The 115343-nt window shown below is 27.7% G+C and carries 104 protein-coding genes, 1 tRNA gene, 1 pseudogene and 3 other annotated features (2 of these 109 cut by a window edge); of the genes and pseudogenes, 88 read left to right on the top strand and 18 right to left on the bottom strand.

Going from position 1 to position 115343, the window contains the following annotated elements; translation table 11 throughout:
* The 6 genes from ACH36K_RS13050 to ACH36K_RS13025 form a co-directional block, all read left to right on the top strand.
* Positions 1-70, top strand: partial view of an ABC transporter substrate-binding protein gene (locus ACH36K_RS13050; RefSeq protein WP_411168050.1) — the end only. 1208 nt of this gene lie to the left of the window's left edge; 70 of the gene's 1278 nt are visible here — the last part of the coding sequence; the start codon falls outside the window, past its left edge; it ends in the stop codon at positions 68-70.
* A gap of 76 nt (positions 71-146) precedes the next feature.
* On the top strand, positions 147-971 hold the full coding sequence (locus tag ACH36K_RS13045) for a carbohydrate ABC transporter permease (RefSeq protein ID WP_411168049.1): 825 nt from the start codon (positions 147-149) through the stop codon (positions 969-971).
* A 111-nt stretch (positions 972-1082) separates the two neighbouring features.
* A complete protein-coding gene (locus ACH36K_RS13040; protein ID WP_411168048.1) occupies positions 1083-1910 on the top strand; it encodes a carbohydrate ABC transporter permease in 828 nt (275 codons plus the stop codon).
* A gap of 37 nt (positions 1911-1947) precedes the next feature.
* The gene (locus ACH36K_RS13035; RefSeq protein WP_411168047.1) at positions 1948-4113 is read left to right on the top strand and encodes a Sip1-related alpha-galactosidase; all 2166 of its coding nucleotides are present in this window, start codon (positions 1948-1950) and stop codon (positions 4111-4113) included.
* Positions 4114-4134: 21 nt separating this feature from the next.
* Positions 4135-4551 carry an ureidoglycolate lyase gene (locus tag ACH36K_RS13030; RefSeq protein WP_411168046.1) on the top strand — a complete coding sequence of 139 codons (417 nt, stop codon included), beginning with the start codon at positions 4135-4137 and terminating at the stop codon, positions 4549-4551.
* A gap of 83 nt (positions 4552-4634) precedes the next feature.
* Positions 4635-8567, top strand: a complete 3933-nt coding sequence (locus ACH36K_RS13025) for a hypothetical protein (protein WP_411168045.1) — start codon at positions 4635-4637, stop codon at positions 8565-8567.
* Positions 8568-8621: 54 nt separating this feature from the next.
* Here ACH36K_RS13025 and ACH36K_RS13020 read toward each other — a convergent pair whose 3' ends face one another.
* Complete coding sequence (locus ACH36K_RS13020) at positions 8622-9014, bottom strand: hypothetical protein (protein WP_411168044.1); 393 nt, start codon at positions 9012-9014, stop codon at positions 8622-8624.
* Between the two features lie 223 nt (positions 9015-9237).
* Between ACH36K_RS13020 and ACH36K_RS13015 the strand changes: the two genes are divergently transcribed.
* The 4 genes from ACH36K_RS13015 to ACH36K_RS13000 all read left to right on the top strand — a co-directional run bounded on the left by ACH36K_RS13015 (position 9238) and on the right by ACH36K_RS13000 (position 12887).
* Entirely contained in the window at positions 9238-11430 is a 2193-nt protein-coding gene (locus ACH36K_RS13015; RefSeq protein ID WP_411168043.1) for a DNA topoisomerase III, read from the top strand.
* A gap of 223 nt (positions 11431-11653) precedes the next feature.
* On the top strand, positions 11654-11791 hold the full coding sequence (locus ACH36K_RS13010) for a hypothetical protein (protein ID WP_411168042.1): 138 nt from the start codon (positions 11654-11656) through the stop codon (positions 11789-11791).
* Positions 11792-11920: 129 nt separating this feature from the next.
* Positions 11921-12571, top strand: coding sequence for a hypothetical protein (locus tag ACH36K_RS13005; RefSeq protein WP_411168041.1), 651 nt, complete (start codon positions 11921-11923; stop codon positions 12569-12571).
* Positions 12564-12887 carry a hypothetical protein gene (locus ACH36K_RS13000; RefSeq protein WP_411168040.1) on the top strand — a complete coding sequence of 108 codons (324 nt, stop codon included), beginning with the start codon at positions 12564-12566 and terminating at the stop codon, positions 12885-12887. The genes ACH36K_RS13005 and ACH36K_RS13000 overlap by 8 nt, the downstream gene beginning before the upstream one ends.
* 21 nt (positions 12888-12908) lie before the next feature.
* Here the strand turns inward: ACH36K_RS13000 and ACH36K_RS12995 are convergent, their stop codons facing one another.
* Both ACH36K_RS12995 and ACH36K_RS12990 read right to left on the bottom strand, forming a co-directional pair.
* Positions 12909-14336 carry an ATP-binding protein gene (locus ACH36K_RS12995; RefSeq protein WP_411168039.1) on the bottom strand — a complete coding sequence of 476 codons (1428 nt, stop codon included), beginning with the start codon at positions 14334-14336 and terminating at the stop codon, positions 12909-12911.
* Between the two features lie 67 nt (positions 14337-14403).
* Complete coding sequence (locus ACH36K_RS12990) at positions 14404-15078, bottom strand: response regulator transcription factor (RefSeq protein WP_411168038.1); 675 nt, start codon at positions 15076-15078, stop codon at positions 14404-14406.
* Between the two features lie 261 nt (positions 15079-15339).
* On the opposite strand from ACH36K_RS12990, the gene ACH36K_RS12985 reads away from it, so the two are divergent.
* Genes ACH36K_RS12985 through ACH36K_RS12975 form a run of 3 tightly spaced genes read left to right on the top strand, consistent with a single transcriptional unit; the run spans position 15340 to position 18325 of the window.
* Positions 15340-16578 (top strand): M16 family metallopeptidase, encoded by a 1239-nt coding sequence (locus ACH36K_RS12985; RefSeq protein WP_411168037.1) that lies wholly within the window; start codon positions 15340-15342, stop codon positions 16576-16578.
* A 16-nt stretch (positions 16579-16594) separates the two neighbouring features.
* Complete coding sequence (gene recX, locus ACH36K_RS12980) at positions 16595-17230, top strand: recombination regulator RecX (protein ID WP_411168036.1); 636 nt, start codon at positions 16595-16597, stop codon at positions 17228-17230.
* A 24-nt stretch (positions 17231-17254) separates the two neighbouring features.
* Complete coding sequence (locus ACH36K_RS12975; protein ID WP_411168035.1) at positions 17255-18325, top strand: transglutaminase-like domain-containing protein; 1071 nt, start codon at positions 17255-17257, stop codon at positions 18323-18325.
* Between the two features lie 40 nt (positions 18326-18365).
* Here the strand turns inward: ACH36K_RS12975 and ACH36K_RS12970 are convergent, their stop codons facing one another.
* Complete coding sequence (locus tag ACH36K_RS12970; protein WP_411168034.1) at positions 18366-18722, bottom strand: tetratricopeptide repeat protein; 357 nt, start codon at positions 18720-18722, stop codon at positions 18366-18368.
* A 252-nt stretch (positions 18723-18974) separates the two neighbouring features.
* Here ACH36K_RS12970 and ACH36K_RS12965 point away from each other — a divergent pair, with 252 nt between their 5' ends.
* The 3 genes from ACH36K_RS12965 to ACH36K_RS12955 all read left to right on the top strand — a co-directional run bounded on the left by ACH36K_RS12965 (position 18975) and on the right by ACH36K_RS12955 (position 23355).
* Positions 18975-19919 (top strand): carbohydrate kinase family protein, encoded by a 945-nt coding sequence (locus ACH36K_RS12965; RefSeq protein WP_411168033.1) that lies wholly within the window; start codon positions 18975-18977, stop codon positions 19917-19919.
* A gap of 97 nt (positions 19920-20016) precedes the next feature.
* On the top strand, positions 20017-20142 hold the full coding sequence (locus tag ACH36K_RS12960) for a CPC_1213 family protein (RefSeq protein WP_411168032.1): 126 nt from the start codon (positions 20017-20019) through the stop codon (positions 20140-20142).
* Between the two features lie 127 nt (positions 20143-20269).
* Positions 20270-20496, top strand: a binding site (T-box leader).
* Positions 20497-20712: 216 nt separating this feature from the next.
* Positions 20713-23355: a valine--tRNA ligase gene (locus tag ACH36K_RS12955; protein ID WP_411168031.1), complete on the top strand. Its 2643-nt coding sequence runs from the start codon at positions 20713-20715 to the stop codon at positions 23353-23355.
* Positions 23356-23726: 371 nt separating this feature from the next.
* Here ACH36K_RS12955 and ACH36K_RS12950 read toward each other — a convergent pair whose 3' ends face one another.
* Positions 23727-24158 (bottom strand): hypothetical protein, encoded by a 432-nt coding sequence (locus ACH36K_RS12950; protein WP_411168030.1) that lies wholly within the window; start codon positions 24156-24158, stop codon positions 23727-23729.
* Positions 24159-24312: 154 nt separating this feature from the next.
* Between ACH36K_RS12950 and ACH36K_RS12945 the strand changes: the two genes are divergently transcribed.
* The 5 genes from ACH36K_RS12945 (at position 24313) to ACH36K_RS12925 (ending at position 29448) form a co-directional block, all read left to right on the top strand.
* A complete protein-coding gene (locus ACH36K_RS12945; protein ID WP_411170704.1) occupies positions 24313-25212 on the top strand; it encodes a RimK family alpha-L-glutamate ligase in 900 nt (299 codons plus the stop codon).
* Positions 25209-26009, top strand: a complete 801-nt coding sequence (locus ACH36K_RS12940) for a RimK family alpha-L-glutamate ligase (RefSeq protein ID WP_411168029.1) — start codon at positions 25209-25211, stop codon at positions 26007-26009. Before ACH36K_RS12945 ends, ACH36K_RS12940 begins: the two co-directional genes overlap by 4 nt.
* Complete coding sequence (locus ACH36K_RS12935; protein WP_411168028.1) at positions 26006-27304, top strand: bifunctional folylpolyglutamate synthase/dihydrofolate synthase; 1299 nt, start codon at positions 26006-26008, stop codon at positions 27302-27304. The genes ACH36K_RS12940 and ACH36K_RS12935 overlap by 4 nt, the downstream gene beginning before the upstream one ends.
* Before the next feature lie 273 nt (positions 27305-27577).
* The gene (gene deoD, locus ACH36K_RS12930) at positions 27578-28285 is read left to right on the top strand and encodes a purine-nucleoside phosphorylase (RefSeq protein ID WP_411168027.1); all 708 of its coding nucleotides are present in this window, start codon (positions 27578-27580) and stop codon (positions 28283-28285) included.
* A 221-nt stretch (positions 28286-28506) separates the two neighbouring features.
* Entirely contained in the window at positions 28507-29448 is a 942-nt protein-coding gene (locus ACH36K_RS12925; RefSeq protein ID WP_411168026.1) for a ribonuclease Z, read from the top strand.
* A gap of 43 nt (positions 29449-29491) precedes the next feature.
* Here ACH36K_RS12925 and ACH36K_RS12920 read toward each other — a convergent pair whose 3' ends face one another.
* The gene (locus tag ACH36K_RS12920; RefSeq protein WP_411168025.1) at positions 29492-30478 is read right to left on the bottom strand and encodes a DUF4003 family protein; all 987 of its coding nucleotides are present in this window, start codon (positions 30476-30478) and stop codon (positions 29492-29494) included.
* Positions 30479-30671: 193 nt separating this feature from the next.
* Here ACH36K_RS12920 and ACH36K_RS12915 point away from each other — a divergent pair, with 193 nt between their 5' ends.
* The 9 genes from ACH36K_RS12915 (at position 30672) to ACH36K_RS12875 (ending at position 37319) form a co-directional block, all read left to right on the top strand.
* Positions 30672-31664 (top strand): ABC transporter substrate-binding protein, encoded by a 993-nt coding sequence (locus ACH36K_RS12915; RefSeq protein WP_411168024.1) that lies wholly within the window; start codon positions 30672-30674, stop codon positions 31662-31664.
* On the top strand, positions 31645-32412 hold the full coding sequence (locus ACH36K_RS12910; RefSeq protein ID WP_411168023.1) for an ABC transporter permease: 768 nt from the start codon (positions 31645-31647) through the stop codon (positions 32410-32412). Before ACH36K_RS12915 ends, ACH36K_RS12910 begins: the two co-directional genes overlap by 20 nt.
* A complete protein-coding gene (locus tag ACH36K_RS12905) occupies positions 32405-33007 on the top strand; it encodes an ATP-binding cassette domain-containing protein (RefSeq protein ID WP_411168022.1) in 603 nt (200 codons plus the stop codon). The genes ACH36K_RS12910 and ACH36K_RS12905 overlap by 8 nt, the downstream gene beginning before the upstream one ends.
* Before the next feature lie 183 nt (positions 33008-33190).
* Complete coding sequence (locus tag ACH36K_RS12900; RefSeq protein ID WP_411168021.1) at positions 33191-33682, top strand: MogA/MoaB family molybdenum cofactor biosynthesis protein; 492 nt, start codon at positions 33191-33193, stop codon at positions 33680-33682.
* Positions 33683-33784: 102 nt separating this feature from the next.
* Entirely contained in the window at positions 33785-34282 is a 498-nt protein-coding gene (gene moaC, locus ACH36K_RS12895) for a cyclic pyranopterin monophosphate synthase MoaC (RefSeq protein WP_411168020.1), read from the top strand.
* Position 34283: 1 nt separating this feature from the next.
* The gene (moaA, locus tag ACH36K_RS12890) at positions 34284-35255 is read left to right on the top strand and encodes a GTP 3',8-cyclase MoaA (RefSeq protein ID WP_411170703.1); all 972 of its coding nucleotides are present in this window, start codon (positions 34284-34286) and stop codon (positions 35253-35255) included.
* A gap of 4 nt (positions 35256-35259) precedes the next feature.
* A complete protein-coding gene (locus tag ACH36K_RS12885) occupies positions 35260-35715 on the top strand; it encodes an MOSC domain-containing protein (RefSeq protein ID WP_411168019.1) in 456 nt (151 codons plus the stop codon).
* A 168-nt stretch (positions 35716-35883) separates the two neighbouring features.
* Positions 35884-36810 (top strand): cysteine synthase A, encoded by a 927-nt coding sequence (cysK, locus tag ACH36K_RS12880; protein WP_411168018.1) that lies wholly within the window; start codon positions 35884-35886, stop codon positions 36808-36810.
* Positions 36811-36887: 77 nt separating this feature from the next.
* Entirely contained in the window at positions 36888-37319 is a 432-nt protein-coding gene (locus ACH36K_RS12875; protein WP_411168017.1) for an RrF2 family transcriptional regulator, read from the top strand.
* 172 nt (positions 37320-37491) lie between these two features.
* On the opposite strand, the gene ACH36K_RS12870 is transcribed toward ACH36K_RS12875, so the two are convergent.
* The gene (locus tag ACH36K_RS12870) at positions 37492-38118 is read right to left on the bottom strand and encodes a heme oxygenase (biliverdin-producing) (protein ID WP_411168016.1); all 627 of its coding nucleotides are present in this window, start codon (positions 38116-38118) and stop codon (positions 37492-37494) included.
* A gap of 488 nt (positions 38119-38606) precedes the next feature.
* Here ACH36K_RS12870 and ACH36K_RS12865 point away from each other — a divergent pair, with 488 nt between their 5' ends.
* Both ACH36K_RS12865 and ACH36K_RS12860 read left to right on the top strand, forming a co-directional pair.
* Entirely contained in the window at positions 38607-38972 is a 366-nt protein-coding gene (locus ACH36K_RS12865) for a hypothetical protein (RefSeq protein WP_411168015.1), read from the top strand.
* Between the two features lie 120 nt (positions 38973-39092).
* Positions 39093-39725, top strand: coding sequence for a peptidoglycan recognition family protein (locus ACH36K_RS12860; protein ID WP_411168014.1), 633 nt, complete (start codon positions 39093-39095; stop codon positions 39723-39725).
* A 15-nt stretch (positions 39726-39740) separates the two neighbouring features.
* Here ACH36K_RS12860 and ACH36K_RS12855 read toward each other — a convergent pair whose 3' ends face one another.
* Positions 39741-39989, bottom strand: a complete 249-nt coding sequence (locus tag ACH36K_RS12855; RefSeq protein ID WP_411168013.1) for a TIGR03905 family TSCPD domain-containing protein — start codon at positions 39987-39989, stop codon at positions 39741-39743.
* A gap of 243 nt (positions 39990-40232) precedes the next feature.
* Between ACH36K_RS12855 and ACH36K_RS12850 the strand changes: the two genes are divergently transcribed.
* Positions 40233-41111, top strand: a complete 879-nt coding sequence (locus ACH36K_RS12850) for a YncE family protein (protein ID WP_411168012.1) — start codon at positions 40233-40235, stop codon at positions 41109-41111.
* On the opposite strand, the gene ACH36K_RS12845 is transcribed toward ACH36K_RS12850, so the two are convergent.
* On the bottom strand, positions 41108-41641 hold the full coding sequence (locus ACH36K_RS12845) for a DUF4364 family protein (protein WP_411168011.1): 534 nt from the start codon (positions 41639-41641) through the stop codon (positions 41108-41110). The genes ACH36K_RS12850 and ACH36K_RS12845 overlap by 4 nt on opposite strands.
* Positions 41642-41816: 175 nt before the next feature.
* Here ACH36K_RS12845 and ACH36K_RS12840 point away from each other — a divergent pair, with 175 nt between their 5' ends.
* The 8 genes from ACH36K_RS12840 to ACH36K_RS12805 all read left to right on the top strand — a co-directional run bounded on the left by ACH36K_RS12840 (position 41817) and on the right by ACH36K_RS12805 (position 50339).
* Positions 41817-42524, top strand: coding sequence for a polysaccharide deacetylase family protein (locus ACH36K_RS12840; RefSeq protein ID WP_411170702.1), 708 nt, complete (start codon positions 41817-41819; stop codon positions 42522-42524).
* Positions 42525-42633: 109 nt separating this feature from the next.
* A complete protein-coding gene (locus ACH36K_RS12835; RefSeq protein ID WP_411170701.1) occupies positions 42634-43299 on the top strand; it encodes a single-stranded DNA-binding protein in 666 nt (221 codons plus the stop codon).
* A gap of 415 nt (positions 43300-43714) precedes the next feature.
* Positions 43715-44251: a cob(I)yrinic acid a,c-diamide adenosyltransferase gene (locus ACH36K_RS12830; RefSeq protein ID WP_411168010.1), complete on the top strand. Its 537-nt coding sequence runs from the start codon at positions 43715-43717 to the stop codon at positions 44249-44251.
* Between the two features lie 492 nt (positions 44252-44743).
* Positions 44744-45664 carry an ABC transporter permease gene (locus tag ACH36K_RS12825; protein ID WP_411168009.1) on the top strand — a complete coding sequence of 307 codons (921 nt, stop codon included), beginning with the start codon at positions 44744-44746 and terminating at the stop codon, positions 45662-45664.
* 14 nt (positions 45665-45678) lie between these two features.
* Positions 45679-46638 (top strand): ABC transporter permease, encoded by a 960-nt coding sequence (locus ACH36K_RS12820; protein WP_411168008.1) that lies wholly within the window; start codon positions 45679-45681, stop codon positions 46636-46638.
* Positions 46639-46650: 12 nt separating this feature from the next.
* A complete protein-coding gene (locus ACH36K_RS12815) occupies positions 46651-47658 on the top strand; it encodes an ABC transporter ATP-binding protein (RefSeq protein WP_411168007.1) in 1008 nt (335 codons plus the stop codon).
* Positions 47658-48641, top strand: a complete 984-nt coding sequence (locus tag ACH36K_RS12810) for an ABC transporter ATP-binding protein (RefSeq protein ID WP_411168006.1) — start codon at positions 47658-47660, stop codon at positions 48639-48641. The genes ACH36K_RS12815 and ACH36K_RS12810 overlap by 1 nt, the downstream gene beginning before the upstream one ends.
* 54 nt (positions 48642-48695) lie before the next feature.
* Positions 48696-50339 (top strand): peptide ABC transporter substrate-binding protein, encoded by a 1644-nt coding sequence (locus ACH36K_RS12805; protein WP_411168005.1) that lies wholly within the window; start codon positions 48696-48698, stop codon positions 50337-50339.
* A 40-nt stretch (positions 50340-50379) separates the two neighbouring features.
* On the opposite strand, the gene ACH36K_RS12800 is transcribed toward ACH36K_RS12805, so the two are convergent.
* From ACH36K_RS12800 to ACH36K_RS12785, 4 genes are all read right to left on the bottom strand, one after another.
* Positions 50380-50544 (bottom strand): hypothetical protein, encoded by a 165-nt coding sequence (locus ACH36K_RS12800; RefSeq protein ID WP_411168004.1) that lies wholly within the window; start codon positions 50542-50544, stop codon positions 50380-50382.
* A 120-nt stretch (positions 50545-50664) separates the two neighbouring features.
* Positions 50665-51420: a 4-hydroxy-tetrahydrodipicolinate reductase gene (gene dapB, locus ACH36K_RS12795; RefSeq protein ID WP_411168003.1), complete on the bottom strand. Its 756-nt coding sequence runs from the start codon at positions 51418-51420 to the stop codon at positions 50665-50667.
* Between the two features lie 10 nt (positions 51421-51430).
* On the bottom strand, positions 51431-52309 hold the full coding sequence (gene dapA, locus ACH36K_RS12790) for a 4-hydroxy-tetrahydrodipicolinate synthase (protein ID WP_411168002.1): 879 nt from the start codon (positions 52307-52309) through the stop codon (positions 51431-51433).
* Entirely contained in the window at positions 52309-53301 is a 993-nt protein-coding gene (locus ACH36K_RS12785) for an aspartate-semialdehyde dehydrogenase (protein WP_411168001.1), read from the bottom strand. Before ACH36K_RS12785 ends, dapA begins: the two co-directional genes overlap by 1 nt.
* Before the next feature lie 152 nt (positions 53302-53453).
* On the opposite strand from ACH36K_RS12785, the gene ACH36K_RS12780 reads away from it, so the two are divergent.
* The 3 genes from ACH36K_RS12780 (at position 53454) to hslO (ending at position 55448) form a co-directional block, all read left to right on the top strand.
* Positions 53454-53705, top strand: a complete 252-nt coding sequence (locus ACH36K_RS12780; protein WP_411168000.1) for a small, acid-soluble spore protein, alpha/beta type — start codon at positions 53454-53456, stop codon at positions 53703-53705.
* A 104-nt stretch (positions 53706-53809) separates the two neighbouring features.
* Entirely contained in the window at positions 53810-54544 is a 735-nt protein-coding gene (locus ACH36K_RS12775; protein WP_411170700.1) for a class I SAM-dependent DNA methyltransferase, read from the top strand.
* A 22-nt stretch (positions 54545-54566) separates the two neighbouring features.
* Positions 54567-55448 carry an Hsp33 family molecular chaperone HslO gene (gene hslO / locus ACH36K_RS12770; RefSeq protein ID WP_411167999.1) on the top strand — a complete coding sequence of 294 codons (882 nt, stop codon included), beginning with the start codon at positions 54567-54569 and terminating at the stop codon, positions 55446-55448.
* 44 nt (positions 55449-55492) lie between these two features.
* Here hslO and ACH36K_RS12765 read toward each other — a convergent pair.
* A tRNA-Cys gene (locus ACH36K_RS12765) sits at positions 55493-55567 on the bottom strand.
* A 100-nt stretch (positions 55568-55667) separates the two neighbouring features.
* Between ACH36K_RS12765 and ACH36K_RS12760 the strand changes: the two genes are divergently transcribed.
* Positions 55668-56345: an HD domain-containing protein gene (locus ACH36K_RS12760; RefSeq protein ID WP_411167998.1), complete on the top strand. Its 678-nt coding sequence runs from the start codon at positions 55668-55670 to the stop codon at positions 56343-56345.
* 130 nt (positions 56346-56475) lie between these two features.
* On the opposite strand, the gene ACH36K_RS12755 is transcribed toward ACH36K_RS12760, so the two are convergent.
* Positions 56476-57177, bottom strand: a complete 702-nt coding sequence (locus tag ACH36K_RS12755; RefSeq protein WP_411167997.1) for a DUF6873 family GME fold protein — start codon at positions 57175-57177, stop codon at positions 56476-56478.
* A gap of 135 nt (positions 57178-57312) precedes the next feature.
* On the opposite strand from ACH36K_RS12755, the gene ytxC reads away from it, so the two are divergent.
* From ytxC to ACH36K_RS12675, 16 genes are all read left to right on the top strand, one after another.
* Positions 57313-58203, top strand: coding sequence for a putative sporulation protein YtxC (gene ytxC, locus ACH36K_RS12750; protein ID WP_411167996.1), 891 nt, complete (start codon positions 57313-57315; stop codon positions 58201-58203).
* A gap of 40 nt (positions 58204-58243) precedes the next feature.
* Positions 58244-58383: a sequence feature (ribosomal protein L20 leader region), on the top strand.
* A 285-nt stretch (positions 58384-58668) separates the two neighbouring features.
* The gene (gene rpmI / locus ACH36K_RS12745) at positions 58669-58866 is read left to right on the top strand and encodes a 50S ribosomal protein L35 (RefSeq protein ID WP_008679235.1); all 198 of its coding nucleotides are present in this window, start codon (positions 58669-58671) and stop codon (positions 58864-58866) included.
* A 20-nt stretch (positions 58867-58886) separates the two neighbouring features.
* Positions 58887-59246 carry a 50S ribosomal protein L20 gene (gene rplT / locus ACH36K_RS12740; protein WP_322413098.1) on the top strand — a complete coding sequence of 120 codons (360 nt, stop codon included), beginning with the start codon at positions 58887-58889 and terminating at the stop codon, positions 59244-59246.
* A 302-nt stretch (positions 59247-59548) separates the two neighbouring features.
* Positions 59549-60889: a TrkH family potassium uptake protein gene (locus ACH36K_RS12735; RefSeq protein WP_411167995.1), complete on the top strand. Its 1341-nt coding sequence runs from the start codon at positions 59549-59551 to the stop codon at positions 60887-60889.
* A gap of 14 nt (positions 60890-60903) precedes the next feature.
* Positions 60904-61572 (top strand): potassium channel family protein, encoded by a 669-nt coding sequence (locus tag ACH36K_RS12730; RefSeq protein ID WP_411167994.1) that lies wholly within the window; start codon positions 60904-60906, stop codon positions 61570-61572.
* Between the two features lie 14 nt (positions 61573-61586).
* Positions 61587-62372: a TrmH family RNA methyltransferase gene (locus tag ACH36K_RS12725; RefSeq protein WP_411167993.1), complete on the top strand. Its 786-nt coding sequence runs from the start codon at positions 61587-61589 to the stop codon at positions 62370-62372.
* 67 nt (positions 62373-62439) lie between these two features.
* Positions 62440-62685 (top strand) — a binding site (T-box leader).
* 48 nt (positions 62686-62733) lie between these two features.
* The gene (gene pheS, locus ACH36K_RS12720; protein ID WP_411167992.1) at positions 62734-63753 is read left to right on the top strand and encodes a phenylalanine--tRNA ligase subunit alpha; all 1020 of its coding nucleotides are present in this window, start codon (positions 62734-62736) and stop codon (positions 63751-63753) included.
* Between the two features lie 18 nt (positions 63754-63771).
* Positions 63772-66150: a phenylalanine--tRNA ligase subunit beta gene (pheT, locus tag ACH36K_RS12715; protein WP_411167991.1), complete on the top strand. Its 2379-nt coding sequence runs from the start codon at positions 63772-63774 to the stop codon at positions 66148-66150.
* 29 nt (positions 66151-66179) lie between these two features.
* Positions 66180-66371, top strand: coding sequence for a hypothetical protein (locus tag ACH36K_RS12710; RefSeq protein ID WP_411167990.1), 192 nt, complete (start codon positions 66180-66182; stop codon positions 66369-66371).
* 90 nt (positions 66372-66461) lie between these two features.
* Complete coding sequence (zapA, locus tag ACH36K_RS12705) at positions 66462-67319, top strand: cell division protein ZapA (protein ID WP_411167989.1); 858 nt, start codon at positions 66462-66464, stop codon at positions 67317-67319.
* 170 nt (positions 67320-67489) lie between these two features.
* Positions 67490-69841: a DUF3656 domain-containing U32 family peptidase gene (locus tag ACH36K_RS12700; RefSeq protein ID WP_411167988.1), complete on the top strand. Its 2352-nt coding sequence runs from the start codon at positions 67490-67492 to the stop codon at positions 69839-69841.
* A gap of 10 nt (positions 69842-69851) precedes the next feature.
* The gene (locus ACH36K_RS12695) at positions 69852-70211 is read left to right on the top strand and encodes a hypothetical protein (RefSeq protein WP_411167987.1); all 360 of its coding nucleotides are present in this window, start codon (positions 69852-69854) and stop codon (positions 70209-70211) included.
* 20 nt (positions 70212-70231) lie between these two features.
* Positions 70232-72589 (top strand): endonuclease MutS2, encoded by a 2358-nt coding sequence (locus tag ACH36K_RS12690; protein WP_411167986.1) that lies wholly within the window; start codon positions 70232-70234, stop codon positions 72587-72589.
* A gap of 90 nt (positions 72590-72679) precedes the next feature.
* Complete coding sequence (locus ACH36K_RS12685) at positions 72680-73129, top strand: DUF523 domain-containing protein (protein WP_411167985.1); 450 nt, start codon at positions 72680-72682, stop codon at positions 73127-73129.
* A 2-nt stretch (positions 73130-73131) separates the two neighbouring features.
* The gene (locus tag ACH36K_RS12680; RefSeq protein WP_411167984.1) at positions 73132-74208 is read left to right on the top strand and encodes a hypothetical protein; all 1077 of its coding nucleotides are present in this window, start codon (positions 73132-73134) and stop codon (positions 74206-74208) included.
* Positions 74209-74345: 137 nt separating this feature from the next.
* Positions 74346-75491 (top strand): D-alanyl-D-alanine carboxypeptidase family protein, encoded by a 1146-nt coding sequence (locus tag ACH36K_RS12675; protein ID WP_411167983.1) that lies wholly within the window; start codon positions 74346-74348, stop codon positions 75489-75491.
* A 40-nt stretch (positions 75492-75531) separates the two neighbouring features.
* On the opposite strand, the gene ACH36K_RS12670 is transcribed toward ACH36K_RS12675, so the two are convergent.
* Positions 75532-76995, bottom strand: coding sequence for an aminotransferase class I/II-fold pyridoxal phosphate-dependent enzyme (locus tag ACH36K_RS12670; RefSeq protein ID WP_411167982.1), 1464 nt, complete (start codon positions 76993-76995; stop codon positions 75532-75534).
* Positions 76996-77199: 204 nt separating this feature from the next.
* On the opposite strand from ACH36K_RS12670, the gene ACH36K_RS12665 reads away from it, so the two are divergent.
* Together ACH36K_RS12665 and ACH36K_RS12660 are read left to right on the top strand one after the other, a co-directional pair.
* Positions 77200-77799, top strand: coding sequence for a 50S ribosomal protein L25 (locus ACH36K_RS12665; RefSeq protein WP_411167981.1), 600 nt, complete (start codon positions 77200-77202; stop codon positions 77797-77799).
* A gap of 122 nt (positions 77800-77921) precedes the next feature.
* Positions 77922-79646, top strand: a complete 1725-nt coding sequence (locus ACH36K_RS12660) for a phospho-sugar mutase (protein ID WP_411167980.1) — start codon at positions 77922-77924, stop codon at positions 79644-79646.
* Between the two features lie 317 nt (positions 79647-79963).
* Here the strand turns inward: ACH36K_RS12660 and ACH36K_RS12655 are convergent, their stop codons facing one another.
* Complete coding sequence (locus tag ACH36K_RS12655) at positions 79964-80470, bottom strand: hypothetical protein (protein WP_411167979.1); 507 nt, start codon at positions 80468-80470, stop codon at positions 79964-79966.
* A gap of 507 nt (positions 80471-80977) precedes the next feature.
* Between ACH36K_RS12655 and ACH36K_RS12650 the strand changes: the two genes are divergently transcribed.
* The 18 genes and pseudogenes from ACH36K_RS12650 to ACH36K_RS12565 all read left to right on the top strand — a co-directional run bounded on the left by ACH36K_RS12650 (position 80978) and on the right by ACH36K_RS12565 (position 105890).
* Positions 80978-82753, top strand: coding sequence for a sensor histidine kinase (locus tag ACH36K_RS12650; RefSeq protein ID WP_411167978.1), 1776 nt, complete (start codon positions 80978-80980; stop codon positions 82751-82753).
* Entirely contained in the window at positions 82746-84380 is a 1635-nt protein-coding gene (locus ACH36K_RS12645; protein WP_411167977.1) for a response regulator, read from the top strand. Before ACH36K_RS12650 ends, ACH36K_RS12645 begins: the two co-directional genes overlap by 8 nt.
* A complete protein-coding gene (locus tag ACH36K_RS12640; RefSeq protein ID WP_411167976.1) occupies positions 84364-84978 on the top strand; it encodes a DUF624 domain-containing protein in 615 nt (204 codons plus the stop codon). The genes ACH36K_RS12645 and ACH36K_RS12640 overlap by 17 nt, the downstream gene beginning before the upstream one ends.
* 202 nt (positions 84979-85180) lie before the next feature.
* Complete coding sequence (locus ACH36K_RS12635) at positions 85181-86458, top strand: ABC transporter substrate-binding protein (RefSeq protein WP_411167975.1); 1278 nt, start codon at positions 85181-85183, stop codon at positions 86456-86458.
* 74 nt (positions 86459-86532) lie between these two features.
* A complete protein-coding gene (locus ACH36K_RS12630) occupies positions 86533-87414 on the top strand; it encodes a carbohydrate ABC transporter permease (RefSeq protein ID WP_411167974.1) in 882 nt (293 codons plus the stop codon).
* A 5-nt stretch (positions 87415-87419) separates the two neighbouring features.
* Positions 87420-88322: a carbohydrate ABC transporter permease gene (locus ACH36K_RS12625; RefSeq protein ID WP_411167973.1), complete on the top strand. Its 903-nt coding sequence runs from the start codon at positions 87420-87422 to the stop codon at positions 88320-88322.
* A gap of 693 nt (positions 88323-89015) precedes the next feature.
* The gene (locus ACH36K_RS12620) at positions 89016-94202 is read left to right on the top strand and encodes an endo-alpha-N-acetylgalactosaminidase family protein (RefSeq protein ID WP_411167972.1); all 5187 of its coding nucleotides are present in this window, start codon (positions 89016-89018) and stop codon (positions 94200-94202) included.
* Between the two features lie 261 nt (positions 94203-94463).
* Positions 94464-97502, top strand: coding sequence for a glycoside hydrolase family 2 TIM barrel-domain containing protein (locus ACH36K_RS12615; protein ID WP_411167971.1), 3039 nt, complete (start codon positions 94464-94466; stop codon positions 97500-97502).
* Between the two features lie 562 nt (positions 97503-98064).
* Positions 98065-99582 carry a thiol-activated cytolysin family protein gene (locus tag ACH36K_RS12610; RefSeq protein WP_411167970.1) on the top strand — a complete coding sequence of 506 codons (1518 nt, stop codon included), beginning with the start codon at positions 98065-98067 and terminating at the stop codon, positions 99580-99582.
* A gap of 81 nt (positions 99583-99663) precedes the next feature.
* Positions 99664-99810: pseudogene (locus tag ACH36K_RS12605) on the top strand (transposase); the annotation flags it as partial.
* Positions 99811-99864: 54 nt separating this feature from the next.
* Positions 99865-100005, top strand: a complete 141-nt coding sequence (locus tag ACH36K_RS12600) for a hypothetical protein (protein ID WP_411167969.1) — start codon at positions 99865-99867, stop codon at positions 100003-100005.
* Positions 99989-100114: a hypothetical protein gene (locus ACH36K_RS12595; protein ID WP_411167968.1), complete on the top strand. Its 126-nt coding sequence runs from the start codon at positions 99989-99991 to the stop codon at positions 100112-100114. The genes ACH36K_RS12600 and ACH36K_RS12595 overlap by 17 nt, the downstream gene beginning before the upstream one ends.
* A gap of 421 nt (positions 100115-100535) precedes the next feature.
* A complete protein-coding gene (locus ACH36K_RS12590) occupies positions 100536-101624 on the top strand; it encodes a tetratricopeptide repeat protein (RefSeq protein WP_411167967.1) in 1089 nt (362 codons plus the stop codon).
* Positions 101625-101751: 127 nt separating this feature from the next.
* Positions 101752-102492, top strand: a complete 741-nt coding sequence (locus ACH36K_RS12585; protein WP_411167966.1) for a WecB/TagA/CpsF family glycosyltransferase — start codon at positions 101752-101754, stop codon at positions 102490-102492.
* Positions 102479-102793 (top strand): hypothetical protein, encoded by a 315-nt coding sequence (locus tag ACH36K_RS12580; protein WP_411167965.1) that lies wholly within the window; start codon positions 102479-102481, stop codon positions 102791-102793. Before ACH36K_RS12585 ends, ACH36K_RS12580 begins: the two co-directional genes overlap by 14 nt.
* 9 nt (positions 102794-102802) lie before the next feature.
* Positions 102803-104083, top strand: a complete 1281-nt coding sequence (locus ACH36K_RS12575) for a glycosyltransferase (RefSeq protein WP_411167964.1) — start codon at positions 102803-102805, stop codon at positions 104081-104083.
* A 2-nt stretch (positions 104084-104085) separates the two neighbouring features.
* Complete coding sequence (locus ACH36K_RS12570) at positions 104086-105234, top strand: glycosyltransferase (RefSeq protein WP_411167963.1); 1149 nt, start codon at positions 104086-104088, stop codon at positions 105232-105234.
* A gap of 2 nt (positions 105235-105236) precedes the next feature.
* Positions 105237-105890 carry a cyclodeaminase/cyclohydrolase family protein gene (locus ACH36K_RS12565; RefSeq protein ID WP_411167962.1) on the top strand — a complete coding sequence of 218 codons (654 nt, stop codon included), beginning with the start codon at positions 105237-105239 and terminating at the stop codon, positions 105888-105890.
* Positions 105891-105912: 22 nt separating this feature from the next.
* Here ACH36K_RS12565 and pdaA read toward each other — a convergent pair whose 3' ends face one another.
* Positions 105913-106695 (bottom strand): delta-lactam-biosynthetic de-N-acetylase, encoded by a 783-nt coding sequence (gene pdaA, locus ACH36K_RS12560; protein ID WP_411167961.1) that lies wholly within the window; start codon positions 106693-106695, stop codon positions 105913-105915.
* Positions 106696-107020: 325 nt separating this feature from the next.
* On the opposite strand from pdaA, the gene ychF reads away from it, so the two are divergent.
* The 7 genes from ychF to ACH36K_RS12525 form a co-directional block, all read left to right on the top strand.
* Complete coding sequence (gene ychF, locus ACH36K_RS12555) at positions 107021-108118, top strand: redox-regulated ATPase YchF (protein WP_411167960.1); 1098 nt, start codon at positions 107021-107023, stop codon at positions 108116-108118.
* Between the two features lie 201 nt (positions 108119-108319).
* A complete protein-coding gene (gene mraZ / locus ACH36K_RS12550) occupies positions 108320-108748 on the top strand; it encodes a division/cell wall cluster transcriptional repressor MraZ (protein WP_411167959.1) in 429 nt (142 codons plus the stop codon).
* An 11-nt stretch (positions 108749-108759) separates the two neighbouring features.
* Entirely contained in the window at positions 108760-109692 is a 933-nt protein-coding gene (gene rsmH, locus ACH36K_RS12545; RefSeq protein ID WP_411167958.1) for a 16S rRNA (cytosine(1402)-N(4))-methyltransferase RsmH, read from the top strand.
* 35 nt (positions 109693-109727) lie between these two features.
* Complete coding sequence (locus ACH36K_RS12540) at positions 109728-110165, top strand: cell division protein FtsL (protein ID WP_411167957.1); 438 nt, start codon at positions 109728-109730, stop codon at positions 110163-110165.
* A gap of 90 nt (positions 110166-110255) precedes the next feature.
* A complete protein-coding gene (locus ACH36K_RS12535; RefSeq protein ID WP_411167956.1) occupies positions 110256-112451 on the top strand; it encodes a stage V sporulation protein D in 2196 nt (731 codons plus the stop codon).
* A gap of 101 nt (positions 112452-112552) precedes the next feature.
* The gene (locus tag ACH36K_RS12530; RefSeq protein ID WP_411167955.1) at positions 112553-114004 is read left to right on the top strand and encodes a UDP-N-acetylmuramoyl-L-alanyl-D-glutamate--2,6-diaminopimelate ligase; all 1452 of its coding nucleotides are present in this window, start codon (positions 112553-112555) and stop codon (positions 114002-114004) included.
* A gap of 15 nt (positions 114005-114019) precedes the next feature.
* Positions 114020-115343 carry the 5' portion of a UDP-N-acetylmuramoyl-tripeptide--D-alanyl-D-alanine ligase gene (locus tag ACH36K_RS12525; RefSeq protein WP_411167954.1) on the top strand. It continues 38 nt past the right edge of the window, so the window shows 1324 of its 1362 coding nt (coding positions 1-1324); the start codon lies at positions 114020-114022; its stop codon lies beyond the right edge, outside the window.

Below are 115343 nucleotides of genomic sequence, written 5' to 3'. Positions count from 1 at the left end.
AACAGCTGTACAAGATTCAATTAAACACATGGAACAAAGCTTTAAAGATAAATTTAGTCAAAAGAGATAATCAATATAAAATAAAACTATTAAGGGTATTTTATGCCCTTAATAGTTGATAATAGAAATTATTGGGAGGGGAATATATGAATAATGAAGTTAAAATGTTGGTTACAGAAAATGATGCTGTTGTAGTTAAAAAAGCCCCAAAAAGTAAAAATAGAAAAAATTTAATGAACATATTATATTTACCAGCAATTCTATTATTCTTATTTATTGTTGTATATCCTTTTATAGATGGTATTAGAATTTCTTTTACAAATTGGAATGGATTTTCACAAAATTATAAATATGTAGGAGTAGATAATTATATTAGATTACTACAAGATAAAAATATTTGGGGAGCACTTTTTAATACAATTATATACGGATTTGGAAGTACATTATTACAAAATGTTATAGGAATAGCTTATGCTATTTTTTTAAATTCAAAGTTTAGAGGAAGATCTTTAGCTAGGACAATAATTTATATTCCAGTTATGATTGCACCATTAATAATGGGTTATGTTGTTTATTTCTTATTCCAATTTGATAAGGGAGCATTTAATGACGTGCTAATTTGGTTAGGAAGAGCACCAATAGATTGGTTAGGAGATGGACAAAGAGCTGTAATAATTATGACAATAATAAATACATTACAATTTTGTGGTATTTCAATGATTATTTATTTAGCAGGACTTCAAAATATTCCTGATATGTATTATGAAGCTGCTGAAATTGATGGAGTTAGGACTTGGGATAAATTTAAATATATTACATTACCATTATTAATGCCAGCTATAGTATCATCTGTAGTTATTAATTTAATTGGAGGTCTTAAGTTATTTGACATAATTATGGCATTAACTGGGGGAGGAACCAGGGTTCTCATCACACTCCTTATCAACTTTAGTAACGCAGACATATTTTAGAGGACAAAATGCTGGCTATTCAGCAACAATAGGTATATTTACATTTATATTTATAATGATTGTTTCAAATTTAATTATGAAATACTTTGATAGTAAAGAGGTGAATGAATAATGACAAATAGTGGATTTAAAAGAAATAACTTATGGAGAACTCCATTAGCAATATTAATTTGTTTATTACACATAATACCTTTTTACATTTTGGTAGGGGTTGCATTTAAATCACCTAAGGATTTAAGCTCTAGATGGGTATTTCCTACTTATATTAATTGGGAAAATTTTAGTGTAGCTATAGAAAAAGGAAAAATTGGACAAAGCTTAATGTCAAGTTTAGTAATTACAAGTGTATCTATTGTGTTTATTACAATAATAGGAGCTTTAGCAGCTTATCCATTAGCAAGAAATAGGACTAAATTTAATATGGGAGTTAAGGCCTTCGTTTTAGGGATAATGATGGTACCACCTTTAAGTATTCTTGTACCATTATATTCGATGATTGCAAAGTTAAATGGAACTAGCACTTATTGGTCTATAATAATAGTTCTAATTACATTCCAACTTCCAATGAGTATATTCTTATATACTAATTTTATTTCATCAATACCAGATGCATTAGACGAAGCAGCAGCGATAGATGGATGTGGGCCAATTAGAACATTCTTTAGTATAATACTGCCACAATTAAAACCAGTAACAGCTACAGTAGTAATACTTACAGGAGTTTCATGTTGGAATGATTATCAATTTTCCTTATATTTATTACAATCACCTAAGATTAAGACTGTTACACAGGCTATAGCAGGATTCTTTTCACAAAGTTCATCGAATATAAATGCAGCGGCTGCAGCATCTTTATTAGGAATATTACCAATAGTTATTATTTTCTTATGCCTACAAAAATACTTTATTAAGGGTATGGTTGATAGTGCTATAAAGTAGAAGTTAAATAAAATAAGCTAATATTTAGGAGGAACATATGAATAACGAAAATTTTCATCCAGAATTAATTGAACCACCAATAGCACATGCTCTTCATAAGTGGAATGAAGAAACGAGAACGTTAACATATGAGTATAATGGTAAAAATATTATTACAATGAAGATAGATGGAGAAGATGAAGTTGGTTTCAGACATGGATCAGATGGAAATCTTCAAAACATTCCCTTTATACAACAAATATATGTAATGCTAGATAAGCCAGCAAAGGCTAAGGTTACATTTTTATTAAGTGAAGATGCTATTAGTATGAGACCAAATCGTGCTAATAAAAATGAAGCTATATTAGGACAAGTTGGTCATCCAACTATGAAGGGGGTAAATGGGGTTTATGATATTAAACAAGATTTACTAATAGATTGGAACGGATGCCATTGGAAATGGATTTCAGAAAGGTTTGAAAAAACAGAATCAAACAATCTTAAAGTAGAATTAGAAATTGAGTTAGGACCAAAACCTTTATTTGTGAACTTAAGAATGCAATATTATAGAAAACATTTAGGATATTCTTACCATAAACCATGGGAGTGGAGACCTAATACAAAATCAGTTACGGGTTGGTGCTCTTGGGAGGCATTTAGAAGAGATGTAACTCAAGAAAATATAGAAGAAGTATCAAAGTTCTTTTCAGAAAAATTAGGTGGATATGGATTAGAATATATACAAATAGATGATGGATATCAAAATATGCCATTACCAGTTGATCCAAATGGCTCATTAGCAGAAGGATGGCTAAATACAAATAGTCAATTTAAAAAAGGTCATAAAGGAGCAGTTGAAGCAATAGAAAAAGAAGAGTTTAAAGCTGGTATATGGACAAATGCTAATATTACAAATCCTGAATTTGCTAAAAATCAAGGAAAGTACCTGCTAAAGGGCAATGATGGTAAGCCAATGCTAGGTGAATGGATAGATTATTTAATAGATTGTAGAAAAGAATCATTAGATAAGCATGTATTACCTTTTTATAAAGGGTTAAAGGAATATGGTTATGAGTATTTTAAAACTGATGCAATAAGGCATCTATTATTAGATGGATTACATGAAGCCGTAAGACAAGGATTAATAACTAATGATGATGCGGAGAAACGTTTTAGATCTTATATGGAATGTGCAAGAGATGGAATTGGAGATAAGGCATATTTCTTAGCATCATGGGGAGTATTATCAGAAGTTATAGGGGTTGTTGATGCATGTCGTGTAGCGATGGATGCTAATCCAACTTGGGCTGGAATAAGAATGCAAATAGTTGAGTCAGCAAGATGGTTTAATGCTCAACGTATATTATTCTTAATAGACCCAGACCACATTTGCGCAAGAACTAACCTTGAATGGGCAAGAAGTATATGTTCACTTGTTTCACTGTCAGGTGGATTATATATGTTAAGTGACCCAATGAAGGATTATGATGATAAGAGAATCGAAGTAATAAGAAAAACATTACCTACTATTGAAACTTTTGCTGGGGAAACAGGTACTATTGACTTAAGCTATCCAGCATTTACATGGACAAAACTTCATGGATTTGCAGTTCCAAGAGAAAATCCAGTTAAAGCAGAAGATATTACATTAGAAGAAGCAATGAATATGGCTGGCGAATATCCATCTATGAATGATGAGCATCCTTTTTCAACTCTTTGGACAATTCATATCGATAAAGAGTGGAGAAAATGGAGTGTACTCGGAAGATTTGCTTCAATTCCATTGGAAGAAAGTAATATAGAGCTTGAAAATGTTGGTTTAGAAAGGAATAAGGAATATCTTGCTTTTGATTTCTGGGGCAAAAAATATTTAGGAAAAGTAAGTGGAAGATTTACTGTTAAGAAATTAGATTTAGGTACGTGTCAAATAATATCATTAACAGAAGTTAAGAGTGAGCCACAAGTAATAGCATCAACAAGACACGTAACAATGGATGCAATAAGTATTAAAAATCAAAAGTTTGAGGATAGTACATTAAATTTACATTTAGATACTATAAAAGGATCAGAAGAAAGTTATTGGTTCCATATACCAAATGGATTTGTTATTGACAGTGTCAAATGTGATAATGCAGAAGTTGATTATTTTATAGAAGAAGAACTTCTTCAAGTTAATTTAGTATTTAAGGGAGAAAAATCTAATTTAAGAATTAGCCTTAAATAACTAAGAATAGGAGTTAAAAATATGAAAAAACCTATATTAACTATCTCTAAAGAAAGCTTTGAAAAGTTTGGGAAGATAATTGAGTTTAGTGAAACTTGTACTGATAAGTTTGAAATAGTAGTATCAGAGCCAAATGATCCTTGGAGACTAGCTGTTTATAGATATAAAGAAAAAGGTGTAAAGCTTATGGAAAATCATCCTACATCAATGGAAAGCTTTGAACCATTAACTGGTACAACCTTAATTATGGTAGCAGAAAATAAAACACCTAGTGATTATAAAGTATTTTTATTGGATAAACCAATATGTCTTTATAAGGGTATATGGCATCAAGTAATATCATTATCAGATAGTGCTAGCGTTAAAATAACAGAAAATTTAGATGTGACGTCGGAGTTTTACTACTTTGAAAGTGAAATATTGCCTATGATGGTATAGAGAAGCTCTGAATTATAACTAAGCTCTTTATATTAAGGGGCTTAGTTATTTTCATATTATAAATAATGAGAGGGGATTTAATAATGAAAAAAGGTTTTAGAACATCCATGAGCAAAACATTAGCATTGTTAGTAGCCTTAACGTGTATTACTAGTAATGTATTGACTTTTGCTGAACCAATTAAAGAAAATAATCTAAGTACTGTAGAACTAAATGATGATAGTAGAGTAAACTTAGTTAAGGATCCAGGCTTTGAGGAAGATCCAAATATTGATGATTATGAAATTCCAAATTGGATAACTATTGGAGCAGTAGGCGATTGGAATAATTTTCCCCATACAGGGAAGATTCAATGCTGGGTAGATCCAGGTGATAATAACATTATAAAACAAACTATTGAAGCGCCATATAACGGATATTATAAAGGAGCTGTTTATGCGGCAGCAGGAGGACCTAATGGAAAGTTAGCTTTATTCAATCCAGAGGATGGAAGTATTATAAAGGAAGTTAAAATAGATTCAAACTCTAGCTATACTAGATATGAAATAGAGCCTATATATATGAAAAAAGGTGATAAGATTGATATAGGATTAATAGGAGGAAGTGCCTGGGTTAATGGAGATGATTTTGAATTTTATTATGATAGAAGCAAGGTAGAAAATTTACTTGTTAATGAGAGTTTTGAAAATTTAGATGGATGGGCTTTAGAAGATGCAGAAATATTAAATGGTAAAGCAATTTTAAAAGATGATACTTCAAAAATAAGCCAAGAGATAAAGGTTCCAAATAAAGGGAATTATTACTTGGAAATGAATATAAAGGCTTTAACTAACAATGTAAACGTTAAGATAGGGGACAGAACAGAAATTTTAGCAGCATCAGAAGAATATAAAGTAGTAAGAATTAGTGATATAATACAAGATAAAAACTCTGACTTAAATATAGCCATAGAAGGGAGTGCAGAAATAGAAGATGCTAGGTTTATGTATGACATAGATAAAATGAATTTTTTAAAACCACAAGTTACCAACATTCAGATTAATGGTAATAATGAAGTAGGTGCACCGTTAAATGTGACATACGATTTTAATGACTTAGATAATCATATTGAAGGAGCTACAAAGTTTAGTTGGTTAATGTCCGATAGTAAAGATGGTGAATATAGTGAAATAGCAGGAGAATATGGTAAAACATTAGTGCTCAAAGAAAACTTAAAAAATAAGTACTTAAAATGTAAAGTTATACCTGTTGACGAATATGGAACTTTAGGAGATGGAGTATTTAGTGAGGCCATTGGACCAATTGATGTAAATATCATTAATAATCCAAGCTTTGAGAATAATGGATTAGGTTGGAGATATTATGGAGCTAACATTAGATATAATTATAGCTATGATGGAGGAATAAGAGCTCGTATAGCTAAAGGAGATTTTAATTATATTACTCAAGAAACTGAAATTCCCGAAACAGGATTTTATGATTTATCAGCTTTTGTAAACACGGAAGGAGAAGGAGCTAAATTAGGTATTATGACTTTAAGTGATGAACTTAATGATTCTGAAATTATATGCTATTCTACAGTAGAAAAAAATACAGGTTATACAAAAAATGAGCTTAAAAATATTAGACTAGAAAAAGGAGAGAAAATTAAAATATTTTTCCAAGGTACAAAAACTTCTTTAGTAAGTGTTGATAATGTTAAATTAATTAGAAATAGAGAGATTGAAACGGAAAAGTACAGTAATATTATTTCATTTAACTTGGATGGACAAGAAGGAAATAGCATAATAAATAAAAAAGATAAAACTATAAAGGTTGTAGTACCATATGGAACTGATACTAGTAAGGTAGTTTTAAATAGTATACAATTATCTGAAGAATCAGTATCAAATTTAAAAAATGGACAAACTTTAGATTTATCAGCTCCATTAAAGGTTAATGTAACTAATGGAAATGGGAGTACAGATGTATGGTCTGTAGTATGTGAAGTGGAGAGAAAAGAGGCAGTTGTAAAGTCTTCTAATAAATTCTTAGAAGATAGCTTTAATTGGTCAGTTGATAAAACAGAACAATTTGTTATGACTGGAAAAACAGGTTTGGTAAATAGAGATGAAAATAATAATGATGGTAGTGGAACTGCTAAATATATACCATCATATTGGGCTGGTTATTATGATAGAACAGCATTTTATGGAAGAGATTTTGTTCATCAAGCAACAGGTGGACAAATCTCAGGATTAAAGGATGAAAACTTCTCAATGTTTAAAACCTTTGCAAAGAATGCAACAGAATCAAGAAAATGGTATACATTCTGGGCAATAAATTTTGATGGAACACCGCATACAATTGATTACAAAAATGATGATTTATTTGTAAGGGAAGTACCAGCTCAGTTTGAACTAGTTGAGAAGGCCTATGAGCAGTATCTTTGGACTGGTGATGAAAGATATATTTTTGATGATGATTTATGGAATTTCTATACAAAGGTATTAACAGACTATATAAGCCTTCATGATGACCAAAATACAAATGGCATTGCAGAAGGTTATGGAGGAATATTCCAAGGGTCATGTACTTATAATGAAAGAGGAAAATTCCCAATTGAGGCTGCTGATGCTATTGGGTCACAATATCAAGCAACATTAGCCTATGCTGGTATGCTTAGTGAAAGAGGAGAAGATAAAGAAGCTAAGGAATGGTACGATAAAGCAGAAGCATTGAAAAAATATTTTAATGAAGATTGGAGTGTAATAGACCCAAATAGTCCAAATGAAAATTATGCTACTGTATTACAAAAGGATGGAAAAAAGCTAAATGATTTTGGTAAAGAAAATAGTTGGTTTATTCCAATGAAATTATTATCAGAACCGGGAGAAAGAAATGATAAATATTTAGATTTTATATCTGAAAAGTTAGGTGATGGAATAGGAAGTACTGAGAATTCGCCTTTGAATATAGAGGCATATACCTATATACCTGAAGCTTATTTCCCATATAATAGAAATGAAGAAGCTTGGAAATGGATGAAATATATAATGAGTGTTAAAGATCAGGCACATGAACGTGCAACACAAGGTACCAATGGTGATTATCCAGAGATTTCATTTACATTTATTTCTCATACAGTAGAGGGATTAATGGGGATAGAGCCAGATGCAGGAGCTCATAAAGTTGTAACAGCACCACATTTGCCTGGAGAAGTTGAATGGGTTAATTTAGATAATTTACAGATGGGAGATCATGAATTAAGTATTGCTCATAACGGATTAACTATGACTACATTAACAAATAAAGCATCAGAAAGTTTAAATTGGGAAGCTAGGTTCTATGGTGATTATAAGTATATAAATGTTAATGGGGAGCAAGTTAAAGCAGAGCAAAAGGAAGTAAACGGTGAATTAGTAAGTTATGCAAATGTTGAGGTAGGAGCTAATGACACAGTTTCAGTTGAAGCCACAAATACTGTTCAAGAAATAGTTAACAAGGAAGAGTTGAACAAATTAATTACAGATGCAGAAGCCTTAAGAAGTGAAGATTACACTAAGGAGTCTTGGAATAACTTCAGTGAAGCTTTGGCTAGCGCTAAAGATATAGTGTCTAATAAGAAGGCTACACAAATAGAAGTTGATGAAGCAGCAAAAAATCTAGATAAGGCTATGAAGGATTTAAAGTTAAAGGATAATACTGTAGTTAATATTGATAAGAGTAATTTAAAAGAAATTATTAAAAAAGCAGAAGAGTTAAAAGCAAGTAATTATACTGAAGAAAGTTGGAAAGTATTTAATGAAGCTTTGGCTTATGCGAAAGATGTATTTGCTAAAGTGGATGTAACACAAGAAGAAGTAGATAAAGCAGTAAATAATTTAAAAGATGCAATGAATAAACTTGAAAATAATGAAAGCAAAGATGAAGATAAGCTACCTAACACAGGTGATGCTATAGGAACAACAGCTTTATTAACTTTAGCTTCATCATTAATGGCAGCAGGATATGCTTTGAAAAGAAAGCGAGACTAGAGTTAAAAATAAATGATTTAACAAAAAAGTGGATATCTTTATAGGTACCACTTTTTATTGCTTGTTACTGATTTTTTTTATTAAAGTTATAATAAGTTTTATTAACAAGTATATAAGAAATACATAAATAAATCCATAAAGTCCATAAGCAATATCGGCAAACTCCATATTACCTCTATGTGTTAACTTTTGCTGTATTTCTATAGCAAAAACTATAACTATCATAACTGTTAATGTATATATAAATGATATAGCAGTAATGCTATATTTTGCAAGTTTTTTAAATACAACTTGAGTTATTACAAATATTACTATGCCAATTAAGGCCATAAATATAAAATGAAGTTGTTTATCATTTAATGGATATCCAGCTATACTAACAATATCTAAGACTTTATCATGTAAATCATTAATAAGACTAGCTATTAATTTCAATATTTCTACCATAGATATTCCCCCTAATTTGTTTTGTCATTTATTATATCATTAAATATAATATTTTACTAATTCTGTATATTAAAATACTTTAAATATAGAATGTTTATTTAAAGTAGGTTTACAGAATATCATAAATTGGATATAGTTTAATTAGTTAAAAGAAAATAATAAATAAATATAGAGTTTAAGATGCAAGAAGTATATTTACTCTTAAAAGAGAAAGGACTAAGATATGGGAAAAGTATTAGTACTAGCAGAGAAACCTTCTGTTGGTAGAGATATAGCAAAGGTTTTAAAATGTAATCAAAATAAAGGAGCATATATAGAAGGAAATAAGTATGTTATAACTTGGGCACTTGGACATTTAGTTGGGCTTCAAGACCCAGAAGGTTATGATGAAAAATATAAAACTTGGAGTATGGAAACTCTTCCAATGTTACCTAAGTATATGAAGCTTACTGTTTTAAAAAAGACATCTAAACAATTTTATGAAGTTAAAAAACTTTTAAATAGAAGTGATATTGAAGAAATAGTAATAGCAACTGATGCAGGTAGAGAAGGAGAGCTTGTTGCAAGATGGACTATAGAAAAAGCAGGAGTTAAGAAGCCTATAAAAAGACTTTGGATATCATCTCAAACTGATAAAGCAATTTTAGATGGATTTAAAAATTTAAAGCCTGGAAGTCAGTATGAAAACTTATATAAGGCAGCTCAATGCAGAGCAGAAGCTGATTGGGTAGTTGGACTTAATGCAACAAGAGCTTTGACATGTAAATATAATGCACAACTTTCAGCAGGAAGAGTACAATCACCAACTTTAGCTATGATAGTTAATAGAGAAGATGAAATAAAAAATTTTAAGCCAAAAGATTTTTATACTATATCTGCAAAAGCAAATGGAATTTCACTTCAATGGGTTAATAAGGATAATAATTTAAGAATATTTAATGAAGAAATGGCTAATAAAATATTAAATAATGCAAAAGGACATGATGCTAAAATTACATCAATAACAGAAACTCCTAAAAAGAAATTTGCACCAGCTTTATATGATTTAACAGAGCTTCAAAGAGATGCAAATAAAATATGGGGTTATTCTGCAAAGCAAACTTTATCTATAATGCAAAGACTTTATGAAAACCATAAGATATTAACTTATCCTAGAACTGATTCTAGATATATATCTACAGATATTGTCTCAACTATTCCAGAAAGATTAAAAGCAATATCTATTGGTGAATATAGAATGGCAGCATCTGAAATATTAAAGGGAAAGATAAACTCTAATAAAAGCTTTGTAGATAATAGTAAGGTAAGTGATCATCATGCAATTATACCAACTGAACAAAAGCCTAATTTAAGTAATTTAAGTTCAGAAGAAAGACATATATATGATCTTGTAGTTAAAAGATTTTTAAGCGTTTTAATGCCGCCATTTGAATATATTCAAACTAATATAAAGGCTGATATAAATGGAGAAAGTTTTATTGCTAAGGGGCAGGTTATAAAGTCAAAAGGATGGAAGTCTTTATATGATAAAGAAATTATTGATGAATCAGCAAGTGAAGATGATTTAAAAGATCAAGTACTTCCAAAACTTAATAAAGGAGATTCATTAAAGATAAGTTCAGTAGATTTAAATAAAGGGCAAACTAAACCACCAGCAAGATTTAATGAAGGAACTCTTTTATCAGCTATGGAAAATCCACATAAGTATGTAAATGTAGATAAAGATTCTGCTAAGACACTAAATGAAACAGGTGGACTTGGAACTGTTGCAACTCGTGCAGATATAATAGAAAAGTTGTTTAATTCTTTTGTAATAGAAAAGAGAGGTAAAGAAATAATACCTACATCTAAAGGAAGACAGCTTATGGAATTAGTGCCAAATGAACTTAAATCACCACTTTTAACTGCAAAATGGGAAAAGAAATTAGATGGAATAAGTAAAGGAAAAGAAGATTCAAATTTATTCATAAAAGAAATGAAAAATTATGCTGTAGCATTAATTGAATCTATAAAGGGTACAGATAGTAAATTTATTCATGATAATAAAACAGGCAAAAAGTGCCCTAATTGTGGTAAATACCTTTTAGAAGTAAAAGGTAAAAATGGTATTATGAATGTTTGCCAAGATAGAGAGTGTGGATATAGAGAAAGTGTAAGTAGAAATACTAATGCAAGATGTCCAGAATGTAAAAAGAAATTAGAGCTTAGAGGTCATGGAGAAGGACAAATATATGTATGTCCTAATACTAATTGTACATTTAGGGAAAAAGCTTCTATATTTAATAAAAGATTTGATTCTAAATCTGATAAAGTAAATAAAAAAGAAGTAAATAATATAATGAAAAAGATGAAAAAGGAAGCAGAACAAGATATTAATAATCCATTTGCTGATCTTTTGAAGAATTTTAATAACTGATACATTAAATTATAAATAAATTTTAATTTAAAATATTACTAGAGACTTAGGTTTTTAGTAATATTTTTTTATATTTTTAGTTTATATAATAATTTTGTAATTATTATATAAACTAAATGTATAATATATAGTATTTAAAATTAAATCTTAATTTAAGAAATTTTAACATATGAATGTATAAATAGACATATGTCAAAAATTAAGTTGTAGGGAGGTCAAAAAAATGGAAATGAATGAAACATCATGTATATGTAATAAGTGTGGATACAATTTTGAGGAGTTAAAGGAAGAGTCTTTAATTTTATGCCCTCAGTGTAAAGAAATAAAAAAAATGCAAGATTTTAATTTAATAGAAGAATAAATTTTAAAAGTAGTAGAAAATTTTAATTTCTGCTACTTTTTTATAATAATAATTAATATATAAGCATATTATTATATAAAACATAACATAACTATTGAAGGGTAATGATTAAAAGGGGGCGTAACACTTATGATTGAAAAATCATTAAATAAGATTTGTAAAAGAAATCAAGACCTCATATACAAGGGAATAAAGTTATTTTTAAAAGATTTTAAAAATCAACATAAAGAGTATAAATTTGAAGGGAACTTAAATGATAGAATAATTATAAAAAGATTTGTAGAATCTCAAAAAGATACAATTAGATTTATAAGTAAAAAAAGAAATAAATTTAAAAGAGATATATTAAGTATAGAAAATAATATAAATTACTTGCAAAAGAGTTACATAGAATTAGAAAAGGAAAGAGAAGATAAAGTAAGAAGATTGGGTTTGATAGAATTAAGTAATACTGAAGATAATGAAATAGAGTTTGAAAAGTTAAATGATATTATAGAAGCAGTTAATGAAATTAAAAGAATAGAAAAACAAGAAATTAGTAAGGTTAAAAATTTAAGAAAGAATTATGATGAATTTAATAAAACTTCTTATGAAGAAGAAAAATTAGTAGGCGTATTTTTAGATTACATAAAAAAAGAGTTTTTAAAAGAAAAAGGAACTGTAGTTACATCTATAAATTCAGGATATCTAACAGATTTTGATTTGATTTTAAACTATGAGTACATTTCTATTTTGATAAGTGACATGTTAAGTTTAGAGGAGGAGATAATGGGTGGGTAATTATTTAAAAGAAGAAGTTATAAAAGATAACGTAAAAGAAAGACTTAAAGATTTATATAAAGATATAATAATTGATGATATAAGAGGAGAAGTTGAGAAAAGTAAAAATGAAGTTCTAAGCAATATAAAAGAAATAGGGGAAAATAGAAAAACAAATAAGGAGATACTAAATAAATTAGAGCAAATATTAATAATGGTAGATATGTTAGAAAGTAAAGAAGAAAAAGAATTAAGAGGAATTTCACTAAATAGTAAAATAGTTTTAATATTAAATGCTATTCTGTTACTAATAATAATAATTAGCTTTTTTGTATAAAAAGGGATGAAGCTCATCCCTTTATATTATTTCTAAATCATCAGCTCTTTTTAAGGTAAATTGAAATTTTACTCCATCTATTGTGTTAGATAAAGAAAAAGAGCTTTCATGTAATGTTAAAATCCTTTTTACTATTGAAAGTCCTAAGCCATTACTGTTTTTAAAACTACTTCTTGATTTGTCAATTTTGTAGAATTTAGTATAAAGATTTTCAATTTCTTCTTCAGGAATATGAGAGCCTTTATTTTCTACAGAAATATTAATAAAATCATTTTCTCCTAGCACTTCTACTATTACTTTCTCTCCATTAGGAGTATATTTAATTGCATTACTAATGAGATTAGTAAGAACTTGTTCTAATTGAAATACATCTCCAATTACATAGCAATATTCAAACTTAGTTTTGAATTCTATATTTATATTTTTAGATGCAAGTTCTAAAGAAAAACTTTTTATAAGTTTTTGAATAAGTCTAAGTATGTTAAACTTTTCTATAACTAAATCTATATTCCCAGATTCCAGTTTGGATAATTCCAACATATTTGTTACTAATTTATTCATTTTATTTGCTTCATCTATAATTGTATCTAAATAAACTAAAGCATCTTCACCAGTAGCTATACCATCTTTTAAGCCTTCAGCGTAACCCTCTATTATTCCTATAGGTGTTTTTAAATCATGGGAAACACTTGCAACGAAATCTTTTCTCATCTCTTCTAATTTACGTTCTTTTTCTATATCTTCCTGAAGAGTTTTATTTTTTTGCTTTAAATCTTCTAAGGCATTTTTTAAGGTAGATGATAGAAAGTTTAAGGTAACAGCAAGACTTCCAATTTCATCATCCGAGTTTTCTTGGCACCTAGCTGTAAAATCCATTGCAGACATTCTCTTAGCTACTTTATTTATATTGACTAATGGTTTAGAAATTAAATTTGCATATACAGATGATAAGAAAATAGCAATTACACTAAAACCTAAAAATAAATATCCATAAAACTCTTTAGTCACACCAGCAGCTTCGCTAATAGGTTGCATTGATGAAACAGATACAATAATTGAATCATTTTTAGAGTTTAATGACATTGGGGATACTATTCCAATTTTCTTTGTATTGCTTAATTTATTTTCAAAAACTCTAGCTTGTGGCTTACCAGAAGTTAAAACTTCATTAATAAGATATTTATCATTAATAAGTTCAGCACAAAATGCAGTTAAAACTTGAAAGTCATCTGTATTTTTACCATAATTATCTAGAAACTTAATTTTACCATCTAATGAAAGAATAACAACTCTAGAATCTGTCTCTTGTTCAAATCTAAATAATGCATCAGTCAAAAAGTTTTCATCAGCATAAGAATTTAAAGTACTAAATTTACTTGCTTCCTTAATCATGTCTTTTACTTTTCGATTTAAATAGAAATCTTCAAAAAATAAAATTTGGAATAACATACTAAATATTAATACAATAAATATTAAGCCAAAAGTTATTAAAAATAATTTTTTTGATATGCTAAATTTATTTTTGTGCCTCAAATCTATATCCACTTCCTCTAACTGTAACTATATAAGATGCCTTGTCTCCAAGCTTTTCTCTAAGTCTCTTTATATTTGTATCAACAGTTCTTAAATCGCCATAGTAATCTAAGCCCCACACATTATCTAGTATAGTATCTCTTGATAAAGCTATACCTTCATTGTCAGATAAATAAGTTAAAAGTTCAAATTCTTTTGGAGATAAATTTATTATTTCATCATTTATTTTAACTTCATGAGATAATTTATTTATAGTCAAACCATTATAGTCATTTGTACTAGAAAATGTGTCTTCAGAGGTTCTCTTAAGTAAAGCCTTAACCTTAGCAATTAATACTTTAGGGGAAAATGGTTTAGTCATATAATCATCTGCACCCATTTCATAACCAAATAATTTATCTTCTTCTTGCCCCTTAGCAGTAAGTAATATAACTGGTACTGTAGAAACCTTTCTTATCATTTCTAAAACTGTAATCCCATCAACCTTTGGCATCATAATATCTAATATAACTAAATCTACTTTATTGCTTATAAAATAGTTAAGACCTTCATCACCATCGGAAGCTTCTATAATATTGAATCCTTCTTTAAAAAAATAATCTTTAAGTAAAAATCTAATACGAGTTTCATCTTCAATTAATAGTATATTTTTTTTCATAAAACCCTCCCTATTATGAAATCTTTAATATAATTATAAATGTCAATACTTATATGGTAAAGATTAATTATGTAAATAAATAAAAAAGTAATATTTATTTAATTTATGTTACATTTATATAACAAGTAATTATTTGATTTAAAAAGACTAATAATGTAGATTCTTAGTTGAAACATATATATAATTATAGTATTGTATTTAAAATGTAGTCATATTATATTTTTAATAAGCAAAATAATATGAGGAAATAGGTGGATTAATATGTTTAAATTAAATTTTGATGTTGAGAGAAATTTTTTAGATAATGGATTAGAGGTTATAACTATAAAAAAGGATACAAAAATATCATCTATAAATGTAGGAATAAAAGTTGGATCACTTTATGAAGGTATGGATGAAAAAGGAATATCTCATTTTATAGAACATATGCTATTCAAAGGGACAAAAAAAAGGAATTATGAAGAATTAAATGATGAGCTAGAGTTTTTAGGTGGAGAATATAATGCTTATACAGATTATACATCTACAGTGTATACTATAAGCTGTTTAGAAGACGAGCTTAAAAATGCTATTGAAATTTTAGGTGATATGATAATCTGTCCTGAATTTAATGAGAGTGAAATGGAAAAGGAAAGAGGAGTAATACTTGCAGAAATAAGAACAAGTAAAGATGATATAGAAGATTTAAGTTTTAAAAGAACTAATGAAATAGCTTTTAATAAAAGTCCTCTAAAATATGATGTTGCAGGTATAGAAGGAAATATAAAAAAATATACTAAAGAAGATTTAATTAAATTCTATAAAAAATACTATATAGCAAATAATGCTTTAGTTACAGTTGTGTCTTCTTATGACCATAGTGAAGCACTAAATGAAGTAAAAAAAATATTTTCAAATTGGGAAAGAGGGGTAGAGATAGAAAAAAGTATCCTAGAAGAAGAAAATATTTCTAAGTCAATTACAACAACTAAAGCTAATATAGAACAAAATACTATAGTTTATTTATACACTTTTTATAATTTAAATAGGGAACTAGAGCTCCCGCTTAGAATTTTAAATCATAGGTTAGGGGAGAGTTCTAACTCACTTCTATTTAGAGAAGTAAGAGAAAAAAGGGGATTGGCCTATGATATTTATACTAGTATAGATATGACAAATAGTGTTAAGACTTTATATATATATACAGCAGTTGCAGAAGATGATTTAGATGCTGCTATAAATGCAATAAATGAAACAATAGATGGAGTTAAAAATGGAAATTTATCAATTGGAGAGAAAGATTTAGAACTTATGAAGAAAGTTCATAAAACAGCTGTTATCTCAACTTTAGAGGATCCAGCAGAGTTATGTAATTATATGCTTCATCAAGGCTTAGATGGTGAAGATTTATATGAGTTTGTTGGAGATATGGAAAAATTACATACATTAGATATGAATAAAATCCAAGAGGTAGCTAGAAAGGTTTTGAGTAATCCAACAATTCATATACTAAAATCTTAAAGGATTGGAGATAATTATGAGTGTTATTACAAAAATAGAAATACAAAAGAGAAATAAAGAAAGAGTAAATATATATATTGATGGGGAGTATTCATTTTCAATAAGTACAGAATTAGTTTATAAAGAAGGACTAAAATTAAATGAGAAAATAGACATAGAGAAAATTAAAGTAATTGCAAAAGAAGATAATTATTTAAGATGCAAAAATACTGCCATTCGAATAATAGAAAAAACATATAAAAGTGAAAAAGAGCTGAAAGATAAGCTTTTATTAAAAGGATATGATGAAGCAAGTATTAATAAAACATTAAATTTTTTAAAAGAGTATAATTTCTTAAATGATGTAAATTATGTAAAAATGTACGTAAAAGATAAAACTAGGTTGCAAGGAAAAAAGAAAATAAAATATGATTTAATAAAAAAAGGAATAAATGATACTCTTATAGAAGAGGAAATTTCTAATATAAATGAAGATGAAGAAAAAAATATAGCATATAATATGGCTTTGAAAAAATATAATATTTTATTAAAGAGAGAAAATGATAAATACAAATTATCTCAAAAGTTATATAGGTTTTTGTTATCCAAGGGATATAATTATGATATAGTTTCTCAAGCAGTAAAAAGGATAATAGAAATTGATGATATGTAGATTGTTTTAAAAGGAGAGACATTAATGATTACATATTTACCTTATATTTTATGTGCTTTATTAATGGGTTTTTCAATAAAGGGTAGTGTACAAGGATCCTTAGAAGAAGGAAGTGCTAAGTATTCTTTAAATAGATTAATTTATTATTTTTCTATTTTTATGACATTTTTGATCATGCTTACTAATTTAGAAAAAATATATTTAGAAATATTAAAGTTTGTAAGTAATTATTCTAATATTAATTTTGTAAATAACAATTTATTTAAAGCTTTAGTACTAGGAATAGTATTTTTATTCATTCAAACTATAATTTATTGGATTTTAAAGTGTTTAAATAATCCATTAACAAAAGCATATAATATTTTATTAAGTAGAGGAAATTTAGGAATTGTTTTATTTTCAACACTATTTGGGCTTTTAAAAGGTTTAGTTATAATATTAATAATGTTTATGAGTATTATAACTTATAATACAACCTTTGGAAGAAGTATGAAAGTTAATTTATTTAATAGTATAAATGGATACAGTACATTAGAAAATATAATGTCAATTAATAAGCCTGTACTATCTTATAATGATTTTAAAGAATATATTCCATCAAATTCTAATGTAATAGTATATTATAATGGAGTTACATTAGAAGAAGGAATAAAATCATCAGAAGAAATAAATAAAAAGGCTGTTGAAATAATTGGAAATGCTAAAAGTGATAGAGAAAAAGCAAAAAAATTATATTCATGGATTGGATCAAATATTAAATATGACTTTTTAAAAGCTGAAAAAGCTTTAGGACCTGAAGGCGTAAGTAATAGTGGAGCAATTGAAGCTTGGAATACAAGAAGTGGAATTTGTTTTGATTATGCTTGTCTTTATGTAGCTATGGCAAAATCTGTAGGATTAGGAACAAGGATAGTAACTGGAGATGCCTTTGATGGTCAAAACTATGGACCACACGCTTGGAATCAAGTGTATCTTTCAGATGAAGGAGTTTGGATTAATATAGATCCAACATTTTATTTAGCAGGAGATTACTTTGACAACAAAGATTTCAATTCAGATCATTTAAATGCTCAAATAGCAGGAGAATGGCTTTAAATTTAGTAAAATTAAAAAGGCTTTTATAACCTATTTAAGATTATAAAGCCTTTTTATTTTTAGACATTATTAAATTTATAGCTTTTTCACAATCATAGTCAGAATCATCTAGTGACCAGGCTATGTTAAAATAAATAAGGGCTTTTTTGAGTTCTTCTTTCATTGTATAACAATAGGCTAAGTTAAAGAAGTATTTACTTTCTTGCTGCACAGAAAGAGCTTTTTTTATCATTATTATTGCCGAATCAAAATCCTTAAGCTTTATATAACAAACTCCTGCATTATAATAGGAACAAGTTGTACTTTCATCATTTTCAATTGCCCTATTGTAAAATTCAATTGCTTTTTTAAATTCTTTAAGATTATAGTATTTATTACCTTCGTTAAAGTAATTCATTTTTACCTCCAAGGAATATAATTATATGTATTTAAATTATTGACATATAGATAAGTTAATATTCAGTATATGAATATCCAAGGAAAATGTAGCAAGTTTTAGAGAGTTTTAAATAAATAATATAATTAAAGAAGCATAAATAAAAAATAAAATTCGACAAAGTTTGTAAAATTAACTTTATTTTTTTAGCTTTCTCTAATATAATATATTTATGTTTTTTAGTAACGGATTTTAAAGAGCAGGAGAGATGGTATGTATAATAATAATCCTTATATATTAGTATTAGGGGCGTCAATAGTAGATATAATAGGCTTTAGCAGAAAAAAATATAATGGAAGAGATTCTATACCAGGACATATAAAGATATCATTAGGTGGAGTTTGTAGAAACATTGCTGAAAATTTAGCAAGAGTTAATGTTAATACAGAATTTATTTCTATTTTAGGTGGAGATGATCAAGGAAGAAATATTTTAGAAAACTCAGAGCTTATAGGATATAGTATGGAACATTCATTAATTTTAGAAAATGAATATACACCTACATATATGGCGATTTTAAATGAAAATGGAGAAATGGAATCTGCAATAGTAGATATGGAAAGTCTTAATAAAATGGAATCTAGCTTTATAAATTCTAGAGCCCATATAATCGAAAATGCAGAATATACTATATTAGATTCAGATAATCCAGAACTTTTAGAGTATATTTTAACTACTTTTAAAGGAAAAACTAAATTTATATTAGATCCTGTATCATCAACAAAGGCAGAAAAAATAAAACATTTAGTAAAATATTTTCATACAATTAAACCAAATAGATTAGAGACAGAGGTTTTATGTGGGTTTAAAATTGAAAGTGACGAAGATTTAAAAAGAGCAGCAGATTACTTCTTATCACTAGGTGTTAAAAATGTATTTATAAGTCTTGATGCAGAGGGTATTTACTATAAGACTTCTAATGAAGAAGGAAAAATAGCTACAAAGGCTGTGGAAGTTAAAAATGTTACAGGTGCAGGAGATTCTTTTGTTGCAGGTGTTGGATATGGATATATGAATAATTTTTCAATTAAGGATACTGTTAAATATGCTATCGCTATGTCAGTAGTTACTATAATCCATGAAGAAACTATTAATCCAAGTATGAGTGAAGAATTTGTTAATGACTTTATAAAAACAATGGAATGGATAGATGGATAAATACTAATTACAAAATTTCACTTTCTTTCTTAGCTTTATATAAAATAAATTAAATTATTTTACATAAGCTAATTATATAAATTTGGAGGTGAAGTAAATGAGTAAGAAATCAAAAAATAGTCATAAAAAACATATAAATCATAATCCGCAAGTGGAAAGTGTAAAAGCAGCTTTTGGAGAACCAAAGGCAAAGGAACATAATCCAAAGGATTTTAAAATCTAATAAATAGAATATTTTTTAAGTGCTAAATAAAAATTTGGCACTTTTTTAAGTTACTTTAATTATTTATTTTGTGATAACATTGACAAAAATAATAATATAGTATAATATAGCCTTACAAAATCATATAATAAAAGCAATGATAAAGAGGAGTAAGGAATACAAAGTATTAAAGAAAAAGAGGGTCACCGGCTGAAAGCCTTCTATATAGAGTATCCTGAAGGTAGCTTTTGAGCATCTTTACTGAAATTAAGTAAGTAAAGGCGGCTGTCTTAGTCGTTAATAAATAAAGAGCTTAATATAAAATAATATTTTATATTAAGAAAAAAGGTGGTACCGCGAGTCTTCGTCCTTTTGTGATGAAGGCTTTTTTTATTGCTTAAAATTAAACATTCAAGATTATATTATACTATTTTATTTGGTTTCTAAATTACAAAAGTGAATTTATAGATTAATTATGTGAATCTTAAAGTATGAACCTTCAAATTATACTTAATTGCTATTTACTATTTAGTACATATAATAAAATTTTATTAATTATCTTGAATATATAAAATAAAAGGAGGCAAAAGGATGTCTGAAAAGAAAAACTTAGCAACCACGTATAACCCAAAAGAATTCGAAGAAAGAATTTATAAAAATTGGGAAGAAAAAAAATATTTTACACCAATAATTGATAAAAATAAGAAGCCTTTTTCTATAGTTATGCCACCACCAAATATAACAGGAAAGCTTCATTTAGGTCATGCACTTGATAATACACTTCAAGATATGCTTATAAGATTTAAAAGAATGCAAGGATACTGTACTTTATGGTTACCAGGTCAAGATCATGCTTCTATTGCAACTGAAGTAAAAGTTGAAAACGAACTTTTAAAAAAAGGTTTAGTTAAAAAGGAAATGGGAAGAGAAGCTTTCTTAGAGAAGGTTTGGGAATGGTCTGATGAATATAGAGAAACTATAAGAAAACAACTTAAAAAAGTTGGAGTTTCCTGTGATTTTTCTAGAGAAGCTTTTACGATGGATGAAAATTTAAATAAGGCAGTTAGAACTGTTTTTGTTAACCTTTATAAAGAAGGATTAATATATCAAGGAAATAGAATAACTAACTGGTGTCCAAAGTGTACGACAGCTCTTTCAGATGCTGAAATAATTTATGAAGAAAAAGAAGGAAGCTTTTGGCATATAAATTATCCATTGGCTGATGGTTCAGGGGCTTTAGAAATAGCAACTACAAGACCAGAAACTTTATTAGGAGATACAGCAGTAGCTGTAAATCCAAATGATGATAGATTTAAACATCTTATAGGAAAAACATTAAAATTACCTCTAACAGATAGAGAGATTCCTATAGTTGGAGATGACTACGTTGATATTGAATTTGGAACTGGTGCTGTTAAAATAACTCCAGCACATGATCCTAATGACTTCCAAGTAGGTCTTAGACATAACTTACCTCAAATAAGAGTCATGGATGATCATGGTGTTATTAATGAGTTAGGTGGAAAGTATCAAGGCTTAGATAGATATGAAGCTAGAAAGCAAATGGTTAGCGATTTAGAAGAACAAGGATTATTAGTTAAGGTTAAACCACATACTCATAATGTAGGAACACATGATAGATGTGGAACAGTAGTTGAACCTATAATATCAAAGCAGTGGTATGTTAAAATGGAATCTTTAGCAAAGCCAGCTATAGATGTAGTTAAAAATAATGAAACTAAATTTGTACCAGAAAGATTTGATAAGATATACTTTAACTGGATGGAAAATATTCAAGATTGGTGTATATCAAGACAATTATGGTGGGGGCATAGAATTCCAGTTTGGTACTGCACAGATTGTAGAGAAATCATAGTTGAAGTAGATGCTCCTACAGTATGTCCTAAGTGTGGATCTAATCACTTACGTCAAGATGAAGATGTACTAGATACTTGGTTCTCTTCAGCTTTATGGCCTTTCTCAACATTAGGATGGCCTAATAAAACAGATGATTTAGAATATTTTTATCCAACAAACGTATTAGTTACAGGATATGATATTATATTCTTCTGGGTTGCAAGAATGATATTCTCAGGAATAAAAAATATGGATAAAACTCCATTTGATACAGTTTTAATGCATGGTATCATAAGAGATTCTGAGGGTAAGAAGATGAGTAAATCTTTAGGTAATGGGGTTGATCCGTTAGAAGTTATAGATGAATATGGAGCAGATGCTTTAAGATTTATGCTTGTAACAGGTAACTCACCAGGAAATGACATAAGATATATTCCTGAAAGAGTTGAATCTGCTAGAAACTTTGCAAATAAGATGTGGAATGCTTCAAGATTTGTTATGATGAATCTTGATAAAGATATAATGAATAAATATGCTGATTGCAAGGAATATAGTTTAGCAGATAAATGGATACTTTCAAGAATGAATACATTAGTTAAAGAAGTAACTGAAAATATGGAAAAATATGAGCTTGGAATTGCTCTTCAAAAGGTATATGATTTCATGTGGACAGAGTTCTGTGATTGGTATATAGAACTAGTTAAAGGAGTTTTATGTGGTGAAGATGAAAAGCAAAAAGGCATAGTTTACAATGTTTTAAATGATGTTCTGCAAACTGGACTTAAGCTATTACATCCTGTAATGCCATTTATAACTGAAGAAATATATACTACTTTAACTGATGGCGAGTCAATAGTAATTTCAAATTGGCCAGAATGCAATGAAAGCTTAAATGATGAAAAAGCAGAAAAAGATATGGACTTTATAATTGAAGCTATTAAAGGATTAAGAAATGTAAGAGCTGAAATGAATGTTCCACCATCAAGAAAAGCTAAAGTAATTAGTTATACTACAGATGAATCAAAAGATGCATTCTTATCTGGAGTTCACTATATAGAAAAGCTAGCATCGGCATCTGAAGTATCATTTATAGAAGATAAGTCTATGGTTCCAGAAAATGCAGTATCACTAGTTGTTAAGGGTGGAGAATTATTTATGCCGCTTTTAGATTTAGTAGATAAAGAAAAGGAACTTGAAAGACTAAATAAAGAAAAGAAAAAGCTAGAAGGAGAAGTAGAAAGAATAGATAAGAAATTATCTAACCAAGGCTTCGTAGCTAAAGCACCTCAAGCAGTAATTGATGGTGAAAAAGAAAAGAGAGAAAAATATCAAGAAATGCTAAATGCAGTTTTAGTTAGAATAGATACTTTAAAATAGGAGATATAATTTTACAATAATAAAATAAAATTCATTGCTATACAACATTAATAGAATTTATTTATTATAAAAAAAGTTGTTTCTAATTTATAGTATTTAGTTTATAATATTTAAGATAAAAGATTTAATAAGATAAAAGGCACTAAAGGCTCTAGCTTAAACTAGAGCCTTTAGTGTTTAAATGCCTAGGAAAGTATAAAAAAATAAAGCTTTGAAAATGCGATTATATAATACTTTTAGTAATTAAATGTGGGAAAGTAGATTTATTTTATACTTTCCTTACCTTCAGTTTGTATGTGGACATATGTAAGTTTATGGTGACTTGGAGTGGAACAACGGAATAAGTAAACTTACATATGTCCACTTTTTTATTAAAACATCTGTAATATAGTATTTGCTAAAGTACTGCTTGGATCTTTTTCAATAACTTCTTCAGCAATTTTTATTGCATCATAAGTTTTTATAAAGTTATTAGGAAGTGTTGAAAAAATAAGAAACCATTCTTTATACTTAAGTTCATCTTTATATTTTAAGGCTTTATTTATATGATTAAATGCTAGGTCTTCATATGACAAAGGTGTTAAAATAATAAAAATAAAATAAGACATTAAATAATGCGAATATGCTAGTTCCTCATAATGTTTTTTGTTTTCAAAAAAATTTATTTTATTAACCAACCAAAAGTAAAAGTTTGTTTGCATATAGTAGTCATAAGATTTAAGTTCAATTAATTTTTCTTCATCTATTTCAAAAATAGAAATTTTATCTAAATTTAATTTTAATGCTTCATTTAAATCATTCATAATAAACTCCTTCTTTAGATTATCTATTTATTATTTTAAATTATCTTAATATAAAATACAATTAATATAAAATAATAACATAAGCTTTAATATTGACAAAAAAAATTAAAAGTGATAAAAGTAGGTTAATTAATAAAGAGTAGAAAGAGTGGATATGTATATGACAGGATGGATAATTTACAATGGAACATTAAATATTCCAAAAATAAATAAGCTTGTAAAATCCTTAGTAATTGAAGCAGAAAAATTAGATATAAAATTAGAGGCAGTTAAAAATACAGAAATAATACCTATGTATAATAATGAAGGTAAAGCTGAACTTTTATATCTAAAGGAGCTGCCTAATCCAAGATTTATTATATTTTGGGATAAAGATGTATTATTAGCAAAACATTTAGAAAAGATGGAATTAAAGGTCTTTAATTCAAGTAAATCAATAGAATATTGTGATCATAAGGGATTAATGCATTTAAAACTTTCTAATAATAAAATCCAAATGCCGCGAACTATACTATCCCCAATGGTTTTTAATTATTCATCAAACAATGAAGATTATTTATTAAAATGTTATGAAGAACTTGGAGAAGATATAATAATAAAAGAATCAAAAGGTTCTTTTGGAATGCAGGTATATTTAATAAATAGCAAGGAAGATTTTATTAGAAAAGTTAGTGAGCTAAATAAGAGAAATGTAGACTTTATTATGCAAGAAAATATTAAAAGTAGTTATGGTAGAGATATAAGAGTAAATATAATAGGAAATAAAGTAATAGGGGCTATGCTTAGAAAGTCAGATAAAGACTTTAGAGCAAATATATCTCAAGGCGGAAAGGGAAAGTTGATAGACTTAACTAAGGAACAAGAAGAGCTTGCATTAAAAGCACACAAGGCATTAGGTTTAGATTTTTCAGGAGTAGATTTATTATTTGGAGATGATGATAAGCCTTTATTATGTGAAGTAAATTCAAATTTAAATTTCTTAAGTTTTGAAGAACTTTGGGGAAAAAGCTTTGGAAGAGAAATATTAAAATATATATTAGAGGAATGCTTATGATAAATGGTTTAGTTATATATGATGAGAGAGATGTAGAAAAAAATAAAGGTTATATTAATTGGTTAATAGAAGATGGAAGAAAGTATGATTTAGATTTAAAACTTATTTTAACAAAAGATATTGATTATAAAAAGATAGAAGGAAAATATAAATTTGCTATAAATAGATCTAGAAATTACAATGTAACATATAATTTAGAGTTATTAAGTATTAAAGTTTTTAATAAATATAAGTTTTGTAAATTGGGAAATGACAAATTAGAAGCATATAATTTTATAGAATCTTTAAATATAAGATATCCAAGAATCTATAGATGTTTAGAAGATATTGATAAGAGCAAAAATATAATAGAAAAACCTAAAAATGGACATGGTGGAATAAGTATTAATATACTAAATGAATTTAATAATTTAGATTTTAATAAAAATGTATATCAAGAATTTATTGAAGACTACATAGGAGATATAAGATTTTACATAATAGATAATAAAATAGTTAACTGTGTAATAAGAAAACCACAAAAAAATAATTTTTTATCTAATTTTTCTAAAGGAGGAAATGTGAAGTTATATAATTATTCATCTAAAGAAGAAAAAGTACTAGATAAAATATTAAATAATATAGAAATAGATTTCGGTGGAATTGACTTTTTACTTTTAGAAAATGGTGAAATACTATTTAATGAATTTGAAGATGCAGTTGGAAGTAGAATGCTAAGCTATTTAGGAGTAAATAATACAATGGAATTATTTTTAAACCATATATCAAAAGATCTAAAAGGAATGAGACAGGTATGAAGAATTTAAAGGCATTAAAATATTTAGAAGAATTAAGAAAATTAGGCTCAAGTTATGGATTAGAACGTACAGAAAGATTATTAGAGTTACTTGGAAAACCACATAAAAAACTAAAGCTTATACATATAGCTGGAACAAATGGAAAAGGTTCAACTTCAGCGATAATAGGGAAGGTTCTTATTGAACATGGGTACAAAGTAGGTTTTTTCAATTCACCACATTTAGAAGAAATAGAAGAAACTATAAGAGTAAATGAGGACAATATACTAGAAGAGGATTTAGTAAGCTTATTAGAAGAAGTAAAACCATATGTTAATAAAGTGGTAGAAGAAGGATATAAACATCCAACAGAATTTGAAGTTTTAACTTGTATAATGTTCCTATATTTATATAGAAAAGAAGTTGATTTTGGAATAATAGAAGTGGGGCTTGGAGGTAGATTAGATTCAACAAATGTTATTATACCAATATTATCAATAATAACTTCTATAAGCTTAGATCATACAAATATTTTAGGGAATACAATAGAAGAAATAACTAATGAAAAAGCAGGTATAATAAAAGAAAATATTCCAGTTATAACTTGTAATCAAATAAATGAAGCTATTGAAATTATTAAAAAAAGGGCTTTATTAACTAAATCTAATTTAATTGTTGTAGATTCAAAAAATTACACACTATTAGAAATAGTAAATGATGATATTCAATATCAAAAGGTTTCAATAGATTATAATAATAATAAGTATATTTTAGATTTACCTTTACTTGGTAAGCATCAAATTATTAATTTAGCCTTAGCAATTAAAGGGTTGGAAGAACTTCATAATTTAAATTATATAAAATTAAATTATGATAAGTTATATTCTGGTGTGAAAAGTGTTAGATGGAAGGGCAGACTTGAAGTATTAAGAAAAAATCCATATGTAGTAATTGATGGAGCTCATAATATTTCAGGAATTGAATTTCTTAAAAGTAATATAGAAGAGTATTTTAAATATAAAAATATATATTTAATACTTGGAATTTTGGCAGATAAAAATGTTGATGAAATGGTAAAAATAATAGCACCATTAGCTACCGAGGTTTATACTGTTACAGCAAATTCAATAAGAGCAAAGAATGCAAATGAATTAAAAGATGTAGTATTAAAATATAATGAAAATTGCATTGCTTTTAATGAATATAATAAGGCAATAGAATTAGCATTAAGTAAAGCAAAAAAAGATGATTTAATAATTGCTTCAGGATCACTTTATATGATAGGAGAGATTAGAAGAATATTAAATAATATATAAGTATTACAAATAATCCAATATATTAGATAAATTTTAGTGTAATTAGTAAAATTTTATTTTACTGATTACACTTATTTTAATATATTCTAGTAATAATTAACTTAGTAAAATAATATTATTGATACTATTTAATGATATTATATAGAATATACAATATCATTAAATTTTTTTGAGAATAAATATAACAATAATGATATTTTAGAATGAAAAGGTTTATTTGTTTTTATAAATATGATAGTATTTTATTAATTATAGATTAAGGAGGCTTTTAACATGGCAAAACATTTACACATAATGGCTAATGAAGGAGCTATAGCAGAAACAGTATTATTGCCAGGAGATCCACTAAGAGCTAAATTCATAGCTGAAAATTACTTGGAAAATCCTGTTTGTTATAACGAAGTTAGGGGAATGTATGGTTATACTGGTACATATAAAGGTAAAAGAATCTCAGTACAAGGCACAGGAATGGGGTTACCATCACACTCTATTTATGTAAACGAATTAATTCAGTTTTATGGTGCAAAAAGACTTATTAGAATTGGCTCAGCAGGTTCAATGAATGAAGATGTTAATGTAAGAGATATAGTTTTGGCTCAAAGTGCATCAACGAACTCAGGAATAAACAAAAGAAGATTCAAAGGAATGGATTATGCTCCAACAGCAAATTTTGAGCTTTTATTAGAAGCATATAATAAAGGAAAAGAAAAAGGTTTAAATATTAAAGTAGGAAACGTATTGTCTTCGGATTTATTCTATGATGACACTAATGTAGGAATAAAGTTATGGGCTGATTATGGTTGTTTAGCTGTAGAAATGGAATCAGCTGAATTATATACACTTGCAGCAAAATATGGAGTTGAAGCTTTATCTATACTTACAATTTCTGATCATATATTTAAAGGAATAGAAACTACTCCTGAAGAAAGACAAAAAAGCTTCACTGATATGATGGAAATAGCATTAGAGTTAGCAAAATAAATATATAAGTAAGATTAGTTTTAGGCAGTAGGAAGTTTATCCTATTGTCTTTATTTAATAATTAAATTAATTATCTATATATAATAGAGATAATTATATTTAAAATATACTTTTTAAATATATTAATTAGATATAAAGATATTTAATGCTATATAGATAGTAAAATATAAATTATATATATTAAATTTGTAAATAATATATTTTAGAAAGAAGGTGAGAAAATGATAGATATTGCGCTATTAGGTTGTGGCGGAGGAATGCCTATGCCAAATAGAAACTTATCAGCACTATTTATAAATTACAGAGGAAGAAAAATATTAATAGATTGTGGAGAAGGTACTCAAGTTACTATACGAAAAATGGGGCTTGGATTTAAAGCTATAGACATAATTATTATAACTCACTTCCATGGAGATCATATAGTGGGATTGCCAGGATTATTATCTACTATAGGCAATAGTGGAAGGGAAAAGCCATTAACAATAGTTGGTCCCATAGGAATAAATAATGTGATAAATAATCTTAGAGTTATTTGTCCATATTTACCTTATGATATAAATATTTTAGAAAATCCTGATGAGTTGTATTTTAATATTACAAAGGATATACTACAGCTATCTGAAGTTGAAAAATGTGATTTTATATTAAGATCATTAGAATTAGATCACTCTTCACCTTGTTTAGGATATAGTCTTTACTTTAAAAGAAGAAGAAAATTTGATTTAGAAAAAGCTACTTTAATGAATGTACCTAAAGTTCTATGGAGTAAATTACAAAAGGAAGAAGAAGTAATTTATAACGGAGTGAAATATGATTACACCATGGTTTTAGGAGAGGAAAGAAAAGGTGTTAAATTAAGTTTCATAACAGATACAAGACCTATCTCGAGTATTCCTATGCTAATAAAGAATAGTGATTTGTTCATTTGTGAAGGCACTTATGGAAGTGATGAGGATATAGAAAAAGCTATAAAAAATAAACATATGACTTTTAAAGAAGCTGCTATTTTAGCAAATAAGGGTAAAGTAAAGGAGTTGTTACTAACTCATTTCAGTCCTGCAATGGTAGAGCCTAAAGAGTTTAGTGAAAATGCCCGTGAAATATTTGAAAGTTTAATAATTGGAGAAGATGAAATGGTAAAAACCTTAAAGTTTACTGAGTAAACTTTAAGGTTTTATTTTATATAATTAATAAGACTTTTTATTACTAATTGCTTGCAGCGGAAGCAGCAGCCGCAGCCGCAGCTGAGGCCGCTGCTATTTGCATTATAATAACTATATTTAGAGATATGTTATTAGTTGTTTCAATTAATTTTTCCTTTATTAAAGAATCACTATTTTCAATAGACTCTAAAGAGAGTAATGAAGCTATAATCATATGCCTTACAGTTGAACCTAAAGTAAATGTTCCGAAACCAGATTGTTTTTTTAGAAATTTATCAGTTGAAATTAAATTTTGAGCAAATTCTTCATAATCATTAATTGTTAAAGCCGCAACACCTAGTATAGGAAGAGAATAACCTTTTAAAGGAAGAGAATGTTTTCTTAAGGTTTTATCTAATAAAATAACTTTATTGCATTTTTCTTGTGAGAATCCATCAAAAAGAGATAGTATGTGAGAAAGAGCTTGAAGATTATTACCAGAATAAAAACCATTATTTTTTAAAATATTATAGCACTCTTCCATATCAATAAATGTTTGATCTAAATTATAAGAAGTTGTAGCAATAAGAGCAGCAGCGCAAATATCATCTTGCCCAGTTAAAAATAGATGGTTTTTTTTCATAATATCATAAGCTTTTCTAGTATTTTCAACTAATAAGTCAACATCTATTGTATTTTTATAATTATAAATTATTTGTGATGCTAAAACTAAAAATTGATTATTAAAAAAATGATTTTTTAATTTGTTATATATAATGGTTATATCTTTAAAAATTTCTTCTGGATTATCTTGTATAGATAAATTAATTGCAGTAGTTAGAAGGTTATTTCCTCTAAAATTAGAGAAAAAAGAAGAATTATTTTTTATTAAATCTATGCAGTTATTTATTTTTTCTACATCAACATCTATATTTCTTAAGGTTAGGTTTAAGGCATTACATCTTTTAAATATACCCATTCCAAAGGTAGATTTTACATTTTCTAAGTTATTACTATTTTTAATAAGTAAATCTAATTTATTGTCTATCATAAATATTCATTCCCTTCAAAAATTTACTAATTATATAATAAAGGAAAAATAAAATAAATTCAACATAAAAGCTGCTTTATATAATAAACTATAACTTATAATAAGATATTTGATTTTATATTAGTGCTGTTTGTGTATCCTTTTATTAGTGATATAATGGTAAGAAGTAGTAAATTTAGAGGGAGTAGATAAAATGAGAAAGAATAATAAAGTTAAATTAGGCATTTTCCTTATAGCTACTATGTTTTTAACATTTACAAGCTGTAAATCAAATGTAGAAGAGTCTAAACAAGAAACAAAAGAAAAGAAGGAAATAAATTTAGTAGTGCCAAATGGAGTTCCATCAACATCTATATCAAAAATGATTAAAGAAAATATACAAGTAGATAATAATTATAATATTATCTATTCTATAGAAAATACTTCAGATACATTAGCAACTTCAGTAATGAAGGGAGAACCCGATATAGCAATAGTTCCGTCAAATCTAGCTGCACAAGCTTATAATAAGAATTTAGGTTATAAGTTAGTTGGTACAACAGGTTGGGGATCATTATATTTGATCTCAACTGAAGGAAAAATTAGTTTTAATGATATTAGAGGTAAAGAGATTTATAATATAGGAAAGGGCTTAACTCCAGATATAGTTTTTAAAACTCTTTTAAAGGAAAGCGGAATTAAAGAGGATGAAGTTATATTAAGTTATGTAGGTGGGCCAACTGAGTTAGCACCTACTATACTAGGGGGAAAAGCAAAGTTTGCAGTTGTTCCAGAGCCTGTGCTAACAACTATAATTAATAAGAATACTAATATAGAAGTAATAGCTAATTTAAATGATTTATGGAAAGATAAATTTGATAGCAATAAGGGATTTCCTCAAGCTAGTATAATTGTTAAAGAAGATTTAATAAATAATAGTAAAGATTTTCTTGATAAATTAATGAGCGAAATAGATTTATCTACAAAATGGGCAAATGAAAACAATGGTGAAGCAGCTAAGTATTCTGTAGAAAATGGTTCACAAGTAGATGTAAGTGTATTAGAAAAATCAATAAAAAATAGTAATATAAACTTTTCAAAAGCAAAAGATAGCAAGAAAGAATATTTAGATTACTATAAAATTCTAGAAAGTGAAAATCCAAAATCAATAGGAGAAAAAATTCCAGATGAAGACTTCTTCTATTAAAAATCAAAAAATTATATTTATATCTCTACTTGTTTTAGTAGGGATATGGGTACTATTATCAAATAAAATAAATAATTCTATTTACTTACCTAAAGTAAGTGAAATATTAAAAGAAATATTTAACATAGGGAAAGAAAAATATTTTTTGTTAAATATAGGTAATTCGTTATTGAGAGGCTTTATAAGCTTTATACTGGCATTAATAATAGCTATTATCTTAGGTATAGTATCAGGCTTTAATAAATTTATATATAATTTTTTATATCCTGTTAATTCCATATTAAAGTCAATTCCAACAATAGCTTTTATACTTATAGCTTTAATTTGGTTAAATAAAAATTATGCACCCTATTTAATTGGATTTATTATGGCTTTTCCAGTTTTGTATGAGTGTACAATTAATTCAATAATAAATGAAAATAAAGATTTAATTCAAATGGCAGAAACCTTTAAAGTTAAGTTTATTTATAAATTATTAAATATATATTTTCCAAAGATAATAATTAATATTTCATCTATAGCGACATCTACCTTTTCATTGGTGTTAAAAGTTGTAATTGCAGGAGAAGTGTATGGACAACCACTATATGGAATAGGAACTGCTATTCAAGGAGAAAAGATAAATTTTAATACAGCAGGAATATTTGCATGGATAATTATAGTTGCTATACTTTGTTATATAACTGATAAAATAATTATATATGTTTTAAATAAAAGCATTAAAGGGAGAAGGTATATACTTGATTAAATTTAATAATATTAATATTAACTTTGAAGAAAAAGTATTGTATAAAGATTTTTATATAGATTTTAATAAAGATTCTATAAATTTTATAATGGGTGAGTCTGGCATAGGAAAAAGTACTTTGCTTAATTATATAAAGGATGAATTAATATTAAGAGGATTCAATGTTAGTGCTGTTTTTCAAGAAAATAGATTAATACCATGGATAAATATTTATAAAAATCTAGAATTTGTTATAAAAGATAATTTTCATAAAGAAATTAGAAAAGAAAAAATAGATGATATATTAGAAAAAATGAATTTATCAAATTGTAAAAAGCTTTATCCACATGAATTAAGTGGAGGAATGAGACAAAGAATAAATATAGCTAGAGCAATGTTATATGATGGTGATGTATTTATTATGGATGAACCATTTAAAGGCTTAGATAAGGAAAATAAAGAAAATATTATTAAGGTAGTAAGAGAATATTTTTCTGAAAAAAGAAAAACTGCCATAATAGTAAGTCATGATTTAAATGAAGCAAGAGAAATCGGTGATAAAATAATATTATTTAAAAATAATCCAGTAGAAAAAGAAATAATTAAAAATAATTGAAAAGAGGTGTCAATCACTTCTTTTTTTATTATCTAAAACTCCATATAAATTGAAATTTTAGACAATAATATGCTTTAAAGAAGGAATATGGCAAAAGATATAGAAGTATTAAATAAACGGATAAAATTTTCCTTAAAGAGATTTTGGCATTAATTATTTAATCAATATAGGGGTGAGAATTTAATGTACAGTGTTGGAATAATAACAAGTAGTGATAAAGGATATAAGGGTGAAAGAGAGGATAAAAGTGGAGCTGTAATCAGAGATATAGTTGAGAAAGCAGGCTTTAATGTAAAAAAACAAATTATTTTACCAGATGATAAAGAAATGCTAAAAAAAGAATTTATTTGTATGAGTGATGTGTTAAAGGTTAATTTAATTTTAAGCACAGGAGGAACAGGCTTTTCTAAAAGAGACATAACTCCAGAAGCAACTAAAGAAATAATTGATAGAGAAGCACCGGGGATATGTGAAGCTATAAGATGTTATAGCCTTCAAATAACTAAGAGAGCTATGCTTTCAAGGGCAGTATCAGGAATAAGAGGAAATACATTAATAGTGAATTTACCTGGAAGCCCTAAGGCTTGTATGGAAGCATTAGATTTTATATTAGATGAATTAAAGCATGGATTAGGTATATTGATAGGTGAAGAGCAAGAATGTGCAAGAAAATAATTAGTTTTTCTGACTATGGCCTTTTACCATGTTATGGAGAACAAGAGTAATAACTATGTAAATAAATATAAGGCTTTTATTTAAAACTCAGGAGGAATAAAAATGAAAAATAAATTAACCCATTTTGATAATAATGGTAATGCAAAAATGGTAGATATATCTGAAAAAAAAGAAACTGAGAGAGTGGCCATTGCTGTATCCAAAATAAAAGTTAGTAATGAAACTTTAGAACTTATAAAGAATGGGAAAATAGGTAAGGGAGATGTTCTAGGTGTAGCTAGAGTTGCGGGGATAATGGCTAGTAAGCAAACATCTAATTTAATACCTATGTGTCATCCTTTGCTAATTTCTAGTTGTAATATAGATTTTGAAATAAATAATGAAGAAAGCTTTATTGAAATAAAATCAACAGTAAAAATAGTAGATAAAACAGGAGTTGAAATGGAAGCTTTAACTGCAGTTACAGTTGCAGCATTAACTATTTATGATATGTGTAAGGCAGTTGATAAAAGAATGGTTATAGAAAGTACTCACTTACTTAAAAAAACAGGGGGGAAGAGTGGAGAGTTTAATTTTTTTAATGACAGCTCTTCAAAATAATATGAAAGATAAATTAGGAAGAGAAATAGATTACTTAAGAGTTTCACTAACTGATAATTGTAATTTAAGATGTATCTATTGTATGGAAGAGAAAGAAAATACATTCCTTAAAAGTGAAGAAATGTTAACTGATGATGAAATTTATAAAATAGTTCTTGAAAGTTCAAAATTAGGAATAAAAAAAATTAGATTTACTGGAGGAGAGCCTTTATTAAGAAAAGGAATAGTTGAAATAATTGATAAAATAAATAAGATAGATGAGATAGAAGAAATATATTTAACCACAAATGGAATATTACTTGAAGATAAATTAGATCAATTAGTGAAAAGTGGTTTAACTGGAGTTAATATAAGTTTAGATTCTTTAAGAGAAGATAGATTTAGAACATTAACAAGAGTGGGAGAGTTAAAAAAAGTATTATCAGCAATTAATAAATGCTTATTGTTAGGGATTAATGTTAAGATAAATACTGTTATGATAGATGGAATTAATAATGATGAAATATCAGATTTTATAAAACTAACAATAGAAAAACCTATAGATGTAAGGTTTATAGAGCTTATGCCTATTGGAGTAGGAAATAGATATAAAGGTATAATTAATAAAGATATATTGAATATTATAAAATCTAAATATGATAATTTTGAAGAAATTAAGGAAAATAAAAATGGTGGACCAGCAAATTATATTAAAATTAGTAATTCAAAGGGAAAAGTTGGATTTATAAGTGCAATAAGTAATTGTTTTTGTAATCAATGTAATAGAATTAGAATAACTCCAGAAGGATTTTTAAAACAATGTCTACATTTTAATTATGGAGTTGATTTAAAAAAGATGCTTAGAAGTGGTGCTTCAGATGAAGAGTTAATTATAGCTATAAAGAGTAGTATTTATAATAAACCTGAGAAACATTTATTTATGAAAAAAAGTAATAATAAAGAACTAAAATCTATGAATCAAATTGGAGGATAATAATATGGGGAAGGTTTTAGCTATATGTACAAGTAAGAATAAAGGAACTTTGAAAAAAGAAATTACTGAAGCTAACTTTATAAAGGAGTTTGGTATTGAAGGTGATGCTCATGCAGGAAAATGGCATAGACAAGTGAGCTTACTAACTTTTGAAAAAATTGATGAATTTCGAAAAAAAGGTGGGAACGTTGATTTTGGAGCATTTGGAGAAAATCTAGTTATAGAAGGAATAGAATTAGATAAGCTTCCAATAGGACAAATGCTAACAGTAGGGGATGTATTATTAGAAGTAACTCAAATTGGGAAAAAGTGTCATGATAAATGTGCTATATATTATCAGGTTGGAGAATGTATAATGCCAAAAAATGGAATATTTACTAGAGTGCTAGAAGGTGGAAAAGTTAGAGTTGGGGATCAGTGTATTTTATTAGAGAACGATAAAAAAATAATTAGTTTGTAAATGCTTAATATAAATTAATAATTAAAAATAGATTATATCATAATAATGATATAATCTATTTTTTAGAATTTTTTTAAAAGCTATTCACAAATCTTTAAAAATAGAGTATTATATAACTATAAACAAAACATATCGGAATAGTAGGAGAAGAAGAGAGGAGAGGTTAAAATGAAAATAGCAAAAAGTCTAGTAGAATTAATAGGAAATACACCATTGTTAGAGTTATCTAATTACAATAATGAAAATAAAGTATTAGCAAATATTATAGGAAAATTAGAATATTTTAATCCAGGTGGAAGTGTAAAAGATAGAGTTGGATATGGAATGATAATTGATGCAGAGAAAAATGGAATATTAAATAAAGAATCAGTCATAATAGAACCAACAAGTGGTAATACAGGAATTGCATTAGCTTTTGTAGCGGCAGCAAAGGGATATAGGCTTATTTTAACAATGCCAGAAACTATGAGTTTAGAAAGAAGAAATCTTTTAAAGGCTTTAGGAGCAGAATTAGTTCTTACACCTGGAGCGGAAGGGATGAAAGGTGCAATAGCTAAAGCAAATGAACTTAAAGATACTATAGAGAATTCAGTTATTCTTCAACAATTTGAAAATCCATCAAATCCAGATATTCATAGAAATACAACAGCAGAAGAAATTTGGAGAGATACTGAAGGTAAAGTTGATATATTTGTAGGTGGAGTTGGAACAGGGGGAACTATTACTGGTGTAGGAGAGGTACTAAAAGCCAAAAATCCTAATGTTAAAATAATAGCGGTTGAGCCGAAAAATTCTCCAGTTATATCTGGGGGAAAACCAGGACCTCATAAAATACAGGGTATAGGAGCAGGATTTATACCAAAAAATTTAAATGTATCAATTATAGATGAAGTTATAGCTGTTGAAAATGAAGATGCATTTAATACTTCAAAGAATATTGCTAGAACAGAAGGATTATTAGTTGGAATATCAGCAGGAGCTGCTATATTTGCAGCAACAGAACTAGCAAAAAGAGAAGAAAATAAAGGTAAAAATATAGTAGTTCTTTTACCAGATACAGGTGAAAGATATTTATCGACAGATTTGTATAAATAATTGTAATAAAGTCATTGCTATTTATAGTAGTGGCTTTTATTATTAAATATATAGAATAAAAAGAAAAAGGTGATTATGTGAAAATTTCAACCAAAGGAAGATATGGAATTAGAGCACTTGCAGATTTAGCTATTAATATGAATTGTGAAAATGTAAGTATAAAAACAATATCTGAAAGGCAAAATATTTCAGAGAGATATTTAGAACAGATATTTTCATTGTTAAGAAAAGGTGGAATTATTGTAGGAAGAAAAGGTGCTCAAGGCGGATATACACTAGGTAAAAATCCAAGTGAACTAACTATAAGTGAGATATTAAAAGTTTTAGAGGGTGAAAATATATTTATAGATATAAATGATGATGAGGAAAATGAACTAGAAGATTTTATAAATAAAAGTTTATGGAAAGATATAAATTGCATTATAAGCAAGTATTTCTCATCAATTACTTTAGAAGATTTAATTAATGATTATAAAAAATCAAAAGATACTATTATATATTATATATAGTAAATTAGTCTAATAATGAATGAAAATAGTATAATTTATTAATATAACTATTTCTTATAAAATTATATGGTTACTTAGAGCTAATTCTCAATTAAAGTTTATCATAGTGATTTTTTAGGTAAATTAATAAAAGAAAAACTGTAAGCATACTAAGCTTACAGTTTTCCTTTTATTAAAAGCATTTAGCATCTAATTCATTTGAAATTGCCATATTATAAATGTATGAGTTACAAATTTCTAAAATAAAAGCTTCCTTTTCTTCATTTGATAGCTTAAGTGAGTTTAACATATTATGATAATTCATAACATAAGCTCTCATATCGCCAAGATCCTTATATTGATAATAATTTAATCCATCTTCAGTGACATTATAAAAATCTTTCAATAAAGAATAAAATGTTCTTCCACCAAATAAATCGGCTAAGAATCTTGTATAAGCATGAGCAATTATTAAATTAGGATTTTGTGTAGAAACACTATTTATTCTATCAACATAAGAAAGTGTAGAAGACAAAGGTTTTAGGGATGATGTATCACCTAAAAGTGTTTCTAAATCTTTTTTTATTAAATGAGATCTATACAATTCTTTTGTTACAAATGGGCTTACAGCCTCTAAATCATTAAACTTATCAAGGTTATTTTCTATAACTTCATATACGTAATATAAGTTAAATAAATATTCAGCATAACTCTCTTTAGTTGCATTTTTATCAAGTAGTCTTCTTGTGAAACCAGTACTCTCAGCAGCTTTATGCAATGTATTGCTTCTATCTCTAATTTCTATCATTAAATTATTCATAATTAACACTCCTCATAAAAAATATTATATAAAAATAATTATTAATTAATTTTATGTATTAATAATAGTATTTTTACTATAATTAAGCAAATCGATTTTAAGCTTAAATTTAATAGTATTTTGCTTAAATGTATAATTAAGATAAAATATTATTAATTTTCTTGATCATAGTTCATAATAATACTGGAATGAACATTGTTCAAATAAATTATATTAAATTCAGCCCATATGTAGTATTAATTATTTAAAATATTTTTATGCTCTTATATTTAAAAGTCTATATAAAAATATTTATCTGTTAATGTTTATATATATCTTTTAAATTTAAAAAGAATATATATAATTTGATTATTATTTTAATTAAGATAATTACAAAATTTTAAAATACTGATAATTTGAAGAAACACTAGAATAAGTTATGGTTATTGTAAGAAAATAGCTATAATGATATAATGTAATTGATTTCAAAAGGATGGATGGTGGTTCTTATGAATAAAAAAAATTTATCAAAATTTTTGGTTGTTTCTTTAACTAGTCTAATAATTGCTTTAAGTTTAGGACAGTTTATTTCGATTTTTCAAGGGTACCATTTTAGAGACATAATTTTTGTAGAAGGAATAGCAGTATTAATGATGGGATTATTTTCTTCAATAGGAGGCAATCCTATGAGTTTATCTCTTCAAGATTTGGGTCAAATTAATCCTCAGTGGTTAGCTAACATAAGCTTAGAAACCAATGAAATCGATAGAAAAAGAATAGTTGATTCATGTAAAGTTACTTTAAATATTGATATAATTAATATTTCTTTAATGTTAAGCGGAATAATCACATTAATAATAAGCTTTATATTATAAAATTAATTATGTAAACTAAAAGGAGTAAATATTCTATGGAGAGAATATTTACTCCTTTTATAATAATTTAAAAGTTTTAATAATATATTAATAAATATATATTATAGAAAGGAAATAGAATTGAAGGTTAAAAAAATATATTTAATAGTAACAGTAATATTATTAATAATTATTATAGTAATACTTTCAAGAGATGCTATAAGATCTTATTTTAAAATAAGCTATAGAAAGTTTTACAATATAGATATTGATGATAATCAATTAAATATACTAGAGAAAAATTTAAATATTATAAACTTAGATTACAAATGGAAAGAAAATTTAGAACTAAGCAATATACCAGACAAGATAATATATCATCATGCTGCAAGAAGTATATGGGGTCCTGAAGATATAAATGAATATCATAAGGAAAAGGGATGGAAAGGAATAGGATATAATTATTATATAAGAAAAGATGGAAGAATTTATTCTTGCAGACCAGAAAATGCAGAAGGAGCACATACAAAAGGTGAAAATAATACTTCTATAGGAATATGCTTGGAAGGGAACTTTGAAGAAGAACATCCAAATGAAGAGCAGTTAGAAAGTTTATATAAGCTTTCAGTATATATATCATTAAAATATGATATATATAAAATTTTAGGGCATAAAGATGTATATAAAACACTTTGTCCAGGGAAAGAATTTCCTATAAAAGAGATAAGAGAAAATGTAGTTAATGAAATAAAAAACTATAATAAAAAGGAGTAGAAGTACTCCTTTTTATTATGCAGATTTTTTATATTCTTCTAGTGCTTTAGAAAGTTGATCAGGGCAAGATGTATCTTTATTTCCACATGTTATCCCCTTTAACCTAGATATTGCTTCATCAATATTCATTCCATTCACTAAAGCTGATATTCCAATAAGATTGCCAGGACAACCTCTGATAAAGTCAACGTTTTTTATAGTATTATTTTCTACATTTATATGTATTTCTGTAGAACAAACCCCTTTAGTTTTATAAACAAACATATTATATCCCTCCTTTATACAATATTGTACAAAACATATTATATATCTATATTAAGTAGAAATGAAGAGGAAATGTAGAAATATGATATAAAAGATAAAAAGTTGTCTCATTTATTTTAAGTAGGAATATATTATAAATGTACATAGTATTTAAGATATTATGAGTAGCTATAAAAGTATATAATAATCAATCTTTATAAAGTTTTAATAAATAGCTTCTAATATAAAGGAGGTGCTATATTAATGAAATCTTTAATTATTTGTAATACAGGTAGTGATTCTATAAGCAAACTATCTATAGAAAATTTTTTGAGTGAAGAAATATTTTTAACTACTGGGGAAAGACCTTTAGGACCAAGTGGTATTTGCATTAATGAAAATATAGCTTATACTGCTAATAGTTATAGTAATTCGATATCAATAATAAATATGGATACATTAAAGGAAAAAAATAGCATTTATATAGGAGCTCATCCAAATGATTTAGTAAGATATAAGGATTATTTATATATTATATGCTCTGAATCAAATACTATTATTATTTATGATTTAAAAGAAAATAAGATTGCGTTAGAAATACATGTTAATAATTGGCCACATAATATAGAGGTATCTAAGGAACTTGGTCTAATATTTGTTTCTAACTTTCAAAGCAATAATGTATCTGTTATAGATATAAATACCAATAAGGTAATTAAAGATATAACAACTTTAGAATATCCAACTAAAATTAAAATTTCTAAGGATAAAAGATTATTATATGTATGTGAAAGTTATATGGGAGATGACAAGGAAGGTTATATTGAGGTATTTAACTTATCAAGATTAGAGTCACTAGCTAGGATAAAGGTCGGAAAGGTTCCTATAGATATTGTGGAAGATGAGGAAGGTATATATGTTTGTAATTTTGTAGATGGAACCCTTAGTATAATAAATAAACGTGATTTTAGTAATTTAAGTAAAATGAATTTAGGAGGAATGCCTAAGTCAATAGTTAAATATGGTGAAACAACATTTGTATCAGATTATTTAAATGGAAGAGTTATGTGCATTAATCTAAAGAAAAATAAAATAAAAGTCATAACAGTAGGAAAAGAGCCTAATGCTATGACTTTATATTAGTCAGAATCACTGAATAAAGAGTTCATTATTTTAGTGTAGATATCAGATGGATTGCTTTTCCATCTGTTACATAATGATAATGCTTGTTTTTTTGATGGAACAGAAACTTTAAGAGATATTAAAAGATTCTCATTTTCTAAAGCTTGTAAATTTACTATAAAAGCATTATCTTTTCCTAAAGTATAATCACTATTAATAGTTAACTCCTTTTTTATGGAATCAATCATTGAAAGAAGATAGTCATCGATTATCTTCTTTTTTATTGAAGATATTCTATCAGAGAAAAATGAAAGAACATTTGATCCGTTTTCAGTTATATAAATTAAATTTTTATCATTCACTATGTCATATCTTAAAAATTCTGATGAAACAAGTTCACTAATATATTGTTGAAGAGTAAAATAGTTTATAAAATTATTTTCCAATATAATTTCAGTTAGTTGAGTATTAGTAATAGGATATTTTAATGACTCTATTACATATAAAACTAATAACTTGTTTTCTGCTAGTTCTGCTGAGTTTTCGTACATATTAAACCTCCCTTTTAGAAAGTATATATTAATTATATCATAAATTTTACTAAGTTGATATTATAGTCATTAATATTATTTATAAAGAATATAAATAAATAACATTAATTTACAGGAGTTTTTTGTGAGAAGGAGATATAGAGTATTAATAAGTTTAGCATTATTAGTGTGCACTATGATTTTTTCTGTTTTATTTAAAGAAAATTTTAAATATGTTTTATCAGAAACATTTAATGAAGGACCTATTTATAGAGTAAACAAAGAAGAAAAAGTTTTATCCTTAACATTTGACATAAATTGGGCTGAAAAAGATGAAATTTATAACATATTAGAGATACTAGATAAATATAATGTAAAGGCAACCTTTTTTATAATGGGAGGTTGGGTTAATTATAGTGAAGAAAATAGAGAAAAGCTTGTTAGTATAAAGGAGGGAGGCCATGAAATAGGAAACCATAGCTATATTCATCCTATGTTTACCAAGATAGATGAAAATAGGATGAAGGAGGAACTTGATAAAACTGATAAAATAATAGAAGAAACAGCAGCAGTTAAACCTAAATTATTTAGGTTTCCTAGTGGTGATTACAATAAAAAGTCCTTTGATTTTGTAAATAAACAAGGATATAAGTGTATTCAATGGGATATAGATTCTGTTGATTGGAAGCAAAAAGGAGCTTATGAGGAGTATAATAGAGTTATGAAAAAAATTGCTCCAGGTTCAATTTTACTTTTTCATAACAATGCAAAGTACACTCCAGGAAATCTAGATAAAATAATCAAAAAACTTAAAGAAGAAGGATATTCCTTCATACCAGTGGGTGAAATGATATATGAGAAGGATTATTATGTTGATGATAAAGGAGAACAAATAAAAAAATAAATTAAAAAATATTGAAAAATGATGATATAATGTATTATAATGGAAATGTATCCAGTGGGGTTAAAAATGCAATCGATTAAAATTATTACTAAGGGAGAGAGGGTTAATGATGGACAACTTGATGTTAAATAACAAAATTTATTTAGAGGGAACAGTAATATCAGAACTAGAATTTAGCCATGAAATGTATGGGGAAGGGTTTTATACATTTTCAATGGAGGTTATGAGACTTAGTGATTCAGTTGATGTTTTAAACATAACAGTATCAGAAAGACTTATAGCTAATATGGACTTATCTATTGGTAAAGAAATAATAGTAGATGGTCAATTGAGGTCATATAATAAGTTTGTTGATGGATCAAATAAACTTATATTAACTGTTTTTGCAAGAAATATAGAACCTTGTATTGAAAGAAGTAAGAATCCTAATGAAATTTTCTTAGATGGGTATATATGCAAGGAACCTGTTTATAGAACAACTCCTTTTGGAAGAGAAATTGCAGATGTACTATTAGCAGTTAATAGAGCATATAATAAATCAGATTATATTCCAACAATAGCATGGGGAAGAAATTCAAGATTCTGCCAATCTTTAGAGGTTGGAGATAACATTAGAGTTTGGGGAAGATTACAAAGTAGAGAGTATCAAAAGAAAGTTAGCGATACAGATGTTATAAAGAAAATAGCATATGAAGTATCTGTATCAAAGATGGAAAGAGTTCAAAATGATAATTTAGATTTAGAACATGAAGTTAGTGAAGAAGAAGTAATGTAGTATAAAATAAAGGTGAAAAGCTTGCTTTTCACCTTTAATCATTTATTCTTTAGGAAGTTATAAAAAGTTTACTCTATGAATAACTCTTTATAATTTCCTTCCTTCAGTTTTCAAGTGCACATATGTAAGTTTGTGATGACTTGGAGCGAAGTGACGGAATAGGCAAATTTACATATGTGCACTTTTTTATAAATTATTTTCTTATAATTAAGTATGCACAAGTATGAATTTTATAGTTTCCTATATAATGTATGATTATATAGGAAACTATCAGCACTGTATTATAAAATGAGAATATAGAAATAATATATTAAGGGTATATACATAGAAAAATAATAAAATAATGATAAAGTATATTATGTTTACAATACACTTATATATAATGTACAATTTATAAAAAAAAGGAGTTGATAGAATGAAATTGGATAAAGGATTAGTTCAAGTGTACACAGGAAATGGTAAAGGTAAAACTACTGCTGCCATAGGTCAAGGAATGAGAGCCTATGGAAATGGATTAAAGATATATATGCTTCAGTTTCTAAAAGGTGGTCCAACAGGAGAATTAAAAACTATAGATGAGCTTGGAGAAAACTTCGAATTATTTAGATTTGAAAAGCCAAGAGATTTTGTTTGGAATTTAAACGAAAAAGAAAAAGAGGAATTAAAGCTTGAAATTAAAGAAGGATATAAATTTATTTTAGATACAATAAGAAATAATAAATGCGATGTATTAATTATAGATGAAATAATGGGAGTCTTATATAATAAGTTCTTAACAGTTGAAGAAGTTCTATATATTATAGATAATAAACCTACTAATATGGAACTTATTTTAACAGGAAGGGATATACCAGAAGAAATTTTAAGAAAAAGTGATTTAGTTACAGAAATGAAATGCATTAAACATTATTTTGAAAAAGGCGTAGATGCCAGAAAAGGAATAGAATATTAATTTATTAATATATAGATAAGTTAGAGAATTATATAAATAAATTACACATTTAATAATAGGTAACTGATTAGCATTATAGTAAAGCTTTTATGCTAATCAGTTTTTATAAATAGTTTATAATTATGCGTAATAATTCTATGAGAATTAGAAAATATATGTTCACTATAAACGAACAAATTTATATAATTGTCCGTGTAAATTAAAATTTAATAAATATATTCTATTAAAATAAAAGTAAATTAATAATAATTAGAAAAATGAAGGATTAATATTTATACTTGCAGAAATGAGTAAAAAAGTAAGTGTAAGCGTTTACCAATGTTTCGGGGGTTCTTTTATAAATTTTAAAAAAAAGATAGGTATTATTGATATATTATTAAAATACTGAATATAAATTTAAAATGTTAATTGACAAATTTTAATAATATAATATAATTATTAATATCTACAAAATGGAATGTGTGTAGAATGATGAATGGGGGTTGAAAACAAATGGTAAAGTATATAGGAAAGAGGCTTTTAACTAGTATAGTTACTATTTGGGCAGTTGTGACTATAGTATTCTTTCTAGTAAGAATGATGCCGGGTGGTCCATTTGATGGAGAAAAAATAACACCGGACATGAAAGCCCAGCTAAACGAAAAATATGGGTTGGACAAACCTGTTGGGGAACAATATACAATTTATATGAAGAATTTATTAAAAGGTGATTTTGGTAAATCAATGAAGTATAAAGGAAGAGACGTTTTAACAACAATAAAAAAGAGTTTCCCAAACTCAGCTAAAGTTGGTGCAGTATCAATAGTATTTTCAGTTGGAGTTGGAGTTCTACTTGGAATAATAGCTGCATTAAAAGCAGATAAATGGCCAGATAGAGTTTGTATGCTGCTAGCAACACTAGGTATAACAATACCAAGCTTTGTAATGGGAACATTTCTAATATATATATTTACAGTACAGATTAAAGGTTTCTTACCAGCTACTGGATTAAGCAAACCTAAAAATTATATAATGCCAGTTATAGCACTTTCAGGAAGTTCAATGGCATTCATAACAAGATTAACAAGAAGTAAATTAATCGATGTATTAAAATCAGATTATATAAGAACTGCAAAGGCTAAAGGGTTAAGTGGAAAAACAATAGTATTTAAACATGCATTAAGAAATTCATTAATTCCAGTAGTTACTTACTTAGGACCATTAGTAGCAGGAGTATTAACAGGCTCTTTCGTAGTTGAAAAAATATTTGCTATACCTGGGCTTGGAAATGAATTTACTTTATCAATAACTAATAGAGATTATAGTTCATTATTAGGAGTTACAACATTTTATTGCACCTTAATAGTAATATGTAACTTACTAGTAGATATAATATACGTGTTTATAGATCCAAGAATTAAACTAGAAGGGTAAGTGGGGGTAAAGGCATGGAAGATTTAAAAATGGATTTAAATATAGATAAAGAACTATTTACTCCTTTAAGCGAAGAGGAAAAGAACTTTGAACAAATAGTTAGACCAAGCGTTGGATATTGGGCTGATGCTTGGAGAAGATTAAAAAGTAATAAAGTAGCATTATTTTCATTAATAATGATAGGAATAATAATTTTATTTGCATCTTTAGGACCAATTATAATGCAAAAAACAATGGGATATACTTATTACGATACAAACTTACAAGCAACAGATTTAAGACCAAGTGCTCAGCATTGGTTTGGAACTGATAATTTAGGAAGAGACTTATTTGTAAGAGTAATGTATGGAGCTAGATATTCTCTTATAATTGCAGTATCAGCAGCAGCTATAAATTTAGTTATTGGTGTAGTATATGGAGGAGTTGCTGGTTTCTTTGGTGGTAGAGTAGACAATATAATGATGAGAATAGTTGACGTTTTATATGCTATACCAAATCAAATTTATGTAATCATATTAATGGCTACATTTAAGAAAGAAGGATCTTCAGGATTAACTACTATTATTCTAGCAATGGCTATTTCTTATTGGGTAGGTATGGCAAGAATAGTAAGAGGAGATATTCTTCAATTAAAACAACAAGAATTTGTATTAGCAGCAAAAGCTCTTGGAGCTTCAAAGGCAAGAATACTTTTTAGACACTTAATTCCTAACACAATGGGATCTATATTAGTAACTTTAACATTATTTGTACCACAAGCAATATTTACAGAGGCTTTCTTAAGTTTTATAGGCTTAGGTATAAACGCACCACTTGCTTCACTTGGAACATTGGCAAATGATGCTAGTGGACTTTTAAGTACAGCAGCGTATCAATTATTATTCCCAGCTGGAATGATTTGTTTAATTATATTAGCATTTAACCTATTTGGTGATGGGTTAACAGAAGCTTTAGATCCTAAGAATAAGAGATAGGAGGAATGACAGATGAGTAGATTATTAGAAGTTAAAAATTTAAAAACCTCCTTTAAAACACATATAGGTGATGTACAAGCAGTAAGAGGAGTATCCTTACACTTAGATAAAGGAGAAGCTTTAGGTATAGTTGGGGAATCTGGTTGTGGTAAATCAGTTACAATGATGTCAATTATGAGATTATTAGCAGATAATGCTGTTATTGATGCGGATACTATTATGTTTAATGGAACTGATATAACAAATCCAAATGAAAAAGTTATGCAGAAAATTAGAGGAAATGAAATGGCTATGATTTTCCAAGATCCTATGACATCATTAAATCCTCTATATACAGTAGGAGAGCAACTGACAGAACATCTAATAAAGCATAAGAGGATTTCTAAAAAAGAAGCAAATGAACAAGCTATTAAGATGTTAGACATGGTAGGTATCCCAAGTCCTGAAAAAAGGCTTAAGCAATATCCACATGAATTTTCAGGTGGTATGAGACAAAGAGTTATGATAGCTATGAGTCTTATTTGTGAACCAAACCTTATAATAGCTGATGAGCCAACAACAGCATTAGATGTTACAATACAAGCACAAATATTAGATTTAATGAAAGATTTAAAAGAAAAGGTTAATAGCTCAATTATCTTAATTACACATGATTTAGGAGTTGTAGCAGACCTTTGTTCAAGAATAAATGTTATGTATGGTGGAATTGTTGTAGAAGAAGGATCAGATGAAGATATATTCTATAATGGAAGACATCCATATACTTGGGGATTACTAAATAGTGTTCCTAATCCTAAAAGTGAAATAAAAGAAAAATTGACACCGATTGAAGGACAGCCACCAGATTTATTAAAACCACCAGTAGGATGTCCATTTGCAGCTAGATGTAAGTATGCAATGAAGGTTTGTATAGAGAACCAACCACCTTTATTTGAAATATCAAAAGGACATAGAGCAGCTTGTTGGTTATGTCATGAAAATGCACCAAAGGTAGAGTCACCAATAAGGAGGGAAGAATAATGGAAAAGAAAAACGATGTTATTTTAGAAGTTAAAAATCTTTGCAAATACTTCCCTGTAAATAAAGGATTATTTTCCAATAAAAGCTTTGTTAAAGCTGTAGACAATGTATCATTTAGTATTAAAAGAGGAGAAACTTTAGGGTTAGTAGGAGAATCAGGCTGTGGTAAAACTACTACTGGTAGAACTATTTTAAAGCTATATGAACCAACTTCAGGACAAATAATTTTTAATGGTGAAGATATAACTAATCATAGTGAGAAGAAAATGGTTTCTTTAAGAAAGAACATGCAGATGATATTCCAAGATCCATATGCTTCTTTAAATCCAAGAATGACTGTAGGAGATATTATAGGTGAGGCTATAGACATTCATGGGTTATATAAGGGAGAAGAAAGAAATAAAAGAATTAGGTATTTATTAGATAGAGTTGGCTTAAATGGAAGTCATATAAATAGATATGCTCACGAGTTTTCAGGTGGGCAAAGACAAAGAATAGGTATTGCTAGAGCTCTTGCAGTACAACCAGACTTTATAGTTTGTGATGAACCGATTTCTGCGCTTGATGTTTCAATTCAAGCACAAGTTATCAATATGTTAGAAGAGCTTCAAGAAGAGTTTGGGCTAACTTACTTATTTATAGCCCATGATTTATCAATGGTTAAGCATATATCAACTCATATAGGTGTTATGTACCTTGGTAAAATGGTTGAAAAGGGACCAGCTGATGATGTTTATTTAAAACCTAAACATCCATATACACAAGCTTTACTTTCTGCTGTGCCAATTCCAGATCCGCAGGTGGCTAAAACAAATCAAAGAATAGTCTTACAAGGTGATATACCATCACCAATAGATCCGCCACCAGGATGTAGATTTAAAGGTAGATGTAAATATGCTAAGCCAATTTGTGGAGAAGTAGATCCAGAGCTTAAAGAAGTAGAGCCAGGTCACTTTGTAGCATGTCATTTATTTAATGATTAGTTATTTATTGCATAAGCAATTAGTATAAAACTTATATATTAAGGGGGAAAAACAATGAAAAGCAATAAGCTAAGAAAAATTTGTGCAGTTGCACTAACGCTTGCACTTGGAATGTCTGTTTTTGCAGGTTGCGGAAAAGGTGATTCAGGTGATGGTGGAAGAAAATTAATTTACAACTTAGGTTCAGATCCAGAAACAATAGATCCAACTCTAAATACAGCAGCAGAATCAGGAACTGTTATTGATAATGCTTTTGAAGGGCTAATGAGACTAGATGAAAATGAAAAGGCAATTCCAGGGGTTGCTGAAAAGATGGATGTTTCTGACGATAAATTAGTTTACACTTTTACATTAAGAAAGGATGCTAAATGGTCAGATGGAAAAGACGTTACAGCTAAAGACTTTGAATATTCATGGGTTAGAGCTTTAACTAAGGAAACAGCAGCAGAGTATGCATACCAATTTTTCTATATTAAGAATGCAAAAAATTTCTATGATGGAAAAGCTAAAAGAGAAGATTTAGGAATAGAAGTTGTAGATGATCATACTTTAAAGGTAACATTAGAATCACCAACAGATTACTTCCCAGAACTTACTGCATTTACAAATTATGTTCCATTAAGAGAAGATATAGTTTCAGCTAATCCAGATACATGGGCAACTAATCCAGAAACTTATGTTTCAAATGGACCTTTCAAATTAGTTCAATGGGATATGAAAGATCAATTAGTTTTTGAAAAGAATGATAATTATTGGAATAAGAAAGAAATTAAACTTCCAGGAATAGTTTATAAATTAGTTACTGACCAAAACACTGCATATTCTTCATTAAAAGCAGGGGAATTTGATATGGTTGATACAGTTCCTCCAGCAGAAATTGAAGCTGGTAAAAATGAAGGTTTAGTTACAATTTATCCAAATCTTGCAACATACATGTTAGTAATTAATGTTGGTAAGCAAGATACTATATCATCACCAGAAGTTAAAAAAGCTTTAAGTAATAAAAAAGTAAGACAAGCTTTATCACTTGCAATTGATAGAAAAGGTATAGTTGAAAAAGTTACTAAAGCAGGACAAGTTCCAGCATATAGCTATGTTCCAAAGGGAATTTTAAATAGTAAAGGTGAAGAGTTTGCAAGCAAAGAATACTTTAATCCAAATCAAGCTAATACAGAAGAAGCTAAGAAGCTATTAGCTGAAGCTGGATATCCAAATGGTGAAGGACTTCCAACATTTGAATTTATGTATAATACTGAAGGATCTCACAAGGATATAGCTCAAGTTATTCAACAAGATTGGGCTAAAATTGGTGTAAAAGCTGAATTAACTAACCAAGAATGGAAGGTATTCTTAAATACAAGACAACAAGGTGGATACCAAATTGCTAGACATGGTTGGAATGGAGACTATGTTGATCCAATGACATTCTTAGATTTATTTGAAACTGGCGGCGGAAATAACGATGCAGGATTCTCAAATGCAGAATACGATAAGTTACTTGCAGATGCTAGAAAAGAAACAGATTCAACTAAGAGATGGGAAATTATGAGAAAAGCTGAAGATATACTTATGGATGAAGCTCCAATGATCCCATTATACTACTACACTAAAGTTAAGGGAGCTAAGCCAGAAGTTAAAGGCGTTAGAGTTTCAACTTTAGGACATGTATTCTTTAATAATGCATATATAGAAGAGTAAAAATAATTAATTGAAAGAAGAGTCGGAAGACTCTTCTTTTTTAATTTCCAAATCTATTAAAGTGTTGACTTGAAGATCCTTCTTTTTTGATAGATTTATGTTTAGCATTTGGATTATGATTATGACCTTCTTCAGTTATTGGAGTTTGATAATTACATTTTTCCATTCTAGCTTTCTTATTGTCAGGTTGACTATCTTTTGCCATAATTAAGCCTCCTTATAAATTGATGATATTATAGTTTTACACTATAGAAGATTTTTAAACTGGAAATAGATTCTTAAAATAAAAAGAGATAAGAATTAATCTTATCTCTTTTTAATACATTTAAATTCCTAATACATCATTCATATTATATAAACCGGCCTTAGTTATTTTACTCATATATTCACAAGCCTTTAAGGCTCCAACTGCAAAAACTTCTCTAGATATAGCTTTATGAGATAGTTCTATTACTTCTCCAGCTCCAGCAAATATAATTTCATGATCTCCAACTATTGATCCACCTCTAACGGCATGAATTCCTATTTCATTTTTTTCTCTTTTATTTTCCCCACTTCTTCCGTATATATATACTGTTTCTTTTGGAATAGCAGATTTTATTGTATCAGCAAGTAAAAGAGCAGTTCCACTTGGAGAATCAATTTTTTGATTGTGATGTTTTTCAACTACTTCAATATCATAATTTTCATATAAAGAAGGTACTATTTTTCTTAATAGTGAATTTAATAAGTTAATACCTAGTGACATATTAGCAGATCTAAATATAGGAATATTATTGCTTTTTTCAGTAATTAGTAATAAATCTTCTTCTGAATAACCTGTAGAGCAAAGTATGATAGGTTTATTATTTTTTAAAGACAAATCTAAAATGTCTTTAAGAGCTTCAGGTCTAGAAAAGTCAAGTAATACATCGTAATCTATATCTAAATCAATAGATTTATTAAATACTTTAAAATAACAATCATTAGTAGGATATTTATCTATTCCAGCTACTATATCAATATTAGGAAAATTTTTTGATGATTGAATAATTACTTTTCCCATTTTGCCGCAACATCCATTTAACACAATTTTTATCATAATTTACTCCTTAAATTAAGCTATATTCTTTTAATGAGCCTTTTAATAGCTCAAGATTTTTATTATCCATTTCACATAATGGTAATCTAAAAGCTCCGACATCTTTTCCCATTAAATTTAATGCAGTTTTAACTGGAATAGGATTAGTTTCTACAAAAAGCTTATTAGCTATATCTAAAGTATCTAATTGGATTTTCAAAGCATCTTTAATGTTTCCATTTATATATGAAGCAGTCATATTATGAACTTCCTTAGGAAGTATGTTAGCTAAAACAGAAATAACTCCCAGGCCACCAAGAGACATTATAGGAATAACTTGATCATCATTCCCTGAGTATATATCAATTTTATCTTTACATAATGCTTTCATTTGAACTATTTGACTTATATTTCCACTGGCTTCTTTAATAGCAACAATATTTTTATATTTTGATAATTCGAAAAGTTCATTAGGTGTAATATTAACTCCAGTTCTACTTGGGACATTATATAAAATTATCGGAGTATTTATAGCATTGTTTATAGCTTCAAAATGCTTTATTAAGCCTTTGTGTGTAGTTTTATTATAATAAGGTGTTATTATCAAAAGAGCATCAACTCCCACACTTTCTGCGAACTTACTCATTTCAATTGAAGCAGCCGTATTGTTAGTTCCAGTTCCAGCTATTACAGGAACTCTTTTGTTTACTATATCAACAGTAAATTTTATTGTTTCTTTTCTTTCTTCACAGGTCATTGTGCTTGCTTCACCAGTTGTACCACAAATTACAATAGCATCTGTTTTTTCTTGTATATGCCACTCTATTAATTCTTTAAGTTTTTTGTAGTTAACTCCATCTTCAGTAAAGGGTGTAATTATTGCTACAGCAGAGCCTTTAAAAATTGACATTACTTATCACTCCTTATTAATAGTTCAGCTATTTGTACTGCATTTAAAGCAGCACCTTTTCTAATGTTATCAGCAACCACCCAAAGGTTTAATCCATTATTTACACTAAAGTCTCTTCTAATGCGCCCTACAAATACATCATCTTTTCCTGAGACCATTAGTGCAGTAGGGTATTTAATTTCTTTAATATTATCATAGACAGTAAGGCCTTTAGTATTTTTAAATAATTCTATTACATCATCTAATTCAAAAGGCTTCTCAAGTTCAATATTTATACTTTCACTATGGCTATTAAGAACAGGCACTCTAACAGTAGTTGCTGTAATTTTTAAATTATTATTATGAAGAATCTTTTTTGTTTCTTTAATCATTTTAATTTCTTCCTTTGTGTACCCATTCTCTAAAAATACATCTATATGAGGTAAACAGTTTCCTGCAATGGGATAAGGAAATTTTTTAGGTGATAAGCCCTTTAATCCATTCTCTAAATCACTTATACCTTCCATGCCAGCACCTGAAACGGCTTGGTATGTAGAGTATACTATTCTTTTGATACCATAATTATCTATTAAAACCTTTAAAGGAACCATAGCTTGAATGGTAGAGCAATTTGGATTAGCTATGATACCATTATGCCACTCTATATCTTCAGGATTAACTTCAGGAACAACTAAAGGTACATTTATATCCATCCTAAAAGCACTAGAGTTATCTATAACAGTAGCTCCATAAGAAACAAATATTGGTGAGAATTTAGAACTAACATCACCGCCAGCTGAAAAAAGTGCATAGTCTATTTTTTTATTTTTTATATTGTTAATAGAGGTTTCTTCTACTATAATCTCATTTTCTTTAAATTTAAGTTTAGAACCTGCTGACCTTTTAGATGCAAATAGATATAAATTTTTTATAGGAAAATTCCTTTCATCTAAAATTTCTAAAAATTTTCTACCTACATTACCAGTAGCCCCAACTATTGCAACATTGTACATAAATTTGCCCCCTTAACATAGTTAAATATTAAAAATTAATGTTTTATTATAATATATAAAATTTAAGGCTTTATAGTGAATAATTAATTTAATAGTATATTAGAAAAACTTTTGGAAAAAATATAAATATTATATTTTTAGGGGGTATTAAAATGAGTAAAACACCATTAAAAAAAATAATAAAATCAAAAATAAGATCAAATAAAGAATTATCAGACGCAGAAATATTAAGAGAAAAAATAAAGTATGAAATTGCTGATGAATTAGGTTTAAAGGATAAAGTAGATGAGTGTGGATGGGGAGGATTAACAGCAGAGGAAACTGGGCGTATAGGTGGAATAATGACAAAGAGGAAGAGGATGCTAAAGATACCTACAAATGATGAAATTTTAGGTAGAAAGTAAATTTACTTTAAATAGGAGTTTTTATTGATTCTATAGATTGACTAAAGGAAATTTTACATTTAATATAGTTTTAGAAAACTCTATAAAAAAGGGGGATGGATATTTTGACATATGGGGAGTTTGCTAAAATATATGATGAACTAATAAATGAAGATATTAATTATCAAGAAATGTGTGATAGAATTATTGATATATGCAAAGATGAAAATATAAGTTTCAATAATTATTTAGATATAGCTTGTGGAACAGGAAATGTAACTGTGAAATTAGCTAAAAACTTTAAGGAATCTTTTGCTGTAGATTTATCTGATGACATGTTAAGAGAAGCTTTTGATAAACTAAAAAAAGAGAAAATAAAGTGTAAATTAATTTGCCAAGATATGAGTGAGCTTAGTCTAAATAGAAAATTTGATTTAATTACATCAGTATTAGATTCATCTAATTATATTGTAGAAGAATCTAAATTTATTGATTATTTAAAAAGAGTAAAAGAACACTTAAGTGATGATGGTATATTTATATTTGATATAAATTCTTACTATAAGCTTTCAGAAATATTAGGAAATAATATATATACATATAGTGAGGATCAGGTATTCTATACTTGGGAAAATGCTTTTGAAGATGATATTTTAAGTATGTTTTTAACTTTTTTCGTTAAAAAGGGTGACTTATATGAAAGATTTGAAGAAGAACATATAGAAAGAGCCTACAAAGAAGAATTTATAGATAGTAAACTTAAAGAATTGGGATTTGAAGTTATTGGTAAATTTGATGGTTATTCTGACAAAAATGTTGAAAATTTAACAGAAAGAATAATGTATGTAGTAAAAAAGTAATTTATTTAATGGAGGAATATTAATGGATAAAATAATTAGAGCAACAGCGAAGGATGGAATGGTAAGGATTATAGCTGGAGAAACTACAGAGTTAGTTAATAAGGGAAGAGAAATTCATGAATGTACACCAGTTGCTGCAGCAGCATTAGGAAGAATGTTAACAGCAGGATCTCTTATGGGATCTACTTTAAAATCAGAGAAGGAAGTAATAACTTTAAAGATAAATGGAGGAGGCGAAGCAAAAGGAGTTACTGTAACAGCATATGAAGGTGGTAATGTAAAAGGATTTATTGGAAATCCATATGGAGATATGCCTTTAAACCCAAAAGGTAAACTAGATGTAGGCGGATATATAGGTACAGATGGGGAATTTACAGTTATTAAAGACCTAGGAATGAGAGATCCTTATGTAGGGCAAGTTTCAATATATACAGGGGAGATTGGAGAAGATCTAGCATATTACTTCACAGTTTCAGAACAAACACCATCAGCTGTAGCTCTAGGAGTTTTAGTTGATAGAGATTTTTCAATTAAAGTTTCAGGTGGATTTATAATTCAAATGATGCCAGATGCTGATGAATTATTATCAGATTTAATTACATATAGATTAGAGGAAATTCCTTCAATAACACAAATGTTACAAGAGCATGGAAGCATAGATAAAGTTATAGAGTTTATATTTGAAGGTATGGATTTAAAGATATTAGAAGAATCAAAACCAGAATATACTTGCAACTGTTCAAGAGAAAAAGTAGAGTCAGTTTTATTATCTATAGGAGAAAAAGACCTTAGAGAAATATATGAAGATGGAAAAGAAGAAGAAATTAAATGTAATTTCTGTAATACAGCATATAATTTTTCAAATCAAGAAATTGGAGAATTATTAAATAAAGCGAAACAATAAAAATGAAAAGGCTTAGATAATTAAATATCTAAGCCTTTTTATTTTGGAGGCGCCACCCAGATTTGAACTGGGGAATAAAGGTTTTGCAGACCTCTGCCTTACCACTTGGCTATAGCGCCAAATCTTATAATTATATGATATGTAATATTTAAATTTTTGATACTAAATTTAAAATAAAATTTTAATAAGTACAAATAATATTATTTAGGAGGTGGCAATATGGATATTGAAATATTTAATCAATTAGAAAAAATATTAATAAATGAAAAAGAACCATCTGTAGCTATAAGTGGTATGATGAAAACTGAAAAATTTAATAAAAGTGATTTTAGTATAATAAGGAAATTGGAAGATATCCCCCAAGAAAAAAAATATCATCCTGAAGGAAATGTGTGGAATCATACTAAGATGGTGGTAGATATGGGAGCGAAGATTAAAAACCTTTCTGATGATGCTAGAAGCTTTATGTGGGCAACATTATTACATGATATAGGAAAAATACCAACAACAAAATTTATTAATGGAAGATATAGATCTTATAATCATGATACAGAAGGAGCAGAGATGGTTTATAAGTTGCTTAATAAATATGGTTATACAGAATTAACAGAGGACGTAGGTGAGTTAGTAAGATATCATATGCACCATATTTATATAATTAAAAATTTACCATTTTCTAATATAGAAGGCTTATTAAGTAGTAAGAAATTTAATGATATTATATTGTTATTTATTTGTGACAAACTTGGAAGAGGAAATCAAGATATAAATGAATACAAACATAGTTTAGGTGAGGTTTTTCTTATATTAGATAAATTAGAAAAGGAATCTAATATAAAATATTATGAATTAAGAAATAAAATAAAGGAATTTGAAAAAATTATATATAAGGAATAACTTAAAGGAGATTTTAATTAATCTCCTTTAAGTATTTTAAATTAATCTCTATAAAATTAAAAGTTAAATTAAAATGTTATTAAAGCATTATTAGAAACATTTATATAAAAAAAACGTATTATATAAAAGACTATAATACAAACAAGCTTCCTCTATCGTGGAGTTTTCCATCTTTTAAATAAATAGGTTTAACTCCATATTTTTTTAAAAAGCATTTAACTTTATCACCGTATATATATGAATCTAAATTTCCGAAAAAAGCTATTAGGTTTTCATTAATAAGGCCACCAGTTCCGCCAATAAAACCATAGTCTAAACCTTCAAGAATTATATCACCAGGAGGTAGCAATAATATATCAAATCCTTGGGGATTTAAGGAATTATATATACCAATATCATTTGTTATTATTGCTTTATCTGAAATTGGTAAACAAGAGCACTTAGTATATCCTTGATTAATATTTATTAGTTTTTTATGGGATTGAGTAGAAAGTAGTATTTCATCAGTATATTTTAAATTATGTATAAAATAGTCATTTAAAATTAAAGCATTTAAAAAAATATTCTTAGGATAACTATAGTCTAAAGAATTTTTACTTTCAATAAAGTCAATGTCGAAATTTTTTAGTTTATCCTTAAAGCTTTCTGGCATATTTTTTTGGATTATTACTTTCTTAAGTTTTTTATCTAATATAGCTAATTGTATATCTACATGTCCATCTATAGATTTATATAGATTATTGCAAGGAGGAATTTCTATTATTGAGAAATCAAGCGATTCAAGAATTTTTTTTTCTTTATTTGTAGTTCTATAATCAACAAAGCAAACCATAAATATACTCCCTAAATTTGTATTTAATATATTTTATTATAGTTTGGTAAATTAATTTTGTCGATTAGTAAAAAATATTTTTTGAATATAGTTTAATTTTTTATACATACTATTACTAGGAAGGGAGTGGAACCCATGCTTGTACTAAAGCTTGTATATAATAAGGATCTAGATTTTGTAAGAGAAATCCAAGAACTAAGGACTGTTCTAAGAAAAAAACACATAAAAATTGGAGTAGTAGAGAGTGTGGAATTAGATAATCATATAGTTAAAGTACTATGTGATGATGAAGATTATAATGATAGAATAAGAGAAGTTATAAACTTATATATAAGTAATATTTTATATAAAATCGTTATAGAGAAATATAAAGAAAGAGAAATGTTTGATTTTTTAACTGAAAATTACTTTTTTCTTAAGCAGGATGAAGTAATAGAAGTTGAAGAAGAGGTTATGAAAGTATTACTATGTGAAGAATATTTAAAATCAGAAAATTTGATTTATTGCATGAATAAGATGAACTGTGTAATAGAAAAAATTAAAGGGTGTTTAGAAGAAAACTCAGAGATAAACATAAATGGATTTATTAGATTTAGAATGAAGGAATTAAGAGAAGATATAGAAAACATAATAGATAAGGTAATAGAGAGTTATATGGTTGAGAAAGAGTATAAAGAATTTGTAAAATTATTAAAATATTTTGTTGATATACAAGAAAGCAAGATAGATGAAATAAATATATGTATAGATGAAGGTGGCAATTATTATATAAAAGATAGAGATAAAAAGGATATTTTTAATGAATTTATGAAGGAATTAATAGAATGTAGAATAGATAGTGATGCAAAAATGGAAGATATAATAATAAGTGGACTAATAACTAATGCTCCTAAAAAAGTAATAATTCATGGAAAAGATAACTGTTTAAATAAGGAATTTATAAACACTATAGAAAATGTATTTGAGGATAAGGTAAGTTACTGTGAAGGATGCTCCTTATGTACTGAAAAACAGGTTAAATTTTAAAATTATATTGACAAGTTTTTTAACAGATAATATAATTACTAGTGTTAAGAAGAAACAAAGCCGTTTCTCACCTTACGGCATAGCTTAGTAAGGTAATACATTCTTATTTTAATTTAGTATTATTTAGATTAAATTAATGTATATTATGAGGACGGCGTAGTGCTGTCTTTTTTATTTGTCTTTTTGAGTAATAAATACTTAGAGATAAGTAAAATTATAAAAGTTCTCTTAAGGAATTATATAAAAAAGAAAGTGATAGTCATTATTACAAATAAGAAAGCACTATATAATGCTAATTAGTTCCTATAAGTGGAATTAGATTATAACTAATTAGGGGAATGGTTTAGTTAGAAAAGTAGTAAGTATTAAAAAGATATTTGTACTTAATTAATATTAAGAAATTATCACATAAGTGTAATTGAGATTTCCCTTAAAAGAAACATAATTTGAGAGGAGGATTTTATTATGCCAAAAATGAAAACGCACAGAGGTGCAGCAAAGAGATTTAAGAAAACAGGTACAGGAAAGTTAAAGAGAGCTAAAGCTTTCAAGAGTCATATCTTAACAAAGAAGAGCTCTAAGAGAAAGAGAAACTTAAGAAAAACTGCTTATGTTTCAACTACTCAAGAAAAAGCAATGAAGAAGTTATTACCATATTTATAAGATTGTAGGAGGATTGGAACATGGCAAGAGTTAAAAGAGCAGTAAATTCACGTAAAAATCATAAAAAAGTATTAAAGCTTGCAAAAGGTTATTATGGTGGAAAGAGCAGATTATTTAAAACTGCTAACGAATCAGTAATAAGAGCTTTAAGAAATGCTTATGTTGGAAGAAGATTAAAAAAGAGAGATTTTAGAAGATTATGGATAGCAAGAATTAATGCTGCTACAAGAATGAATGGTCTTTCATATTCAAAATTCATAAATGGTATCAAATTAGCTGGAATAGACATGAACAGAAAAATGTTATCAGAAATAGCTATAAATGATCCTAAGGCATTTGCAGATTTAGTAGAAGTAGCAAAAAGCCAAATAAACAAATAGTCTACTGCGGCCATATGGTCGCATTTTTTACTCTTTAGGAAATTATATTTCTAAATTTATTGTGGATAACTATTCTAAGATATTTAGCTATTAAAGCTATTTCCTAAAGAGTAAAAAATATGAATATAGTGCGTGTGCAAGATTTCCCTCAGACAAGCCTCGGAAATGCACATGCAAGAAAAGAAATCGACGGCTCGGCAAGCTCGCCTTGGCGACTTTTTTTATAGATAAATATAATAATATATTAAAAATAGTGTATAATAATTAGTATAAAATTTTAGTATATCTAAGAGGTGGAGGATATGCAATTTAGTTTAAAGAGTAAAATTAAGTTAAATGGAGTTCAAATATTGGCATTAGGCTTTTTAGTAGTTATTTTTATAGGTGGAACCATACTTTCATTACCTATTTCATCTAGTAGTGGGAAGCCAACTAATTTTTTGGATGCTATTTTTACATCTACTTCAGCAGTATGTGTAACAGGTCTTGTAACATTAGATACTAGTACTCATTGGAGTACTTTTGGGCAAACTGTTATTATGACTTTAATTGAAGTTGGTGGTCTAGGGTTTATGTCTTTTGCAGTATTAATATCTTTAATATTAGGTAAAAAAATAACTCTAAGGGAAAGACTTGTAATGCAAGAAGCTATGAATACATATTCTATTCAAGGACTTGTAAAAATGGTACAATATGTATTAGTATTTACGGTTTCAGTTCAATTTTTTGGAGCTTTATTATTATCAACTCAATTTGTCCCAGAGTATGGAATTGCGAAAGGGACTTTTTATAGCGTTTTTCATTCAATATCTGCTTTTTGTAACGCTGGATTTGATTTATTTGGAAAAAGCCTTGTTGGGTATTCAAGTAATAGTGTAGTTATCTTAGTAATAAGTGCATTAATAATAATAGGTGGCTTAGGCTTTACAGTTTTATTAGAGATATATGAATTTAAAGGAATAAAAAAATTATCGCTTCATTCCAAATTAGTTATAATAACAACAGCTATATTAATATTTGGTGGTGCTATTTTAATGTTAATATTTGAATACACCAACCCAGAAACTATAGCAAATATGAATTTTAAAGATAAGCTTTTAAATTCATTTTTTGCATCAGTAAGTCCAAGAACTGCTGGATTTAATAGTGTATCAACTAGTGGAATGACATTAGCAAGTAAATTTTTAACTGTAATTTTAATGTTTATTGGAGGATCCCCAGGCTCAACTGCTGGTGGATTAAAGACAGTAACTTTTGGTATATTAGTATTAACAGTTATTTCCGTAATAAAAGGAAGAGAAGATGCAGAGGGTTTTGGAAGAAGATTTACTAAGGAAGCTGTTTATAAAGCATTTACTTTATTATTTATAGGTGCATCATTAGTAATATTTGCAACGATGATTTTATCATATACTGAAGTTGGTGCAAGCTTTATAGATTTATTATATGAAACAACATCTGCATTTGGAACTGTAGGTCTAACATTAGGACTTACTCCAAATTTAAGTTCTATTGGCAAAGTTTTAATTATGCTTATGATGTATTTTGGAAGAGTTGGTCCTCTTACTGTAATGTTGGCATTAACTAGAAAAGGTAAAAAATCTGGATATAAATATCCAGAAGGAAAAATTTTAATTGGTTAAGGAGAGGGATTTAAGTGGCTAATAAGCAATTTGTAATTATAGGACTTGGAAGATTTGGATCTTCAATAGCAAAAACTTTATATTCTTTAGGAAATGATGTATTAGCAATAGATAAAGATGAAGATATAGTTCAAGAAATATCTGATAGTGTTACACACGCTGTACAACTAGATGCAACAGATGAAAATGCTTTAAGATCTTTAGGGATTAGGAATTTTGATGTAGCAGTAGTTACAATAGGAGATAATATACAATCAAGTGTAATGGCTACATTATTAGTTAAGGAACTTGGAGTTAAATATATTATTGCTAAAGGTCATAGTGATTTACATGCAAAGGTTCTTTATAAAATTGGAGCAGATAGAGTTATACTACCTGAAAAGGATATGGGAGTAAGAGTTGCACACAATTTAGTTTCAGCTAGTATTTTAGATTATATAGAGTTATCAGCAGATTATAGCGTTATGGAAATTCAGGTTTTATCTGAATGGGCTGGTAAAACTTTAAATGAATTAAGACTTAGAAGTAAGTATGGAATAAACGTTATGGCAATTAAAAGAGACGAAGAAGTTAATTTATCACCATCAGCTGATGATATAATAGAAAATAATGATGTAATTGTTGCTATAGGATCAGCTGAGGATTTAAATAGATTAGAAGGTATGATAGCTAAATCAAATTAACGAGGTGCAAATTCTTGATTTATATAGAAAGTAAAGATAATAATTTATTTAAGTCTACAAAAAAACTTAAGGAAAGAAGATTTAGACAAAAAGAGGATAAGTTTATTTTAGAGGGACTTCGTTTAATTGAAGAAGCTGCAAAAGCACATATGGAAATAGAATTTATAGTTTTATCCGAAAGGGATGAAGATATATTAGAATGCAGTACTCTATTAAAGGAAATTATAGCAGAGGATAAAATTTTTGTTTTATCAAAGAATTTATTTTCACAATTAGCTTCTACAGAAAATCCGCAAGGAATTATTGCTGTAGTAAAAAATAAGCAAATTTCCATAGATTTAAATGGTGAATTTTTCTTAGTATGTGATAAAGTTCAAGATCCTGGTAATTTAGGAACCATAATAAGAACAGCTCATGCATCTGGAGTAGATGGAATAATATTAACAAAAGGAACTGTTGACATATATAATGATAAGACAATAAGATCTACAATGGGATCTATATTTTATGTTCCAATTTTTTATGATGATGAAGAATTTAATATTATAAAAAAGCTTAAAGAGAGCGGTGTTAGTTTAGTAACAACATCTCTTGAAGAATCTAAAAACTTTTTTGAAGAAGATTTAAAAGGAAAGATAATGTTAGCTGTAGGCAATGAGGGAAATGGAATAAGTAATGAGCTTTTTGACTTAGCAAATAAGAAAGTTAAAATTCCAATGCCTGGAGGAGCAGAATCTTTAAATGTAGCAATAGCAACATCAATAATTTTATTTGAAAAAGTAAGACAAAATCTAATATAGAAATAATTAGAAACTTACTATTGAAATTAACTAAGTTTATTTGTATAATAGATTGTAAATTGAATATATAAAGACTGAGAATGAGAAAGTAGATATAAAGGACTTTTCAGGGAGAAGTGGTCTAAGACTGGAAGCCGTTTTAAAGAAGTTTATATTGAAGTTCCCTCAGGAGTCCTAGAGATGAAAGTAATAGTAGTTTCTAGCGGTTTTAACCGTTATTTAAATTTGAGTTGGGTTTTAAATTTATAAAATTTATAAAATTTATAAAATTTATAAACCAATTAGGGTGGTAACGCGGTACTTCGTCCCTTTTATAGGGGGCGAAGTTTTTTATTTTTATCAAAAAAGGAGGAAATATAAGATGCAAGAAAAGTTAATTTCTATTAAAGAAAATGCATTTAAAGAATTAACAAATGTAAATACTAGCTCAGAATTAGAAGAAATAAGAGTTAGATATTTAGGTAAAAAAGGAGAACTAACTACTATATTAAGAGGTATGGGAGCATTATCTCAAGAGGAGAGACCAATAGTAGGGAAACTTGTAAATGTAGTAAAAAAAGAAGTTGAAGATAAGATTGAAGAAATAGCAAAAGGTATTAAAGAAAAAGAAAAAAATGCTAAATTAGCATCTGAAGTTATAGATGTATCATTACCAGGAAAGAAAAATTTAATTGGTAAGAGACATCCTCTAGATTTAACTTTAGAAAGTATGAAGAATATCTTTGTATCAATGGGCTTTACAGTAGAAGAAGGACCAGAAGTTGAGTTAGATCATTATAATTTTGAGGCTTTAAATATTCCAAAAGATCATCCAGCAAGAAGTGAGCAAGATACTTTTTATATAAATGACAATTTAGTATTAAGAACTCAAACTTCCCCAGTTCAAATTAGAGTTATGGAAAATCAAGCACCTCCTATAAAGATGATAGCACCAGGTAAGGTTTATAGATCAGATGCAGTTGATGCAACTCATTCTCCTATATTCTATCAAATGGAAGGATTAGTTATTGATAAGGGAGTAACTTTTGCAGATTTAAAAGGTACTTTAGAACTTTTTGCAAAAAAGATGTTTGGAGATAAAGTTAAGACTAAATTTAGACCTCACCACTTTCCATTTACAGAACCTTCAGCAGAAATGGATGCAACTTGCTTTGTTTGTGAAGGTAAAGGATGTAGAGTTTGTAAAGGAAGCGGTTGGATAGAACTTTTAGGTTGCGGAATGGTTCATCCTCAAGTATTAAGAAATTGTGGTATAGATCCAGAAGTTTATAGCGGATTTGCCTTCGGATTTGGCGTTGATAGAATGGTTATGCTTAAATATGGAATAGATGATATCAGACTATTATACGAAAGTGATATGAGATTTTTAAATCAATTTTAATTATAGGAGGTAAAAGAGATGAAAGTACCATTTAATTGGTTAAAAGATTATGTTGAAGTGAATATAGATGCAAAAGAACTTGGAGATAGATTAACATTATCAGGTTCAGCAGTAGAAGAAGTTATTACTCAAGGTGATACAATTAAAAATGTAGTTACTGGAAAAATTGTTGAGATAACTACACATCCAGATGCTGATAAATTAAAGGTTTGTCAAGTTGATATAGGATCAGCTGAAAATATTCAAATTGTTACAGCTGCAACAAATATGAAGGAAGAAGACGTAGTACCAGTTGCTCTTCATAAATCAATCCTAGCAGATGGAACTGAAATAAAAAAAGGTAAGCTAAGAGGAGTAGTATCTAACGGTATGTTCTGTTCAGAAGAAGAACTTGGAATAGCTGGTGATGAGCCTGTTCATGGCCTTATGATATTACCTAAAGATGCACCTCTTGGAATGGATATAAAAGAGTATTTAGGTCTTAATAAATCAATATTAGATTTTGAAATAACTTCAAATAGACCAGATTGCTTAAGTATAGTTGGAATGGCTAGAGAAACTGCAGCAACTCTTGGAACATCATATAAGATGCCTAGCTTTAATTATGAAGTAAAAAATTCTGAAAATATTAATGATAAGCTTAAAGTTGAAGTTAATGACTCTTTATGTAGAAGATATATGGCAAGAGGCGTTAAAAATGTTAAAGTTATGCCATCACCAGGTTGGATGCAAGAAAGATTATTAGAGGCAGGGGTTAGACCTATAAATAATATAGTTGACATAACTAATTTTGTAATGTTAGAACTTGGTGAACCTATGCATGCTTTTGATGCAAGAGAAATAGAAAGTGGTAAAATAGTTGTAGAAAGAGCTAAAGATGGAGAAGTTTTTGTAACATTAGATGAAATTGAAAGAAATTTAGATTCTAGTTTCTTATGTATAAAAGATGGAGATAAAACTATAGCTTTAGCAGGAATAATGGGTGGATTAAACTCAGAAATTAAAGAAGATACAACTGAAGTTATCTTTGAATGTGCAAATTTTGATGGAACAAATATAAGAGTTAATTCTAAAAAACTTAATTTAAGAACTGAAAGTTCATCAAGATTTGAAAAAGATATAGATCCAAATCTTGCAAGTTTAGCAATAGATAGAGCTTGTGTTTTAATATGTGAGCTTGGATGCGGTGAAATAATTGGAGGAACTATTGATGTATATACTCAAAAGAAAGAGGAAGGAAGTATAACAGTAGATTCTAACTGGATAAATAAATTCTTAGGAACTGAAATAGCAAAAGAAGATATGAAGAAATATCTTGATTCATTAGACTTAAAAACAGAAGTTGTTAATGATAATTTAGTTATAAATATACCAACATTTAGAATAGATATAGAAATCAAAGAAGATATTGCCGAAGAAGTTGCAAGAATATATGGATATGATAAGATTCCAACTACAATATTTAAGGTATCTACTGAAAGAGAACCTAAATATAAAAATGAAATATTAACTGAAGATGTTATAAATACTATGATATCAAGTGGATTAAACCAATCAATTAGTTATTCATTTATATCACCTAAAGTTTTTGATAAAATCAACTTACAAGAAGATAGTAAGTTAAGAAATGTAGTAAAGATTAAAAATCCTCTAGGAGAAGATTACTCTGTTATGAGAACTACTACTATTCATTCTATGATGGAGTCTTTAGGAAGAAACTACTCAAGAAATAATGAATATGCTAGATTATTTGAGGTTGGTAAGATATATATACCAAATGAAGATGAAACTGTTCTTCCAACTGAGAAAAACATACTAACAATCGGTATGTATGGAGATTGTGATTATTTAGATTTAAAGGGAGTAGTAGAAAATGTAATTGAAGCTTTAGGGTTAAATAAAGTAACATTTGTTAGAGAAGCAGAAAATACAAGTTATCATCCAGGAAAAACTGCAGCTTTAATGATAGGTAAATCAAAGGCCGGAGTTTTAGGTGAAGTTCATCCTGATCTTTCAGAAAACTATGGTGTTGATGTAAATTGCTATTTAGCTGAGTTAGATTTAGATATATTATTTAATAATGCTGAAACTACTAAGAAGTATAAACCACTTCCAAAATTCCCAGCAGTTACAAGAGATATAGCTTTATTAGTAAATGATGAAGTGCTAGTACAAGAAATAGAAGATACTATTAAAAAAGCTGGCGGAAATTTAGTTGAAAAAGTGAAACTATTTGATATCTATAAAGGTGCTCAAATACCAGAAGGCAAAAAGAGTATAGCTTATGCAATTGCATATAGAGATGAAAAGAAGACACTTACAGATAATGATGTTAACAAAGTTCACGATAAGATATTAAGAAGCCTTGAATATAAATTAGGAGCAACTCTAAGATAATAAATATATTTAGAAAAAGGTTAATAAAGTTGTATGATAAGAAGAGATTCTTAAAATACAACTTTATTAATTTATTAAAAGAAATTGTTATAGGTATATCTAATGTTATTCCAGTGGTAAGTGGTGGGTTTTTATTAATGACAGAACTTATAGAAAAAATAAGGAGATATTTTAGATTTAAGATAGTTGTTTTAAATCTAAAATATCTTTTATTATTTTAACTATAATTAGATTATAATTATCTATACATTCTTTGGAATATTTATGTTAAAATTAAATTAATAATAAATATTATGTTAATGAGGTGTATTATGAGTACGGTAACTATTAAGATAAATGGGATTGAATATAATCTAAAAGGAAGAGAAAACGAAGAGTATTTATTAGAAGTAGCAAAGTATGTAGATGGAAAAGTAAAAGATATAATGACCAATAATAGAAAATTAAGTTCTACAGCAGTTGCTACGCTAGTTGCACTAAATATAGCTGATGAATTATTTAAAGCAGATATAGAAGTTGAAGGACTAATGAAAAAACATACATCATTAGAAGAAAGAAATATAACTTTAAAAGAAAGAATAAAAGAAATAAGAGAAGATACAGAAGTAATTCAATTTAATAACAATAGAGAAATAGAAGGTTTAAACAAAATCATTGAAGACTTAAATCAGAGACTTTTAGAGGGAGAAGAGTTAAAAAATAAAATTTCATCTCTTGATATAGAATTACAAGAACAGAATGATTTAAAGGAAAGAATATCAGAATTAGAAAAGGAAATTAAGGTTAAAGAAATAGAAATAAAGGAAAGCCTAAATTTAAAAAATGAGATGGAATCTTTAAAAAATGAAAACTCAACCTTAAGAGAAGAGGTAGAAAAATATTATGATGAGATGGAGAATTTAAAAGTAACTAATGATTTACTTAAAAACAATGAAGTAGACTATAAAGAAAAATTTATTAAACTTAATGAAGAGTGCAAGATAATGGAAGAAGACTTTAAAAAGACTAAAGAGGAAAAGGAAGCTTTAAAGTTAAGGAATAAAGAAATAAAATTTCAGTTGCAAAATTCAAAGTATAAATTATTAGATTTAGAAAAGAAGTTAATTGACGTACAAATTAAGTTAGCTTCAGAGAAAAAGTATAAGAATGCCTTGATTAAGAATGTTTAGTTAGTAGATATAATTAATATATAAAAACAGCTTGATTTTCCTAATTAAGCTGTTTTTATATATTTAGAAAGTGACTTATTTAAAGTATAATAGAAAAAGGTTAAAATTTATGATATATATAATTAGGAAAGATTAAAAGTATAATAAACTAAAGTTTAGGAGAAGTATTTATGAAGAAAGTTGAAATTTTAGCTCCAGCAGGGAGCATGGAAAGTCTTATTGCAGCAATTAATAAAGGTGCAGATGCAGTTTATTTAGGTGGAAATAAGTTTTCAGCAAGAGCATATGCATCTAATTTTGATAATGATAATATGATAAAAGCTGTAGATTATGTACATAGCTATGGAGCTAAGGTTTATGTAACATTAAATACTATATTAAAGGAAAATGAAATTGAAGAAGCTGTTAGATATGTAGGATTTTTATATGAAATAGGAGTAGATGCAATAATACTTCAAGATTTAGGTTTATTTAAAAGAATAAAAGAAGATTATCCTGATTTTGAAATACATGCATCTACACAAATGACAATACATAATGGAGAAGGTGCATTATTTTTTACAGAAAGAGGATTCCATAGAATAGTTTTATCAAGGGAATTATCTGTAGATGAAGTTAAGCACATTTCTAAGGATTTAGGAATAGAAACTGAAATATTTGTACATGGAGCCTTATGTATATCATATTCAGGTCAATGCCTTATGAGTTCTATGATTGGTGGAAGAAGTGGAAATAGAGGTAGATGTGCACAACCTTGCAGAATGGAGTACACATTAAAAGGAAATAAGTCTGGAGAAAGAAAAGCTTATCTTTTAAGCCCTAAAGATACTTGTACAATAGAAGATATTAAGGATATTATAGATTCTGGAACATATTCTTTAAAAATTGAAGGAAGAATGAAAAGACCTGAGTATGTTGCAGGTGTAGTTGAAAATTATAAGAAGGCTGTAGAAAAGGAATTATATAGCACAGAATATAATGTTAGCAAAGGTAAAAGAGAATTATTACAACTATTCAATAGAGGTGGATTTTCTAAAGCTTATTTACATAAAAATGTTGGTATGGATATGATGAGCTTCAAACATCCAAGAAATACTGGAGTACCACTAGGTAAAATTGAAAAGAATGGAGAAATAGTTTTAAAAGAAGATATTTCCTTAGGTGATGGTTTTAGATTTAGAGAAAGTGGATTTTCAATAAATAAAATTATAAGTAATGGTAATGAAGTGAAAGAAGCTAAAAGAGGGGAAAGAGTTAAAATATTCCCAACTGCTTACAAAGCTGGAGATGACATATTTAAATCTTTAGATAAAAAGCTGTTTGATTCTCTAGAAGACTCAATTAAACCATATAACAGAAAAATATCATTAAAAGCAAATGTTAAATTTAAGGTTTCTGAACCGTTAAAAATAACAATAAATTATGATAATAAGGATTATGAGTTTTTAGGTGAAGTTGTTGAAAAAGCAGAAAAAAGGCCTTTAGAAAAAGATAGAATAGTAGATTCTCTAAGCAAATCAGGAGACTGTGCTTTTAAAATAGATGAAGTTAATTTTACAGATTTTGAGGATGGATTTATAAGAGTTAGTGATTTAAATAACTTAAGAAGAGAAGCATTAGAAGGAATACAAAAATCTATTACGAAGTCTTTTAGAAGAAAAAGACCTAATAAGATAGAGAAAACTGATGAAATAAAAAATAACCTTAGTAATTTAGATATAATATATCAATGTATTACAAAAGAGCAGCTTAATACTTTAATAGAAGAAGGTATAAAAGATATAATAGTTGATATATTTAATAGAGATAAGGATGCTATACAAATCAAAGATTTAATTGAAGTATCTCAGAATAAAGAGATTAATATATACTTAAAAGTTCCAAATATAATAAAAAGTGAATTTAAGAATGTAATAAATATAATAGAAAAAGCTAAAGAATATATTAAGGGTATTGTAACTGTTAATGTAGGGGTAATTCGTAAATACCAAAATGAAATGACTATTATAGGTGACTATAAATTAAATATAATTAATTCACAAGCTTTAAAGTTCTATCAAAATGAAATTGATATTCCTACCATTAGTTTAGAATTAAATAGAAAAGAAATTAAAAATATGCTAAAAAGAAATAAAGGGAATGTACAAGGGATAATATATGGTAAAACTGAGCTTATGATAAGTGAATATTGCCCAATAGGAAGTACTTTTGGAGAAAAATCCTCTTGTAATGATTGTAATTTAGCATGTACAAGAGATGAATTTACATTAATTGATAGGATGAATGTAAAGTTTAGAGTCATGACAGATATATTTTGTAGAAGTTATATCTTAAATCCACACCCATTAAATCTTATTGAAGAAAAAGACGATTTAAAAAGCCTTGGAATAAATTCCTTTAGAGTAGAGCTTAGGGATGAGAACTCTAATGAAGTAAAAAAAGTACTTAAAATGATAAGAGGAGAAGAAAAAGTTAATACTAATAATTATACAAAAGGGCACTATAGAAGAGGAATAGAATAGAGGGGAAAATATGAGCATTACATTAATTAAGTATTTAATTTTAGGAGTAGTATTATTAAATTTACTAGTTATATTAGGAACAAGGAAATTTAATAAAAATACTAAAATAGTAAATGTAAATGTTGAATATAGAAGAGAAGGTATTAAATTATTAAAAAGCCTTTGGAAAAAGCAAATTATGATGATTGCAATAGGAGTAACATTATTTTTATTAGCTATATTAATTAAAGAAAATGATAATAAGATTGCAATTAATACATTTGCAGTTATAGGTAATTTATATGTACTAATTTCAGCATTATTAGCTACTTATAACTATAATAATTTTAATAGAAGCATAGCTAATTTATTAAATAAAATTAAAGGTTAGGGTAACGAAGAGGAGATATTATGGAAGAAAGAACTCTTAGAGTATTAGAATTTAATAAAATAAAAGAAAAATTAAAAGAATATGCAGTAACATCTGGAGGAAAAGAACTTATAGAGAGCCTTAGACCTTATGATACTGTATTTGAAGTTAAAAACAAACTTAAGGAAAGTAATGAGGCCTTAGATTTATTAATAACAAAGGGAAATCCACCTTTTGAAGGGTTATTTGATGTAAAGGATGGAGTAGAAAGAGCTAAAAAGGGTGGAGTATTATCAGCAGGACAATTATTAAAAATTTGTGGAATGCTTAAATGCTCAAGAAGATTTAAGGAATATATATCTAGAAGAGATGATGAGGTTCCTCATATAGTTTTAGAGGATTTAGCGTACATACTAACTCCAATCAAAAATCTTGAAGATGTTATAGAAATGTCTATAATTTCTGAAGAGGAAATAAGTGATAGAGCAAGTAGCACGTTAAATGGAATAAGAAGAAGCTTAAAAGATAAAAATTCGTCTGTAAGAGATAAGATAAATGGAATTGTAAGATCAAATGCGAAGTATTTACAAGATGCTTTATATACAATGAGAGGAGATAGGTATGTTTTACCTGTAAAAGCTGAGTACAAAGGTTCAGTTCCGGGACTTGTGCATGATCAAAGTTCAACTGGAGCAACATTGTTTATAGAGCCTATGAGCCTTGTTAATTTAAATAATGAAATTAAAGAACTTAAACTTAAAGAAAAAGCTGAAATTGAAAGAATATTAATGGATTTATCTAATAGAGTTTTTGAAAATATCGAAACAGTAGAAAGTAATTATAAAATACTTACTGAATTAGACTTTATATTTGCAAAAGGAAAATATGGTTCAAGTTTAAATGGAATTTGTCCAGAAGTTAATGAAGATAAAAGTTTTGATATAATTCATGGTAGACATCCATTAATCGATACTAAAATAGTTGTACCCTCTGATGTATATTTAGGTAAGGAATTTAATACATTAATGATTACTGGTCCTAATACTGGAGGGAAAACAGTAACTTTGAAGACCGTTGGGTTACTACATTTAATGGGATTAAGTGGACTTCTAATACCAGCAAAGGATGCTTCAAGTATAAGCTTTTTTACAAAAATATTTGCTGATATAGGAGATGAGCAAAGTATAGAGCAATCATTATCAACTTTTTCATCTCATATGACTAATATAGTAAAAATAATGAAGGAAGCAGATGATAGTTCTTTAGTTTTATTTGATGAATTAGGTTCAGGGACTGATCCTGTTGAAGGGGCAGCATTAGCAATAGCGATAATAGACACATTAAGAGAGAAAAGAGCTAGATTAATTGCTACAACACATTATAGTGAGTTAAAAGGATATGCATTAAGAACACCTGGAATTGAAAATGCTTCTGTAGAATTTGACGTTGAAACATTAAGACCTACTTATAGACTTTTAATAGGAGTGCCAGGAAAATCAAATGCATTTGAAATTTCAAAAAGATTAGGACTTCAAGATGATGTAATAAATAAAGCTAAAAGTAATATTTCTTCAGAAAATCTTCAGTTTGAAGACTTAATAAGAGATTTACAAGAAAAAAGTATTTTAGCAAATAGAGATGCAAGAGAAGCTAAAAGAATAAAAACAGAGGCTGAAGAGCTTAAAAAGAAGTATGATGAAAAGTTCAAGAAGTTAGAAGGAGTAAGAGATAAAGCTTACAACGAAGCAAGAAGAGAAGCAAAGGATATCATAGCAAAGGCTAAAGATGAAGCAGATGAAACTTTAAAGGCTATGAGAGAACTTGAAAAGTTAGGAATTGCTCAAGGTGGTAGAGCAAGATTAGAGGAAGAAAGAAAGAAGCTTAAGGATAGTTTAGAAAAGAAAGAAGAATCACTTTATAAATCAAGAGAAAATACAGGAGAAGCTATTGAAAAAGTAACTTTGGGTATGGATGCATACTTACCTTCTTTAAATCAAAATGTAATTATAATTTCAATGCCTGATTCAAAGGGAGAAGTTCAAGTAGAGGCAGGTATAATGAAAATAAATGTTAAGCTAAAAGACTTAAGAAAAATTAACAATACTCCAGCTAAAAAAGAAAAGAGGAAAAGGGAGCTTAAGTTAAATTTAAAATCAATAGAAAATAGAGTTGATTTAAGAGGGATGGATTCAGAAGAAGCTTGTTACAAAGCTGATAAGTATTTAGATGAAGCATATATGGCTAATTTAGGCGAAGTAACAGTAGTTCATGGAAAAGGAACAGGAGTTTTAAGAAAAGCTATAAATGATATGTTAAAGAGACATCCACATGTAAAAAGCTATAGGTTAGGTGAATATGGTGAAGGTGGAGATGGTGTTACAATAGTAATTTTAAAATAAAATAATAATTAAAATAATATTAATATATAAAGAGACTCATTTTTTAGAGTCTCTTTTTATGTTATAATTATATAGAAAAGAGGTGTATATATGTATCTTATAAGTGGTTGTTTATGTGGTGTTAATTGTAAATATAGTGGTGGAAATAACTTAAATAGTAAGTGTGTAGATCTTTTTAGAGAAGGAAAAGCTATATTGGTATGTCCTGAACAACTAGGAGGACTTCCTACACCTAGAACTCCAGCAGAAATACAAGGAAATTCAGAAGGGGTTTTAAATGGTAATCATAAGGTTCTAACTAAAGATAATGCAGATGTTACAGAAGAGTTTTTAAAGGGAGCATATGAAACTTTAAATATAGCTAAATTAACTAATGCAAATAAAGCCATTTTGAAGGATGGAAGTCCATCTTGTGGTGTTAATTATATTTATGATGGTAATTTTAATGGAAAAAAGATAGAAGGAATGGGAATAACAACAGCTATCCTTAAAAATAATGGAATAGAGGTTATAAGTGATATTGACTTGGAAGGAGAATAACTATGGGAATATTAGATATTTTAAAAAAAATAAAAAGAAAAAATTATGAAGATGATTATGAGTATGATTATGATTATGAGGATACTGATGATAAAATAGAAAGTGAATATGAGTATAGGAAAAAAGAAGAAATAAATGACATAAATATTAAGGAAAAAGATGTAGATACATTAATAGAAGAAAAAAATATTATTGAAAATATAAAAGATATAGAAAATACAAATTTAAAAGAGGAAATTGAATTGTCTAAGGAAGAAATAGAGGAATTAATTTCCAGTGAAATTTTAAAAGTAATTGAATTATATGATGATTTCGATAAAGTTAAAATTGCTGCAAGAGAAGCAGCTGAAAATATTGGTAAGAATTATATAAAGGAACTACCTAATTATTTAAATAGGAAAATACATAAGCCAAGTAGATTCATAGATAAGTACGATGAAATAGGAGAATGGGGAGTAGCTGTAGAAAATTCTGTTTTAATGATAATTTATAGCTACAAAGAAGATGCAGTTCCAGTATTAGAACGAATTTCTCAAAGGAATTCAAACCTAAACTTAAAGGCTACAAATTTATTATGTAAATTAGCTAGTGAAGGAGTAAAAACTGAAGAAATAGTAAATTCTATAATGAATAATCTTATTGCATTCAATGATGAAAATAAAATTGTTATTTTAGGATTTATGTCTCAAATTAAAGAAAACAATCAAGTTATTGGTTTAATACAACATTTTTATAAGGCTTTTGTAAAGAATGGAGAAATAGAAAATGCTTATAAAACTTTAAAACATTTAATTAATGCTGCAGAGAGATTTACTAAAGGTCATTTAAACTTTTTAAAAGCAATTGCAATGGGTAAAAGTTTTATTAATCTAGAAGAAATAATGGGAATTGAAGAAGAAGATCCAAAAATTGTTTCTATAGAAAAAGTTAATGATTTTTTAAGAATAGATGCAGCTATAACATATTATTCATTGGATTTTAATGATGATGATATAAATAGTAAGCTTCATTATTTAAGTGAATACTCATTAGATAAGGGATTAAGAGAAAGAATTAAAGCTATGTTAAAATATAAATAAATATTTATCTATCATATTTTTTAATATTTAAAGATTAATTATACAAAAGAGCTACTATTTAGATTTTATAATGAAAATGTATTTTAACATAATATGCTTTTTGTTATAATTTTAAATAGTGATGGAGGAGTTAGAGATTGAATAAAAATATTAATAAAAGAAGAAAGAATGTTTTAAGAAGAAAACAGATTATAAAAAGAAGAATAGTGTCAGTAGTTGTTTTTGGTATAATTATAGGAGTATTTCTTTATGCTCCTATTGAATTAAAGCATTTTGCTTTACTAAAAAAAGAAGCAAAGGCAAATGAAAGATTTAATTTGCAAATGGAATCCATAAATGATTATAAATATATAAAAGATATTTTTAATAATATATACACTACAGAAGAAAAATCAAATGAAATAAAAAATAAGATAGATGATATAGAAAAAAAGTTATCTAATGGTATTAATGAAGAAATAGAAGATTCAATATCAAAATTAAAAGCTACTATAAATGAATTAAGTGCAGCTAATCAAATAGAGTTAGATCAAACATTCAATAATATAAACGATGAAAATCTTCAAGGATTTAGTAATGATGAAATGGATAAGGTCAATAAGCTTAAAGATGAGTATGATACCCTATATAATGAGAAAAAGTATAAACAAGCTAAAGAGACATTAGATTCCTTGAATAGTTACATAACTGAAACAAAAAAGGTTGCTAATGAAAGAAAAATAAAAGAAACTTATGAAAAAAAATCAAGTGAAGATGCAAGCTTAAGAGAGCCTAAATATATAAATGGAATTTTAATTGTAAATAAAGAATTTGGACTTCCTGACAGCTCTGCACCAGGAGAAAGTACAGAAGCTAGAAAGGCTTTTGAAAGTATGAAAGCTGATGCAGGAAGGGAAGGAATTTATCTTAATGCTTTTTCAACTTATAGAAGCTATTGGAGCCAAGATAGATTATATTGGAGCTATGTTTCAACTTATGGACAAGATCCTACAGATACTTTTTCTGCGAAGCCTGGATTTAGTGAGCATCAAACAGGACTTGCATTTGATATTGGAGGATTAGATCAATCTCTTTGGGCTAAAGACGACTTTAAATATACCAAAGAAGCAGAATGGCTAAAAAATAATAGTTATAAATATGGATTTATATTAAGATATCCAGAAGGAAAAGAGTGGAAGACTGGATATATGCATGAATCATGGCACTTTAGATATATTGGAGTAGAGCATAGTAAAAATTTTAAAGATAATGATTTAACTTTAGAAGAATATCTAGGATTATAAGAAAAAGGTAATTTGATTTTAAAATCAAATTACCTTTTTCTTACTTTGTAACTATTTTAATATTTTCAACAGTTAAATCCTCTGTACCTTGGACATAAAGATTAGCTCTTTTTAAATCATGAACATAGTTTACAACTTCTTGAGTTATTTCTTCTCCAGGACAAAGAACAGGAATTCCAGGAGGATAAGCAAGTAAAAATTCACCGGAAATTTTACCTATACTATCATTTAGTGGAATCGAGATTTTATCACTGTAAAAGGCCTCTCTTGGATTAAGGACTTTTCTTGGTATTGCTGGAATATCTAAGAAGTCTTGAACAGGCTCTTTCTTACCATAATACTCATTAGATATTTCTTTAAGTGCAGATAATAATCTATCCATACCTTCTTTAGTATCTCCAAAGGAACCAACGGCTAAAACATTATAGAAGTCTGATAATTCCATTTGTATATGGTATTTATCAGCAAGTATCATATCAAGTTCAAAGCCTGTAATTCCAAGTTCTCTAGAAGAAATAGTAAGCTTTGTTGAATCAAAAGAATATGAACCTGGTTTTCCTAAAACTTCTTCTCCAAAGCAATAGAAGCCAGGAATTTTATTTATTTCATCTCTAGTGTACTTACAAAGTTCTATTGTTTTTTCAAGTAAATCTTTTCCTTCTAATGCAATTTGTCTTCTAGCACAATCTAAAGATGCCATTATTATATAAGAAGGAGAAGTTGTCTGCATTAAATTTAAAATTTGTTGAATTCTCTTAGGATCAACATATTTACTTTTAACATGTAATAAAGAGCCTTGAGTTAATGAGCCTATTATTTTATGTGTACTTTGTGCGCAAATATCAGCGCCAGCTTCTAATGCTGACATAGGTAACTTCTCTGAAAAAGCTAAATGAGGACCATGAGCTTCATCTACTATTAATGGTATATCATAGCTATGTACTGTATCAGCAATTTTTTTTATATCTGTTGCAACACCATAATAAGTAGGATTTATAATTAATACAGCTTTAGCATCTGGATTCTCTTTAAGAGTTTTTTCAACAGTTTCAGGAGTTACTCCATGAGCAATTCCTAATTTCTTATCAATTTCAGGCTCCATAAAAACAGGAACAGCTCCACTTAAAATAATACCAGAAGTAACTGATTTATGTACGTTTCTAGGAACTATTATCTTATCACCATCATTTACTACTGCAAGTATCATAGCTTGTATAGCACCTGATGTGCCATGTATTGAGAAAAATGAAGCATCAGATCCATATGCATCAGCTACTAATTCTTGTGCTTTCTTTATAGGTCCAGTAGGATGATGTAAGCTATCAACTAGTTTAAAAACTGTCACATCTATTTTAAATGGATTTTCGCCGATAAAATCCTTAAATTCTTTATCTATACCTACTCCTTTTTTGTGTCCAGGAACATGAAATGGTAGTGTATCTCTATTTACATACTCCTTTAGAGCATCAAAAAGAGGAGTTTCATATTGATTCATTTTATACAATTTAGAACACCTTCTCTCTTATAAATATTATTGGTTATCCCATAAGTTTTATACAAACATTAATATTATATTTTATTAGTTTAAACTATGCAATAAAATACTACACAATATTAAAAGAAATATACAAATAAGTTAAGATTGAATAAAAAACAGCATTTATGACAAGAATACTTGAGGAGAATCTTATTAATAGGAGGAAGTACTGTGAACAATTTAAATTTAAATAAAAGAGAGGCAAATGTACCTAATAATGCTAAGAAATTAAGAAGATTAGGAAAAGTACCAGGAGTACTTTATGGAAAAACTTTAAATGGATTTATGTTTGAAGTGGGAGAATTAGAATTATGTAGAGAGATTTCTAAAAAAGGCGAACATGGTATTTTAAATGTTAATTTAAATGGTGATAATCATAAAACTTTAATAAAGAGTGTTCAAAGAGATCCTGTAACACATAAAATCATTCATTTAGATTTAGAAGAGTTAGAAGAAAATAAAAAAATAATATCATCTGTTCCTATTCATTATATAGGAGAAGATACTTTAAATAAAAGAGGAATGGTATTACAAAAGGAAAAAGATCATATAAAAATTGAATGTACAGCAGATACTTTACCAAAGTATGTAGATATAAATGTAAATAGAAGTGCAGATGGCTATGTTTATAGAATTGGAGATTTAGAGGTAGCATCTGAGTTGTCAATAATTGATAATTTAGCTACTGTAATAGCATCAGTAAGTTATGAAAGAAAAACTGTAAGTGACGATATGGTAAGAGTAATAGAAGAAGATAGTAAAAAGAAATAAAAAAAAACAACTAAAAATGTAAAGAGATACAATATTTACTCTCTTTACATTTTTTTATTCCACAATTAAATTTTTTAGTGTATAATATTACCTGATTATTAAGTTTTAGGAGGGGTAGCACGATGTATAGAGAAAAATATAATGATTGGTTAGAATCAAATATTGTAGATGATATAATTAAGGAAGAATTAAGAAGTATAAAAGATGAAAAAGAAATTGAAGATAGATTTTATAAAGATCTTGAGTTTGGAACAGGTGGGTTAAGAGGTATTATTGGTGCAGGAAGCAACAGAATGAATATATATACTGTTTCTAAAGCAACTCAAGGATTTGCAAATTATTTAAATGATAAATTTGAAAAACCTTCAGTAGCAATAGCATATGACTCAAGAAATATGTCAAAGGAATTTTCTAAGGCAGCAGCATTAACACTTTGTGCTAATAATATTACTGTTTATTTATATGAGGATTTAAGACCAACTCCAATGCTTTCTTTTGCAGTAAGGCATTTAAATTGCACAGGAGGAATAGTTGTTACAGCATCACATAATCCTAAAGAATATAACGGTTATAAGGTGTATGATGAATTTGGTGGCCAAGTTACTGATGAAAAGGCCAATATAATAATAAATGAAGTTAATAAAATAAATAGTTTTGATGAAATTAATACAATAAATGAAGAGGAAGCTTTAGAAAAAGGTTTATTAGTATATATTGGAGAAGCAGTAGATAAAGCTTATATAGATGCTGTAAAAGGCTTAACAATAAGAAAAGGTTTAGTAAAAGAAAATGCGAAAGATTTAAAGGTTATATATACTCCAATTCATGGATCAGGAAATATGCCAGTTAGAAGAGTACTTAATGAACTTGGATATACAGGGGTGTCAGTGGTTAAAGAGCAAGAAGCTCCAAATGGAAACTTCCCAACTGCATCATATCCAAATCCTGAAGAGCCAGCAGTATTTAAATTAGCTTTAGAAATGGCAAAGTCTGAAAATCCAGATGTTATATTTGCGACAGATCCAGATGCAGATAGAATAGGTGTTGTTGTAAAAGATAGTGAAGGTGAATACAGAGTTTTAACTGGAAATCAAACAGGATTATTATTAACTCAATATATTCTAGATGCTTTAAAGGAAGAAGAAAAACTACCAAAGGATGGAGTTGTTATTAAAACTATAGTAACAACAGATGGAGCTAAAAAAATTGCAGAGGCTTATGGAATTGAACTTATAGAAGTTTTAACTGGATTCAAGTATATAGGTGAAAAAATAAGAGAATTTAAAGAGAATAAAGACAAAACTTATCTTTTTGGATTTGAAGAAAGCTATGGATATTTAGCAGGAGACTTTGTAAGAGATAAGGATGCTGTAATAGCAGCAATGCTAATAGCAGAAATGACATTATTCTATAAAGAACAAGGAAAGAGTTTATATGATGGTTTAATAGAGTTATATGATAAATATGGCTATTTTAAAGAAACTTTAGTATCATTTGAACTAAAAGGAAAAGAAGGCGGAGAAAAAATATCTAAGTGTATAGATTCCCTTAGAAATGAAAAGCTTGTTGAATTAAATGGTATAAAAATAGTTAATAAATATGACTATAAATTAAGCATTGAAGAAAATACGATAAGTGGAGATAAAAATGAAATCAATCTTCCAAAATCAAATGTTCTTAAGTTTGTTTTAGAAAATGGATCGTGGTTTGTAGTTAGACCATCAGGAACAGAACCTAAAATGAAAGCTTATGTAGCTATTAAAGGTACTGGATTAAAAGATTCAGAAGAAAAGTTAGAAAACTTTAAAAATGAAGTTGTAAATTTAATTAACTCAAAATTAAATTAATACAAAATAAGTAGGGTATATGCCCTACTTATTTAATCTCTAAAAGTTTAAAGCTTTGAAAATTTGATTATATAAGGTTTTTAGTAATTAAATGTGGAAAAGTAGATTTATTTTATACTTTCCGTACCTTCAATTTTTATGTGGACATATGTAAGTTTGACTTGACTTGGAGCGGATCGAGGAAATAAGTAAACTTAAATATGTCTATTTTTTTATTTGCCTCCGTTAGAGTAATTTGTTGATTTACGAGATATAAATATAATGTATAAACATTATTCTAATCTTAATGTAAAACTAATTTATTTTAATAATTTTTACTATTGAGATATAGTTTTATGTTCACTAAAAATGCTACTTGTTTTATCTAATACATAAACCTCATCAATAATAGAAGTATTATCTTTCATCACCTTAAAAACCATATAATCTGTCATGTCTATTGATTTATCACCTGATTTTAACTTATAAGACACTTTATACTCATAATGAGTATATGTATCATTTTTTGTTTCTTTAGTTTTTACTATTTTAATATCTGTTGTATTGTTGATACCATTCTTATTTATAACAGTATAATAAATATAAGGAATTCTATTAGACATTAAAGTACTGAATGCATCTTCTGTTAAATCTTCTTCAAAAATTGCTTTTGATTCATCTATAAACTTATCAGCCTCAGAAGAAGTAATATTTTCATAAGTCTTTACAGATATTAACTTATTAATGAAATTATCTATAGTTTTTTCTTGTTTTGTAGAACTACACCCTATTAGTAAAAGTAATGATATACCCATAAGTAAAATGATTTTAATAAAATATTTCATTTACATGTCCTCCTTGTTATAATAGATAACTAATTATTGCTAATTAGTTTATATCTTTATTATAGGAAATTATAACTATTTTTACAAATAATATAAATAATATATAAGAGGTTATATAAATATAACCTCCCTTTCTTTGTACTATTTCATTTTAGTATAAACAAAGGGAATTATACTATGAATAAGTATATTTTTAGTCCTTATCATTACTAATACCACGTTTTTAAATTCTTTTCCTACTTTTCGAGGTGATCTTGGCATTTTTTCTTATAGAAAGACCAAGAAGCATTCCTTTAACATATTCAATCCATGTTTGTAAAGGTAATTTTGTGCATGATAAAGCAGAAGAATAGACAACTATCTTATCATCTAGTGAAGGGAATTTTTCGTAAACTAGATAAATAAAGAAATTTAAGGTTATAATTGAAGTAAATGTAAAAATATTATAGAATTAATAATATAAGCAATTAATTTATTAAGTATAAAATAAAGTATTATGAGGTTTATATGTTTACTAATAAAAATATGTCAAAAAAGTTTATAGTTAGTTTTATGTTATTTATAATTATTCCAGTCATAGTTATAACTCTTATTTTTAATAGATTGTATGTAAATATATTAATATATAATTATAATGAAAAGGTACAGCAAATTATGGAACAATTATCTATTGATTTCAAGAATGAGTTTAAAAGAATGTCACTCTCTGTTGCCAAGGTTTCTACAGATGAGGAATTATTAGGACTTGTAAATAATGCTTATTATGAAGAGGATGCAGTAAAGAAACTAGAATTATCAAGGCAAATAAATTCTAAACTAGACTATTTATTTGCCTATTTGGGAGAAGTAAATTCCATTACTTTTTTATCTAAGGATGGAAGAGAAGTAAAGTATAAAGAGCCCTTTTATAAAGGAAAATCTAGCATTAAAAATAATTTATTATATAAGCAGTGTATAGATAACAAGGATAAAGTAGTTTATTTAAACGATTTCAGACCTGAAAGTATAAATACTGTAGAATTTTTATTTGGAATTAGTCCAAGCATTAATTATTCTAATACAAGTACAGATCTTATTTGTTTTGAAATGAAAAATGATGTTTTAAAGTCTATATGTTCAAAATTTTCTAGTACGCAAATAGGAGAAATGATAATTGCTGATTCAAACGGAAAAATTGTAATTGCACCATATAAGGAATTAATAGGAGAGAATGTTAAGGATATAGATTATATTAATTTAGCAATTGAAAATAAACTAGATTATTATAAGTATAGATCAAAAAATGGAATTAAATATATCACCACATATTCAGCAAATGAATTAGATTGGAAAATTATAAATATTATTGATTATAATAACCTTACAAAGGACACATCAAATGCTATGAATACATTATTATTAATATTTTTTATTATAATTTTACTATATCTTATATATTGTAAGATATTTTTTACTGAAATAATAAATCCTATAAAAAGTTTAATGAAAAAAATGGATAATGTACAAAATGGTAAATTAGATGAGATTAATAATATTGAAAGTAATATTTACGAGATTAAAGAGCTTAATATTAATTATAATAAAATGATTAATAATATAAAGGAATTGATGATAGAAAGAGATTTAAAGGAGAAAGAAAGATCAAAGCAGGAGATAAAGGTGCTTCAAGCACAGATTAATCCACATTTTATATACAATACATTAAACGTTATCAAATTGATGGCTACCATATCTAAGATTGACAATATAAGAAGTGTAACTGATTCATTTATGAAGCTTTTGGCATTGACATTTAAAAGTGATTCTAGCTTTATTACAATAAGAGAAGAATTACAATATATAACTAGCTATTCTGAAATTATGAGAGTTAGATTTGGAGATAATTTCAATCTTATAATGGATTTTGATGAAGGGTTACAAGATTTATATATCATTAAATTAGTATTGCAGCCTATTGTAGAGAATTCAATTGTTCATGGATTAAATGAGTTAGAGGGAAGTAAGGATATAATTATTAAGGGATACTTAAAAGAAGATAAGCTTATTATAGAAGTAATAGACAATGGTGTAGGTATGTATGAGGAGGATATTACAAAGGTTTTTGAAAACCATAATAAATCTAAGACAAGTCTTAATGGAATTGGAATTAAGAATACTGAAAAGCGTATTAAATTAAATTGTGGAGATGAGTATGGAATCAAAATAGATAGTAAAAAAAATAAGTTTACTAGGGTAACTCTCATACTTCCAACAATTAAAGAGAGAGGTAATGATTATGTATAAAATGCTTTTAGTTGAGGATGAACCTATTGTTAGGCTTGCTTTAAAAACTCAAGTTAATTGGCAAGAGTATGGATTTGATGAAATTTTGGAGGCTGCTGATGGCTCAAAAGCGCTGGATATAATTAGAGAATGTAATGATATTGATATAGTAATAACGGATATTAATATGCCTGGTATTAATGGCATTAAGTTAATAGAAGAAACAAAAAAGTTTAACAATGATATTCAATTTTTGGTTTTAAGTGCTTATGACGATTATGAGTTTGTAAGAAAGGCCTTTAAGCTAGGTATAGATGATTATACTCTAAAAACTGAAATGGATATGGAAAAAATATTACACACTGTACTTAATATGACTAGTACATCAAAAAAACAAAAAACTGTTAAAGAGAAAAAAATAGATAAGGAGAAGGTTAAAAGTAGGCTTTTAGTTGGAGATTTAAATGTTGAAGAGTTAAGGGAGAGTGGATTAAGGTTATATGGTAATAACTACGTATGTTGTTATATTATTATTGATAATTTTAATCTTATTAAGAGTAGATATAGTAACGATGACTTCCAGGACCTTATATCTTCTTTCGAAAATGCTGTTATGCAAGTATTTAGTACAATAAATAATGGAGAAATTTTGGCTAGATCACCTAAGGAGTATGTAACATTTTTTAGTTTTCAAGATGATAGTAGTGAAAATCTAAATAATAGATTAAGAAATATTTTAAAGAAAATTAGATATGCCCTTTGTACATTTCTAAATATAGGTATTACTGTAGGGGTTAGTGGTTTTATAAGTAAAGTTGAAGAAACAAATATATTATTTAATGAAGCTCAAAGAAATGCAAAGATGAGGTTTATTTTTGGTAAAGGAAAAGACATTTTTTCAGAACATGTGGAAGAATTAAATAAGATAAAAAAGAATAAAAATAATAACTTGACTCAACAAATTATTAGAGAAATGGATAAAAGTAACGGGCTTCTTAGATCTATCGACGAGCTAAATGAAAAAAGATGTTTGGAAGAGATGAAGAAAATTTTAAATATACAGAAGTTATCCTTTAAAGATAAACTTGATAATGGATATATTTATTATTTAGAAATTGTATTAATGATGGTTCAATACGTAATAAAAGATGAAGATAATAATTTAGAGGATGTAATTGGAGAAGAAATAGATTTATATAATGAGATAAGAAAATTTGAGACAATTAAGGAAATAGAAAATTGGGTACTAGAGATTTTAACTAAGGTTATTTCTTATTTGAAACATAATAAGCAAAGGGAAAGTAATGTAGTAAAAGAGGCTAAGGAGTATATATTAAATAATTATTCAAAAAATATAACTTTAGAGTCAGTTAGTAAACAGATAGGCTTTAGCAAGATATATTTTAGTAAAATATTCACAGAAGAATTTGGTGATAATTTTATTAAATATCTAACTAATGTTAGAATAGAAAATGCTAAAAAACTTTTAGAGGAAACAGATATGAAAATATATGAAATATGTGATAGTGTTGGATATCATAATATTGAACATTTTAGTAGAACCTTTAAAAAAATTGTAGGATTAAGTCCCCTACAGTATAAAAATAAAAAAATGAAAGTAGGTAATATATATGAAAGGAATATTTAGTTATGATGGACCAATATATAAGATTTGTGAATTAATATACGAAACATGTATGTTAAATATATTATGGATTATTGGATGTATACCTATAGTTACTATTGGAGCATCAACTACTGCACTATACAGTGTTTATAACTCTAAGATCAGTGGAAAAGGTTATAAAATTTATAGTGATTTTTTTAAAGCTTATAAGAAAAATATTAGACAAGCTTCTATATTAGGAACAATTATAACCATTATGTTATGTATGGGTATTTATAATATGACTAGAATAAGTAGTTTTAAGGGCAACTATGTATGGTTACAGTATGTTCATATATTTATAATTTTTCAAATTCTACTTATAAGCAATTATATATTCTCATTAATTGATAGAACCACTATGAATATTACGGATATAATAGTTAATGCTGTAATTTTAGCATATAAAAATATAATTATAAGTATTATAAATGTAGTAGTGTTAGCTCTATTAATAGCATTACTTTTATTTAAACCAGTGATAATGTTATTTTTTATGGGGATATACGGATTAATAAGTAGTTATTTAATTGAAAGGGTGTTTGAAGCTATAAAAGTTGGTATATCAAAAGAAAAGTAATATAAATCAAAAAAAAATTAATAAATATCATTGTTCTACTATATGTAAATAATGTAATTTAAACGAAGACAATATAAATCAAAAAACAGTTAAATAATATCATTAAAATAAACTTACTAAATGTTTAAAATATAATTGTAAGCATTTAGTAGGTTTATTTTAATGTTTACAATAGGATATAAAGAATTAAGGGGGAGATAATATGTTAAGTAAAGGCTTAAAAAGAAAAATATGTTTTATGGTTGCAGGAGTAAGCATATTTGGTTTAGCTACAGTTGGATGTTCTAAAAATAGTCCTAATTCAAAAAAGGAAGTTACATTAAAACTTGCAACTTGGGGTGAAGGTGATTATAAGTATATGACAGAAACAAAAAATTTAGCAGAAGCTTATAAGAAGGATCATCCAAATGTTAATATTGAAGTTGAATTAGTTGCAAAAACAGAATATGACAATACAATGAAAATTAGAAATACAGCAGGAGAATTGCCGGATGTATTTCCAGTAAGACAAGCAAACTTATCATTATATGCAGATACTATGGTACCTTTAAATGATTTAAAGGCAGTTGAAAATAATATATATGCTAAGGAAACAATGGTTAATGGAAATGTTATAGGTATTCCGCAAGCCGTATTTAATGAGTTTGTATATTACAATAAGAATATTTTCAAAGAGTACAATATAGAGATTCCTAAAACTTGGGATGAATTTATTAAAGTAGCTGAAACTATAAAAGCTGGAGGTAAATATACACCACTTTTATTAGGTCTTAAAGATTCATGGGTAGATTATCCATTTAACGAATATATGCCTATGCTAGAGGCTGGTGATGGCCAAATTTACAATAAAATGGCTACAGAAGATGCACCATTCTCAAAAGGAACACCATTTAACACATCATATAATAAAATACAAAAATTATATGATGCTAAAGTATGTGGAAATGATGCATTGGGATATGGATGGGATCAAGCAGGAGCAATGTTTGCAGCTGGAGAAGGAGCAATGATAGCATCTGGTTCTTGGTATAAAGATCAATACAACCAAGCTGGTGGGAAGGATGAAAATATAGGGGTATTCTTACTACCAACAAGAAATACTACTTCTGATCCATTCTATACAACTGCATCAACTGAGTTTATGTGGGGAATCTCAAAGACTTCCAAGAATCAAGAAGCAGGAAAAGAATTTCTTGAGTGGTTCTTCGCAAGTGATTACTATGTTGATTTAATGGCTTCACAAGGGGTAAAACCTACAGTTAAAGGCTTAGAGTACAAAAATGAATTCTTTGAACAAGCTTTTAAAGGAATAGATGTAAAGCCAGTAACAGTTTTCTATGATGATGCTTATAACAAGGTTATGAATGCAATGAAATTCGATGTTAAAGCTATAGGACAAAAAATGGCTGCAGGTACATCATTTGATTCAATGGTAGATGACTTAAATGCCCAATGGAAGAAAGCAAAAGCTGCTAACTAGTAGTTAAATTTAAGAAGAATAAGGTACCTTTGGATACTTTATTCTTTTTTTACAAATAAGATTGGAGGGATATTGTGCTAGCAATTAATAGAAAAGATGCACAAAAGAATAGGTTATTATTTAGTTTTTTAGTTATACCTACAGTATTAATGATAGTATTTATGTTATTTCCATTAGTAAAATTGATGGGATTAAGTTTTACAGATTGGAATGGATTAAGCGATACAAAAAATTTTGTTGGGTTAGATAATTTTAGAAAAATATTTTTTGATTCTCCAGAAATCTGGTCTTCATTAAAAAATAATGGTGTTTATTTTATTTTCCACTTATTATTTATACCAGTAGAACTTTTTATTGCATTCTTATTAGATAATAGAGTTAGAGGTTGTAAAGCTTTTAAAACCATTGTATTTTTACCATATGTAATTAATGGTGTTGCTGTTGCATGTATGTTCTCATTCTTATATAGTTCAGAGAATGGAGTGTTAAATAGTTTTCTACAACTTTTACATATGAATGAGGTTTCATGGCTAAGTGATCCTAAAATAGTTAATATGTCTCTTGCTGTAGTTTCATTATGGAAATTTTCAGGGATTCATATAATATTATTTTTAGCAGCATTTCAGTCATTACCAACTGATATGGTAGAAGCTTCTCTTATCGATGGGGCAAGTAGCTTTAAACAGTTTTATCATATAGTATTACCAAATATTAAAGGAGTTGTTGAAATAATATTATTCTTAAATGTAAGAGGAGCTTTGATGATATTTGATATTCCATATGTTATGACTAGTGGAGGGCCCGGAAATGCTAGTAGTACATTTACAATAGAGACTATTAAAACAGCCTTCCAATATTCAAGTTTTGGAAAGGCATCAGCTATGGCTGTAGTTTTAATGATGATTATTATAGTAATTTCAGTTGTTCAGAAGAAACTACTTAAATTGAAGGGGTGATATTAATGGAAGCTAATTTGGAGAAAAAAAATAGTACGAACACTTCAATTGAAAAAAAGACTAAGAAAATAAAAAGAAAGAAATCAATTCAAAGTGGTGATGTATTAAAATTTGTAATATTCGTTTTTATTGCAGTAATAGTAATTATGCCAATGCTAGTTACATTCTTTGCATCATTTAAAACTCTATCTCAAATAGGGTCAGAATCAGCTCTTAAACCTCCTACAAGTTTAATGCTTGATAATTACAAGAATGTTTTTAAAAATGGTCAAGTTTTTGTTGCATTGAAAAATTCAGCTATATTAGTAATAGTTACTGTAATAGTAAACTCTCTTTTAAGTACTATGGTCGCATATTGTTTAACTAGGTTTGATTTTAAATTAAAAAAAGTATATTATGCTATGTTTTTGATAGGGTTAATAATACCAGGTACTGTTACTGAAATATCTAGATTTGGAATAATGACAGATTTAAAACTTTATAATACGTTACTTGCACCAATATTTATATATATAGGCGCTGATTTAATGCAAATATACATTTATAATCAGTTTTTGGAACAGATACCTCTTTCTATAGACGAAAGTGCTATGATTGATGGGGCATCATATTTTACTATATATTGGAAAATAATATTCCCTATGGTTATTCCAGCAACAGCAACACTTGGCATACTTAAGGCTGTTGATGTTTTAAATGACATGTATATTCCCTTCCTATATATGCCAGGGGTAGAGCACCGTACATTAAGTACTTTACTGTTTAATTATGTACAGAATCCTCAGACATCTTCTATGCCTAAGTTAAGTGCGGCAACAATAGTTGTTATGATTCCAACAGTAGTAATATATTTTATATTCCAAAAATATATTTTTAGCGGTGTTGCAGCTGGAGCGGTAAAGGAGTAATTAAAGAAAAATTATTTTAAGCTGAACCCTCTTAGATTTAAAGATGATTCAGCATTATTTTAAAATATCAATGTCAATTAATTCAAATTATGAGATATTATATAAAATTAATATATGTTAAAAACTTAATTAAAATAATTTTGGAGTATGTTGGATTTGCTAAAAATTAAAAAGAGTATCGATAGGAGGTGAATTAATTATTAAATACTCTTTTTGTATATTAGGATAAATTAAAGGGGTAATGAAATTTTAACTAAATGCCCCCTATGTAAAGCAATTTGCATAGAAAACCACTCTAATTGCTGGAAGTTCCTAAAGCTAACTAAACCACAACATGATTATGAAATAAGGGTGAGTGTGAAGGTTACGAAAGTAAAAAAAATTAGTTGGATGACATATGGTTAAATCCTAAGTGTTTTAATAATGGATAATCAGCAGCCAAGATCTGAATAGGATAAGGTTCAACGACTAGGTAGAAATACCGTACACTATAAGTTATTGGTAGTGGAAGTGGGTGGCTACCTAAACATAGTTTAAGATTAGTTATAAATTATGTTTAGGTAGGTGATATAGTCTGGACTCATGTGAAAGCATGAGAAGTTCATAAGAGAACTGTAAAGGTTTAGCTAACCTTTATGAACAAGGATAAGATATTATCAATATAGTGATAGTATAATATTATACGTGTTTTTAGTGCAAAAAAAATCAAAAAAAATATTTAAAAGGGTAAGGATACTTGGATTAGTGGTAGCATTTATAGTTACTCAGATTATACCGATATCAACATTATCGGTATTTGCAGAAGAACTTGATACTTATACTCAGAATTTTGATGATGGAAATGTAGGTGGATGGAAAGCGGTTAAAGGTACACCAAAAGAACCGTTATCTGTGGTAGATGGAAACTTAGTTTTTAAGAATAATGGAGATAATATTATAGTAGATGAAAATTCACCAGCTAAAGCAAATGGAGAATATGAATTTCAATTTACACTGCAAGGAGATGCCAGTAGAGTAGGATCAATCTTTAGATATACATCTAAAGACTCATGGGCATTTGCTGGATATAACAATACAGATGGGACATGGTTAATTGAGTGTCCAACTGGTTGGAAGGATGGTATACCAGGTCCAAAATTAGAAGCAGATAAACAATATACAATGAAGGTGAAATATGTAGGAACAAAAATCACAATGTTCCTTGATGGCACAGAAATATTTAATATTGATACATTCTCAGTAGATTCTTTGAAAAAATTTCCAAATGAAGCTGGGAAGATAGGCTTTAGATCATGGTACAATAGTAAAACAATGATTATAGATAATATTAAATATTCAGATGTAGCAAGTAATCCAGGTGGTGGTGTTACTAATGGGAGACCGATAACTGACACTGATGTTCTTTCATCAGGAGATATGAAGGTAACAATAGATAAGGATTTCCCTAATGTAGAGAAATATGAAAAAGACGGTAAAATAATGTATGGAACAGAGTACTCTTCAGATAAAGTGCTTATTAATGGGAAAGAATATACTCCTAAAGTAGAATATACAAATCTAGGAGAATATACGCTTACTATTAATGAAATTAATGTTGTTATAAAAACAAAATTTACAGTTGATAAAAATATATTTACTATGAATATTATAGAAGTTCAGGAAAATGGAACTGATAAAGTAAAGAGTATAGAATTTGCTAATCAAAACTTATTATCAGTTCGTAGTACACAACCAGGAGCAAAGTTTGCTGGTTCTCGTATGAATAATAAAGTAAATGGTACAGGTGACGTTTTTGAAACTGTTACAGATAAAAGTGCTGTATCTAAGACTCCTACGAATTATTTATATGGTATGTTAAACACAGATGAACTTTCAGGAGCTATTTGGACAAATGCTTATTCAGATTATAGTTCAGATAATGATAATGATAGAATAAGAAAGCAAACAACAAATACTGGTGATTATACTCAAACATCACTTTGGAGTAGTTCATGGGTTTATAGAGCTGAAAATATGCCAACTACATTAGCGGAAGACAATATAATGAAAGAAATGCCAGTAGTTAAAGTTATAATAACAGAAGATGCTAATAAAGATAGTATTGTTGATTGGCAAGATGGAGCTGTAGCATTCCGTGAAATTATGAATGTTCCATTCCGTTCAGAAGATGTTCCAGATTTAGTTGTTATGCGTATTCCATTTAACTTTGCAAGTCAAGCTACAAATCCATTTTTAAAGACTCTTGATGAAACTAAGAAAATGTATCTTGCAACAGATGGATTAGGACAATGGGTAGAACTTAAAGGATATCAAGCAGAAGGACATGACCAAGCTCACTTAGATTATGGTAACCACATTGGAGAGAGACAAGGTGGGGTTGAGGATTTAAATACCTTAGTTAATGAAGGGCATAAATATGGTGGATACTTTGGTGTTCATATATCAGCTACAGGAGCAAATCCAGAAGCAAAGAATTTCTCAGAGGATGTTATAGATATTAAGAAACTAGGATGGGACTGGTTAGATGCTTCTTATGACTTTAATAAAGAAAAAATGAGAAAAGAAGCATCAGAAAATAACAGGTTAGAGAGATTAAAGGTATTACAAGAGGCAGTACCTAATTTAGATTTTATTTATGCTGATGCATTCTTTGAGCAAGGATTCGATGCAAGAAGATTTGCTAAAGAAGTAAATTCATTAGGTTGGAATCTAACTACAGAATTTCCTTATGTATTAGAGAATGATTCTACATGGTATCATTGGTCAGTAGATTATAAGTATGGTGGCCAAGATATGAAAGGTTATAGTAGTAATATTGCAAGATTTATTAGAAATCATCAAAAGGATTCTTGGATTGTAAGACATCCACTTTTAGGTGGAACCGAGATGGATGATTATGAAGGATGGGTAGGAAGAACAAATTTTGATAATACTATTAAAATGACTTTCGATACTAATCTACCAACAAAATATATGCAACACTTCCCAATAATAAAATGGACAGAGGATACTATTAATTTTGAAAACAACATAACTGTATCAAATAAAACTGGTACAAGAGTTATGTCTAAAGATGGTATTACAATTTTAGATGGTAATAGCTACTTATTACCTTGGGATCCTAAGGAGGAAACTAAGTTATATCATTGGAATAGTGAAGGTGGAAGCACTACTTGGACATTACCAAATAGTTGGGCAGGATTAAGCACTGTTAAATTATATAAATTAACAGATACAGGACGTGTAGAAGCTGAAAATATAATTGTTAATAACAATCAAATTACTATTAATGCAGAGGCCAATGTACCATATGTTATTGATAAAGGTGAAGTATCACCAAAGGTAATTAATGATTGGGGACAAGGTGGAATAGTTAAGAATCCTGGATTTGAAAGTTCAACATTAGATGGTTGGAATGCAGAAGGTAAGGATTTATCTATAGTAAGAAATGATAGAGGAAATTATGAGTTAAAAACTTCTGGTGAGAATACTTCAGTAGTAAGTCAAAAGCTTACAGGATTAGAACCAGGAACTTATGAAGCTTCTGTAGCTGTAGAAGTAATTGGAGATCGTAAAGCAACTATAGGTGTTAAAGATTATGGTAATGCTGATGTTTCCAATTATGCAGACATATCATTTGCTAAAAATTACATTGCTGCAGATTCGAAGCATGGAAGTTATATGCAAAGAATGTCAGTATTTTTTGATGTTCCGGAAGGGAAAGATAATGCTACACTTTATTTAGAAGTAAATGATGGATCAGGGACTGTTGTATTTGATGATGTTAGGGTTACTAAGACAGAAAGATCTGCAAATCCTAATAATGTGTATTTCACTCAAGATTTTGAGAATGTTCAACATGGATTATATCCATTTGTAAAAGGTCCAGCTGGTGGAACAAATGATCCAAGAACACATTTATCAGAGTTACATGCACCTTATACTCAAAAGGGATGGAATGGAAAAGAAATTGATGATGTCATAAATGGACATTATTCCTTAAAGGCACACAAAGAGTCAGGTGGATTATTATATCAAACAATACCACAAACATTAAGATTTACCCCAGGAAGAAATTATAAAGTTTCATTCAAGTATGAAAATGCAATAAAAGGAGACTATGCTTTTGTAATTGGTGATGGTAAAAATCAACTTTCAATGCAAAGCTTTGACTTTGCTGATACACCTAAGGATTATAGTGTTGAGTTTACAGCACCAGAATCAGGTAACTTATGGATTGGAACAATTGTATTAGGTGGACAGTCAGATTTAGTAATTGATGATCTTGTAGTAGAAGATCTTGGAGTAGGTGAATATATTGAAATACCAAAAGGTGATATAGATCCAGAAGCATCTATTGATCAATCAGATGATATAAGTTTAATACCTCAATCAGGAATGAAAGTTACTGCTTCAAGTGAAGAAACTAGTGGAGAATGGGCACCAGTAAGTAATGCTATCGATGGAGATAATGAGACTTTCTGGCACAGCAAGTGGTCAGGTAAGCCAGCAGTATTACCACATTCAATTACTCTTGATTTAGGGGATACTTATAATATTAATAAAGTAACGGTTGTACCAAGACAAGGTCAAGATAATGGCGTTATTACAAAGTATGAAATTTATACAAGTATGGATGGTGAAAATTATACTAAGGTTGCAGAAGGAGACTGGGTTGCTAATAAAGGGCTAAAGGTTGCAAGGTTTGAAACTACTGAAGCAAAATATGTTAAGCTTATTGCTTTGGAAGGTAAGAATGGATTTGCAACAATTGGGGAGTTGAATGTAGGTAAAGACATTAAAGTTGATTTAAGCAATGCTATAAAGGAAGCTTCTGATACATTGGAAAATGCTGAAATAGGTAATGAAAATGGTCAATATCCACAATCTGCAAAGGATGCTTTAGAGGAAGCTATAAAATTAGCACAAGCTGTTTTAGAAGGTGAAGGAGCAAAAGATAAGCAATTAAATGAGGCTATAGTTGAATTAAATAAGAGTATCGATATATTTAATAATAGCATTATAGAAAAGCCAGTTTACAAAAAGCATTTAGAAATAGCTGTAGAAGTTGCTGAAGAAGTAACTGAAGAAGAACTTAAGGATGTTGTCCCAGCTGTAGTGGAAGAATTCAAGGCTGCTTTAGAAGAAGCTAAGGGAATATTAGGTAATGAAAAAGTTACTCAAACTAAAGTAGATAATTCCTTTGATAGATTAAGTAAGGCTATGCAGATGTTATCATTCAAAAAAGGTGATAAAGCAGCGTTACAAGCTTTAATGGATAAAATAGCTACATTATCAGAAAATGAATTTATCTCTTCTACTTGGGTTAAGTTACAAACAACTTTAGAAGTTGCAAACAAAGTTATGGCTGACGAAAATGCTATGGTGGAAGAAGTAAATGAAACTTATGATAACTTAATGAGAGCATTCCTAGCGTTAAGATTAAAACCAAATAAAGATATGTTAGAAGGCCTAATCAATAAAGTAGAAAATATTGATAGAAATAAATATACTAATAAGAGTTTAAAATCTTTAGATAAGGCTTTAGCAAATGCAAGAACTATATTTGCTAATGAAGAAGCTACTGAAAAAGAAATTGATTCTGCAACTAAGTCTTTAGAATTAGCTTTAGCTAATTTAGAAGAAAAGGGTGGAAACAATAAGCCTGGTGAAGGAAACAAACCATCAGACGACGACAAAGAGCAAGGAGGAAAACCAACAAATGGAGGAAAGCCATCAAATGGAGGAAAACCAAGTGGATCACTTCCTAATACTGGTGGAGTTAATAGTAGCAATTTAGTTATTTTAGCTTTAGCTATAGTTGGAGTAGGCTTATTATTCTTTGTTAAGAGAAAAGATAGAAAGAAAATAAGTGAGTAAAAAGTTTAAAGTTTTTAGTAATTAGGGCAAATAATAAAAGGGATCTTCTTATATTTACTTTGTAAGAAGGTCTCTTTTCTTAATAGAAATATTAATAATAAATTAATATACAGATTGGAGAAGATTACAATATTAGTAAAAGTTAATATATATCAAAAAATACTAATAAAAATCATTCTTTTAATGGGATAAATTTATTAGAATTTAATAAAAGACTTATGAAAGTATAGAAAATTGCAAGTTGAGATAAAGGGGGATATTATGAATAACTTTGATTTGGAATGGTTAGAGGATCCAGAAATTTTTCAAGTGAATAGAATGAAATATCATTCTGATCACAAATATTTTAAAAATATGGAGGAAGCTACTTCTAATAAAACATATATGAAATCTTCATTAAATGGAAGCTGGAAGTTTAATTATGCGAACAATCTATATAATATGCAAAAGGACTTCTATAAAGAAGATTTTAGGGTTGATAACTGGGATACTATAGAGGTTCCAGGGCATATTCAATTACAAGGGTATGGTAAACCTCATTATGTAAATACAATGTATCCTTGGGATGGACATGAGAATCTTATACCTCCACAAATACCAAAGGACTTTAATCCTGTTGGTAGATATGCAAAGGATTTTTATATTAATAATGAATGGAAAGATAAACCTATTTATATATCCTTTCAAGGGGTAGAGTCAGCTTTTTATATATGGCTTAATGGAGAGTTTGTTGGATATAGTGAAGATAGTTTTACTCCAGCTGAATTTGATTTAACACCATATATAAAAGAAGGTAAAAATAGACTTGCTGTAATGGTAGTAAAATTTAGTACAGGTAGTTGGCTAGAAGATCAAGATTTTTGGAGGTTTTCAGGAATTTTTAGAGATGTATATCTTTATACAATACCTAAAACTCATATAAGAGATATGTTCATAAAGACAAGTCTAAAAAATAATTATAAGGATAGTGATCTTAATATACAATTAGATATTTTAGGCGGATTAAAAGGGTCATTAAGATTATCTTTAATAGATTCTAAAGATGCAACTTCTTTAATAAATTCTGAAAATATTATAAATATAGGTAAGAATATAGATAAATCTAAAGAAGACTGCAATTTAGAAATAAAATTTGAAGTAAACAATATAAAATTATGGAGTGCTGAAAAGCCTAATTTATATAATTTAATAATTGAAATTCTTGATGATAATAATGAAATAGTAGAAGTTGTAACTGAAAAAGTTGGGTTTAGAGAGTTTAAAATGATAAATAATATTATGCATATTAATGGAAGAAGAATAGTTTTTAAAGGTGTAAATAGACATGAATTTAGTATGTATAATGGAAGAAATATATCTAAAGAAGAAATGCTTTATGATGTTAAAACTATTAAGCAAAATAATATTAATGCAGTAAGAACATCACATTATCCAAATAACAGTTATTTCTATGAATTGTGTGATGAGTATGGTTTATATTTAATTGATGAAGCAAATTTAGAAACTCATGGAACTTGGCAAAACATTGGTAGAATAGATTATGTAAATGTTATTCCAGATGGGAAAAGTCAATGGCTAGAAGCTGTTCTTTCTAGAGCTAGTGCAATGCTTGAAAGGGATAAGAATCATCCATCAATATTAATTTGGTCCTGTGGTAATGAGTCCTTTGGTGGAGAAAATATATATAAAATGTCTCAGCTTTTTAAAGAAAGAGATGATTCAAGGTTAGTTCATTATGAGGGAGTATTTCAAGATAGAAGATTTAATGATACAAGTGATATGGAAAGCAGGATGTATGCTAAGGTTTGGGATATAGAAAAGTATTTAAATGATAATCCTAAAAAGCCTTTTATATTATGTGAATATACACATTCCATGGGAAATTCAAATGGCGGTATGCACAAATACACAGATCTTTCAGAAAAATATCTAATGTATCAAGGTGGATTTATTTGGGATTATATAGATCAAGGAATATTAACAAAAGATATATACGGAAAAGAATATATTGCTTTTGGTGGAGATTTTGGAGATAGACCAACAGATTATAATTTTTGCACCAATGGAATAGTATATGCAGATAGAAAGGTCTCACCTAAAATGCAAGAGGTTAAATATAATTACCAAAGCTTCATGGTAAATGTAGAGGAAACATCTGCTGTTATAAAAAATAATAATTTATTTATTGATATGAGCAAGTATAAATTAAAGTATTCATTATTAAAAAATGGTGAAGTAAAAGAAGAAGGCTATTTAGAAGTAGAATTATCACCACAAGAAGAAAAGAAAATTCAATTACCTATAAGAAAAGCTAAGGAGAAAGGTGAATATATTGTTAATGTATCTATAGTTTTAAAAGAAGATACATTATGGGCAAATAAAGGGCATGAAGTGGCTTATGGTCAATGTGTTTATAATGTTGAACAAGAAGAAGAGAATAAATTAGAAAAAATAGTAGTAAGTAATTGTGAATTTAATTTTGGAGTAAAGGGAGAATACTTCCAGATAATGTTCTCAAAGGCATATGGTGGGTTGATTTCTTATAAACATAGAGATGTAGAGCTTATAAGTTCAATTCCTAAACCGAATTTTTGGAGAGCTATAACAGATAATGATAACGGTAGTAAGATGGGATTTAAATCATCTATGTGGAAAGGTGCTAGTTTATATCAAAATATAATAGATATAGAAACAAAAATTAGTGATTATAATGCAAGTATATCATATACTTATGAGTTACCGACAATACCAACCACTAACTGTAAGCTTACTTATGTTGTTTATGGTGATGGAAAAATAGAGGTTGAATTAGAATATAAGGGAACTGAAAATTTACCTAATATGCTTGACTTTGGAATGATATTTAAGATTCCATGTTTATATGACAACTTAGAATATTATGGGTATGGAGCAGATGAGAATTATCAAGATAGAAATAAAGGAGCAAGACTCGATGTTTATAAAATAAAGGTTAGTGATAATGTGTCAAAGTATGTTGTACCACAAGAGTGCGGTAATAGAACAGGGGTTAGGTGGGCTAAAATTACTGATAACAAAGGCCATGGAGTAAAGATATTTGGAGATTCATTAGATTTTAGTGCATTGCCATTTACACCTCATGAACTAGATAATGCAAATCATCACTATGAATTGCCGAAAGTCTACAATACTGTTATAAAAGTATCATCAAAACAAACAGGGGTAGGTGGAGATGATAGTTGGGGGGCAACACCTCATGAAGAATATTTATTAAAGGCCAATGAAGATAGATGCTTAAAGTTTAATATAATAGCAATATAGTTTTTATTTAGGATGGTACTAATAAAAAATATTAATGGGATTATATAAAATAATATCAAAGACTTAGAGGTGTTATTTCGCTTCTAGGTCTTTATGTGTTTTAATAGTTATTATATCTGTTAAAAGATGAAATAATGGGATAGTACATACTTTTTAAAAATAGATGATTAATTTTATTGAATTTCTCAATAATTGTTAATTTTTTATTTAATAAAGATAATTTATTACATACTATTGGAGAATAAATTTTTAACTATTATACTCACTTTTTCTAGTTAATATAAATTATATTAATAAATATCATTTCAAATTTAAAAAATTTAATTTGAAATTGTATTAAATAAATAATATAAACAAAATAACAGTAAAATAATGGTAAATAATGCAGAAAAAATTATGAAGATATATAAAAAAATTCATAAAAAATTCAAAAATGGTAAATGAACAGTATTATTGTTAGCAAATGTAAAAATTTCTAAAAAACTATTTATTTTAATAAAGAAAATTGTTAAAATTAAGACAAAGGAGATGAATTTTTAATATTTTAAGGGGGAAATGAAAGATGGAATTCTTAAAACAAATTAATAAAAAAATGTTACTACTTTGCGCAATTTTTAGTTTAAGTATTGTATCTTATCCTGTAAAAGCGATAGACACAAATCTAGTAGCTAAGAATGATAATGCTAGTGATATCGATTTAGGGATATCAAATTTAGACTACAACAAATATGAAGTTTTAGCCTCTAATGGAGATAGGGTAGAAAGCTTTGTTCCAAAAGAAGGCCTATTTTCAAATGATAAATTTATAGTTGTAGAGAGAAATAAAAAATCAATAACAACATCTCCTGTAGACATTTCAATTATTGACTCAGTAACAGATAGAACATACCCAGGTGCATTACAACTTGTTAATGGTGATTTTGTAGATAATAAACCTAATTTATTAACTGCTAAAAGAAAACCATTAAACATAAGTATAGATTTACCAGGTATGGGAAAAGAGAAAATAACCACTGTTAACAATCCAACTTATGGAAATGTATCTGGAGCTATTGATGATTTAGTTTCTTTATGGAACAATAAGTATTCAAATTCACATACATTACCAGCTAGAACACAGTATTCAGAGTCTATGGTCTATAGTAAATCTCAAATAGCTAGTGCTCTTAATGTAAACGCCAATGTACTTAACAATTCTCTTGGAATCGATTTCGATGCAGTTAGTAATGGTGAAAAGAAGGTTATGGTAGCAGCATATAAGCAAATATTTTATACTGTAAGTGCAGAATTACCAAATAATCCTTCAGATCTTTTTGATGAGAGCGTTACATTTAATGAATTAACACGAAAAGGTGTAAGTAATCAAGCACCACCAGTTATGGTATCAAATGTAGCCTACGGTAGAACTATTTATGTAAAGTTAGAAACAAATTCAAAGAGTAAAGATGTACAAGCGGCTTTTAAGGCATTACTAAAAGATGGTAGTATTAATACTAACAATCAATATAAAGATATATATGATGATAGTTCTTTTACAGCTGTAGTTTTAGGTGGTGACTCAAGTGAGCATAATAAGATTATTACTAAGGATTTTGATGAAGTAAGAAATGTAATTAAAAATAATGCAGTGTTTAGTACTAGAAATCCGGGATATCCGATTTCTTATACAAGTGTTTTCTTAAGAGATAATTCAGTTGCAGCTGTTCATAATAAAACAGATTATGTAGAAACTACTTCTACAGAATATTCAAAAGGTAAAATTATTTTAGATCATTATGGAGCGTATGTTGCACAATTTGAAGTATCATGGGATGAAGTTTCTTATGATGAAAATGGAGAAGAGATATTAACACATAAAGAATGGGAAGGAAACGATAAAAATAAAACTGCTCATTTTAATACAGTAATACCATTGCCAGCTAATGCTAAAAATATAAAGATATTAGCTTGGGAATTAACTGGACTAGCATGGGAAGGCTGGAGAAATATAATTAATGAACAAAATGTTCCTTTAACAAATGAAATAAAAGTTACAATTGGAGGAACAACATTATACCCTAGTGCTAATGTTACTTTTTAACAAATAATATAAAGGTCATATTTTGAGAATGTACTCAAAATATGACTTTTTTGTTTTGATAACCACTGGCTATACCAGTAGACAAAATGGAGATGCCGATATCATATAGTATTTGCGTCAAAGTATAGAAGACAGATAATATATGGAAAGTACAAAGTTGAAACAGGTAAGATGTTAAGGGAAATATGCAAAAGAAATGGTGTGGAAATTATCAAAGCGAATGTATGCATTTATAAGGCTTAATCAAGCCACCAGCTCAGCTTTGGGGACTTTACTGGTCAAATGGCATCTCTTTTAAAGGTTGATACAATTGGATCGAATGAATTGGCGAAAGAGTATAGTGTAATTTATTCTATAGTAGCAAGATGTGGAGTTTTTGCTAAAACATATGTTCAGCATCTATTAAATGAAGAAGCTAATTGAATTATTAAATTGTTCTAAAATTTATATAGATAAATTGGTTAAAGAATATGATGGTAAGAGCGACGTAAGAGAAGGGGCTTTAAAAAGATATAATTACTTGTTTTTATAGAAAATTGTCTTGTAAAATTATGAAAAGAAAAATATAATTAGAATTATCATGTAGACTTGCAATGATATTTAGAGTTGGGAATATAGAATAAGTAATATTGAAAGTATTATTACAAGAGATAAATGGGTATGTGTGAGTTATTTTAATAACAATGCAGAGGAAAATGAGAGTATTAGCAAATATATCTAAAAAGTCAATTTTAAAGGCGTATAGTTTTAATTAATAAACTTTAAAAGCTATAAACCTTTAAATTTTTAAAAAGCTATTTAAGGTTTTTTTGTCATGCAAATAATTATAAAATTTTATAAATTTATTTCTTACATGTATATATTTTTCAATATATAAAAATAAAAAATAAGTATATTGATTATAATGGGAGATTATCATTTATAATAAAGTTATTTTTAAGGAGGGATCTGTATTGGATTATAATGCAGCATTTAAAGAAAAGTTAGGTAAATTACTATTTTTAGAAATGAATAAAGAAGGATTTAAAGAAAGTATAAATATTCCTAGTTATGTAACTTTTAAAAATAAAGATTTATATTTACCTATATCCCCAGATTACATAACATCAAATGTAAATAATGAAATTAAAATAAAAAATTTACCTATATATTACTTTATAGAAGGAATGTTTTTTGCCTTAGGAGCAGATGAAAATCTGAAGTTTAATGAAGATTATGAAACAATATTAACTTATATAAAAGATACAGAGAATTGTATAAAAAGTATAGTTTCCAAAAAAATAAAAGATGATTTAATGATAGATGCTTACTTATTATTAAAAGGTTTTTACAGATATTCAAAAGATATTGATATTATGAAGAAACTATTATTAGTTGGGGAAAATATAAGAGAAAAGGATAGTACTTTTAAAGAAATATTATTACAGGATATTGAATATTGTGAGATTAATTTGTTGAAAGCTCCAGAGGCTTATCTTTATAAGGCTTTAATATTAAAAGATGATGGAGATTTCAAAGGAGCAAAGGTTTCAATAAACGAGTATTTAAATAAGGGTGGAGAAGTAACAGAAAATATAAAGATAGTTATTGATGATATTACTAACGTTTCCAATTATGAAATTGCTATAGAGCATTTAAATGATAATCCTAGCAAAACAATAGAACTTCTTTTAAAATTGGTAGAAAAGTTTGAGAAAAATCCATTAATTTATTACTATTTAGGAGTTGCATATAGAAAAATAGAAAATTATGAAAAAGCTATATATTATTTAAATGAAAGCTTACAAAAAGAAAGTGGCATATATGAAGTGGTAGTTGAACTTGGAATAAATTATGCATGTATTAATGATTTCCAAAGCGCAATAAGATATTTTAAAAAGGCATTTGAGGTTACTAAAGAAGTAGAAGTATGTACTAATATAGTTATGTGCTATGTTAATTTAAATAATTTAGAGGAAGCTAAGTTACATTTAAATATAGCTAAAAAGTTAAATCCAGAAGATGAAGTAGTGAAAGATTTAGAGAAAATGTTAAATAAATAAAGTTGAATTGGGAGTTTAAATATTAAACTCCCAAATTTATATATACAATTTATTTCTTTAGTAAAGTAGATAAATATGGTATTATATTTATAAATAATTTTAATAAATATATTATTGAGGAGAAGAAATGAAAGATAATAATTTTATTGATGTCTTGGGATATAAAGTTTATAAAAACACCTTAATAGATGCTTTAAAATATATAGATAAATTTAATAAGGTGCATATTATATCAGGAAATCCCGAGGTGTTATACACAGGATTATACAATGAGGAATTATTAAATAATTTTAAATCTAATAAATCATTTATAATACCTGATGGTGTTGGATTGCAAATTGCAGCCAAGCGTTTAAAAACTCCTGTTAAAGAAAAAATTGCAGGAATAGATTTAATGAAGGAAATAATAAAAAGATGTGAAAGAGAAGATAAAGGAATATATCTTTTAGGAACATCTGATGAAAATATTAAAGCTTGTGTTGCAAATTTAATGGTTAAATATCCAAATATAAATATAGTAGGATATAGAAATGGATTTTTTGATATTAATAATTCTGATGAGATATTAAACGAAATAAAAGAAAAAAAGCCATATGCTATTTTTGTTGCAATGGGATGTCCAAGGCAAGAGAAATTTATAGTTAAATATATGGATGAGTTACCATGCAAAATATTTATGGGGGTTGGAGGAAGCTTTGATGTAATTGCAGAAAAAGTTAATAGAGCTCCTAAATGGATGATAAAACTTGGATTAGAATGGCTTTATAGAGTTGCAAAAGAGCCTTGGAGAATAAAGAGGCTTGGAAGTATTCCTAAATTTTTATTATTAGTATTTAAAAATAAAAAGGTGATGTATGAGCAAAAATAAGATATTTAAAGCAACTTTTATAGTTATGGCTATGACTATATTAAGTAGAATAATAGGATTTGGTAGAGATATGCTTGCGGCATATCATTTTGGAGTTGGAGAAGCATACGATATATACGTTGCAATACATGAATCAGTATTTTTAAGAAAAGAGATAGTTTCTGTATTTTATGAGAGAGGAAAGTTTGATTCAGAAGCTGTTATGTTAACAGCTATGGCTCTTTTAGGATATTCAATACAAGGACCTTTTGTAGGTATAAGATTAAGCATGATAAAAGGAAAAGTTAGAAGGGAGGTTTAGTTTAATAAAATGAAAATATTATTTATTGCATGTTATTCGCCATTAATAAATAATTCAGCATCTATAGAAACTCTTCAATATTTAAATAATTTAGCAAAAATTGAAGAAAACGAGATTCATTTATTAACTGTAAACTTTCCTGTAAATTCAGTTTATTATGATGAATATATTTTTAAAATGCTAGATAAAAGAATTAACTTACATATAATATCAGGAGGCAAGATATTTGAGCTAATTATGCCTAAAAAAGCTCAAGAAGGAAGTACTATTAAGAAAAATGTGAGTAAAGTTAAAATTAAAAGTGCTTTAAGAAGAGTGAAAAAAATATTTGCAGTTCCAGATATGTATTTGTATTGGGCATTTAAAGCAAGTGAATACGGAATAAAATTAATGGAGAAAGAAAACTTTGATGTTATGTTTTCTATGCATGAACCACCATCAAGTCACATTTGTGCATACAAAATTAAGAAAAAATATCCTAATTTAAAATGGATAACTTATTGGAGCGATCCTTGGCTTAAGGATTCTACTAGAGAAGGATCTAGCTCAATAAGAAGAAACTTTGAAGAAGGATATGAGAAAAATATTGTTGCTTTAGCAGATAAGTTTATTTTTGTAACTAAGGCTAATAGAGATGATTATATGGATACATATAATATTAAAAAGGAAGATACTTATATAATAACTAGAGGATATGATGAGAAAGTTTATAATGATATAAAAATAAATGAAAGACCTTTACTAATTGATAATAAAAAAATAAATATTATTTATACTGGAGAGATTTTTTCTAAGCTTAGGGATGTAAAGCCCTTTATGGAAGCAATAAAAAGGTTAAGTATAGAAAATATAGAACTTTATGAAAAGTTAAATATACTTTTCTTTGGAAATATAGACGATGAGAAAATTAAAACTGAGTTATGTCAAATAAGTAATGTTACAGTTTCAAGTAGGATTCCTTATAGAGAAGCCTTAGGTTATATGATAAATGCAGATGTTTTACTTCTATTTGGAAATAAAAAATCAAAACAAATACCTGCTAAGATATATGATTATTTTGGATGTTATGGATATATATTGGTAGTTTTAGGAGACGAAAATGATCCTATAATAGATGTGGTAAGTGGTTTAGAAAAGTGTGAAGTTTCATTAAACAGATCAGAGGAAATATTTGATGGGCTTATAGAGTTATCTAATAAAATATTAGAAGGTAAAAAGTCTAATCCAATTACAGAATATGAGTGGGAAAATATATCTAAAAAATTAAATTCTATTTTAAAGGGGGATTAGTTATGCATGTTATGTTTATACCATCATGGTATCATAATAAAAGAAACCCTGTGCATGGAAGTTTTTTTAAAGAACAAGCATTAGCATTACAAAATAGAGGTGTAAAAATTACTGTAGCTTATAATGAAATTTGGCCTTTGACTTTGGCTTTTAAGGTTAAAGAAAAAATAGGATTAAATTATAATATTGAAGAAGGGCTAAAAACCTATAGATATAAGAATTATAATTTTCTACCTAAAAATCCTATGATGTTTAAAATATTTAATAAAAGGCTAGAAAAGTTATATAAAGAAATAATAAAAAAAGAGGGAAAGATAGATATAATACATTGTCAATCTTCTTTTTGGGCTGGAATAAGTGCGAATTATATTTCAAAAAAATATAATATACCTTTAATAATAACAGAACATTCTTCATTGGAAAAAGCTATTTACATAAAGGAAAGTTATAAACCTTTAATAAAAAAATCTTATGTTGAAGCAGATAAACTTATAGCGGTAGGAAATGGATTAAAGAAAGAGATCTCTGAATTTTCTGGTAGAAAAGATATAGAGGTTATACATAACTTAATACCTGTAGAGAATTTTCATATAAAAAAAGCTGAAAATAAAGATTTTACTTTTTTTTCTTTAGCTTTTTTAGAAGGCGAAAAAGGAATGGATATTCTTATAAAGGCTTTTAATAAATATTTTAAAGAAACTTCATCTAAACTTATTATAGGTGGAGATGGAAGCCAAAAAGAATATTTAATTAAGCTATGTGAGGATTTAGGAATAAGAAATCAAGTTGATTTTGTAGGAGCTTTATCTAGAGAAGAGGTTTCTGAATATATGAGTTCTTGTGATTCCTTTGTTTTAGCATCAAAATATGAAACTTTTGGAGTTGTTTATATAGAAGCACTTGCATCAGGTAAACCTATTATAGGAACTTATAATGGTGGTGCTGAGGATATTATAGATAGTAATAATGGGAAAATAGTTAAGGTGGATGATATTGATGAATTAGGAAAGGCTATGGAATATGTTAGAGATAACATAGGAAATTACAACTCAAATAAAATTAGAAATATGTGTATAGCTAAATTTTCTAAGGAAAAAATAACTAATGAAATAATAGAAGTTTACAATTTAGTATTAAATGAGAGAGGATAAATATGTTATTTAAAGATTATAGTATAGATAAATTTATAAGTGAATTATCTTCTAATGCTCCTTCACCAGGAGGTGGAAGTACTGCAGCCTTAGTTGCAGCTTTAGCATCTAGCTTGAATTCAATGGTCTATTCATTGACAGTAGGTAAAAAAGTCTTCGAAAAGCTAAATGATGAAGAAAAGAATATAATGATAAATTTACAAGAGGAAGCAGAAAAATTTACGAAAAGTGCTCAAAGTTTTATGGAAAGTGATAGGGAAGATTTTTTAAATCTTATGGATAGCTATAAATTTCCTAAAGAAAAAGAGGTAGAACTTAAATTCAGAGAAGAAAAGATAAAGAAAAATACTTTTAAAGCAATGGAAACTCCACTTTCTTTAGCGGAAGAATGTATTAAATTCTATGATAATATTGAATTTGCAATTAAGTATGGTAATAAAAACTTAATTTCAGATGCTGGTGTAGCAACGATTTTATTACATTCTGCAATAGAGAGCTCGGTAATTAATGTTAAAGTGAATTTAAATTTTTTAAGAGATGAAGATATTTGTGAGGAAATAGAAAATAAATGTAAATTAATAATAAATGAATCATACATAAAAAAATGTAATTTAATAAATAGTGTTGAAAATATTATATACCCTAAAAAAATATAGTCTCTTTAGAGACTATATTTTTTTAGGGTAGTTCATTTAATGATTTAAATTCATATCCTTCAGATTTAAGTTCTTTAATAACATCCTTTAATATTTTAGTATTTGTATTTGAAACTGCATGTAATAACATTATAGATCCTGGATGGGCTCCATTTAATATTTTCTTTATTGCAGCAGATTCTTCAGGTTGATTATCTACAAGCCAATCTTTATAAGCAAAACTCCAAAATATAGTTTTATATCCTAAACCCTGTGTTTTCTTTAAAGAATTTTTAGAGTATTTACCCATAGGAGGCCTAAAGAATTTAGGCATATCTTGAGATGTTAAGGCCTTAAATTCTTCTTCAACTTCAGTAAATTCCTTATTAAATTTATCATTATCTAATATACTAGCCATTGATGGATGATGAGAGGTATGATTACATACCAAGTGTCCTTCCTCTACCATTCTTTTTACTATTTCAGGATGTTCCTTTACATAGGGCTTAACTACAAAAAATGCAGCAGGAACTTGTTGATCTTTTAAAATATCTAAAATTTTTGGAGTGTTTCCATTTTCATAACCCTCATCAAATGTTAAATATAATACTTTTGAGTTTGTATCGCCTACATAATAAGCGCCAAGTTCACTAAAGAAAGCTACTGATTCTTTTGGAGGCTCAGGAGTTTTTCCTTTTTCTCTATTAACAAAGTACCAATTTAGTTCTAAATCATCAGAAACAAGTACATTTGCATTTGTAAGAGAAGATGTGAAAATAAGAATTAAAGTTATTAATGAAGCTGTAAATACATTAAATTTTTTCATTATTTCACCACCTTTTTACTTATATATATTTAAATTTTTCGCCCTGTTAGAGATTTTTCTCTAACACAGCCAAATTTTTATATAAGTTGTTATAATATTAGCTTTATTTGTAATACATTAAAGATAATATTCTTTAATAAATGTATAATCTTTATTACAACTTATATATAATCTTATTTTTATCTAAAATAATTCTTTTACACATAGAAATACAATGTATAAATGCTATTAATTGCCTTTCTATATTTCTTTAAATGTTGAAATTATTAATATTGTAGAGTATAATTTTAAAGATATGATTAAGATAAGAAAGGAATGTACATAGATGAATTTAGGAATAGTTGGTTTACCAAATGTAGGTAAAAGCACTTTATTTAATGCAATTACAAAAGCTGGAGCGGAGTCAGCAAACTATCCTTTTTGTACTATAGAACCAAATGTTGGAGTAGTTAGTGTACCAGATGAAAGATTAGATGTTTTAGAAAAGATGTATAATACTAAGAAGAAAGTCTATACTGCAGTTGAGTTTTACGATATAGCAGGTTTAGTAAAGGGAGCTTCAAAAGGTGAAGGCTTAGGAAATAAATTTTTATCTCATATAAGAGAAGTTTCTGCCATAGTACATGTAGTGAGATGTTTTGATGATGGAAATGTTGTTCATGTAGAAGGTTCAGTAGATCCAATAAGAGATATAGAAACTATAAACTTAGAGCTTATATTTGCTGATTTAGAAGTTTTAGAAAGAAGAATGGAAAGATCAATTAAGCAAGTAAGGTCTGGAGATAAAAAGGCAAAAGAAGAATATGCATTAATGGAAAAAGTTAAAGCACATTTAGAACAAAACTTACCAATAAGGACATTAGAAGTTACTGAAGAAGAAGAAGAATTAATAAAAGGATTATTCTTAATAACTTCAAAACCGGTTCTTTATGCATGTAATATATCAGAAGATGATATGATGGAAGGAAACACAAATAATCAATATGTTCAAAAAGTGAGAGCCCATGCTGAAAGTGAAAACTCAGAGGTTGTTGTTGTTTGTGCAAAATTAGAAGAAGAATTATCAGGTTTAGAGGAAGATGAGAAGCAAGAAATGTTAAGTGAATATGGCTTAACAGAATCAGGTTTAGACCAACTTATAAGAGGTAGTTATAAATTATTAGGACTAATAAGTTATTTAACAGCAGGAGTTCAAGAAGTAAGAGCCTGGACAATTAAAGAAGGAACAAAGGCACCACAAGCAGCAGGAAAAATACATTCAGATATAGAAAGAGGATTTATAAGAGCAGAAATAGTTTCTTATGATGATTTAGTTGAATGTGGATCAGAAGCAGCTGCTAAAGAAAAAGGACTTTATAGATTAGAAGGTAAAGAATATGTTATGAAAGATGGAGATGTAGTTAACTTTAGATTTAATGTTTAATTATATCTTATAAAAAAGACTGAGTAATATCAGTCTTTTTTTATTGCATCAAATTTTATAACTTTTTATTAATTATGTAAAATAAAATTCTTAAAAAATCAAATAAGCCTTGAAGATTTGCTTAAAATTCTATAAAATAATAGTATAAAGTGGTTAAAAGTGGTTAAAAGTGGAGCGAATTTATAAAAGGTAGGGGTAAAGATGTTTATAGGAGAATATCAACATGCAATAGATGCTAAGAATAGAATGATAGTCCCTGCAAAGCTGAGAGATGGGCTTGGTAATAATTTTGTTATTACAAAAGGCTTAGATGGATGTCTTTATGCTTATCCTATGGAAGAATGGAAAGCTCTTGAATTAAAATTAAAATCTTTACCACTTACAAATAGAGATGCACGAGCATTCGTAAGATTCTTTTTTTCAGGAGCCTGCGAAATTGAAGTAGATAAACAAGGAAGAGGTTTAATTCCTCAAAATTTAAAGGAATATGCAAATATAGAAAAGGAAATAGTAAGTATAGGAGTATTGACTAGGGTTGAAATTTGGAGCAAGGAAAAGTGGCAAGAATACAATGAGTCGGATATAGATTATGATTCTATTGCTGAAAAAATGAGCGATTTAGGAATATAAGGAGTAAGATTATGGATTTTAAACATGTTTCTGTACTTTTAAATGAGTGCATAGAGGGATTAAATATTAAAGAAGATGGAATATATGTGGATGGAACACTTGGCGGTGGAGGACATTCTTTAGAAATATTAAAAAATTTATCAGAAAGTGGAACTTTGATTGGAGTAGATCAGGATAAAGATGCATTAAAAGCAGCTGGTGAAAGGTTACAAAGTTTTAAAAATGTAAAGTTTGTCCATAGTAATTTTTATAATATTGATTCTATATTAAATAATTTAGATATTGAAAAAATTGATGGTATGCTTATGGATTTAGGAGTTTCTTCTTATCAATTAGATGAGGGGGATAGGGGCTTTAGTTACATGCAAGATGCTCCTTTAGATATGAGAATGAATAGAGAAAACTCACTATCTGCATATGAAGTTATAAATGAATATGAAGAAGAAGAGATATATAGGATAATTAGAGATTATGGTGAAGAAAAATTTGCAAAGAGAATTGCTAAATTCATAGTAGAAAACAGACAAAATAAGCCTATAGAAACAACTTTGGAATTAGTAGAAATAATAAAAGCTGCTATACCTGCAAGAGCTAGAAGAGAAGGACCACATCCTGCTAAAAGGACTTTTCAAGCGATAAGGATAGAAGTGAACAGTGAATTATCTATATTAAATAAGGCTATTGAAGATGGAGTAAATAGATTAAATAAAGGGGGAAGAATGGCAATAATAACATTCCACTCCTTAGAAGATAGAATAGTTAAAGTTAAGTTCAAGGAACTAGCTACTTCATGTACCTGTCCTAAAGAGTTTCCAATTTGTGTTTGTGGTGGAAAAGCTAAGGTGAAGTTAATAAGTAGAAAGGCTATAGAGCCTACAAAAAATGAAGTAGAAGAAAATCCAAGAAGTAGAAGTGCTAAGTTGAGGGTTATAGAGAGAATTTAAAAAAATTAAGTAAAATGCAGAGGAGATGTAATAAAATGGTTGATAGAGAATATGATTATATAAGGGGTAATACAGCATTAAATCCAAAGAGAAAATATGATGAAATAGACAAAAGAATAGAAAAAGAAAATCAGGAGAGAAAACAAAGAGAGTCACAAAAAAAAGAAAGACAAGCGAAAAAGGCTACTGTAAAAAATATATTACAAGTGTCTTGTATTGCATTAGTTCTAGGTATTAGTAGCATAGCAAGAGATGGTAAGGTTTATAAAATGCAAAATGATCTTTCTAAAGTTAAAAATGAGATGAAGGTTGCTACAGAAGAAGGAAAAGCATTAAAAGTAAACTTATTAAAATATGAGCCGCTTTCAGATATAGTAGATGCAGCTAATAAAGAGGGAATGAAAATCCCAGGAAAAAATGATTCAGTAGTAGTAGACTTAACAAAAAACTTCTTTGCAAACTTAAGTGAATAAACATAAGTAATAAAATAGTACACTTGCCAAGATAAAGAGTACAAAATTAGTACTCTACATGTTTTTAATCAATTACATGGAGGCATTGATGTGAATAGAAAGAATTATAGAGATAAAGCGCTAATGAAAAAGAGAATGTCATTAGCGCTTACCGCATTAACCTGTTTATTTGCTCTTTTAATAATTAGATTGTCCTACATAATGATAGTTAAAAGAGGTGAGTACTCAGAAAGAGCTGAAGAGCAGTGGACGAGTGAAGTTAAAATTGATGCAAGAAGAGGTAGAATACTTGATAGAAATGGGGTAGAACTCGCTGTATCTGCAAATGTTTATAGAGTAGATTTTGACCTTAACTCAATAAGATCCCATTTAAGAAAAGAAAATTCAAGTAATGAAAATATAGCCCCTAAAATAGCAGAAGCTTTAGGAATGGATGTAGAAAAGGTTCTTAAGAAATTAAATACAAAGCTTCCAAGTGGAGCAGATGCAGGAGCTGCAACATTAGTAAGAAGAATAGAGAAAGAACCGGCTGATAAGGTTAAAAATTTAAACATACCAGGAGTAATAGTATCTCCAGATACAAAAAGATATTATCCAAGGGGAAATTTTTTAGCTCATGTATTAGGCAGTACTAATATTGATGGGCAAGGATTAACTGGTGTAGAATTACAATATAATGAGTATCTATCTGGCACTCCTGGACTTCGTATTTCTGAATTAGAGAAGTATAACGATGAATTACCATATACAATTTCAAAATTTACACCACCAGTAGATGGAAAGGATGTTACTTTAACTATAGATGCTAATTTACAAGCATTTGCTGAGAAAGTAGCAGAAAAGGGATATAAGGATAACCAAGCAAAGCAGGTTTCTATAATAATAATGAATCCTAGTAATGGCGAAATATTAGCAATGGTAAATAAGCCTGATTTTGACCCCAATAAACCATATGAAGGAATAGAAAATTATAGCGGAGAAAATACAGCTGAAAAGGTTCAAAAGATGTGGAGAAATCATTTAGTTAATGACACGTTTGAGCCAGGATCAATTTTTAAAGTTGTAACAATGATAGGTAATTTAGAAGAAGGATTAGTTAAAGAGTCAGATACTTTTACCTGTAATGGAAGCTTAAAAGTTGGACCTCATACAATAAAGTGTTGGAAGACATCAGGACATGGAACACAAATATTACCTGAAATTCTTGAAAACTCCTGCAATGTTGGTTTTATGGATATAGGTAAAAGAATAGGAAAAGAAAAACTAAATGAGTATATAAAAAAAATGGGCTTTGGTAAAGTGAGTGGTGTGGATTTACCAGGAGAAGCAAAAGGAATAACTAAAAAAACTGAAGATATTACAGAGGCTGACCTTGCAACAATTTCATTTGGACAAACGAATACTGTAAATGCTGTTCAATACATGACTGCATTTAATAGTATTGTAAACGGAGGGAAGCTTATTCAACCTCATATAATGAAGGAAGTAATTCATAAGGATGAGTATAATAATATTGTAACTGATAAAACTTTTGAATCAAATATAGTAGATATCTTAAGTCAAGAGAACACTGCTATTTTAAGAGATTATTTAGAAAGAACTGTAGCACAAGGTGGTTCAAGTAAATCTTATGTTGAAGGATATCATATAGCAGCTAAAACAGGGACTGCTCAAAAGGTTAACCCAAATGGTGGAGGATATGAATCAGGAAAATATATATCTTCTTTGGCTGGTTTTGCGCCAGCTGATGATCCTAAAGTATCAGTGTTTATATCAATAGATGAACCTGGTACAGGAACCTATTATGCAGGTCAAATAGTTGCTCCTCTTGCAAATATTTTATTTACAGACATATTTAATTATATGAGTTCAGAAATATCAAAAGATAATATAGATAGCATAGTAAAAGAAGTAGTAATTCCTGAGATAAGAGGATTAGAAGTTAATGAAGCGAAAAAAATATTAAAAGAATACAATTTAGAGTATAATATTCAAGGAAATGGGTCTATAATAACAAATGTAAAACCTTATCCAGGATATACTGTTAAAGAAAATTCTAAGATTAATATAGACATAGGTGACTCAGAGTCTTATAATAAAAATGTCGTTATGCCAGATTTGAGGGGGTACTCATTAGAGTCTGCAACTAAAATTCTCGATGATTTAGGCATTAAATATACATCTGAGGGAATGGGGTCTATATTTAAACAAAGCATTCCAAAGGGTGAGATGATTACAAAAGGAACAAACGTAAAACTTATATTAAACGAAGAATATGGAGATTAATTTAGAATATCCCTTTACATTAGCATGTGGGAAACTCACATGCTAAATTTTTATACAAAAGATATGGGGAGTTCTTTTTAGAATATTAAGGAGATGGTGAAATGAAGTTATTAGATTTATTAAAGGGAGTAAATTATGAATTATTAGAAGGAACATTAGATAAAGAAGTAAACAGTATTCAGTATGATAGCAGAAAAGTAAATAAAAGTGACTTATTTGTATGCCTTACAGGATTTGAAGTTGACGGTCATAACTATGCAAATAAAGCAGTAGAAGCTGGAGCAAAGGTTATAGTTTGTGAAAAAAATATTGAAATTAAAGGGGAGGATATAACTGTTTTAGTTGTGAAAGAGGGTAGAAAAGCACTTGCTACTATGTCTTCTAACTATTATGGACATCCAACTAAGAATTTAAAACTAATTGGTGTTACAGGAACAAATGGAAAAACAACAACTGTATATATGTTAAAGTCAATGCTAGAAAAAGCAGGTAAAAAAGTTGGGTTAGTTGGTACTATAGCTAATTATATAGGAGATATTAAACTAAAATCAGAAAGAACTACTCCAGAGTCATTAGAGCTTCAAAAATTATTTAAGGATATGGTAGAGGCAAACTGTGAATATTGTGTTATGGAAGTTTCATCACATTCTTTATATTTAGATAGAGTTTATGGTTGTGAATTTGAAGTTGGAATATTTACAAATTTAACAAGAGATCATTTAGATTTCCATAAATCTTTTGATAATTACTATAATGCTAAATTCAAACTTTTTGAAAGAAGTAAAGCTTGTGTTATTAATGTTGATGATGATTATGGATATAGAGTGCTAAAGGATATTGAGAAATTAGGAAATAAAGTAGTGAAAACTTATTCAATAAGAAATAATAGTGATTTTAAAGCATCAGATCTTATGTTAAAAGAAGGAGATATACACTTTAAGATAAATGGAGAAGATTTTAACTCTATTTTACCAGGAGAATATAATGTTTATAATGCTTTAGGGACGGTTGGAGCAATGAGTATTTTAGATATAAACAAAGAGTTTATAAAAGAAGGTTTATTAGACATTATAGTACCAGGAAGATGTGAGAGAGTTGGATATAAATATAATATACCATACGAAGTAATAATAGATTTTGCACATACTCCAGACGGATTAAAAAATATACTAGAAACATTAAAAGGATTTGCTAAAAATAGATTAATTGCAGTATATGGATGTGGTGGAGACAGAGATAAAGTTAAACGAGCTGAGCTTGGAAGAATAGGAACAGAAATTGCAGATTTAGCTGTTATAACGTCTGATAATCCAAGAGAAGAGGATCCGATGGCTATTATAAAAGAAATAGTTGCAGGAATAACAAAGTCAAATTATCTAGCAATTGAAAATAGAGTTGAGGCTATAAAACTTGCATTAGGTATGGCTGAAGAAGGAGATGTAGTTGTTTTAGCGGGAAAAGGTCATGAGAATTACCAAATAACTAATGAAGGTGTAATTCATTTTGATGAAAGAGAAGTAATTGATGAAATTTTATCAAATAAAAAGAAATAATTAGAGGTGCATAAATTGGAATTATCGTTAGATGAACTTTTAGAAGCTGTACGAGGCGAAATAATAATTGAAGGAAAAACTAATTTTAACAATGTTTGTATAGATACAAGAAAGATAGAAGAAAACAATATATACTTTGCTATAAAAGGTGAAAATTTTAATGGAAATAAATTTGTAAATGAAGCCTTTTTTAAAAAAGCATCTATAGCAGTAGTAGATGAAGTTTTATTTGATGTAAGCAAAATAGAGAATAATGGTACCATAATAAAGGTGGCGGACACTTCACAGGCTTTGTTAGATCTTGCTAATTTTTATAGAAATAAGTTAGGTTTAAAAGTTGTTGGTGTAACTGGTTCATGTGGAAAAACATCTACTAAAGATTTAATTGCAGCTTTCTTAAGCAAAAAATACAAGATTTTTAAAACAAAAGGCAATTTTAACAATCAAATAGGATTACCTTTAATGATATTAGAGCTTGATAGCACAATAGATGTAGCTGTTTTAGAAATGGGAATGAGTGATTTAGGAGAGATAGATGTCTTGGCTAAGTGTGCTAGACCAGATATAGCGGTAATAACTAATATTGGATTATCTCATATAGAAAATTTGAAAACTCAAGATAACATTTTAAAAGCAAAATCAGAAATATTTAATTACTTTACCGAAAGTAATACTCTTGTAATAAATGGAGAAGATAAGAATTTATTAAGAATAAAAGATAAATGTTTTAAAATTGTAAAAATTGGATATAATCATGAATATGATCTTTATGCATTTAATATTATACTAGAGGAGAACAAAACAACATTTACTGTTAAGGATCAATATGAGGAAAGTACATTTATAATACCTATGGCTGGTAAGCACAACGTTTTAAATTCAATGCTTGCAATAGAAGTAGCTAAAATTTTAAATGTTTCTTTTTCTGAAATGAAAGAAGGAATTGAAAATTTAGAAGCTACATCTATGAGGTTACAAGTTTTAAAAAATGATAGATTAACAATTATAAATGATTGTTATAATGCTAGCCCAGATTCAATGAAATCCTCAATTGATGTACTAAGTACTTACAAGATAGGAAGAAAAATAGCTATACTTGGGACTATGAATGAACTAGGTGATGAAGCTGTAAAATCACATAAAGAAGTAGGAATTTATGCTTCAAATAAAGTAGATTTATTAATTGCTATAGGAGAATATAGAAGTTATTTTAAATCAGGATTTACAGGAGAAAATATCATTACTTTTGCTACTAAGGAAGAATTTATAGAAAATATAAATACTATGTTTAAAGAAAATGATGTAGTTTTAGTAAAGGCTTCAAGAGGTATGAAGTTTG

It is taken from the genome of Clostridium sp. MB05 (genome assembly GCF_046581255.1).
In the GTDB taxonomy this organism is placed as follows: Bacteria; Bacillota; Clostridia; order Clostridiales; family Clostridiaceae; genus Clostridium.
The sequence above is the reverse complement of the archived record's forward strand: the minus strand, read 5'-3'. Positions and strand labels throughout refer to the sequence as shown.

Excerpts from the sequence above, each read along its gene's own strand:
- ACH36K_RS13045 (WP_411168049.1), top strand. The coding sequence starts at position 147 with ATGAATAATGAAGTTAAAATGTTGGTTACAGAAAATGATGCTGTTGTA.
- ACH36K_RS13040 (WP_411168048.1), top strand. The coding sequence starts at position 1,083 with ATGACAAATAGTGGATTTAAAAGAAATAACTTATGGAGAACTCCATTA.
- ACH36K_RS13035 (WP_411168047.1), top strand. The coding sequence starts at position 1,948 with ATGAATAACGAAAATTTTCATCCAGAATTAATTGAACCACCAATAGCA.
- ACH36K_RS13030 (WP_411168046.1), top strand. The coding sequence starts at position 4,135 with ATGAAAAAACCTATATTAACTATCTCTAAAGAAAGCTTTGAAAAGTTT.
- ACH36K_RS13025 (WP_411168045.1), top strand. The coding sequence starts at position 4,635 with ATGAAAAAAGGTTTTAGAACATCCATGAGCAAAACATTAGCATTGTTA.
- ACH36K_RS13020 (WP_411168044.1), bottom strand. The coding sequence starts at position 9,014 with ATGGTAGAAATATTGAAATTAATAGCTAGTCTTATTAATGATTTACAT.
- ACH36K_RS13015 (WP_411168043.1), top strand. The coding sequence starts at position 9,238 with ATGGGAAAAGTATTAGTACTAGCAGAGAAACCTTCTGTTGGTAGAGAT.
- ACH36K_RS13010 (WP_411168042.1), top strand. The coding sequence starts at position 11,654 with ATGGAAATGAATGAAACATCATGTATATGTAATAAGTGTGGATACAAT.
- ACH36K_RS13005 (WP_411168041.1), top strand. The coding sequence starts at position 11,921 with ATGATTGAAAAATCATTAAATAAGATTTGTAAAAGAAATCAAGACCTC.
- ACH36K_RS12995 (WP_411168039.1), bottom strand. The coding sequence starts at position 14,336 with ATGTTATTCCAAATTTTATTTTTTGAAGATTTCTATTTAAATCGAAAA.
- ACH36K_RS12990 (WP_411168038.1), bottom strand. The coding sequence starts at position 15,078 with ATGAAAAAAAATATACTATTAATTGAAGATGAAACTCGTATTAGATTT.
- ACH36K_RS12985 (WP_411168037.1), top strand. The coding sequence starts at position 15,340 with ATGTTTAAATTAAATTTTGATGTTGAGAGAAATTTTTTAGATAATGGA.
- recX (WP_411168036.1), top strand. The coding sequence starts at position 16,595 with ATGAGTGTTATTACAAAAATAGAAATACAAAAGAGAAATAAAGAAAGA.
- ACH36K_RS12975 (WP_411168035.1), top strand. The coding sequence starts at position 17,255 with ATGATTACATATTTACCTTATATTTTATGTGCTTTATTAATGGGTTTT.
- ACH36K_RS12970 (WP_411168034.1), bottom strand. The coding sequence starts at position 18,722 with ATGAATTACTTTAACGAAGGTAATAAATACTATAATCTTAAAGAATTT.
- ACH36K_RS12965 (WP_411168033.1), top strand. The coding sequence starts at position 18,975 with ATGTATAATAATAATCCTTATATATTAGTATTAGGGGCGTCAATAGTA.
- ACH36K_RS12960 (WP_411168032.1), top strand. The coding sequence starts at position 20,017 with ATGAGTAAGAAATCAAAAAATAGTCATAAAAAACATATAAATCATAAT.
- ACH36K_RS12955 (WP_411168031.1), top strand. The coding sequence starts at position 20,713 with ATGTCTGAAAAGAAAAACTTAGCAACCACGTATAACCCAAAAGAATTC.
- ACH36K_RS12950 (WP_411168030.1), bottom strand. The coding sequence starts at position 24,158 with ATGAATGATTTAAATGAAGCATTAAAATTAAATTTAGATAAAATTTCT.
- ACH36K_RS12945 (WP_411170704.1), top strand. The coding sequence starts at position 24,313 with ATGTATATGACAGGATGGATAATTTACAATGGAACATTAAATATTCCA.
- ACH36K_RS12940 (WP_411168029.1), top strand. The coding sequence starts at position 25,209 with ATGATAAATGGTTTAGTTATATATGATGAGAGAGATGTAGAAAAAAAT.
- ACH36K_RS12935 (WP_411168028.1), top strand. The coding sequence starts at position 26,006 with ATGAAGAATTTAAAGGCATTAAAATATTTAGAAGAATTAAGAAAATTA.
- deoD (WP_411168027.1), top strand. The coding sequence starts at position 27,578 with ATGGCAAAACATTTACACATAATGGCTAATGAAGGAGCTATAGCAGAA.
- ACH36K_RS12925 (WP_411168026.1), top strand. The coding sequence starts at position 28,507 with ATGATAGATATTGCGCTATTAGGTTGTGGCGGAGGAATGCCTATGCCA.
- ACH36K_RS12920 (WP_411168025.1), bottom strand. The coding sequence starts at position 30,478 with ATGATAGACAATAAATTAGATTTACTTATTAAAAATAGTAATAACTTA.
- ACH36K_RS12915 (WP_411168024.1), top strand. The coding sequence starts at position 30,672 with ATGAGAAAGAATAATAAAGTTAAATTAGGCATTTTCCTTATAGCTACT.
- ACH36K_RS12910 (WP_411168023.1), top strand. The coding sequence starts at position 31,645 with ATGAAGACTTCTTCTATTAAAAATCAAAAAATTATATTTATATCTCTA.
- ACH36K_RS12900 (WP_411168021.1), top strand. The coding sequence starts at position 33,191 with ATGTACAGTGTTGGAATAATAACAAGTAGTGATAAAGGATATAAGGGT.
- moaC (WP_411168020.1), top strand. The coding sequence starts at position 33,785 with ATGAAAAATAAATTAACCCATTTTGATAATAATGGTAATGCAAAAATG.
- moaA (WP_411170703.1), top strand. The coding sequence starts at position 34,284 with ATGAAAGATAAATTAGGAAGAGAAATAGATTACTTAAGAGTTTCACTA.
- ACH36K_RS12885 (WP_411168019.1), top strand. The coding sequence starts at position 35,260 with ATGGGGAAGGTTTTAGCTATATGTACAAGTAAGAATAAAGGAACTTTG.
- cysK (WP_411168018.1), top strand. The coding sequence starts at position 35,884 with ATGAAAATAGCAAAAAGTCTAGTAGAATTAATAGGAAATACACCATTG.
- ACH36K_RS12870 (WP_411168016.1), bottom strand. The coding sequence starts at position 38,118 with ATGAATAATTTAATGATAGAAATTAGAGATAGAAGCAATACATTGCAT.
- ACH36K_RS12865 (WP_411168015.1), top strand. The coding sequence starts at position 38,607 with ATGAATAAAAAAAATTTATCAAAATTTTTGGTTGTTTCTTTAACTAGT.
- ACH36K_RS12855 (WP_411168013.1), bottom strand. The coding sequence starts at position 39,989 with ATGTTTGTTTATAAAACTAAAGGGGTTTGTTCTACAGAAATACATATA.
- ACH36K_RS12850 (WP_411168012.1), top strand. The coding sequence starts at position 40,233 with ATGAAATCTTTAATTATTTGTAATACAGGTAGTGATTCTATAAGCAAA.
- ACH36K_RS12845 (WP_411168011.1), bottom strand. The coding sequence starts at position 41,641 with ATGTACGAAAACTCAGCAGAACTAGCAGAAAACAAGTTATTAGTTTTA.
- ACH36K_RS12840 (WP_411170702.1), top strand. The coding sequence starts at position 41,817 with ATGATTTTTTCTGTTTTATTTAAAGAAAATTTTAAATATGTTTTATCA.
- ACH36K_RS12835 (WP_411170701.1), top strand. The coding sequence starts at position 42,634 with ATGGACAACTTGATGTTAAATAACAAAATTTATTTAGAGGGAACAGTA.
- ACH36K_RS12830 (WP_411168010.1), top strand. The coding sequence starts at position 43,715 with ATGAAATTGGATAAAGGATTAGTTCAAGTGTACACAGGAAATGGTAAA.
- ACH36K_RS12825 (WP_411168009.1), top strand. The coding sequence starts at position 44,744 with ATGGTAAAGTATATAGGAAAGAGGCTTTTAACTAGTATAGTTACTATT.
- ACH36K_RS12820 (WP_411168008.1), top strand. The coding sequence starts at position 45,679 with ATGGAAGATTTAAAAATGGATTTAAATATAGATAAAGAACTATTTACT.
- ACH36K_RS12815 (WP_411168007.1), top strand. The coding sequence starts at position 46,651 with ATGAGTAGATTATTAGAAGTTAAAAATTTAAAAACCTCCTTTAAAACA.
- ACH36K_RS12810 (WP_411168006.1), top strand. The coding sequence starts at position 47,658 with ATGGAAAAGAAAAACGATGTTATTTTAGAAGTTAAAAATCTTTGCAAA.
- ACH36K_RS12805 (WP_411168005.1), top strand. The coding sequence starts at position 48,696 with ATGAAAAGCAATAAGCTAAGAAAAATTTGTGCAGTTGCACTAACGCTT.
- ACH36K_RS12800 (WP_411168004.1), bottom strand. The coding sequence starts at position 50,544 with ATGGCAAAAGATAGTCAACCTGACAATAAGAAAGCTAGAATGGAAAAA.
- dapB (WP_411168003.1), bottom strand. The coding sequence starts at position 51,420 with ATGATAAAAATTGTGTTAAATGGATGTTGCGGCAAAATGGGAAAAGTA.
- dapA (WP_411168002.1), bottom strand. The coding sequence starts at position 52,309 with ATGTCAATTTTTAAAGGCTCTGCTGTAGCAATAATTACACCCTTTACT.
- ACH36K_RS12785 (WP_411168001.1), bottom strand. The coding sequence starts at position 53,301 with ATGTACAATGTTGCAATAGTTGGGGCTACTGGTAATGTAGGTAGAAAA.
- ACH36K_RS12780 (WP_411168000.1), top strand. The coding sequence starts at position 53,454 with ATGAGTAAAACACCATTAAAAAAAATAATAAAATCAAAAATAAGATCA.
- hslO (WP_411167999.1), top strand. The coding sequence starts at position 54,567 with ATGGATAAAATAATTAGAGCAACAGCGAAGGATGGAATGGTAAGGATT.
- ACH36K_RS12760 (WP_411167998.1), top strand. The coding sequence starts at position 55,668 with ATGGATATTGAAATATTTAATCAATTAGAAAAAATATTAATAAATGAA.
- ACH36K_RS12755 (WP_411167997.1), bottom strand. The coding sequence starts at position 57,177 with ATGGTTTGCTTTGTTGATTATAGAACTACAAATAAAGAAAAAAAAATT.
- ytxC (WP_411167996.1), top strand. The coding sequence starts at position 57,313 with ATGCTTGTACTAAAGCTTGTATATAATAAGGATCTAGATTTTGTAAGA.
- rpmI (WP_008679235.1), top strand. The coding sequence starts at position 58,669 with ATGCCAAAAATGAAAACGCACAGAGGTGCAGCAAAGAGATTTAAGAAA.
- rplT (WP_322413098.1), top strand. The coding sequence starts at position 58,887 with ATGGCAAGAGTTAAAAGAGCAGTAAATTCACGTAAAAATCATAAAAAA.
- ACH36K_RS12735 (WP_411167995.1), top strand. The coding sequence starts at position 59,549 with ATGCAATTTAGTTTAAAGAGTAAAATTAAGTTAAATGGAGTTCAAATA.
- pheS (WP_411167992.1), top strand. The coding sequence starts at position 62,734 with ATGCAAGAAAAGTTAATTTCTATTAAAGAAAATGCATTTAAAGAATTA.
- pheT (WP_411167991.1), top strand. The coding sequence starts at position 63,772 with ATGAAAGTACCATTTAATTGGTTAAAAGATTATGTTGAAGTGAATATA.
- zapA (WP_411167989.1), top strand. The coding sequence starts at position 66,462 with ATGAGTACGGTAACTATTAAGATAAATGGGATTGAATATAATCTAAAA.
- ACH36K_RS12700 (WP_411167988.1), top strand. The coding sequence starts at position 67,490 with ATGAAGAAAGTTGAAATTTTAGCTCCAGCAGGGAGCATGGAAAGTCTT.
- ACH36K_RS12695 (WP_411167987.1), top strand. The coding sequence starts at position 69,852 with ATGAGCATTACATTAATTAAGTATTTAATTTTAGGAGTAGTATTATTA.
- ACH36K_RS12690 (WP_411167986.1), top strand. The coding sequence starts at position 70,232 with ATGGAAGAAAGAACTCTTAGAGTATTAGAATTTAATAAAATAAAAGAA.
- ACH36K_RS12685 (WP_411167985.1), top strand. The coding sequence starts at position 72,680 with ATGTATCTTATAAGTGGTTGTTTATGTGGTGTTAATTGTAAATATAGT.
- ACH36K_RS12680 (WP_411167984.1), top strand. The coding sequence starts at position 73,132 with ATGGGAATATTAGATATTTTAAAAAAAATAAAAAGAAAAAATTATGAA.
- ACH36K_RS12660 (WP_411167980.1), top strand. The coding sequence starts at position 77,922 with ATGTATAGAGAAAAATATAATGATTGGTTAGAATCAAATATTGTAGAT.
- ACH36K_RS12655 (WP_411167979.1), bottom strand. The coding sequence starts at position 80,470 with ATGAAATATTTTATTAAAATCATTTTACTTATGGGTATATCATTACTT.
- ACH36K_RS12650 (WP_411167978.1), top strand. The coding sequence starts at position 80,978 with ATGTTTACTAATAAAAATATGTCAAAAAAGTTTATAGTTAGTTTTATG.
- ACH36K_RS12645 (WP_411167977.1), top strand. The coding sequence starts at position 82,746 with ATGTATAAAATGCTTTTAGTTGAGGATGAACCTATTGTTAGGCTTGCT.
- ACH36K_RS12640 (WP_411167976.1), top strand. The coding sequence starts at position 84,364 with ATGAAAGGAATATTTAGTTATGATGGACCAATATATAAGATTTGTGAA.
- ACH36K_RS12635 (WP_411167975.1), top strand. The coding sequence starts at position 85,181 with ATGTTAAGTAAAGGCTTAAAAAGAAAAATATGTTTTATGGTTGCAGGA.
- ACH36K_RS12625 (WP_411167973.1), top strand. The coding sequence starts at position 87,420 with ATGGAAGCTAATTTGGAGAAAAAAAATAGTACGAACACTTCAATTGAA.
- ACH36K_RS12615 (WP_411167971.1), top strand. The coding sequence starts at position 94,464 with ATGAATAACTTTGATTTGGAATGGTTAGAGGATCCAGAAATTTTTCAA.
- ACH36K_RS12610 (WP_411167970.1), top strand. The coding sequence starts at position 98,065 with ATGGAATTCTTAAAACAAATTAATAAAAAAATGTTACTACTTTGCGCA.
- ACH36K_RS12600 (WP_411167969.1), top strand. The coding sequence starts at position 99,865 with ATGGCATCTCTTTTAAAGGTTGATACAATTGGATCGAATGAATTGGCG.
- ACH36K_RS12595 (WP_411167968.1), top strand. The coding sequence starts at position 99,989 with ATGAAGAAGCTAATTGAATTATTAAATTGTTCTAAAATTTATATAGAT.
- ACH36K_RS12585 (WP_411167966.1), top strand. The coding sequence starts at position 101,752 with ATGAAAGATAATAATTTTATTGATGTCTTGGGATATAAAGTTTATAAA.
- ACH36K_RS12580 (WP_411167965.1), top strand. The coding sequence starts at position 102,479 with ATGAGCAAAAATAAGATATTTAAAGCAACTTTTATAGTTATGGCTATG.
- ACH36K_RS12575 (WP_411167964.1), top strand. The coding sequence starts at position 102,803 with ATGAAAATATTATTTATTGCATGTTATTCGCCATTAATAAATAATTCA.
- ACH36K_RS12570 (WP_411167963.1), top strand. The coding sequence starts at position 104,086 with ATGCATGTTATGTTTATACCATCATGGTATCATAATAAAAGAAACCCT.
- ACH36K_RS12565 (WP_411167962.1), top strand. The coding sequence starts at position 105,237 with ATGTTATTTAAAGATTATAGTATAGATAAATTTATAAGTGAATTATCT.
- pdaA (WP_411167961.1), bottom strand. The coding sequence starts at position 106,695 with ATGAAAAAATTTAATGTATTTACAGCTTCATTAATAACTTTAATTCTT.
- ychF (WP_411167960.1), top strand. The coding sequence starts at position 107,021 with ATGAATTTAGGAATAGTTGGTTTACCAAATGTAGGTAAAAGCACTTTA.
- mraZ (WP_411167959.1), top strand. The coding sequence starts at position 108,320 with ATGTTTATAGGAGAATATCAACATGCAATAGATGCTAAGAATAGAATG.
- rsmH (WP_411167958.1), top strand. The coding sequence starts at position 108,760 with ATGGATTTTAAACATGTTTCTGTACTTTTAAATGAGTGCATAGAGGGA.
- ACH36K_RS12540 (WP_411167957.1), top strand. The coding sequence starts at position 109,728 with ATGGTTGATAGAGAATATGATTATATAAGGGGTAATACAGCATTAAAT.
- ACH36K_RS12530 (WP_411167955.1), top strand. The coding sequence starts at position 112,553 with ATGAAGTTATTAGATTTATTAAAGGGAGTAAATTATGAATTATTAGAA.